The following is a 115,343-nucleotide window of genomic DNA, read 5'->3' on the forward strand; positions in this document are numbered from 1 at the left end:
ATTTTTACAGTTCCTGTACCAGGAATTGTTATTTGATTATTCCATACAAAAAAACCTTCAGGATTCCACCCTAAAACATCTACTGCACGTCCTGTTCCCATGGAATCAAATAAATAATCTTTTAAATTATCTAAGTGATTTGTACGACCTTTAAATCTGTAATTTCCTTGATTTTCAAGAACAGTAGTAAATACTCCAGTATTTTGCATAGAGTTTGCAGGTGCATCAAAAATTCGTTCTACACCTCGTTTATTTTTAATCCTAAAAAGTTTTTTAGGAAATTTATCATCATTCATGTGTTGAATGATTTCTATTTCAAAATTAGAAATTGATTTGAATGTATCTAATTCTTCATTACGTTCAACTAATGCCCAAATCTCATTTTCATGTTGAAAAAATGAATATTCTCTTATTTGAGATTGATATTTTGAAATATCTACATCTTGTAATTTAGTAGGTAAATCATATTCTGAAAGATTGATATTTTTTCTTTCAATTTTAATAGAATCTAAATCTTTGATGATTTCTTTTAATGTTGTTTTAGATAGCTTAGAAGCTTTTTGCAACATTTCTTGATAGATTTCTCTATGTGTTTTATCTTCTATAGTAGATAATACACGAGCACATTTTTTTATACCCTCAGCTTTTTCAATAGTAGTATCACCAATTATCCAGTTTTCCATTAAAAAAGAAAATCCATTTTCAATTAATCCTTTTTCACGTAAGAAATTGTTTAATTTTTGTTCTGGAGTTATTTTATATTCTCTTATAAAATCGTCAGGATCTAAATTGTCAGGTAAAATACATACCTCTACATTAAAACCTTTAGCAAATAATTTTGGTACATTTCTAAGAATAGCATCTATTCCTGCTTTATCACCATCAAAGCAAACTATTGCTTTTTCTGCAAATCGTTTTAATTTGTTGATTTGACCTTCTGCTAGTTCTTTACCATAAGGAGATACTGTATTAATAATACCATTTTCTTGCCATGCAATAACATCATTATAACCTTCTACTAACCAAACAGTATTTGATTTTGATATTGATTGCAACGCAAAATTTAATCCAAATAACTGATTGCTTTTATTATACATTTCAGTATTAGCTGGATTCATCCATTTTGTTTGATCTTCTGGGTTTAAAGATCTTGAGGAAAATCCAAGAATTTCTCCACGTTCATCATAAATTGGATATGTAAGTCTATTCCAAATCTTATCTTTATTTTTTTCATTGATAAGATTTAAATCACGACCTAACTCAACTAAACCATTTTCTTTTAATAAATTGTAGATGAATTTTCCTCCTGGTGCATAACCCAATTCCCAATGTTCAACTTGTTCATCTGAGTATCCTCTTTTTTTAATTTCTGACCAAGCTTCATGATTTTTAGGTAACTCTTTTAATTGTTGTACAAATTTCCTTTGAACAGATTTTAATATAGGTTTTAATTCATGTATTTTTTTCTGTTTTTCCTCATATTTAATTGCAGTAGCTTGATCTTCATATTGTACATCCATTGTACAAAATTTTGCTAAATCTTTTACAGCTTCTGGATAAGAAAAATTATATTTCTTCATTAAATATGTAAATATATTACCAGATATATCGGCTGATTTATCATAAAACATTTGTTTTGATGGTGAGATTATACAAGATGGTGTTTTTTCATCTTTGAATGGCGATAAACATATATAATTAGCACCTCTTTTAGAAACTTTATGATCACGAGAAAATATTTCAACAATATCTACACGTGATAGTAATTCTGCAATAAATTCTTCTTTTATTAATGACATAGCGGATTATTTTAGAAATAAACTAAGCGTATAATTTATAGGATTGAAAAACAATCCTATAAATTGAATACTTTTATTTTCATTTTTTATTTAATTATAAATAACCAAATGTTTGGGCTGCTAATTCTCCAATAGTGCATAAATCTGCGTTTTCATAACATTCTTCATTTTCATCATCATCAAAACATTCTGGATAACATTTAGAAATTTCATTATCTAAATCATCCCACTTTTTTTGAACATTTAATAAATTTTGTATTTTATTTTTTAAATCTCCAATTTCCCAAGTAGAATGGTTTTCTTGAACATACTTTAAATCTTTTTGTGCTTCAGCTTGTTCTTTTGGATAATCATAAGTTTTAAAGAATGTGATTTCACGTTTTTGATTTAATCCTAATACGTATGTATCATGTGTTTTATTTTCGATTGGCATTTTTTATAATTTATTATTTATGATTAATTAAAATGGTAAATCATCTTCTTCATTACCTGTTGGAGGAATATCAGATGGAGCAGGAAGGGTTGAACCTATTGGTTTTATGGATAAAAATTCTATTTTATTAACCAACATTTCTAATTGAGGAATAGCTTTACCATCTTTGATATATGCTGTTGCTTGAGCCTCACCTTCTAAATATATACGATCTCCTTTTTTGATATACTTTGCTAATTCATGAGTTTTTGTATATCTAGTACATCTTACCCAAGTTGTTTGTTCTTTTAACTCTCCAGTTGCAGTTTTCCATTTTTTTGAAATAGCTACTGAAAATTGAATTGATATTTTTTCTGAATTTTCGAAGTAATGTAATTTTGGATCATTACCTACATGCCCTATTATTTGAAAGTTATTTATAGCCATTATTCAAGATTTTTAAGCTGTTTTCTAATATCTTCAACAGGAATTGCTAATGCATAAGCATCTTTACGCTCTAAGTATGGTGCAGCTTCTGGAAATTGTTCTATGATTCTTTTGTAAGTGACTAACTGCAGTAGAGCATTATAAATACTTTGTTTTAATTGTATTTTTTCTGCTTTAAGAGCTTCACATTTATTGTTTAGCTCTATTAATTTTTTAGAATAATCTTGATTTAAATCATTAATAGTAATTCCATAAAATGAATCCTCATTAGTTTTACATGGTAAAGGACTAATAAACTTAAATTCTTCTCCATTTAAACCATTTCCAAAAAATTTAATTCTTATACTTTTAGAAATATATGAAGGAAATTCCTTATTTAATTCAATTACTTTTGCAGGTATTCTTTTATAATATATTTCTGAAACATATTCAGTCAATTCTTTTTGGATTTCACTAATTTTTTTGTCCAATTTTATAGTCAATTTCTCTGAAATTGTATTTGCTAAATCTTTACTTATTCTACTCATTTTTTTACTTTTTATTATTATTTAGGGATACCGAATGCAAATGATTTTTTACTATCTAAGGCGAACAAAGGATAATAATATGATTTTTTTTGCCTTGCATATTTTTCTGCTTCTAACTGATTAGTAAAAATTTTAGTTCGTCCATCTTTTACTCTATCAGTAATTTCTTTACCATTTTCTGTAAAATATCTCATTGTCTATTTTTTGTTTTATTGTAAATTTTACGGTTATTTTAATTCAAAAAAATATTCTTCCAAATATGTTTTATTTGAAAAGTACATCCACATTTTGTGCATTGATATACATCGTAATCAATATCCCAGGATATTAGTCTAAATTTCTTCATCTTTAAAAAACTCTACCCATTTTTTTAACCAAGCATCAATTGCTTCATATTGGTTTACTTTGTCCATTTCTAAGAATTTAAAAAGTTTCCACCTCTTTTAGAGATATTTTTTTTACTAATTCTCCCATAACCCTATCTTTCAATTTTTCAATTGAATCAAAATTTTCAAGAACTTCATTTGTTGATTGTTCTATATTAAAATTTTGTGTTCTTTGGATAATATCCAATACATTCCATGTGATTGATAATTCACTTTTTGATAATTTTTCTAAACTCATTTTTTAAAAAATTAAATTAAACTTCAGTTATATGTTATTGATTGCCTATTAAAATTTTTGAAGGAATTAAATTGTATTTAAAAGCAAATACAGTTAATTCTTGTTTTGTAGAAATTTCTAATTTTTCATACAAAAGCCTTTTTTGGTAATGAAGTGTACCAAGTTTAGTTTTTAGTTCTAATGATATAGCATCATTAGTCATATCTGTTACTAAACATTGAATTAATCGAATTTCTGAAAAAGAAATAATTGAATTTTTAAATTTTATGTTTTTACATATTTTCCCTTCTGAGGTACATTGACCACGTAATGGACATTCCCAATATTCACCCTTTTGAAGTTTTCCAGAAGAACATATATCTGCATTAAAATCTAACCCTCCGAATCTACATTTTGTAAATTGTTCTACTTGCTTATTTTCGTTCAGTGGATGCCAGTCCAATAATGCTAAATAAGCTTCAGTATCTTTTATCATTGCAGTTTTTAGAATATTAAAAACTTTAGAATCTATGTCATTAAATGACATTATTTTACCATTTTGTAAAATTTTTAAATCATTCCCAGTAGTAAAAAATTCAATTTCAGAAGAAATCATTCCTGGATACAAATTTTGATTAATCATAGCGGATTGTCTAATTTTTGTTTTATTGTCTAATTTTTGTTTTAAATAATGCAAAAAAATATTATTCAGCTTCTAAAAGCTTTTCATTTTTCTTTGCTATTTTTTGTTGTTCTTTTGCAAGTTTTATTAAGTGTGTTAAAATCTCTGCATCTCCACTTAATCCATTTTTTACACGCCAAATTTTTTGTTTATTAGCATTGTTTAATTCTAACTTCATACGTGTACAAACTTCTTTACTATACTTATTTGGTAAATACTTAAATAGAGAACTTAATTTCATTTTATGTATATGCATAATTCTATTGTCTATTTTTTGTTTATTTTTGTTACGTTTTGTTATATTCTGTTACGCAAATGTACACGTTTATTTACAAAAAACAACAAAATGTCTAAAAAATGTTTAAAAAAAATAATTCTAAATGAATACATTTTCAAGCAAACTAGAGTACCAAAGGGAAAAATATAATTTAACTAAAGAAGATTTAGCTGATAAACTTGATATATCTCGTCAAACATTATATAACTATTTGGGAGGAAGAAATCCAAATTGGGAATTATTACAAAATATTCAAAAGGTATTTCCTAATTTATCAATGGACTATTGGATTAATGATTCAATTTCTCAATATGATGATTTTATAAAATATGAAAATAAAATTAGTGAAGTTAAAGAGAGTATTGATGAATATTCAGAAGCTAAAAAGTTTTCTATTATAAATAATAAACTCGATACTATTCTAAAAATAATAACTAATTCAAAGTAGCTATTTAAAAGGTTTTTAGCTGAGTTTTTTCGTTCCATTATTTATATTTTAAAACCTTGTAATTACTTCAGTAAATACATTTTTTTTAAAAAAAGTAAAAGAATATTAAACCAATTAAAAAAAGAGAGTTTTTGTAAAATATTTTCGTTCCAATTTCTCTCTTTTTTATATCAATTAATTATTAATTATAGCCATTTTCAGTTTCATATTTTTATTATTGTTCCTTCATTAATGCATTTTTTGTAACGAAATAGGAACGTAGATTCTCAAAACAACTGTTTTTCAGTGTTTTATTTTAATTTTGAGAGTCCCGTCCGGATCGCCAATTTTTATAGCTTCACAATTCTGTGAAGCTTTTTTTTTTGCTCATATTTTTTTAGGGCAATTGCTTCGCACCGTGCTTTCACGCTATATCTTTTATAAACAATCCAATTTATTTTCTTTAAAAAAATAAGAATTGTTTATAAAAGGATGCCACTTCAATCACTATTGCAAATTCATAACTAAAAACAATTATTAGAAACAATTTTAAAAGTAATTAGTTTAAACAACTCCAATTAAATATTTTATAAAAATGTTGATTTTTAAAGATTATTTCTTAATAATTTATTACGTATTCTAGATAATGTTTGTCTTTCAATACCAAGATAGGAACAAATATGTGTCAGAGGAATTCTATTATACCAATCGGGATGCCTTTCTATGAATTCTAAATAACGAGATTCAGCATTACCAAATAAAAAGCCTTCTATACGACTTAATAGATTACTATGTGCATCTTCTACTACTTTACGTACATAACGTTCCAGATAAGGAAATTTATCAGTACTTATTTGTATATGTTGAAGAGGAATGTTAACAATAGTAGTAGGTTCTAAACATTGAAAATAAAATTTACTTGGATTTCTATTTTCAAAATGTGTATAATGTGAAGCGTATTGCCCTTCACTTATAAAGTTTACTGTTTTCTCATTACCATTATCGTCTATATAGAATGCACGGATAAGTCCAGAACTCACATAACCTATTTCTTTTTGTACTACATTAGCTTGAATGTAAAATTGTTTTGCAGTAAGGAAAGAAACTGTTAGACCTTCAGCAAAAAATTGTAATGTTTCATCTTCTAGTTTAGGACAAATAATTTTTACAGTTTGTAAATAACTTTTTATGAATATTTCTTCCAAATGAGTACATATTAAGACTAATACACTAAGTTAGTTTTAAATTTGAAAGAATTTTGTTAAAACAATTATTATTTTTAATAATCTCAGAATAAAATCTTGTATTAATAATAACTGGATTATTCTTGTTCTAAAAAATAAAACTGTTGTATTTACAAATATCAACAGTTTTCGAGAATTCTTATTTTTTAAATAATTTAAATTATATCAATATATTTACTATAACTCAAATATTTGAGGTTTCATAGTAGGATCATGATTAGCTATAATAGCTATACAATTACTTTTTTCACCTATTTCTTTTACCCATTTGATTGAATTATAAGCTTTTTTATCATCAACAGTAATACCAGGAATAATCATTTTTTCCCAACTTTTTGCCATATATGCTGCATCAGCATACAAAAGTAAAGTTTTACCATTATTCTGTATAAGTGTACCAGACATTCCATGCGTATGACCAGGTAAATGAACAAAAACTAATGTATTGTCTCCAAATAAATCAAAAGAAGTTTTTTCTGGTCCAATATTAGTCTTACTGAAACTGAAAGTTCTAATATTCATATTTTCCCACATAAATTTTTTATAGACCATAGGATTTTTCAGTGCATATTTTAATTCAATATCACTAGTTAGAATTTGTTTAGCATCTTTTACTAATCGTAATCCACTAACATGATCTGTATGTAAATGACTTAAGATCAAATAATCTATATCACTAGGATTATATCCTAGTTTTCGAATTTGTTCATCTATAGCTTGTCCTTTAGGTAGATAAGGTTTACTCACTTTATAATGAATCCAACCTTGGTATTCCCTTGCTTTTGTTCGTACTATAGAATCCCAACCAGTATCTATTAGTACAAGACCTTTTGGATGTTCTATAAGATAAGCTGAAACAGGAACAATTATTTGATGTTTTTTACTTCTTAAAATACCAGTATAAGGTGCTGGATGATAAGTTTTTTCTTTATGTGTAGTAGCATCGTCTATTCCAACAGATCCACAGTGTAAGACATGAACTTTTATTGTGTTATTCATGGTTTTTTTTATTTAAATAACTACCATAATAATAACTACCAAAAGCAAGAAGACCACCACTAATATATAAAATAGTAGGTGTTTTTATACCGAAAAAATATATCATCATCATACCATAAATAGTCATAGACCAAGCAAATGAACGATAAAAGTTGTTTTCTATTATTTGAAGTATAAGTAATAATAATAAGAAACCTGTTTTGGCGTAATATGCTTTTTGTGCTATATCTACAGCATCTTGAGGTGATATTGCAATTTGATATTTATCGAAAATGTTTATTCCTTTAAAAAAATTGATTTGCATTGTTACATTAACAACAACATAACCTAAAACAATAATTAGTGTGATTATGTGGTTTAATTTGTAGGCATTTGTATTTTTCATATTAAATAGTTTTTTTTATTATTGACTAATTACTGGAGCTTGTTTTGAAAAACTATTGTCAGTAAGTTGCTGAACTAAGAAATGAGCAACATCACCAACATTGATTGAATATTTCATATTCTTCCCATCTAAAGTAGGATTTATTTTTCCTGAAGCTGGTTTATTTTTAATTGTAATAGAACGTACTATTGTCCAATCTAATTCACTATTCATAATCTCTGATTCCATTTTATTTTTATCATTAATTATATATACAAACCATTTCATAAAAGTAGGAAACACAAATTTTGTTAGTATTTTAGGAAAAAATGAAATACTATTTCCTGCTCCAGCTACACTCATGGCAATAATTCTATTAACTTTATGTTTTTTCATTCCATCAAGAATTAAACGTGTAGCGTCAGCGGTAAAGGTTGTAGGTTTTCCATCTCCTTTACCTCCATAACCTAATGTCTGAATAACAGCTTCAGCTCCTTTTAAAGCATCTATAACTGCATTAGCATCTAGAGCATCACCTTTTATAACTTTTAAATTTGGATGTCGAATATTTAGTTTACTTGGGGTTCTTACTAATATCGTAACAATATGTCCTTTTCCTAATGCTTCTTTTACTGTTGCGCTACCAACCAAACCAGTAGCTCCAAATATTACTATATGCATATTTTCTAATTTTATAGAACAAAGGTCATTAGATAAAAATTGAATTATTGTCACTTTTGTGACAAAATATGTTTTGAAAAATACGTTATAAACTTGATCTTCTAATTTAGTAGTTCAGTTGGTTAGAATACTTGTCTGTAAAGAAACTGGGTACGGGTCAGAGTCCTTTCCAGATAGCTAAGTTATAGCTTCACAATTTTGTGAAGTTTTTTTTGGCTCTTATTTTTTCTTCTTATTTTCGAATTACTAATTATTTATAAATAAATGAATCATTTTTATCTTGCAAATGCTCTTGTTACCAATGACAAAGGAGAAATGTTGGCTGTTCGTAAACAAAATTCAGAATATTTCCAGATGGTTGGTGGTAAAATAGAAACGAATGAAGAACCAATTGTTACATTACAAAGAGAGTTTTTGGAAGAAATAAATATAGATATTAATCAACATATAGTAAACTTCCTAGGAAAGTATTCTACAATGGCAGTGAATGAAAAAAATACTGAAGTACATGCTGATGTATTTCATGTTCATTTAAAGACTTCAGATACACTAAAAATGGCTAATGAAATTGCAGAAATTGCCTGGATAACAAAAGAAAACTATACAAAATATAAACTAGCGCATTTATTAGAAGAATTTAGCTTGCCTATTTGGTTAACAATGAATTTTTAAATAGAATTTTATGCTGCGTTAGTAATTGTAATGGAAATCCTTTGCTAGTTTATTGTACAATTATTTTACTAGTAAATATTGCAATGCAAAGCCCGCCCCAACGCCCAAATAATAAGTGGTTTTTATATTTTTTTGAAAAAGAAATTTTAACGAAAAAACAATAAAAAGTATTAAAGATAAAATTTAATAACTGTTAAAATTTAAAATAAAACTTTAATACATAGTTGTGATTTTGTTATAAACTGTAAGTGATTATAATTCTTAGTATTGTAAAAAAAAATATAATTTATGAAACACGTTTACGCTATTATTTTATTTTTATTAGTTGGTTTATGTAACGCTCAAGATCTAAAAAAGGATACAATAGAACTAAATGAAACTATATTTTATGATAAAAGTAAGTTTAAATTAAAAAGAGTTGGGCATGATACAAAAACAAAATCGATATTAATTGGATTAACTGCTGATATTAATTTTAAGAAGGATTCACTTCCAGAGTTTATTAAAGAATTAATAATTCCTATAAAAACGACAAATAAAGAATACACTTTTCAACGTCTTAATTTTAATTTCAGTGACCAAATAAAAGATGATTCAATCTTATTGAAAGTAGATTTATATGCTAGTAAAAAAGGAGAATTTGATAAATCTCTATTAAATGAACCCATGCAAGTTGTAGTGAAGAAAAGTAAACAGCGTGAAAATATTTTTACAATTGACTTGAGGGATTTGAATTTGAAGCATAGAGGAGATTTTTTTATATCAATGGAATTATTGAGTAAAATAGAAAAGCCTGTTTATTTTAGTGCTGCATTACTTGGAAAGTGTTTATACAAAAGCACAAGATCGTCACAAATAAAAAAAACACCATTGGGTATAACTCCAGCTATTAATGCTGATATTTTAATTAGAAAATAATGAAGAAAAATTGTTTATTACTATTGTTATTTATTTTATCGATTTGTAACGCTCAACAGAAGTCATATCGATTTGTATACGATTTAAATCAAGAAATGATAATGACAGAGGAAATGAAGAACCTTAATCCAAAGAATTTAATACCAGATATTCAAAATGCATTTAATGAATCGTATGTTTATGATGTTGTTACATCAAAAAATGCATCTTTACTAAAAATAAGAGAAAAAGTTTATAATTCTCAAAATAATGGAATACATATAGAACCAGAACCTAAATGGTTGTTGATAGATTACGCAAATAATGAAACTACCAATTTTACAAGGTTAGGAGATTCTTATATAATGGATTCCATTAAAACTTTACAGTTAAAACCGACCAAAAATAATAAAATCATTTTAGGTATGCCTGCTAGAGAATTTACGGCAGAATATGAAGATAATTTTTATAGTATTTGGTTGAGTAGGTTTAATTCTTTGACAGTTAGTCCAATAATATTTCAATTCAAAAATTATATTGTATCAGAAATTACAATTGTTAATAAAAAAGTTGAAGAAGAAGGAGGGAAAATGGTAAAACGTTATGTACTGAGTGATTTAAGTGAAGATAAAACTAAAATTGATTATAAAAAAATGAAGCCTAAAAATGTTCTTACCACAAAAGAATATAATGATTTTATGGAAAAATTGGAAAACTCAGGAAACAATAGTGTAGATAGAGAATAATAAAAAAGCCCTCGCTTGTTCAGGGCGAGGGCATATAGTTAAGTGTGTGTTATTTCTTCAAATAAATTCTAAATTAAAATTAATTAATATCTATAGTATTCTGGTTTAAATGGTCCTTCAACCGTTACACCAATGTATTTAGCTTGTTCTTGAGATAAAACTTCTAATTCAACGCCTAATTTAGCTAAATGTAATTGAGCAACTTTCTCATCTAAATGCTTAGGTAAAGTATAAACTTTATTTTCGTAAGAAGATGTGTTAGTCCATAACTCGATTTGAGCTAAAGTTTGGTTTGCAAAAGAGTTTGACATAACAAAAGAAGGGTGTCCTGTAGCACAACCTAAGTTAACTAAACGACCTTCAGCCAAAATAATAATATCATTACCATTGATATTGTACTTGTCTACTTGTGGTTTAATTTCTTCTTTTGTGTTACCATAGTTTTTGTTTAACCAAGCCATATCGATTTCATTATCGAAATGACCAATGTTACAAACAACAACTTTGTCTTTCATTTTAGCAAAATGCTCTGCGCGAATAATACCGAAGTTTCCTGTAGTTGTAATGATGATGTCTGCATTTGCTACAACAGTATCCAATTTTTTTACTTCATAACCTTCCATAGAAGCTTGTAAAGCACAAATAGGATCAATTTCTGTTACTGTAACAATAGCTCCAGCACCACGGAAAGAAGCCGCAGTTCCTTTACCAACATCTCCATAACCACAAACAACAACACGTTTACCAGCGATCATTAAATCTGTTGCACGTTTTACAGCATCAACAGCAGATTCGCGACATCCGTATTTGTTATCGAATTTCGATTTTGTTACAGAATCGTTTACGTTAATTGCAGGCATAGGTAATGTACCATTCTCCATTCTTTCATAAAGACGGTGTACACCAGTAGTTGTTTCTTCTGATAAACCTTTGATATCAGCAACTAATTCTGGAAAACGATCAATCACCATGTTCGTTAAATCTCCACCATCATCTAAAATTAAATTTAGTGGTTTACGATCTTCACCGAAGAATAATGTTTGTTCGATACACCATTCAAATTCCTCTTCGTTCATCCCTTTCCAAGCATACACAGGAATACCAGCAGCAGCTATTGCAGCAGCAGCATGATCTTGTGTAGAGAAAATATTACATGAAGACCATGTAACATCAGCTCCTAAAGCAACTAACGTTTCAATAAGTACTGCAGTTTGGATTGTCATATGTAAACAACCCGCAATGCGAGAACCTTTTAAAGGTTGAGCTGCTTTATACTCTTCACGGATAGCCATTAACCCAGGCATCTCCGCCTCAGCCAACGTAATTTCCTTTCTTCCCCATTCAGCTAAAGAAATATCTTTAACTTTGTAAGGAATGTATTGCGTTTTTGTATCCATCAATTGATATATTTAACTAACTTTTGATTTGATTATAAGATACAAATTTACAAACTAATTTACGATTATAAAAATGCCAGTCATCGATTATATAAACGATAAAAAACATACTCGCCTAATTACTTGGGATGTAAACGAAAGTAATGAGGAAATGTTAGAATATCTTCAACTTAAGGATTATAGGATAGAGAAATATCGTAATCTTCGACCTAAACAAGCTAGAGAATATCTTGGTTTAAGAGCTTGTTTAAAAAAATTAGATTTAGATTATGATGTAAATTATGATGAAAAAGGAAAACCTTTTTTAGAGACAAATAGTGAAATTTCTATTACGCATTCCTATGGTTTAGTGTCTGTTGGGATAAGTGAATTCAATATAGGTATAGATATAGAACTTAGTCGTCCTAAAAAAATATTAAATATTAAAAATAAATTTGCTCGTCCTGATGAATTACACTGGCTCCCTAAAGGGAAAGATGAAATTGAGTACTTACATATTATTTGGGGAATAAAAGAAGGTTTGTATAAATTGAACGGCGGTAATTTATGGAATTTTTTAAATCATTATCGAGTAGAAGAGTTTGATTTAGTAGAAAATAAACAAATTGTTTGTTGGATTTCTGATGATGTAAAAAGTAGAAAATACCATGCTTTTTATAAAATGATAGGTGATCATTATTTGATTTGGGTATTGGATTATGAATAAATTTTAACTTAAAATTACAAAATGAATGATTTTATAGATTACATCCTTGCTCCATATAAAACATACACTACACTAAACATTATATTAGAAACAATAGCTACGTTGTTCGGAATAATTTCCGTTTTTTATACTTACAAGCGTAATATATTAGTTTACCCTACAACAGTAATATCAACACTTATATTCATTTATTTATTTTTTAGTTGGGGGCTTTATGGAGAAACAATTATTAATGTTTATTATGCTTCAATGGCTTTTTATGGTTGGATTCTCTGGAAAAAAAATCTTAAAGAAGATCATAAACATGTTGAGGTATTTTGGGCAACAAAAAAAGAATATTTTTATGCAATTCTATTATTTTTATTCAGTGTATTATTTATTTTGACAGTTTATTATTTTCGTCCAATAATACAAAATGGTTTTAATTGGAACTATATTTCTCAATGTAAATTACATTATACTCCAATAGATTTTATAGATGCTTCTACAACAGCTATATTTTTAATTGGAATGTGGATGATGGCACGGCAAAAAATTGATAACTGGATTTTTTGGATTATAGGAGATTTAATTATGATTCCTTTGATGATATACAAAGGAGCAGTAATTACATCAAGTCAATATCTTGTATTTCTAATTTTATCTATTATTGGGTTAATAGATTGGATAAGAGTACAAAAAAGAGATACTTTTTAATTTATATAAAAATCATTATTTTAGCATAAAATACAAACCAATAAAATTATTATTATAAAATATATGGAAAATCAACAATTTTATCAGAATCAGCTGGTAGCAGATGCTACAATAGCAGAAAGGTCAACTTTTTATAAACATACCTATGGTCATGTTGCTGGTGGTGTTTTAGTATTTGTGCTTATTGAATCACTTATGCTGCAATCAGAAGGTCTAGTAAGATTTATGTTAAGCTTAACTTCTGGTTATTTATGGTTGATATTATTAGGTGGATTTATGGGAATTACATGGGTTGCCCAAAAAATGGCTTACGAATCAATTTCTAAATCAAAACAATACTTAGGTTACTTTTTATATATTATTGCAGAAGCACTAATTTTTGTTCCCATGCTCTACATTGCCTTGTATTATGGAGGAACTTATGTAATAAAACAAGCAGCTGTTGTAACAGGAGGATTGTTTGTAGGTTTATCAGCAATTGTATTTTTAACAAAAGCAGATTTCTCTGTTTTAAGAGGAGCATTAACAATAGGATTCTTTTTAGCAATTGGTTTAGTAATTGCAGGAATGTTATTCGGATTCAATTTAGGTTTATGGTTCTCTGTTGCAATGTGCGCATTGGCTGGTGGAGCAATATTATATAATACACATCAATTAAAATACGAATTTGGAACACAACAGTATGTTGCTGCTGCATTATCATTATTTGCATCATTAATGTTATTGTTTTGGTACATTTTAAGAATTTTTATGAGTAGAGATTAAATCTTTAAGATAAATAAATTGTATATTGAACCGTAACATTATTGTTACGGTTTTTTTTATAAAAATTATGACAGATAAAGAAAAAGAGACAGATAGAATAAAATCATCTTTTCGTCCTAAAGATTGGAATGAAATAAGAATTAACGATTCTTGGGCATTGTTTAAGATTATGGCTGAATTTGTTCATGGCTATGAAGCAATGTCAAAAATAGGACCATGTGTATCCATTTTTGGTTCAGCAAGAACTACAAGTGATCATCCACATTATCATTTAGCAGAAGATATAGCATATAATTTAACAAAAATAGGTTTTGGAGTTATAACAGGAGGAGGACCAGCTATAATGGAGGCTGCAAACAAAGGAGCTCAGAAAGGAGGAGGTTCTTCCGTAGGATTAGGAATTACTTTACCTTTTGAAACTAGCCTAAATAAATATATTGATAGAGAATATGAAATAAATTTTGATTATTTCTTTGCTCGAAAAGTTATGTTTGTAAAGTATTCTCAAGGTTTTATAGTAATGCCTGGTGGTTTTGGTACTTTAGATGAATTATTCGAAGCCTTAACACTAATTCAAACTAAGAAAACAGGTTCTTTTCCTATAGTTTTGGTTGGCAAAGATTATTGGGCAGGTTTAATAGATTGGTTGAAGGACAGAATGTTGGAAGAAGGTTATATTAATGAAAAAGATTTGGATTTATTCCGTCTCGTAGATACTTCTGAAGAAGCTGTTTTACATATCAAAAACTTTTACGAAAAATATAATATAAAACTTAATTTTTAAAAAAAGATTATAGCACAAATATTTTGGGCAAACCCTACGGTACGGGCTTTATCGTTCCCAATCTTTGCTAAATAAATGAAACTTTCAAAATATAAATTATCATTTATTTAGCAAAGGATTTCTACTACAATCCCTTTTGCAATTTTCTTATAAAAAAGAAAAGAAGACTATAAATAAAAATACTTTAAGAACTTGTAGTAATCCTAGAAAAAAGTGTTTCTCACAGATAGTATCAGCCAGCAATAGTAACCAGGTATATGTTACTTTTGTTGGGTACTTTGAGATAACAACTCGGGAGAGAAGCAAAATTTATGTTGCGTTGTTTTCCCAAAATTAAATTATTAACAAGTGTTGCTATTTTATAGTATTAGGTTTTAAATTAGTATATTTTTAAAAATAAAAAAACGTAACTCAGTTCTGAACTGAGTTACGTTTTTTTATGAAATGATTATTTTTTAATCAGTTTTGTACTCGATTTACCTTTTTCTGTAGAGAAAACAACTAAATATATTCCTTTATTTAAAGATTGAATATCAAAAGAGTGATTTGATTTATAATAACCTTTAAATTCTTTAATTAATTTTCCTGATACATCATAAATTTTGATATTATTAGTAATAGTATTCAGACTAAAATAATCTTTTGTAGGATTTGGAGTTATACTAATTTTAAAATCTTTGATAGTATTTTCTTCCGTTTTTAAAGAAGTTTTTTTATTTCCTAAAATTCTAAATTCACCAGGATTTAATGAAATTACATAAGATGAATTTGCACTTGTTGGGTTAATAACTGTTTCATCCAATAAATTATACCAACTACCTAAGTAAGGAAATAATGGTGCAATATTCTGAGTTGTAGTTTCAAAATTCGCAATCACTATAACATCTTTAAGTTCAGAATCTTTTAAGTTATCATTTTTGATATGAATTCTAGGTTTTAAATCTCCAGAAGATATTGTATAAGTATCCGTATCAAAAACCTTATTATTCAATCTTAATTCAATAATTTTAGACCAAATTTCATAGACACTTTTTCTATTTATATCTTTTGTATATCCTATTTCGGACGGGATTGGTTTAGGGTCAGTTCTACATCCATCATTTATAGTCTCATCATTACAATAGTTTATTGAATATTCATATCCTAATTCTCCAAATTGCCACAACATTTTAGGACCAGGAATAGTAAATAGAACAGCTCCTAATGCTTTTTGTCTTTCTAGAGAAGTGTTTAAATCTTTTACACTGTAAGAATTATTAGAAGCTCCCCATTGTAGGTTTTTATACATTATACGTTCTTCATCATGACTTTCGGCATAACCAACTAAATGCTTTTTATTAAATCCTTTTACTGTATGATTTAACCAATTGAAATTGCTATCAGAACTATATCCCATTGTATTCTGATTGAAATTGTTTGTCGCTTTTCCCCAAAGCATTATTCCTTTTCCTTCGTCTATTCTATAGTTTGCCCATTCTGTTTCTTCTTGTGCAGAACCATTGTTTCCTAAATGTTCGAAAATAACATAAGATTTGGGATCTATTGACCATTGATAATCTGCATATTGTTTTAATATTTGTACACGGTCTGAATGATAGTCGTTTGTACAATTTTCATCAGACGGAGAACATTCTTGTGTAAAACCTTTTGTTAGATCCCAACGAATTCCATCAATATTAAATTTATTAATCCAATGCTCTATAGTTCTATTTACATAATATTGTGTAGGAGATAGTTGATGATTCATGTCATAACCTACATTATAAGTATGTTTAGCTTCTTGATTAAGATATGGATTTTTATCTGTAGGTTCTCCGTAACCATCTCCATCAGGATCGTTCATCCACATTCTTACTAATGGAGATCTACCAAAAACGTGATTTAAAGCTATATCTAAAATAACTGATATTCCATTTTGGTGACATAAATCAATAAATTCTTTCATTTTAGATGCTGGTCCATAAGCTTTGTCTAATGCTAAATGATAAGATGTATTATATCCCCAAGAAATATTACCTTCAAATTCCATAACAGGCAAAATTTCAATAGCATTTACATTTAATTTTTTAAAATAATCAAAATCATTAATTAAAGATTCCCATGTTTTAGAAGTATTAAAATCTCGAATTAATAATTCATAAATAATTAAATTTTCTTTATTAGGTCTATTAAAATTAGTAGTTTTCCAGTTGTATTTATTTTGATTTGTTTGTAATACAGAAACTTCAAATTCTTGACCATTAGGATAAATAGGCATATTAGGATATGTTTCTTCATTTATATATTGGTCATCATAAGGAGACAAAATTAATGTAGAATATGGATCTGCAGTTTTTATACCATCACTTGTTCTGTACTGAAATGTATAAATATCATTTGCTTTTAAATTGTTTATCTCTAACCAATATAAATCTTTATTAGTGGTATCTCTATTCATGACATAGTTATCTGATATTTTCCAATCATTAAAAGAACCAATAACATGAATAAATTCTTTTTGTGGTGCATATAAAACTAAATATGCTTTTGTAGGATCATTTTCTATATAATTTATTCCTTGTTTTAGAAGACTTGGAATAGCGATATCCTTTACTGTAGGTTTGATATGTACTTGGAATGATTTTGAAATAACCTGTCCATCATTTTCTGCTTTTAAAATATATTGCTGATTATTTGTAATGGTATAATTTTTATTAAAAACAGAAGATGAGGTTACGTTTTCTATTTCTACACCATTTGCCGTTAATGACCAATTTGCACTTTTAGTAGTAGTTGCATTAATTTTAAATTCTGAACCAGATGAAAGGTTTGTAATACTATTTTCTGAAGGCTGGTCTAATGTCATTCGAAATGAACCTACATCTATTTTAAAATTTTCTGTTTGTTGTTTTCCATCTTCGCTTCTAAAAACAACATTAATAGCTGTGATATTTTTAGAAGAGTTCGACGAATAAAATTGATAAATAGAAGAAGGTATCTCTAATTTATATGTAGTATTAGAAATAAATTTTAATTGAGGTTGATTAGTATTATCTCCCCAATTTCCAATTGTATTTTGCCATTCTACGCCATCTATTGTAATTCCAGTATGTGCATAAATATTACCAGAATAGTTTTCTAATCCAGTTCCATTTTTATCAAAAAAAATAGTCGCAGGTAAGTTCTGTTCTAATATAGTAGGAATAGTACTAATTTGTGCTCTTATATAAATTATAAAAAGCAACATAATAATAGATAAAGTTTTTTTTCATTTTGTGTGTGATTTAAAAAAAGCCATTAAAAAATAAATTTTAATGGCTTTTATGATTATGTGATTTTTTATTATGAAAATTATAACCCTTCTAATTCTGTTATACCATCATAATTAATTTTTACTTTTATAGTAGTCTCTTTTGAACTAACCTTAAAGTTTGGTCCTCCACTATCATAAGCTGTGTATGGAGAACTATCTCCGATATTGAATTTCCAATCTTCATTATAGATTTTATTTCCAGAATTTTTTGATCTAAATTTTAATTCACCACTTTTCAAATTAGTTGTTAATTCAAAAACATTATCAGTAAAATTATAGTTTAAAGCAGTTTCATTGTCCCATCCGTTAGGTGTTGCATCACCTATAATTCCCCAATTCATTTTTACATATTTATATGTAAGCTTATCTATATCAACTTGTACGTAATATAGACCATCACCTTCTGTTTCTGCGATTTTCACATCTCCAGAAGAACCAGAATTTTCTAGCTGACCATTCTGAGCTCCATTAGAAGTACCATAGTTATCAGGATTAAAGTCTGTTGTTTGTCCTATAAATTTAATTCCATCATTTTGACCTACTTTAACATAAGCTTCAAATACTTTTTTAGTGCCATCTCCTATGTATCTCATTTTAAGACCATCTCCAGCATTCCAGTTATTTTTACCATAGTAACTTTGTACACCACCAACTAAATATAAAACAGGATCTCCTTTAGGTTTATACGTAGTAACGTTAATTGATACAACATCAGAAATTAATACTTCTGATTCGTGAGTACCAATTGATGAAATAACTCGATATTCTAAATCTTCTGCAGTACCAGGAATTAATCCTAAAGTTGTTGCTACGTTATTTAATTCTTTAACAGTAATGTCATATACAGTTTCAGATATAGTTGCAATTGATTTAGGTTCTTTGAAATTATTTCCTTTTTTATCTAATTGTAACTCGTATTTAGGAACTGTTGCTATACCATAATCTGCGGCAGACCATTTAAATGAAATAGCAGTTTCTGTTGCATTTTCTTCCGATAGAATAATTGGATCAGAATTTGTAATTTCAATTTTAGGGGCAATAAATGTAGATGGATTAACTTTTAATAAATCTTCATCATCATTACATGAACTTAGTGCAAATACACTTGCACAAGCTAACGAAATATATTTAATTAATTTTCTCATCTTAGTAACCTGGATTTTGATTTAGATTAGGGTTAATTACAATAATATTGTTTGGAATAGGGAATAGTGCTCTTGTAGCTGGAACTGATGTCCCATTTTGAGCTCCACCTTTAAATGGCCAATTGTAATTTGATGTATACTTGTTAAAACGAATCAAATCTGTACGACGAGTACCTTCCCAATACATTTCTCTTGCTCTCTCATCTAAAATGAAATCTAAATTTAATTGAGAGTCTGTAATGTTTCCACTTGTATTTCCGTATGCTCTAGTGCGTAATTCGTTAATTAAACTTAGAGCAGTAGCTCTGTCTCCTCCAGCTCCACCTCTTAGAACAGCTTCTGCATAATTTAGGTAAACTTCAGCTAAACGAATGACTGGTATATCTGTGTCAACATATTCTCCAGTAGCATCTCTTGTTGCAGCACCATCAGCTCTTTTATTAGACCATTTAGCGACAGCATAACCATCTGTAAATGTACCTACATTATTTATTTCGAAAGATTGACCATCTGTAAAAAACATTGCTCTTTTATCTTTCCAAGCTGTTGGCTCTCCATTTTGATTTGTAGCAGAAATAGAACTAGAAAATTGTTCTACAAGGGCTTTTGTTGTACGAGGACCTCCCCAACCACCATTCACACCAAAGTCAGGAGCTTTCATATTTCCTCCAATAGAAGCTTTTACTATAAATGTAGATCCACCGTATGTACGAGAATTAGCACCATCAAAATTTAAAGTAAAAATAGCTTCATCTTGTGCTCCATTTGTATCATTATCCGCTAAAAATAATTCATCATAAGCAGAACCATTTTTATTAGTATCATTCGTATTTATTTTATATGGAGACTGCATAGCTAATTTAGCATATGTAATAGCTTCAGTATACTTAGCTTCACCAATCCAAGTTTCAGCATTCAGATATAAACGTGCTAATAATGCTTCGGCTGCGACTTTGTCTACACGACCATATTCATTTCCTTTACCTGTTTTTAGTTCTTCTTCAATTGCTTTTAACTCATTTTCAACAAAATTGAATATTTCTTTACGATTACTCTGTTGTGGTAATTCTGATGAAATTTTTGTGACTAAAGGAACATTTCCATAAAGATCTATAAGATTATAATAAGCATAAGCACGAATAAAGCGAGCTTCGGCTATATAGCTTTTTACTTCTTGATCTGTTTCAGCTAATTTTTCAGCATTTACAATAAATGAATTAGAAAAAGAAACTGTTTGAGCTAAACGATAATACATAGCTTGTATAAAAGTATTATTAGAACCCCAAGATATATCATGTAAATTAGGAATTCCTGGATCTCCCCATCCTATTATAGCTTGGTCTGTAGTTAATTCGTTTAAATAAAATAATAAACGCGAATATTGAGACGTTCCTTCATCTATTCCTTGTATATCACCTTGCCCATCTGGTCCTTTTTGACCTGTTAAAGCTAAAGAAGCATATACTTTTGCTAAAGCTAATTTAGCAGAAGAAGGATCCTTGAATACATCAAATTCTGTATAAGTATTAGGATCGTTTGGCATTAAGTCTAAGTCATCATGACAAGAAGAAAGAGAAAATGCTAAAATAGTTGCAACTATATATTTAGATATTGTATTTTTTTTCATTTTTAATCAATTAAAAATTAACATTAAGACCAAATACATACGTTCTAGGTCTTGGATAAAAATTATTATCAATTCCTCTGTACATTTCAGGATCTAATCCACTATAATTTGTGAAAACAGCTACGTTTTGTACTGCTCCATAAAAGCGTACATCCATTCCTTTTATAGCTTGTTTTAGATTGTACCCTAATGTAATATTATCAATACGGAAGAAAGATGCATCTTCTATAAAGTGATCGCTCAATAGATTTGTTTCAGTAATATTTGTAAATCCTGTTTTATAATAATCAGTATGTACATTCGTTAAGAAATTTTGACCATTTCCTGTTGCTTTTCTACTATATCCTTTTGAAGAGGCTACATTATTGTAAGCATAGTTACCTAAGCTAACACGTGCAGTAGCAGATAAATCCCAATTTTTATATCTAAAACTAGTATTTAATCCCATTGTGACTTTAGCAAAAGGACTTTTATGGATGTATCTATCTTTTTCGTTTATTATACCATCACCGTTCAAATCTTCGTATGCACCTTCAATAGGTTTTCCATTAGCATCATATATTTGTTTGTAAACATAGAAACTAAAAGGCGCTTCTCCTTCTCTTTGGATTTGAATATTATTTCCTGTTCCTCCATCAATACCTCCAGTCAAATTATCAGTTGGTAGTTTGGTGATTTTATTATCATTAAATGCAATGTTGTAACCAAATGACCAATCAAAATCTTTTGATTTAACGATATCTGAATTAATACTAAATTCAATTCCTTTGTTTTCCATATCACCGATATTTTTATCGATCATATTTCCAAAATTAGTAAACGGATCTACATAAACACTAGCTATTAAATCCTTTGTTTTTTTACTATAAACATCTACTGTACCATAAATTCTATTTTTAAATAAAGAGTAATCTAATCCAATATTGAATGTATTAGAAACTTCCCATTTCAAATCTCCATTAAAAGGCTGTGGACGGTAAGTTTGGTAAAATGTAGAACCAAATTGATAATTTGCAGTAGCTTGTGAAATTTGATAACGTGTTAAATATTGAAAGTTATTTAAACCAGCTACATTACCAACTTGTCCATAACCTACACGGAATTTAAGATCATTTACAACTGTACTTCCTTTCAAAAATTCTTCTTTTGAAATGTTCCAAGCAAATGCTGCAGAAGGGAAATACCCCCACTGATTATCTTTTTTGAATTTTGAAGAAGCATCAGCTCTCATTGTAGCTGTTAAAATATACTTGTTATCAAAACTATAATTTAAACGTCCGTAATATGATAATAAAGTACTTTGATCTCTAGAATAAAACTCATATTGTTCTGCATTTTGTTCTTTTAATAGACCGTCAAAATTATATTGATACGTATTAAAATATTGATAACTATATCCTCCCATAACTTTTACATTATGTTTTCCGAAGTCTTTATCAAAAGTTAAATATGCATCAAATAATTTATTATAAAACTCATTATTAAACGATGTTTTAGAACCATTCCAATTAGCTAATTGACTAGGTAAATTAGCAGATTTTATTTTACGACCATTAGAATTTGATATATCGTATCCAACATTTACAGTTGCAGTAACAGAAGGTAAAAAATGTAGATTATAATCTACTTTAGCATTACCAACAAAACGTCGTATTTCTGATGTGTCATCAACTTCATTGATTAATGCAACAGGATTGACAGGGGCTAAATTATGTTTTACAGCTCCATCCATCCATGTATGATAGCCACCAAAAATATTAGCTCCAGAATATACTGGTTGTGTAGGATCATATTCCAATGCAGAACTTATTGCATCTCTATTTGCAAATTGATTTTCGATATAAGAACCACGAGCATTAATTTCAAAACGTAAATGTTTATCTAATAGAGTAGGATTCAAATTCATCGACAAAGTTGTACGATTGATATTATCTCCTCTTAATATACCATCTTGATTTGTATTAGAAACAGAAAATCGAGATGGCATATTACCACCAATATTTCCTGTAGCACTAAAATTATGGTCAAAACCAGCAGCTGTTTTGTATATTTTTCTTTGCCAATCTGTATTTGCATTTCCTAATCTAGCAATTTCAGCTGTAGTACCAACTTGGTTTACTAGTTCACGAAATTGATTTGCATTCATCATATCAATATATCCTTCAGGTTGATAAATTGATGTCGTTGAATTATAACTATATCTAAAACCTTTTCCTTTTCCTTTCTTTGTTGTTACTAATACAACACCATTTGCAGCACGAGAACCATAAATAGCTGTAGCAGAAGCATCCTTTAATATTGTCATTGTTTCAATATCATTTGGATTCAAGAAATCAATAGGGTTACGAGAACCTCCAACGTTTGTATCTGCTAACGGAACTCCATCAACTACATACAACGGTTGTGCATTTAATGATAAAGAACTATTTCCTCTAATTAAAATATTTTGTCCATCACCAGGAGCACCTCCAGCAGATGTCACTACAACACCAGCAATTTTACCAGTAACTAATTCTTGAGCTGAAGTAATAGAACCTTTGTTGAAGTCTTTGGAATTTAACTGATTAACAGAACCCGTTATGTCTTCTTTTTTTGATGTACCATAACCAATAACAACGACTTCTTTTAAGTTTTCTGTCGTTTTAGACATTCTAAGTTGTAATTGAGTTTGTCCTGCGTATGTTATTTCTTGCTCATCAAAACCAAAGTAACTGATTGTGATGATATCTCCGTCATTTGCTTCTAATATAAAATTACCTTGATCATCAGAAACAGTAGATTCTCCTGATGTGATATTTGTAATATCAGCACCAGCTAAAATTGCATTGTTTGTACTGTCATAAACAGTCCCTTTAACCGCTTCTTGAGCAGATAAAATAGCTGGACTAGAAAGTACTAATGCAAGAAGAGTTTGTTTAAAAATCCTCATATTTTTTCATGTTTTGTTTCGTTAATTTTAATCTATATTTTTACTTCTCGATTTCAAATGTATGTTGTTTATTTTATTTATTGTGTACTAAAGACACCTTTGGGTTAGACGAAAACGTTTGCGTGTTAATAAATAATTAAATTATCTATTTTTATGTGGTAGTTTTTAATAAAAAATACGGAAATTAGTAAATCAATATTAGTCATTTGAGTAATTAGAAGATCATGAAGAAGAATTTAACATTAAAACAGATAGCAAAAGAATTAGATGTCTCAATATCAACTGTTTCTAAAGCGCTGAAGAACAGTGATGAGATAAGTGAAGCAACGAGAAATAAGATTCAAGCTTTTGCTAAACTGTATAATTATAAACCAAATAATATAGCATTAAGTCTTAAGAATCGTAAGACAAAAACAATTGCTATTATTATTCCCGAAATAGTTCATGATTTTTTCGCTATGGTAATTAGTGGGATTGAAAATCTTGCAAATCAATATGGTTATAATGTTTTAATTTGTTTATCAAACGAATCTTATGAAAGAGAAGTTATTAATATGGAAATGTTAGCTTCTGGTAGTATAGATGGTTTTGTGATTTCATTATCAAAAGAAACTCAAGCAAAAAAAGACTATCATCACATTAAAGAAATTATCAATCAAGGAATGCCTGTTGTTATGTTTGATCGTGTAACAAGAGAAGTATATACCGATAAAGTAATTATAGATGATGTATTAGCAACACAAGAAGCTATTCAGTACTTTATTAGTAAAGGGCGTAAAAAAATTGGATTTATTACGACACCTGATTATATTAGTGTAGGTCGTTTAAGAACAGAAGGTTATAAACGTACATTAGAAGCTAATGGAATTAAAGTTAATGAGAATTTAATTTTAAGAATAGAAGATGAATCTAATTTAGAAGCAACAATAGAAGAGTTTTTTGAAAAGAACGATTTTGATGCTGTCATGGCTGTTAATGAATTATATGCCGTTAATGTTCTTAGAACAGCTTTAAATAGGGGAATGAAAGTTCCAGAAGATTTACATCTTATTGCTTTTACTGATGGAGTAATTTCAAAAAATTCTATTCCTAGTATTTCTACTGTAAAACAAAATGCTTTTAAAATGGGAGAAATAGCAGCACGTTTATTAATCCAAAAATTGGAATCTGAACACGAACATGAACATTATATTACAGAAGTTGTAGGTACTGAATTATTACATCGTGAAACTACAACGATTTAGTGATTTTTTTTAGGTTAAATAGTTATTTTAGTAGCAATAATCCAAAAAAAAAGTTTTAACATTGTAACCAAATCAAAACATATTTTTACTTCTCAAATAAAAAAATATAGTTTTGATAAGCTGAAACGCTTATCGTAAATAATTAATAATTACGATAATGGAAAAGCGTAGATTAAGTTTCTGGGAAATTTGGAACTTAAGTTTTGGATACTTTGGTATACAAATGGGGTTTGCTTTACAAAATGCAAACGCTAGTAGAATACTACAAACTTTTGGTGCAGATGTGCATCATCTTTCTTGGTTTTGGATTGTTGCTCCATTAATGGGATTGGTTGTACAGCCAATTATTGGACATTATTCTGATAAAACATGGGGACGATTTGGTCGCCGTAAGCCTTATTTTTTAGTAGGAGCTGTCCTTGCTAGTTTAGGACTAATTTTAATGCCACAAGCTGGAGCTTTTACAGCATTATTACCTGCCTTATGGATGGGGGCAGGATTTTTAATGATTATGGATGCTTCTTTTAATATTGCAATGGAACCATTCCGTGCATTAGTTGCTGATATATTACCTTCCGATCAACGTACATTAGGATTTTCTGTACAAACTGCATTAATTGGATTTGGAGCTGTTTTAGGATCATGGTTGCCATATATTCTTAGTAATTGGTTTGGAGTAAAAAGTACAGCATCAGAAGGTGAGATTCCATTTCATTTAATTTTATCCTTTTTAATAGGTGCAATCGTTTTGATTATATCGGTTATAATAACTCTTTCGACTACAAAAGAATATTCTCCTGAAGAACTAGAAGCATTTGATCGTGCTGAAGGAAAAGAAATTATAAAAGAAGAAAAAACATCTTTATCAAATATTTTTAATGATTTTAAAAATATGCCACAAACAATGAAACAATTGGGGTGGGTACAATTTTTTACATGGTTTGGATTATTTGGTATGTGGGTATTTGCAACACCAGCAATAGCACATCATGTTTATGATTTGCCTTTGTCAGATACCTCTTCAATAACTTATAATAAAGCAGGAGACTGGGTTGGAATTATTTTCGGTGTGTATAACGCTGTTTCAGCAATTTTTGCTTTCTTTTTACCTGCACTAGCACTAAAATTAGGAAGAAAAACAACTCATACAGTTTCTTTATTAATAGGGGGAATAGGATTAATTTCTATTTATTTTATTCATGACCCCAAATTGTTGATTTTTTCAATGATGGGAGTAGGAATAGCATGGGCAAGTATTCTTGCAATGCCATATGCAATGTTAGCAGGAGCTATTCCTTCTAAGAAAATGGGAGTATATATGGGGATTTTTAATTTCTTTATTTGTATTCCGCAAATTATCAATTCAATTTTAGGAGGACCAATAGTTAAATATATTTATGGTGGAGATCCTGTGTACGCTATTATGATGAGTGGTGTTGCATTTATTATTGCTGCATTACTAGTACAGCGTGTTCAGGATAACGAAAAACCAATCAAAGCATAACTTTATTTTGAAAACAAAAGCATTTATTTTCGATTTAGATGGTGTTATTGTAGATACTGCAAAATACCATTTCTTAGCATGGCAAAACGTAGCTAAATCTTTAGGAATTAATTTTACTCATGAAGATAATGAACAATTAAAAGGGGTTTCTCGTGTACGATCTTTAGAATTAATTCTTGCATTAGGAAATGTTCAAATTACTGATGAACAAAAACAAGAATATCTATTAAAAAAGAATGAAGAATACCTGACATATATCGATAAGATGGATGAATCTGAAATTCTTCCAGGAGTAATGGATGTACTTAATTTTCTTAAGGAGAATAAACAACCAATTATTTTAGGTTCAGCATCTAAAAATGCACGCCCTATTTTAGAAAAAGTAAATATCCTTCATTATTTTGACGACATCGTTGACGGCAATGATGTATCAAATGCGAAACCAGATCCTGAAGTGTTTTTAGTAGGAGCTAAAAAGGTAAATCAAACAGCAGCAAATTCAATTGTTTTTGAAGATTCAGTTGCAGGGATTCAAGCTGCAAATAGTGCAGGGATGACAAGCGTTGGAATAGGAGAAAAATCAGTATTAAATGAAGCAGATTATAATTTCAATGACTTTACTGAAATTTCAAAAGATTTTCTATTAAAATTAATCAATCAATAATATTTACAAACAACAATAAAATTAAAAATGAATCAAGATTATATTATCCCAAATTCGTGGTCAATCATTGAAGAAGGATTTGAAAAAGATCGTGTAAAATCTTCAGAAAGTTTATTTTCTATTGGTAACGGAGCAATGGGACAACGTGCAAATTTTGAAGAATTTTATTCAGGTGATACTTTTCAAGGAAGTTATATTGCAGGTGTTTATTATCCAGATAAAACAAAAGTTGGTTGGTGGAAAAATGGATACCCAGAATATTTTGCAAAAGTTCTGAATGCTCCAGTTTGGATAGGAATTGATATTGAAATTAACGGTGAACAGTTTGATTTAAATACATGTAAAGAAGTAAAGAACTTTCGTCGTGAATTAAATATGAAAGAAGGTTTATTAGACCGTTCTTTTATTGCAATTTTACCTTCAGGATTAGAAATAGAAGTTAATGTTCGTCGTTTTTTAGCTGCCGATTTAGATGAAATAGGTGTTATAAAATATGATATAAAACCATTAAATGGAAAGGCTAAAATTGTTTATAAACCTTATGTTGATACTGGTGTAAAAAATGAAGATGCCAATTGGGAAGAAACTTTTTGGGAACCAATTACAACAGAGATAAAAAAAGAACAAGGTTTTGTACAAGCTCGTACATTTAAAACACATTTTAATGTGGTAACATTTATGGAAAATATGTTTTTTATTAACAATGAAAAACAAGAAGTTAGTCCGTTATCACAAAATAAAACAAATCATAAAGTAGAGTTTACTTATGAGTTGAATATAGACGTGAATGAAATAGCTACAATTCATAAATTTGGAGGATATGTTGTGTCAACAAATCATCAAGAAAATGAATTAATTACAGCAGCAGAAAATGTTTTGGAACAAGCTAAAACTATAGGTTATGAACAATTGTTAATAAACCAAAAAGAAGCTTGGGCTAAGATTTGGGAAATGGCAGATATTACGATAGAAGGTGATGTAAAAGCTCAGCAAGGTATTCGTTTTAATATTTTTCAATTAAACCAAACCTATTCAGGTAAAGATGCTCGATTAAATATTGGACCAAAAGGATTTACTGGAGAAAAATATGGAGGTTCTACTTATTGGGATACAGAAGCATATTGTTTACCATTTTATATGGCTACAAAAAACCAAGAAGTTGCAAGAAATTTATTAAAATATAGATACAATCAGTTAGATAAAGCCATAGAGAATGCAGAAAAATTAGGATTTACAAATGGTGCTGCATTGTATCCAATGGTAACAATGAATGGTGAAGAATGTCATAACGAATGGGAAATAACTTTCGAGGAAATTCATCGTAATGCAGCAATTGCTTTTGCTATTTTTAATTATACACGCTTTACAGGAGATGATACTTATATTCCTGAAGCTGGTTTAGAAGTCTTATTAGGTATTGCTCGATTTTGGACACAGCGTTTCAATTGGTCAAATGATAAGAAACAATATGTTATGCTTGGTGTAACAGGCCCTAATGAGTATGAAAATAATGTGAATAACAATTTTCATACATCTTACTGTGCACAATGGTGTATTAACTATGCTGTAGAACAAGTACAAAATGTAAAAGATAACTATTCTAGCGATTTTGCACGTATTTCTTCAAAAGTAAATATTACAGATGTTGAGTTAGAGAAGATGAAAGAAGTTGCTTCAAATATTTATTTTCCATACAGTAAAGAATATGATGTTTACTTACAACAAGATGGATTCCTAGATAAAGATTTAACTCCAGTTTCTCAGTTAGATAAAAGTCAAAGACCAATTAATCAAAAATGGTCTTGGGATAGAATTTTACGTTCTGCTTACATAAAACAAGCCGATACGTTACAAGCATTTTATTATTTCGAAGATAAATTCTCGAAAGAACAATTAGAAAGACATTTTGATTTTTATGAACCTTTAACAGTTCATGAATCATCATTGTCTCCATGTGTACATTCTATACAAGCGGCTACTTTAGGTCGTATGGAACAAGCATACACATTTTACTTAAGAACTTCTCGTCTAGATTTAGATGATTATAATAAAGAGGTTCACGAAGGTTTACATATAACATCTATGGCTGGTACTTGGATGTCTATTGTAGAAGGATTTGGAGGAATGCGAGTAAAAAATGATCAACTTTATTTTGAGCCTCGTCTTCCAGAGCAATGGGAAGAATTTACATTTAAAATAAATTTCCGCAATCAAATCCTAAAAGTTATCGTAAATAAAGGAAATACAATGTTCGAATTGGAAGGAAATCAACCATTAGAGGTTTATGTTTTTGACCAAAAAGTTCTTGTACAACCTTCTATTTAATAAAAAGGGAAAAAATAGAAATACCTTGAAAGTCTCGGCTTTCAAGGTGCTTTTTAGCAATGAATTGTAAGTTGTGTTAACTTCAATTTTCGATTCAAAAAAAAAACACATGAGAAAATTACTTCTAACAATATCATTATTTTCATCATTCACTTTTGCTCAAATTCAGAAAGTAGAGCCAATGTTTTGGTGGAAAGGAATGAAAAATCCTGAGCTTCAGATTCTAGTTTATGGGAAAAATATTAGTACATATAATTTAGAATTATCTGACAATGTAAAAATAAAAGATATTCAGAAAACAGAGAATCCAAATTATGTTTTTGTAACAATTAATACAAATGAAGTGAACAAATCTTCATTTAAAATTAATATCAAAAATAAAAACAAAGTTGTTGATTCTTACACGTACGAATTAAAAAATCGCGAAGCTAATTCTGCCAATAGAAATTCTTTTACATCAAAAGATATTGTTTATCTAATTATGCCAGATAGATTTGCTAATGGGGATGAAAGTAATGATTCTAAAAAAGAATTAATAGATAAAGCAAATAGACAGATTCCAGACGGAAGACATGGTGGTGATTTACGTGGAATAATAAATAATATAGATTATATACAAAATTTAGGTGCAACTGCTGTTTGGTTAACACCTGTTAACGAAGATAATCAAAAACAACACTCATATCATGGTTATGCTCAAACAGATTTATATAAAATAGATGCACGTTATGGTACAAATGAGGATTACCGTGAATTATCTCGTCAATTAAACAAACGTGGCATGATGTTAATTCAGGATTATGTAACGAATCATTGGGGTTCTTTACATTGGTTAATTCAAGATTTACCTGCCAAAGATTGGATTCATCAATTTGCAGACGGAGACAATGGTTTTAAACGTTCTAATTATCGTACAACAGCACAATTTGATTCTAATGTAGCTGAAATTGATAAAAAAGAAGCTTTAGATGGATGGTTTGATAGTACAATGCCCGATATGAATCAATCAAATCCTTTGGTTGTTAATTATCTTACACAAAATGCTATTTGGTGGATAGAATATGCAGAACTTGGAGGAATGCGTGTCGATACTTATCCTTATAATGATAAAGTAGGAATGGCAAAATGGGTGAAAGCAATTACAGACGAATATCCAAATTTTAATGTTGTTGGGGAAGCATGGATGCACTCACCTGCGCATATTGCTTATTGGCAAAAAGATTCAAAAATAGCAGAAATAGATAATTATAATTCTTATTTACCATCTGTTATGGATTTTCCTCTTTTTGGAGCAATCCCAAAGGCAATTACAGAAGATGAATCGTGGGATAAAGGAATGATTAGAATCTATGATAATTTTACAAACGATTTTCTTTATCCAAATGTAAATAACATGTTTGTTTTTATGGAAAATCATGATACAGAGCGTTTCAATGAAATTATAAATGGAAACATAAACGATTATAAATTAGGATTAACATTAATATCTACTGTTCGTGGAATTCCACAGGTTTATTATGGTTCTGAAATTGGAATGCGTGGAGATAAAAGTAAAGGTGACGCTGCAATTCGTCAAGATTTTCCTGGAGGGTGGAAATCGGATAAACAAAATGCCTTTACAAATGATGGTAGAACTACAGAACAAAAACAATTTCATGATTTTACTGCAAAAATCTTTAATTGGAGAAAAAATAAAGAAGTAATTCATTCAGGGAAAACAAAACATTTTATTCCACAAAATAATGTTTATGTGTATTTTAGATACAATGATAACGAGTCTGTTATGGTTGTTATGAATGCTAATACAGAAAAGCAAACATTAAAATTAGACCGTTTTTCAGAAGCTTTAAATGGATTTACTTCTGGAAAAGATATCATATCTAACAAAAATATCTCTGTAGATACAAACAATACAATTTCTATTGATGGAAAAACATCAATGATTATTGAATTAAAAAAATAAAACAAAAACACAAGAATAATGAAAAACTTCAAGTTTATATTAGGATTAGGAATTGCAATGATGAACATTGCCTATGGACAAGAATTGAAATCCCCTGATGGAAATTTCGTGATGGATTTTTCTTTGTCTAAAGATGGAAAACCTACTTATCAATTACGATACAAAGGTAAAGATGTTGTAAAACCAAGTCATTTAGGATTTGAGTTTAAAACAACTCATAAAGAAATGGATTTTGCAACTCAGCAAAGAGTAGAAGATGAAAAAGCAAAAGACATTGCAAATTTTTTATCTGGTTTCGAAATAGTAGATACAAAAACATCAACGTTTGATGAAACTTGGGTTCCAGTATGGGGAGAAGTAGATAAAATAAGAAATAATTTTAATGAATTAGCTGTAACAGTATCTCAACCAAAAACAGACCGTCAAATGGTTATTCGTTTCAGAATGTTTGATGATGGATTAGGTTTCCGTTACGAATTTCCTGAACAAAAGAATTTAAAATATTTTGTTATTAAAGAGGAACATTCTCAATTTGCTATGACAGGAGACCATACAGCTTTTTGGATTCCTGGAGATTATGATACGCAAGAATATGATTACACAGAATCTAAGTTAACAGATATTAGAGGTTTATTTGATAAAGCATATATTGGTAATGCATCTCAGAAAGCATTTTCTAAAACAGGGGTACAAACAGCTCTTATGATGAAAGCATCAAATGGACTTTACATCAATTTACACGAAGCAGCATTGATTAATTATCCAGCAATGAGTTTAAATTTAGATGATAAAAATTTAGTTTTCGAATCTTGGTTAACACCAGATGCTTTAGGAGATAAAGGATATTTACAAGCTCCTTTCAATACACCTTGGCGTACAGTAATTGCAAGCGATGACGCACGTGATGTTGTTGCTTCTAAAATGACATATAATTTAAATGAACCATCAAAAATAAAAGATACATCTTGGATAAAGCCAGTAAAATATGTAGGTGTATGGTGGGAAATGATTACAGGAAGAGGTTCTTGGGCGTACACAGACGATTTTCCTACAGTAGAATTGGGTGTTACGGACTATTCTAAAGCAAAACCAAATGGAAAACATGCAGCAAATACAAAGCATGTAAAAGAATATATAGACTTTGCAGCTGCCAACGGATTTGATGCTGTTTTAGTAGAAGGATGGAACGAAGGATGGGAAGATTGGTTTGGAAATCATAAAGATTACGTTTTCGATTTTGTAACTCCTTATCCAGATTTTGATGTAAAAGAATTAAATACTTATGCAAAATCAAAAGGAGTAAAAATTATTATGCATCACGAAACATCAGGTTCTATACGCAATTACGAAAGACATATGGACAAAGCATATAAATTTATGCAAGACAATGGTTACAATGCAGTAAAAAGTGGATATGTAGGTGATATTGTTCCTCGTGGAGATTATCATTATAGTCAAAATGTGGTTAACCATTACCAATATGCATTAGAAAAAGCAGCAGAATATAAAATTATGGTTAATGCTCACGAAGCAGTACGTCCAACAGGAGTAGCACGTACATGGCCAAACTTAATAGGTAATGAATCGGCTCGTGGAACAGAATACCAAGCATTTGGTGGTTCAAAACCAAATCATGTAACTATTTTACCATTTACACGTTTGTTAGGAGGACCAATGGATTATACACCAGGTATTTTCGAAATGGATATAAAGAAAATGAATCCTAATAACGAATCACACGTAAATTCTACATTAGCAAACCAATTAGCATTGTATGTTACAATGTATTCTCCATTACAAATGGCTGCTGATATTATAGAAAATTACAATAGATTTCCAGATGCATTTCAGTTTATAAAAGACGTTCCGGTAGATTGGCAAGACAGTAAATATTTAGAAGCTGAACCAGGAAAATATTTAACAGTTGCTCGTAAAGATAAAAAATCAAATAATTGGTTTGTAGGAAATGTAAATGGAGAAACACCACGTACAACAAAAATTAAACTCGATTTTTTAGATAAAGGAAAAAAATACGAAGCAACAGTTTATACAGACGCTAAAGATGCACATTACAAAACAAATCCACAAGCCTATAAAATAGAAAAGAAAAAAGTAAATTCTAAATCTACTTTAGATTTAACTTCTGCTGCAGGAGGTGGTTTTGCAATAAGTATAAAAGAAGTAAAATAAACAAGTTCTAATTAATATTTGGGCGACCGAGCGGGCTTTCTGCTTTATCTTTTGTATAGGATGTTTTCGATACAATCTCAACATTCCTATACAAAAGGATATCGCTGTCAATCCCTGTCGCAAAAAGAATACAAATTTCTATTGTGCGTTAGGGATAGTAGAGGAAATCCTTTTCTTATTGTAAAATAAAACTTCTATGATTTTTTGTTATCAATCCCGAAGTTACAATAAGAAAAGATTGCAACGAATAGCCCGACCAAAGGGAACGCCCAAATTTATATTTTCAGTTTTTATTTTTATTACATTTTTGAATGTTTTAGGATTAATCAATTCAATTAAAAATTAATAAAATCGGATAAATAAATTGTAATAAACATAGCTGAATAAATAAACCTTAAAAATTGTGTATGAAAAAAATAATATTCTCACTTGGAATCACTTGCTTGTTTTTATCTTCTTGTTCTAAAACAACGCTACAAGGAACACAAGAAAATAAAGGATTAGAGAAACAATCTTTTACTTGGAATGGAGCTAATATTTATTTTTTGTTGACAGACCGTTTTAATAATGGTGACAAAACCAATGATGTAAATTATGGTAGAACAAAAAAAACAGCGAAGTTAAGAGGTTTTGAAGGGGGAGATTTCCGAGGTATTATCAATAAAATACAAGATAATTATTTTTCTGATTTGGGAATAAACGCTATTTGGATGAATCCAATTGTGGAGCAAATTCATGGAGATGTAAACGAAGGTCAAGGAACAACGTATGGTTTTCATGGGTATTGGACAAAAGATTGGACAGCCATAGATAAAAACTGGGGAACAGAAAATGAATTGCAGGAGTTGATAAGCAAAGCACATGCAAAAGGTATTCGCATTATGTTGGATGCTGTTATTAATCATACTGGACCTGCTACTGATGTAGATACTGTTTTTCCTTCGGATTGGGTTCGTCTTTCACCACAATGTACCTATCAATCGTATAAAACTACAATAGAATGTACATTGGTAGAAAATCTTCCTGATATTCTTACAGAATCGGAAAATGATGTAATGCTTCCTCCTCAATTAATAGAGAAATGGAAAAAAGAAGGTCGTTTGGAGAAGGAAGTGGGAGAACTGAATTTATTTTTTGCAAAATATAATTTTCCAAAAGCGCCAAAATACTATATAATTAAATGGCTTTCAGATTATATAAGAAAATATGGAATTGATGGTTATCGTGTAGATACAGTAAAACATACTGAGGAAGAAGTATGGAAAAAATTTGCAGAAATTTGTCAAGATGCTTTTACAGAATACAAAACAAATAATCCGACAAAGGTATTAGATAATAATAAATTTTTCTTGATAGGTGAAGTTTATAATTATACAATAAATGATGCACAAGAGTTTCAATTCCCAGACAAGAAAGTAAATTATCACAATAATGGTTTTGATGCTTTAATTAACTTTGATTTACGTTCTACTCAGAAAGAAACATTTCAAAAAGTATTTAATCGTTATAATAATGTTTTACAAAATGAAATGGGGGGTAAAACGGTTATGAATTATATTACTTCACATGATGATGGTTCTCCATTTGATAAGACAAGAGAAAATGCTTGGGATGCGGGTACAAGATTGCTACTAACACCAGGGATTTCACAAGTATACTATGGTGATGAATCTGCACGTCCTTTAGAAATAGAAGGAGCAGAAGGAGATGCTAATTTACGTTCATTCATGAACTGGGATGGAATAAAATCGGATAAAGACAAAAAAGCATTACTTCTTCATTTTCAAAAATTAGGACAATTCAGAAGAAATCATCCAGCTGTAGGAGCAGGAAAACAAAAAGATTTGCAGGATGAACCTTACATTTTTTATAGAAATTATAATAACGATGAGGTAATTATAGCATTAGGATACTCTAATGAACAGAAAAAAATTAAGGTAGCTGATTTTTGGAAAGAAGGAACAAAAGTAAAAGATTTTTATTCAGGAACAGTTTCAACTGTAAAAGACGGTTTTGTTCTATTGAATACAAATTTTGATATTGTTTTATTGGAAAAAATAAAATAAAAAAACACAGAAAATGATAAAAAAAATAATAGGTTTTAGTTTTATAGCTGCTCTGATTTTAACTAGTTGTAATGCTAAAAAAGAACAAAATAAAGAAGAGGTTGCTGTAAATAATGGGATTATTACTCCTTATACAGCAGAAATGGCTGAAAATGCAGTGATTTATGAAGTAAATATTCGTCAATTTTCTCCAGAAGGAACTTTTGCCGCGGTTACAAAAGAGATTCCTAATATTAAAAAATTAGGTGTTAAGATTTTGTGGTTAATGCCAGTTTATCCGATTGGAGAAAAAAATAGAAAAGAAGGTTTAGGTTCTTATTATTCTATAAAAGATTATAGAGGAATTAATCCTGAATTTGGTTCTGCCGAAGATTTAAAAAAACTAATAGAAGAGGCACATAATAATGGTATTTATGTTGTGTTGGATTGGGTGGCAAACCATACAGCATGGGATCATCCTTGGATAAAACAACATCCCGATTGGTATGAAAAAGATAAAAATGGAAAATTACAATCTCCTTATGACTGGACAGATGTTGTAGCATTGGACTATAATAATAAGGAAATGCGTAAGCAGATGATCGCTGATATGAAATATTGGTTAGATGATTTTAAGATAGATGGATTCCGATGTGATATGGCACATGAAGTACCTACAGATTTCTGGGAAGAAGCTAAACCACAACTAGCTGATGGTAAAGATATTTTTATGTTAGGTGAAACAGAAAATACAGATCTTTTAGTAAATGCTTTCGATGTGGCTTATGGTTGGGAATTGCATCATATTATGAATGATATTGCAAATGGAAAAAAAGATGTTTCTGCAATAGATGTTTATATGGATTCTATTCCTAAAAAATGGCAAGCTGATGATTATAAGATGATATTTACATCCAATCATGATGAAAATTCATGGTCAGGATCAGAATATGAAAGAATGGGAGATGCTGTAGAAACATTTGCTGCTTTATCGTATGCTTTACCAGGAATTCCATTAATATACAATGGACAAGAAGAAGATTTTAAGAGACGATTAAAATTCTTTGTTAAAGATTCTATTGACCGTAATCCTAATGCTAAAATGAGAGGTATTTATGAAAAATTAGGAGAACTTAAAATAAATAACCTTGCATTTAATGGGGCAAAAAAAGCAGCTTCGTACGAACGTTTAAAAACATCTGATGATAAATCTATCTTAGCTTTTAAACGTAAAAAGAATACTACCGAAGCATATTTTATTGCTAATCTTACAAAAGATGAAAAAAGTGTAGTTATTCCTATAACTGGCGTTTATAAAAGTTATATGTCAAATACAGAAATTACATTAGATGCAAATACAAATCTAAAATTAAAACCTTGGGAATATTTAATTCTAGTAAAATAATTAATAAAAAAAGTGAATCAATTTTGATTCACTTTTTTTATTAATACATTTCTAAATTAAGCTTCAATAAATTCTAAAATATCTTTATTAATTGTTTCATGCTCTGTAGTAGGCATTCCGTGAGGAAAACCAGGATAAGTAATTAATTTTCCATTTTTTAATAATTTTGCAGATTTTATTGCAGAATTTTCAATTGGAACAATTTGATCATCTTCACCATGCAGAACCAAGACAGGTATATCTACAGCTTTTAAGTCTTCAGTAAAATCAGTTTCCGAAAATGCTTTTATTCCATCATAATGAGCTACTATTCCACCCATCATTCCTTGTCTCCACCAATTTCTTTGTATACCTTCTTTTACATCAGCACCTTCTCTATTATAACCATAGAAAGGAAAAGTTAAATCAATATAAAATTGGTTTCTATTGTTTAGAGTTTGCTCTCTTATATTATCAAAAACTTCGATTGGAACACCATCAGGATTACTTTCACTTTTCACCATTATTGGAGGAACAGCACTAATTAAAACAGCTTTCTTAGCACGACCTTTAGAATACTTGTTTACATAGCGAATAACTTCTCCGCCTCCAGTAGAATGACCAATGTGAATAACATCTTTTAAATCTAAGAAATCAACTAATTCCGCTGCATCAGCAGCATATTGCTCTATAGTGTGATTATAAATATTTTGGCTAGAACGACCATGACCTCTTCTATCGTGAGAAATTACTCTGTAACCTTTTTGAAGAAAGAAAATTACTTGTGCATCCCAGTCATCTGATGATAATGGCCATCCATGATGAAACATTAATACAGGTCCTTCTCCTTGGTCTTTATAAAAAATCTCTGTTCCGTCTTTTAATTTTAATGTACTCATTGTTTTAAATTTTTATGTTTGTTATTAATTTATTTCTTTAGCAAATGTATTGTGGATAAATCTTGTAGAAATTAATCTAGTTTAATTTCGTACAGTTTTTAAAAAAAATTAGAAATTACTTTCAATTTGGGCAGCTATTTCCACCTTCCGTTCCCAATCTTTTTATTCTACTTCTTATAATAAAAAGGATTTCCACTCAAGTTGGGCTGCATACTATTTATTATTTAAAAATATTTTCAATAAAATATAATAAGAAATTTCACTATAGGCTAGGGCTTTTTTTCTAATAAAAACTACTATATTATTTATGTATTTGATTTTAAGTTGTGATTTTATAAATCAATTTTAAAGTATCTTTCTTTTGGATAATTCTTATATAAATGAGTCTGTAAAATGAGATGTTGAATTTGTATTAATATTATTTTCTTGAATTTGAAAAAAACTTGTTTTTATTAAACTAGTTAAATGTACAGCATTTTTAGTCACTATAAATTTGTCATATCAAAATTAAAAAACGAATAAAATGGAAAATAGAATATTAGGACTGCATCATATTACAGCAATAGCAGGAAATGCAAATAGAAATTTAGCTTTTTACACTCAAGTTTTAGGAGTAAGATTAGTAAAGAAAACAGTAAACTTTGATGATCCAGGAACATATCACTTTTATTTTGGAAACGAAGAAGGAACTCCAGGGACTATTTTAACTTTTTTCCCATGGGAAGGCATTGGTAAGGGAATAAATGGTTCAGGTTTAGCCACGCATATAGGATATTCAGTACCAAAAGGGAGCCTAGAATTTTGGAAAAGTAGATTACAACATTTTAATATAAATGTAGAAGAAGCTGAAATTTTCGGTGAAAAATTAATTTCATTTCAAGATCCAGATGGTCTACAATTACAATTTATTGAATCTTCAACAACAGATGATAGAAAAGTTTGGACAACGGATGACATTAAAGAAGAAAATGCTTTAAAAGGTTTTCATAATATTACTTTAACTCTGAAAAATGCAGCTCCTACAATCAAGGTATTAACGGATATTTTCGGATATAGTTTACAGAAGCATGAAGGTCAAAGATATAGATTTTCAACAGATGCTATTGAAACAGCAAATCTTGTAGATATTATTGAAAGTAATGAAATTGAAGCAGGAAAAAATATGGCAGGAACTAATCATCATGTTGCTTTTAGAGTGAAAGATGAACAAATTTTAATGGAATTTAGAGAAAAAGTAATAGCTGCAGGACTAAATATAACAACAAAAATTAATAGAGATTATTTTTACTCATTATATTTCCGCGAACCAGGAGGTATTTTATTTGAAATAGCAACTGATAATCCAGGATTTACTGTAGATGAGCCTTTGAATGAACTAGGAACTAGTTTAAAACTTCCAAAACAACACGAACCCTTACGTGAAAAAATAGAAAAAGTATTGCCGAAGTTATCATAGATCATCAAATAAATTTTAAAAGCAACATATTTTAGTAGTAAGTAAATATATTATGGAAACAACAAAATTAGTTTTAGGAAAAGTAAGAGGAGAAATACAACTTTTTTCAGACGATAAAAAAGCAGGTAAAATGGATATCTCTATCATAGGAAATAAATTAACAGTTTATCATACAGAAGTTGATGATGAATATGCTGGAAATGGTTTTGCTAAATTACTATTGAACGAATTGGTAACCTATGCTAGAGAAAATGATTTGAAAATCGTACCACTTTGTCCATATGTTTATGCACAATTCAAACGTAGTCCGGAACAATATGATGATGTTTGGTTTAAAGAAGATAAATAATATTATTTACTAAGAATTAATTATCCAACAGAAAAATACAAATAAAATGAATCATATTTTAGATATAAAAACAGGAGGAAAATCATTGAATGAAGCTGAAAAAGTTTTAATAATGATTCATGGAAGAGGTGGAAGTGCACAAGATATTTTGAATTTATCGAAACATTTGAATGTAAACGAGTATGCTTTATTAGCTCCACAAGCTACAAGTGGAACATGGTATCCTTTCTCTTTTATTTCACCAGTAGAGCAAAATGAACCTTGGTTGTCATCAGCTATAGAAACTATTGAAAAAACGGTTCAAACTGTTTTAAATGCAGGAATTAAAACTGAAAATATTTACTTTTTTGGATTTTCACAAGGAGCTTGTCTTACATTAGAATTTTTAGCAAGAAATGCTCAGAAATACGGAGGAGTAGTTGCAATTATTGGAGGACTAATTGGTGAAGAGATAAATCGTAGAAATTATAAAGGAGATTTTGAGCAAACTCCAGTTTTTTTAGGAACAAGTAATCCAGATTTTCATGTTCCTGTAGAAAGAGTATATGCAACAAGTAATATCTTGAAAGAAATGAATGCTAATGTTACAGAAAAAGTCTATCTTAATTTTGGACATTCTATAAACCAAGAGGAAATTGAATTGGCTAATTCTATTGTTTTTAACTAATCATGTATCGAGTAATCAATTTTTAATATTTAGTATAAAAAAATAAAAAATTATGCACGAACAACTTTTATTAATTCTTGGGCTTTTAATTGTGGTTATGCTTTTGGTAATGCTAGCACAACGCATCAGAATTGCTTATCCTATATTTTTGGTATTGGCAGGTTTTGGTATTAGTTTAATACCCGGAACTCCAGTTTTAAAACTAGATCCAGATATTATTTTTCTAATTTTTTTACCACCATTATTGTATGAAGCAGCTTGGTATACTTCATGGAATGATTTCTGGAAATGGAAACGAACTATAGGATTGTTGGCTTTTGGATTAGTTTTTTTGACTTCTATTGTCGTAGCATTTGCTTCACAGGCATTAATTCCTGGTTTTACATTAGCGATGGGATTTTTATTGGGTGGAATTGTTTCTCCACCTGATGCAATTGCAGCAACAACAGTTTTAAAAGGTTTAAAAGTTCCAAAACGCACAATTGCAATGTTAGAAGGCGAAAGTTTGATTAATGATGCATCATCACTTATCGTTTTTAGATTTGCTTTAGCTGCTGTAATGACAGGAATATTCTCGATGCAGGAAGCAACAGGACAATTTTTTCTAGTAGCAGGAATGGGAGTTGTAGTTGGAATTGTAGTTGCACATATTTTTTATGCTATACATAAATTCTTACCTACAACTCCTGCAATAGATGCTGCATTAACAGTTATTACTCCTTACATTTTATTTTTGACTGCAGAACATTTTCATTATTCAGGAGTGATGGCTGTGGTGAGTGGAGGATTATTTATGTCGTTTCGCTCGCATGAAATTTTTAAAACAGGAATAACTAGAATAAATATGACAGGAGTTTGGAATACACTAATTTTTGTAATGAATGCTCTTGTTTTTGTATTGATTGGTTTAGAACTTCCTGATATTATAAATGGTTTAGGCGAAACTTCTGTCATGGAAGGAATTAAATATGGTTTAATTATTAGTTTAATTGTTATTGTAGTACGTCTTTTATGGATTTATCCTGTTGCACATGTTCCAAGATGGTTGAGTAAAAAAGTAAGAAAAGATCCAAGTCCAGGATGGAAAAATCCTTTAATTATAGGCTGGGCAGGGATGAGAGGAGTTGTTTCATTGGCTACAGCATTATCAATTCCTGTTATGATGAATAGTGATACAGTTTTTCCAATGAGGAGTTTGATTATTTTTATCACGTTTGTAGTTATTTTCATTACTTTAGTTTTTCAGGGATTAACGCTTCCATTAATTATTAAATTAACAAAAATAGGTGAAATTGATCCGATTCTTCCTCCTCATGAGCAACAAGCAAATATTCAAATTAGGTTAGATAATCTTGCAGTTAATTTATTGAAGGAAAAATATCAATCTAATATGGAGACTAATAGTTTAGTCAAGAATTTTAAGAATACGATTGAAAATGATATTGTACAGCAAAAAAGTCATTTAGAATCATTGGAAATGTGTACTAATAGACGAAATGATTTAAATGAATATAATCAGATTATGCTTGATATTTTTGCGTTTCAACGAAAGGAATTATTTAAAGTTAAGCGAGAAAAAGAATTTAGTGATGATGAAATTAGAAAAGCAGAATCTCAATTAGATTTAAATGAGCTTAAAATTACAGGAAATAAACATTTGTAATAAATATTTATTTTTTAGCCCCGATAGTAACGGCATCCTTTTTTACAAATTAAATGATATAATTTGAAAAAAAGATATAGTGGATAGCGGGAAAAAGCTTCAAATAAAATCTTTGTTTTTTGATGTTATAAAATAACTTTTTTAAAATTTGATACAATAAAAATGAAAATATTGAACTTTTTAGTGATTGGAAAAAATCAAGAGATTCTTGAAACTTTAAAAAGAATTATTGAAAATAATGAAGGTTGGAATGCAATAATAGAAAGTAATGAAAATATTTGCGAGGATTATATTAATAATAATGAAGTAGATATTGTTTTGTTGAGTTCTGGATTGAATGAAAAATTTGAAACTGAAATTAAAGTTTTTTGTCAAAATTTAGATAAAGATGTTAAAGTAATTGATCATTATGGTGGAGGAAGTGGACTTTTGAAGAGTGAAGTATATACATTTTTCCCTAATTTGCAGTAGAAAATAAATTTATGTTTCAAAATATAATTAAAAATATTTCACGGTTTGTTACTTTAACAGTACAAGAGGAAAAAATTTTTGAAGATTTGTTGACTCTTCAAAAATTCCCAAAGAAAACGCATTTACTCAGAGAAGGAGAGGTTTGTCAATTTGAGGGCATTATAAAAGAAGGATGTGTACGTACTTATTATCTTGATGAAAATGGTTTTGAAGTAACACTTTTGTTTGCTGTTGAAGATTGGTGGATTACGGATATTGATTCATTTAATAATAAAACGCCTTCAAGGATTTTTATAGAAACTTTAGAAGATACTGAAATCTATATGTTGACTCCAGAAACTAAAGAGGAATTACTATTAAAAGTTCCCAAGTTCGAGAGAGCTTTCCGAATGATGATGCAACGTTATGTAGTAACTCTACAGAATCGTTTGGTTAAAACAATTTCTCAACCAGCGACAGACCGCTACTTAGAATTCATAAAAGTATATCCTACAATTCCGCAGCGTGTAGCACAATATTATATAGCTTCATACCTTGGGGTTTCTAAAGAGTTTGTGAGTACAATAAGAAAACGATTATCAAATAGATAAAAACAATATGTTTTTAATTTATATGAATGTCAAATATGGAAATATTTGACATTTTTTTTATTAGAGTTTATTTTATTAAACTAGTTAAATGTACACGATTTTCTATCAATATATATTTGTTTTATTAAAGTCAAATAGTTAAAAACAAAAAATATTATGAAGAATACAATAAAAAATACTTTAAACAAAACATTATTAATAGGAGGATTACTTTTCTCTACTTTAATTTTTTCTCAAACTACTACATTAAATTCTAGTGTATCTACAGTTGCAGTTGGGACATCAAGAAATTGGGGAACAGTGGACGGAATTTCAATGATAGGACTAGTTCAAGGACCTTCTTCTGCAGATACTCAATTACAAGTTGCTTGTGTTTTCGAATATACAGATAATGATATTCATAGTCCACAAGCTTTACCAGCAAACTTAAATGGATTGGTACATTTAGATGAAGCTTTAAAAGGAGAATTTACAAAAATAAGACAAGCAGGTTATTTTAAAGGTCATGCTTTAGAAACGATTTTAATATCTCCTCCTAAAGGTTCTATATCTGCAAAAAAATTATTACTAATTGGTTTAGGAAATAGAAATCAATTCACTCCAGAATTGATGACTTTAGTGGGAGAAGTTGCAACTCGTGAAGCAATGAGATTGGGTGTAAGTAATTTTGCTTTTGCAAGTGATTTAAAAGATGCTGGAATAGATTCTCCTACAGCCTTAGTAGCAGAAAATGTAGTGAAAGGTATTATTGACGCAAATCGTTCTGAAGTTTATCTAAAAAAGAATAATCTCTCAGAAACAAAAAAAATAGAAAAAGTGTATTTGTTAGCTGGACCATCTTTTTTTGAAGTTGCAGGTGGCGGAATACAAAAAGCTATTGTTGATGCATTAAAATAAACTTCTAAATATATAATAAAAAAAGTCTCTTTCTAAAAAGGGACTTTTTGTTGTTATAACTAATTGTAACACTTTATTTTTATAATTGTAAAGATGTATTATATAAAAATACTATACTTAATCAATAGACTTTAGGTTCTATTTAAGTATATTTACACCCTAAATTTCATAATTAGATGGATAAAAAATATTTAAGATCATTAATTTTTAGACATCTCGATGGTCTTGTAACTGCTCCAGTTCTTCAAGCATTAGCAGATAAAGGTATTTTACATTACATTGTAGAAAATAAAACGCTAAAATTAAATGAACTGACAGAAGAATTTCAGGCAAACGAAGGATATCTAAATGTTGCTTTACGTGTACTTGCTTCACAAAATATGTTAGAGTATTCTGTTGATAACGAAAAAAATAGTGTAGAAATAAAAACAAATAAATACTCAGACAGAGCTTTTTCTAATATTGAGATTTATGATGATTTAGCAAAATTTTTAGCGACAGATGAAGTATTGAAACAGAATGAGCTATCAGAAGAATTTTCTAAAAAATGGATAAAATTATTTGATAAATATCAAAACTATTTAGTTTCAAGTGATGATACGGATAGTTTAGAAAAACCATTACATTATCAAGTATGTAAACATATAGAAGGAGCATTAGTTGCACCAATTATTGTTCGTATGGGAATGAGCGGTCTTTTTCATAAATATTTTATGGAAGCATCTTTTAGTGCTGATGAATTTCATAAAAATCCACAAATATTTGAAAAGGTTCTTGAAAGATTATCTATTTTGGGATGGTTTACAAGGCATGATAAAAACTATAAATTCACGGAGAAAGGCTTATTCTTTGCTAGAAGAGCAACTTCTTATGGAGTAACAGTTTCTTACTTACCAATGTTTTCTAAATTGAATGATTTATTATTCGGATCTCCTACAAAGTTGAGAGAAATAGCAGAAGGAGAAGATGAACAACATGTAAATCGAGAGATGAATGTTTGGGGAAGTGGAGGAGCTCATTCTACTTATTTTAAAGTTGTAGATGAATTTATAATAGACATTTTTAATCAACCAATCGAAGATCAACCAAAAGGAATTCTTGATATGGGATGTGGAAATGGTGCTTTATTACAACATTTATATGATGTGATAGAAAGACAAACTTTACGAGGAAAACACTTGGATGAATTTCCACTTTTTCTTGTAGGTGCAGATTACAACCAAGCAGCTTTGAAAGTAACAAGAGCAAATTTAATTAAAAATGATATCTGGGCTAAAGTTATTTGGGGAGATATTGGTGATCCAGAAAGATTATCAAAAGATTTAAAAGAAGATTATTCAATAGAATTAGGAGATTTATTGAATATAAGAACATTTTTGGATCATAATAGAATTTGGGAAGATGTTCTTGCAACAAATACAAATAGAGTTAGTTCTTCTACAGGGGCATTTTCTTTTAGAGGTAAAAGATTATCAAATAATGATGTAGAAGAGAATTTATTAAATCATTTAAAAAAATGGGCTCCTTTTGTAGAGAAATATGGGTTATTATTAATTGAATTACATACAATTTCTCCAAATTTAACTTCAAAGAATTTAGGAAATACCGCTGCTACAGCTTATGATGCAACGCATGGATTTTCTGATCAATATATTTTAGAAGTAGATGTTTTCCATGAAATTTGTAAAGAGACAGGGCTTTTGCCTAATCAATCACTTTTTAAGAAATATCCAAATAATGAATTGGCTACAGTTAGTATAAATTTATTACAAAAAGAAAAATAAATTATTTCTATAAAAATAAAAGCTCATCTTTTTTTGGATGAGCTTTTATTTTTGAAAATCAAAAAAAAGATTAGTTTAAAGTAATTTTAGCTTGGCTAATTTTGAATCCATTTTCGTATACATTAAAAGTGTAAACACCTTTTTGGAATTCTTCGTGGTTCCAATCAAATACTAAATTTTTTGCTTGTCCATTTGTATAATCAAATGTAATTGCATCAGAATAATTGATTTTTTCTCCAGATCTTAATTCAATTTGTCCTCCTTTAGAATTTTCATAATTTCCTAAAGTTCCATCAGGATTATAAATAGCTACATATAATTTTTTAGATCCAGATTCAGTTCTAGAATTTCTATCTACGTCAAAAGATACACGAATTTTATCAATACGTTTTGCACGAGTTTTTTCGACTTCTTTTCCACTTTTTCTTACTCTAATCCCTTGTATTTGTTGATTAGATATAGATAAAGTTGAGCTTAAATCATTTATTTTAGTTTTGTTGATAGCATTATCTTTAGCTCTTACATTTTTTTCTGTCTCATAACTATAAGAAAGATCTTTATTACTTTCTCTTAAGTTATTGTTATCTGTTGTTAGAGCTGCATTTTTACTATTTAATTCATCAACACTACGAACTAAAATTGCATTTTCTTTTTGTAAACGAGAAACTTCAGATTTATAATTTTTAACACTTCCTTCTAAATCAGAAATCATTTTTCTAGCACGATTCATTTCTTCAGGAGTAGGATTTTCTTTATCTAAAATTCCTTGAATATCTTGATTCTTTAACTGAATCATATTTTCTTTATCTCCTAATAAATTGTTACGATCTTCAATTCTTGCTTTGTATTGTGTATAATCACTTAGAATAGAATCATATTGTTTACGAATTAAATCCTTTTGACTAACCTCATTTTTAAGAATTTGAGAGTTTAAAGTTTCGTTTTTTTCTAAGTCAGTTAACTTATTTGCTTGAAATAAATTATAACCAATACTTCCTGCTAATAAAAGTCCAACTAATGCTAATGGTAATATAAGACCATTTTTGCTCTTGTTTGTTGGTTGACTGTTTTCATCTTGTTCTTGCATGATTTAATGTTTTAAGATTATTTTTATTTTTTTATTGTTTTAAAGCCTAAGAAATTATTATACCAAAAAAATATTAAAAACTTAAATTAGCTTTTTTTTAACAAAATATTAATTAAATATGAAGTTTTAAGTTAGTTTTTCTTAATAAAAGCATAAAAAAAGAGCTTTACGATATCGTAAAGCTCTTTTTTTATGTTAAAGGTTTATTTTATTTACTAAATGTTCCTGTGTAAACAGATGTAAGTTTATCTAAAGATATATATTTTTTTAATACATCATTTACTTGTTTTACATTAAGGTTTTCTACCTTTTTTTCTAATTGATCGTAGTCATCAAAATTAATTCCATTAAGTAAATAATTATTTGATAATCCTAATAGTGCATTATCTGTACCTAATGAAGTTTTACGACTATTTTTCCAACTTCCAATATTTGCTTTTAATTCTTCTACTGTAAAACCGTCTTTTAAGGCTAAAGCAATTTCTTCTTTTAGGGCTTTTTCTACAGCTTCACGTTTTGTAGGATTTAAAAAAGCATAATATCCCCAAAAGGCAACGTCAGTTTTAGAATCTGTTGGAATAGAAACATATGATCCTGCACCATAACTTATTCCTTCTTTTTCTCGTAAACGCATTGGAATACGAGCAGATAGAAATCCTCCACTTCCTAAAATTTCATTTGCTAGAACAATAGCAGGATAATCTGAACTTTCTTTGTTCATTTTGAATGATATTCTACCAACAGCAGCAGCATTTTCTTTATCTGGAATATTGTAAATTTTATCTTCTTTTTTTGTTACATCAAAAGTAGGATAAGCTTTTTGATAATTTGATTTACTTGTCCATTTTCCAAAACTATTATTTAATAAATTTTCAATTTTAGTTTTATCATTTATTCCAACAATAGAAACAACGCCATTTTGCGCTCCTAAAATATTTTTATAAAAATTTACTAAATCAGATTGTTTTACTTTTTTATAAGCTTCTATTTGCTCTTGATAAGAGGCTGTATAGAAGATGGAAGATTTCGGATAATTAGAAGTTATTCTACTAATTTCATTAAACGCTAGAGCTTGAGGATCATTTGAGTTTGCATCAAAATATGTAACATATTCATTAACAGTTTTTGCTAATTCTTTTTCAGGGAATATAGGTTCTGTAATTATTTGACGAACAATATCCATTGTTTTTTCTAATGAATTTTTGTAAGTTGTAATAGATACAGATAATGTTTGTCCGTTAAATCTAAAATAAACAGAAGATTTTAAAGCATCTAATTGATCTTTGATTTGTTCTTTTGTTAAATTCTTAGTTCCAGCAGTTAATAATTCAGCAGTTAAAGAACCTATTTCATTTTTATTAGCTAATTCTTTTTCATTAGACACAGGTAAATTAAAAGATAAAATAACTTTTTCTCCTTTTATTTCTTTATCAATAATACCATATTTTAGTCCATTGACTAATTTACCTTCAGAAAAATGAGCTTTTAAGTTTTTAATAGAAGCTTCAAAAGGTTTAGCCTCCTTTTCAGTAGCTCTTCCTTTATAATTAGAAACTAAATCTGTAATTTGTTTATTTGTAAACTCATTTGGTTGCACACGAACTTCATCTTTTGTTGGAATAAAGACACCTAGAGTTCTATTGTTTGATTTGAAATATTTTTCTGCAACACGTTTTATATCTTCTTTTGTAACTTTTTCAATATTATCTCTGTATATAAATCCTAAACGATAATCTCCAGCTCCTACAATTTCAGTTAAATTGATAGCAAGGCTAATTGTATTATTTTTTACATTTTCTATGTATTTCAATAGTGTTGCTTTTGCTCTTTCTACATCTTGATCAGTATAATTGATTGTAGCTATTTTATCTAATTCAGTTTTAATATCAGCAGCTGTTTGTTTTATATCTTTATCTTTTGGGACATCAGCCTCAAAGTAAAAGAAGCTTGCATCTCTCACTTCAGGAGAATAGGCAGAAATAGCAGCAACTTTATGTGTGTCAACTAAACTTTTGTATAAATATCCTGAAGGATCAGATGTTAAAATTTGATTTAAAACATCAACAGTAGCATAATCTTTATCACTATATGGAGCTACATGGTACATTACACCAACAGATTGGCTGTCTCCAGCTCTTCTAACTTCTACATATTTTTCACCATCTTGTGCTGGCTCAACAGTTAATATTTCATCTATAATTCGAGTTGGTTTTGGAATAGTAGAAAAATATTGGTTCACATAATCTACTACTTGTTTTTCGTCAAATTTCCCAGCTACAATTAATGTAGCATTGTCAGGTTGATAATATTTTTCATAGAAACGTCTTAATTGAGGAGTTTTTACACGTTCAATATCTTCTTTAGATCCAATAGTTGATTTTCCGTAATTATGCCATAAATAACCAGCAGAAACTACACGTTGTCCTAAAACTCTTGAAGGATTATTTTCTCCAATTTCAAATTCATTACGAACAACAGAAAATTCTTTATCTAAATCTTCCTGTTTTAAAGTAGCATTAATCATTCGATCAGCCTCCATTTCTAAGCTCCAACGTAAATTTTCTTCATTTGAAGGAAAAATTTCATAATAATTTGTTCGATCATAATACGTCGTACCATTAGCATCACCTCCTTTGTCAGATAACATTTTCTTGATATCACCTAAATTTTTTGTTGATTTAAATAACATATGTTCTAAAAGGTGAGCCATTCCTGTTTCTCCATATCCTTCATGTTTAGAGCCTACATGGTAAACAATATTTACTGCAACATTACTTTGTGATTGATCAGGAATTAATAAAACTTGTAATCCATTTCCTAATTTATATTCTTTTATTCCTTCAACTTGAGTAACAAAAGTTGCATTTTTTGATGAGTTTTGTGCAATCAAATAAGTTGAAGAACCTACTGATAATAAGAAACACAAACTAAGTAAAGTTTTTTTCATTGATTGTTTTTTATAGTTTATTATAACTTGATTTTATTTCTTAATAGTCATTAGACGTAAATAGAATGCTTTAAGTTACAAAATCTTTTGTTAAATTTGTTTTGCAACAAACAAAAGAAATGGAAACACAAGAGGTAAATAAAATTACCTTCGAAGAATTTAAAAGTCAAATTATAAGTGATTATAGAATAGCTTTTTTATCTCGAGAGGTAAGTCTTTTAAGTAGAAGAGAAGTTCTGACAGGGAAAGCTAAGTTTGGAATTTTTGGTGATGGAAAAGAATTACCACAAATTGCAATGGCAAAAGTGTTCAGAAATGGAGATTTTCGTTCAGGATACTATAGAGATCAGACATTTATGTTTGCTATAGGAGAATTGAAAGTTGAAGAGTTTTTTGCTCAATTATATGCTTTTACAGACTTAGAAAAAGAACCAGCATCAGGAGGAAGACAAATGACTTCTCATTTTGCTACTCGTTCTTTAAACGAAGATGGATCTTGGAAAAAACTTACTGCTCAGAAGAATTCAAGTTCAGATATTTCTCCAACAGCAGGACAAATGCCTAGATTATTAGGGTTAGCCCAAGCATCAAAATATTATCGTAATGTTCCTGAAGCTGATAAAGAACAAAATTTTTCTGTAAATGGGAATGAGATTGGCTTTGGAACAATTGGTGATGCAAGTACTTCTGAAGGTCATTTCTGGGAAACTGTAAATGCAGGAGGTGTATTACAAATTCCTATGATAATTTCTATTTGGGATGATGGATATGGAATATCTGTTCCAGCTGAATATCAACGTACAAAATCTAATTTATCTGAATTGTTATCTGGTTTTCAAAGAAATGATAATGAAAGAGGATATGAGATAATAACAGTAAAAGGATGGGATTATCCTGGACTAATTGAAGCTTATTCTCGTGCTGAAAAATTAGCAAGAGAACACCATATACCTTGTATCGTTCATGTACAAGAATGTACACAACCACAAGGACATTCAACTTCTGGTTCTCATGAACGTTATAAATCTGAAGATCGATTAAACTGGGAAAAAGAATATGATGGAATTACAAAATTCCGTGAGTATATTTTAGCTTTTGATAATCAGTCAATTATTACAGAAGAAGAATTAGATCAATTAGAAGCTGAAATAAAAGCTGAAGTTAAATCATCTCAAAAACAATGTTGGAATGATTATCTAAATCCTATTCTAGAATTAAAAAATCAAGCAATAGATTTATTAGAGAAAATAGCAGAAGAAAGCTCTAATGCTGCTTTTATTCAGATAGAAATTAATAATTTGAAAGCTAAAAAAAGTCCTTTCAAAAGAGATGTTTATTCTACTGTTCGTAAAGTTTTTCGACTAGTAAGATTAGAAGATTTAAATTCTAAAATAGCTGTTAATGATTGGTTATCAAATAATCTGAAGCTAGAAGAACAAAAGTATTCTGCAGGTTTAGTTTCTGGAACAGCTACAAAGGTTAACCAAATAGCTCCTATATATTCTGATAGTCCTGATTTAGAAGATGGACGTGTTATTGTGCGTAATAATTTTGAAAAACTTTTTACAAAATATCCTAAAGCTTTAGTTTTTGGTGAAGATGCAGGTAATATTGGAGATGTAAATCAAGGATTAGAAGGCTTACAAGAAAAATTTGGTATTGATAGAATTTCTGATACTGGAATTAGAGAAGCAACTATTTTAGGACAAGGAATTGGATTAGCAATGCGTGGTTTACGACCAATTGCAGAAATACAATATCTAGATTATATTCTATATTGTTTGCAAGGTATTTCGGATGATCTCGCAACAGTTTTCTATCGTTCTTGTGGAACTCAAAAAGCACCAGTTATTATACGTACCAGAGGACATAGATTGGAAGGTATTTGGCATTCAGGGTCTCCAATGGGAGGGATTTTAAATTTAGTTCGTGGTGTAAATGTTTTAGTCCCTAGAGATTTAACAAAAGCTGCAGGATTTTATAATACATTATTACAAGCAGATGAGCCAGCTATTGTTGTAGAAAGTCTTAATGGTTATCGCTTAAAAGAGCCAGTTCCAACTAATATAGGAGAATTTACTACTCCAATTGGAGAAGTAGAAGTAACTAAGGGAGGTACTGATATTACAATTCTAACCTATGGTTCTACTTGGCGTATTGTTATGCAAGCAGCAAAAGAATTAGAACAATTAGGTATTTCTGCAGAAGTTATAGATGCTCAGTCTTTATTACCTTTTGATATAAATGGAGATGTTGCAAAGAGTTTAACTAAAACAAATCGTTTAGTTATTGTTGATGAAGATGTTCCAGGAGGAGCAAGCGCATTTTTATTACAAGAAATTATTGAAAAGCAGGCTGGATATTTCACTTTAGATAGTGCACCGGTTACTGTTACAGCTAAGGCTCATAGACCAGCTTACGCTACAGATGGAGATTATTTCTCTAAACCATCTGTAGATGATATTGTAGAAAAAGTATATGAAGTTATTAGTGAAGCAAAACCGAATGAATTTCCTCCTTTGTACTAAAAATAAATAATTTAAGTTATATATAGCGTATGTTCTTATGAATAGAACATACGCTTTTTTTGTACTTTTACAATATAAAAACCTAAGAAAAATGAAAATTTATACTATTATATTTTATTTTATGAGTATTGTTGTTTTTAGTCAATATAATGAAGTACAACCACCAAATAATATAAAAAGTTTACAAATATTCAATCCTCAATCAAATGATAATACACCTATAATTAGATTGAAATCAGATGAATATTTACTTTTTTTGTTTGATGATGTAAATGCAGGTTATCAAAGGTATCAATATGCAATAGAACATAGAAATGCGGATTGGTCAGAGTCTGGAATATTTCAATCAGAGTATTTAGACGGTATTAGTTCTGATTATGCTAGAACTCATAAAAATTCTTTTAATACATACCAACGTTATACGAATTATCAAATTCAATTTCCTAATCAACAAATGAATGTAAAATTACCTGGAAATTATTTATTAAAGGTGTATTTGAATAATCCTGATCAACCATTGTTTACTCAACGATTTGCTGTTTATGAACCATTAACAGATATAGATATGATGGTGTCTAGATTTAATAATCCTACAATTCCAGCACTTAATCAAAGATTACAAGTAAATGTGATTAGTGGAACTCAAAATTTAACAGAAGTTCCAGATGGAGCAAAGTTGTTTTTAATGAAGAATAATAATTGGAAAGATAGCTATTTTGTTGATCGACCAACATTTGCAAGAAATAATCAATTGACTTATAATAATCCAGATATTTTATTTCCAGGAGGAGCAGAATATAATTGGTTTGATAATAAAAATTTGGAAGTAGCTAGTATGACAACTGAAAAAACATTTAGAAAAGATAGTGTTTATCATACTGTTTTACGACCAGATATTCCAGGTTATAATTTACCTTATAACGATTATCCAGATATTAATGGTAATTTTTATATTCGTAATAATCGTTTTGGAAACGAGTATGCGGCAAATTCTGAAGCAGATTATTCTTGGGTTTATTTTGCTCTTGATGCATTTGATGATCAAAATGGATTATATGTACCTTATGTTGTAGGTGCGTTTAATAATTGGTCTATTGATGATAATTCTAGATTAAAAAATGATGATTCAGGCTTATGGGTGACTGAATTATTTTTAAAACAAGGATATTATAATTATCAATATGTGGTAAAAAATACAAAGACAGGAAAAATAGATCCTACTTACATCAGTGGAAGTTTTTGGCAAACAGAAAATCAATATCAAGCATTATTTTATTATCGCTCTTGGGGAAAAAGATATGATGTTTTGATGGGATTTGGAACAGGTAACTCTAGGAGATAAATATTTTTTTAATTAAAAATAAATCATAAAACTCTATAAATTTTATAGACTTTAAATTAATTTAGCACTTTAATTTAAAAATCTATGATAAAAAAATTACTCTCAGGAACAACATTTCGACTATTTATAGCAGTATTATTAGGATTGCTAATTGGAAAAATTGCAAGTGAAAATGTAATAAGTATAATACTTCCTATAAAACATGTTTTAGGACAAATAATATTCTTTCTAATTCCATTACTTATTTTTGGTTTTATAACACCATCTATAACTCGTTTAAAAAAAAATGCATCAAAATTATTAAGTACAGCTTTGCTATTAGCTTACGCATCATGTGTAGGTAGTGCTACATTTGCTGCAATTGTAGGTTATATAACAATACCATTTCTTAATATTGCTCCAACAACAGAAACGGTAAAAGAATTACCGGAAATGATATTTCGTTTAGATATTCCTCCATTAATGTCAGTTCTTAGTGCATTAGTACTAGCATTTTTATTAGGATTATCTATCATCTGGACAAAAGCTGATAAAATAGAAGCAGCTCTATATGAATTTCAGAATCTTGTATTCACAATGGTAAAAAAATTCCTATTACCATTATTACCATTTTTTATAGCAGCAAACTTTAGTGTACTTGCTTATGAAGGTGCATTAGCCGAAAGATTACCAATATTTTTTGCCATATTACTTATCACAATAGTATGTCACATTACTTGGATCTCAATATTATATTTATTAGCTGGATTGTATTCAGGTAAAAATCCTTGGCAAGTTCTTAAATATTATGGTCCAGTAATTCTTACAGCTCTAGGAACACAATCATCTGCAGCTAGTTTAGCAATAGCAATAGAAGAAACAAAGAAAAGTCCAGTATTACGTGAAGATGTAAGAAATTTTGCTATTCCATTATTCGGCAATATACATTTCGTTGGTTCTATTCTCGATGTCGTTTTCCTATCATTAGCTGTATCCCAACTGTTGTATGGTGCGATGCCAAGTATAGAACAACTACTTATATTCATACCTTTATTAGGAATATTTGCAATAGCAGCTCCAGGTTTGCCAGGAGGAACATTAATAACATCATTAGGATTAATTCATGCTGTATTGGGAATAGATGAAGCAGGGACTGCGCTTATGATTACTATTTTTGCATTATTAGATAGTTTTGGAACTACACATAATATAACAAGTGATGGTGCACTTACTTTATATCTCAGCTCCTATGCAGATAAAAATCAACTATCAAGTAGTCAAGTTTTAGAAAACTAATTTTTAGGGCAATCCCTTCGGTCGTGCTTTCCCGCTATATCTTTTACAACAACAGGAAATTAAGTTAATCTTAATTTCCTGTTGTTGTAAAAGGATGTCACTTCAATCATTATTGCATTGAAACATAAAATATAATAGCATATGTTACCAAAAAATAACTATATTTAGTTCACTAATAATCTATTAACAAAGTATAAATATGAAGAAAATAATAAGTGCTTCGGTACTTTCAGTAGCTTCTTTAATCAATGCACAGGTTTGGCCAGAAATAAAACCACCCGTAGCAGAAAAACAAAATCACATTAGAGACATTCATGGAGATAAAGTAAATGACCCATATTATTGGATGATAGATTATTTTAAAAAAGGAAAAGATTCAACAAAAGTTGTCAATTATCTTACAGCAGAAAATAACTATTTAAATGCGATGATGAAAGATACTGATCAATTCCGAGAAAATCTTTTTCAAGAAATGAAAGGTCGTATCAAGGAAAAAGACGAATCTTTACCCGTTTTCAGAAATGGATATTACTATTATTCAAAAACAGAAGAAGGAAAACAATATTTCAAATACTGCCGTAAAAAAGGGAGTTTATTAGCACCAGAAGAAATTCTTTTAGATGTAGATAAACTAGCTGAAGGATATAAATACTATGCCGCAAGTGGATTTAGTATTAGTCCAGATAATACAAAATTAATTTATGGTGTCGACGATGTTTCTAGAAGACAATATAAACTTTTTCTAAAAGATTTAACAACAGGAAAAACAACCGATTTAGGAATAAAAAACACATCTGGCTATGCTGTTTGGGCAAACGATAATAAAACCATTTTCTATACTTCAAAGAATGTAGAAACATTATTATCAGAAAAAATAGTTCGTCATATATTAGGAACAGAGTCTTCTAAGGATGCTGTTGTTTATGAAGAAAAAGATAAAACAAATTATATTGGAGTATCAAAATCCAAAAATCAACAATATATCATTATTTCTTCTGGTTCTACAACATCTTCAGAATCAAGATTATTAGATGCAGATAAACCAAACGGAGAATTTAAAATCTTTCAACCAAGGTTAAAAGACATTTTATACGATGTTATTCCATTAGAAGATAAGTTTCTTGTTGTAACAAATAAAGATGCACTTAATTTCAAAGTAGTAGAAACATCTCTCAATAAAACTTCTGTAGAAAATTGGAAAGATTTTATTCCTCATCGTAAAAATGTATTGTTAGAAGATGTAAGTGTTTTCAAAGATTTCTTTGTTTTTACAGAAAGAGAAAATGGATTGAATCAATTTATTATTTATGACCGTAAAACGAAAAAACAAAAACCTGTAAAATTTGATGAGGCTGCATATACAATTTATCCATCAAATAATCCTGAGTACAATACAGAGATTTTTCGTTTTGGTTATACATCCCTTATTACACCAAGCTCTACATACGATGAAAATTTAAAGACAGGGAAAAGAGAATTATTAAAACAACAAGAAATAGTTGGAGGATATAATAAAGAAAATTATGTAACCGAAAGATTATTTGCAACAGCAAAGGATGGAACTAAAATTCCGATATCTATTGTTTATAAAAAAGGTTTACAGAAAAATGGTAAAAATCCATTGTTATTATATGCCTACGGTTCTTATGGTAGTTCTATGGATGCAACATTTAGTAGTGTAAGACTAAGTCTTTTGGATAGAGGATTTGCTTATGCTATAGCACATATTCGTGGTGGACAAGAAATGGGTAGACAATGGTATGAAGATGGTAAAATGATGAAAAAGAAAAATACATTTACAGATTTTGTAGATGTAGGAGATTTCTTGGTTCAACAAAAATTTACATCTCCTCAGCACTTATTTGCTCAAGGAGGTTCAGCAGGAGGTCTGTTAATGGGAGCAATAGCTAATTTAAGACCAGACTTATGGAAAGGAGTTGTTTCTCAAGTTCCTTTTGTAGATGTTGTGAATACAATGCTAGACGAAAGTATACCATTAACTACCAATGAATATGATGAATGGGGAAATCCAAACAATAAAGAGGCATATTTTTATATGAAATCTTATTCTCCTTACGAAAATGTAGAAGCTAAAAATTATCCAAATATATTAGTGACAACAGGATTACACGATTCTCAAGTACAGTATTTCGAACCTGCAAAATGGGTTGCTAAACTCAGAGATTTAAAAACAGATAAAAATGTTTTATTATTAAAGACAGATATGGATTATGGACATGGAGGCGCATCAGGAAGATTTGATTATTTGAAAGATGTTGCAATGGTTTATGCATTCTTATTTAAGTTAGAAGGAATAATAAAATAAAAAATAAAATGTCTGTTTTGAAAGATTTTTCAAACAGACATTTTTTTATAAAATCATAAATTAAAATTCATTATTGAAGAATAGTTTTAATATTTTTATGTTTATAGGGAGTTCTATATCTTCAGTTAGATTTTCATTTATTTTCGTAAATTTGGTTTTTAGTAGAATATAAACAAACAAAATAATAAAAATGTCAAAGTCATTTGCTCAAATTCCTCAAGCAGTTAATGAAGAGGTAAAATCATATGCAAAAGGTTCTCCAGAACGTGCACAATTATTGGACGCATACAAAGAATTGTATAGTCAAGTAACAGAGGTTCCTCAGTATATTGGTTCTGAAGAAGTTTTTAGTGGTAATAAAAAAGAAATTAGACCACCACACGATCATCAAAAAGTTGTAGGTTATTACCACGAAGGAACTCAAGAAGATGTAAAAAAAGCTATTGATACAGCATTAGCTGCAAAAGAAGCTTGGGTAGCTTTGCCATGGGAAGATAGAGCGGCAATATTTTTAAAAGCTGCAGATTTAATTGCTGGTCCATATAGAGCAAAATTAAATGCTGCAACAATGGTAGGTCAATCTAAAAATGCAATGCAAGCAGAAATTGATTCAGCTTGTGAGTTAATAGATTTTTTACGTTTCAATGTTCAGTACATGACAGAAATCTATGCAGATCAACCAATTTCTTCGCCAGGGATTTGGAACCGTGTAGATTATAGACCATTAGAAGGGTTTACATTTGCAATAACACCATTTAATTTTACTGCTATCGCAGGGAATTTACCATCTTGTATGGCTTTAATGGGAAATGTTGTTGTTTGGAAACCATCAGACAAACAAGTTTTAGCAGCTAAAATAACAATGGATATCTTCAAAAAAGCTGGATTACCAGATGGAGTTATCAATTTAGTTTTAACTGATGGAGCAGAAACAGCAAAAACTGTTTTAGAGCATAAAGATTTTGCGGGATTACATTTTACTGGTTCTACAAAAGTTTTTAATGCTTTATGGCAACAAATAGGAAACAATATAGATAAATATAGAACTTACCCTAGAATTGTAGGAGAAACAGGAGGAAAAGATTTTGTTGTAGCACACAAATCAGCTTGTCCTACAGAAGTTGCAGTAGGTTTAGTTCGTGGAGCATTTGAGTACCAAGGACAAAAATGTTCAGCAGCTTCTAGAGCTTATATTCCATCAAATTTATGGGATGAGGTTTTAAAACAAATGAAAGAAATGTTAGCAACTGTTACTATTGGTTCACCAGAAGATTTTTCGAATTTTGTAACAGCTGTTATTGATAAAAATTCTTTCGAGAAATCTAAAGGATATATCGAAAGAGCAAAAGCATCTTCGGAAGCAGAGATTGTAATTGGAGGAACATATGACGATTCTGTAGGTTATTTTGTACATCCTACAGTTATAAAAGTAACTAATCCTCAGTACGAATCTATTGTAGAAGAAATTTTTGGACCTGTTCTTTCTGTTTATGTATATGATGAGAATGATTTTGAAGCAACATTAAAATTAGTTGATGAAACTTCGGCTTATGCATTAACAGGATCTATTTTCGCTAAAGAACGCTCTGCTGTTGAATTAGCTTCAAGAGCATTAAAGAATGCTTGTGGTAATTTTTATATTAACGATAAACCAACAGGAGCTGTAGTAGGACAACAACCATTTGGTGGAGCTCGTGCTTCAGGGACTAATGATAAAGCAGGTTCTGCAATGAATTTATTACGTTGGACTTCTGTTCAAACAATAAAAGAAACTTTTGTTCCAGCTAAAGATTATAAATATCCTTTTTTAGAAAAATAATATTTAATCTATAAAATTTATAATAAGCCTTACATTTGTAGGGCTTATTTTTTTGTTATGAACGATAATTCTGAAAAAGCAATAAAAGCTTCAATTTTTAGTATATTAGGAAATGCGTCATTGGCTATAATAAAGTTTTTGGCTGGATTTTTTGGTAATTCTTATGCGCTTATTGCTGATGCAATAGAATCATCTGCAGATGTCTTTTCTTCAATATTTGTTTTTTTAGGACTCAAGTATTCTTCACGCCCCGCGGATGAAAACCATCCTTATGGTCATGGTAAAGCAGAAGCTTTGATTACATTTTTAGTAGTTACATTTTTAATTGTTTCTGCAGTAATCATTGGGATAGAAAGTGTAAAGAATATTCTTACCCCACATCATCAACCAGCACCATTTACTTTATTGGTTTTAGGGGGCATAATCCTTTTCAAAGAATTATCTTTTCAATATGTTATGAGGAAAAGTAAAGAAACAAATAGTTCATCTTTAAAAGCAGATGCTTGGCATCATCGCTCGGATGCTATTACGTCTTTAATGGCTTTTATAGGTATTTCTATTTCTCTTGCTATGGGTAATGGTTGGGAAGCAGCAGATGATGTTGCAGCTTTATTAGCTTCTACCTTTATTCTATATAATGCTTATAAAATTTTACGTCCTGCTTTAGGGGAAATAATGGACGAACAATTATATGATGATGAGATAGAGCAAATAAGGAAAATAGCTTTAACTGTTCCAGGTATAATCGCAACAGAAAAATGTAATGTTCGTAAAAGTGGAATGGATTATTATGTTGATTTACATGCTATTGTAGATGGTAATATTTCTGTTGTTGAAGGTCACGAAATTAGTCATAATCTAAAAGATGCTGTTCAAGTTCAAATGAAACAAGTTAAGGATGTATTAATTCATATTGAACCAACATTTTTATCTGTTAGAGAATATTTAAGACAGAATAATATAAAAGATAAGCGAACAGAGGATTAAAATGATTTACTTATTTTTGTATAAGTCGATTTATTAATTATTTATATTTTATGATAAGATTTAGTCAAAAAATACCACTTTTAAAAGCTACAATTTTAGGAGGAATATTATCTTCTTTTGTTAAATTCGGTTGGGAAGTCCCTTTTCCACCAAGAACTCCTCAAAGAGAACTAACAAATCCACCTCAAGCTCTATTACAAAAATTGGGTTTTTCTGAAGACATCACACATTATTCATATATTTTTAGTGAACAAGCCCGACCAATAAATAGTTTTATTATTCATTTTGGTTTTTGTTTTGTATTTGCATGGTTATATTATTGGCTATTCGAAAGGTTTAAATTTATTTCTTTATACCATGGTGCATTATATGGAGTTATTGTTTATGTCCTTTTTCATTTCATAATAATGCCATTAATGGGAGTTGTACCACCAGCTTCAGAACAGCCAATAGAAGAACATATTTCTGAATTATTTGGACATATAATCTGGGCATGGTCAATAGATTTAATAAGAATTTATACACAAACAGAAGATAAGAATGTTTATCTTACTAAGTAATTAAAAATAAAAAGAGAAAAGAAACTACTTTTTTAGTAGTTCCTTTTCTCTTAAAAGCAAAATATATAATCTAAAAAAAATTAAAATAATCTAAATCCTATACCTGTACTTATTAGCCATGGATTTAAATCCACTTTTGCAGGTAAATATATTTGTTCTCCAACATTGGCACCTACAGTAACATCAGTATTTACGTACATCTTTTTAACATCAACATTCCAGTACAGTTTATCATTTATTTTGTAGTCAAATCCAAATTGAAATGCCCATCCAAATTTATTATCATATTTCACATCGGTAATGGCAGCATTTCTTCCTTTTCCTTGACCTTGATTGTAGAATATAGTATAGTTAACACCTGCACCTATATATGGTTTTAAATTTTTAGTAGGATATATATGATATTGTACATTTAATGTAGGAGGAAGTAGCATAACTCGTCCTAAATCTAAGTTACCTAATGCTGTATTTACAGCAGTAACACTATGTTGAGATGTACCTAATATTAATTCTGCAGCAATATTTTTAGTGAAATAATAAGTAAAGTCTACTTCTGGAATCAAATCATTTGTTACAGCTACATCACCACCTATAGTTCCTATTTTTGCACTTTCCATAGGTACAACTCCAGTTGCTCTTACTCGCATATGTAATTCTCCTGCTTCTTGTCCGTAAGACATTATTGAAGTAATTAACGCACCTAATAAGTATAATCCTTTTTTCATAAAATCTTTGTTATTATTCTTGAAACAAAATTCAGATAAATTTATCCGAATTAAAATGCTAAAAATCATTTCTTGAAATGACTTTAAACATTTGTTTTTTTTAGAAAAAATATTAACTTAAAAACGCTGATAGTCAATAGTTTTTAATGATTAAAAATTAGAGATGAATCGTATTAATTTTGTTGAAAATATTTTTATTATTTTTGGAAAAAGTTAACTCAATAAATGAATTTTTTAGAAAACGAGAATCTATCATTAATAAAACAGTCTGTAAAAGACTTTGCATTGCAATATATTGAACCGTATATAATGGATTGGGACGAATCTCAAGAATTCCCTATAGAAGTTTTTAAAGAAATGGGAAAAATGGGATTTATGGGGGTTTTAGTTCCTGAAGAGTATGGAGGTTTTGCATTATCTTATGACGAGTATATTGTAATAATAGATGAACTTTCTCAAGTAGATCCTTCAATAGGATTATCAGTAGCTGCTCATAATTCTTTGTGTACAAATCATATTTTAGAATTTGGTAATGAAGAACAAAGAAAGCGTTGGTTACCACAATTAGCATCAGGACAAACTATTGGGGCTTGGGGATTAACAGAGCATAATACAGGATCTGATGCAGGAGGAATGTCCACTACAGCAGTAAAAGATGGAGATTCTTGGGTAATAAATGGAGCTAAAAACTTTATTACACATGCAATATCTGGAGACATAGCAGTTGTTATGACAAGAACAGGTAATAAAGGAGAGAAAAATAATTCAACTGCATTTGTTGTAGAGAAAGGAACTCTAGGTTTTTCTTCAGGAAAAAAAGAAAATAAATTAGGAATGAGGGCTTCTGAAACAGCAGAGCTAATTTTTGATAATGTAAGAATTCCTGATGAAAATAGATTAGGTGAAGTAGGAGATGGGTTTAAACAAGCTCTTAAAATATTAGATGGAGGTCGAATTTCTATAGCAGCATTATCGTTAGGTATTGCTAAAGGAGCATATAAAGCAGCGTTGAAATATGCAAAGGAAAGAGAGCAATTTGGAACAGTAATAGCAAATTTTCAAGCTATTAATTTTAAATTAGCTGAAATGAGAACTGAAATTGATGCTTCAGAATTATTAATTTATAAAGCTGCTTATTTAAAAAACAATAACAAACCAATGTCAACAGAAGGTGCTATGGCCAAGTACTATGCATCAGAAGCTTGTGTGAAAATATCAAGTGAAGCACTTCAGATTTTTGGAGGATATGGTTATACAAAAGATTTTCCAGTAGAAAAATTTTATCGTGATTCTAAGCTTTGTACGATAGGAGAAGGAACTACAGAAATACAAAAATTAGTTATTGGAAGAAATATTTTAAAAGATTAATAAAAACGATTTGTTTAATTACTAAAGAGTTGTATATTTGCCATCTTAAAAAGAAATAGATAATATTATGTTAATTATACCAGTAAAAGACGGAGAGTCTATAGAAAGAGCATTAAAAAAATACAAAAGAAAATTTGATAAAACAGGAGTTGTTCGTCAATTAAGATCTCGTCAACAATTTACAAAACCTTCTGTAGCAAAAAGACAACAATTAAGTCGTGCTATTTACAAACAATCTTTATTAGCTCAAGAAGAAGCTTAAAAATTGTTTTAAACAATATAAAGAAATTAATTTCTGTTGACCTATTTATTAAAGTTGTAACTTTGATAAATAGGTTTTTTTTATGGAGTTTATTCAGCAATTTTTAGATTATTTAGCGTACGAAAAAAAATATTCTGTACTTACAATTACAAGTTATAAAAAAGATTTAGAAGATTTTTTATCCTTTTATACACAAGAAGAGAACTCGGATAATATACATTTAGCTAAAAAAAATCATATAAGGGCATTTATAATGTATTTATCAGAAGAGAAAAAATCTGAGAAAACAGTTAATAGAAAATTAAGCTCACTACGTAGTTTCTTTAAGTATCTTATTAGAGAAAAACATTTATCAATCAATCCGATAGAACAAATTCATTCATTGAAACAAAATAAACAAGTTTTAATACCTTTTACTCAGGCAGAATTGAATGATTTATTAAATAATGATGATTTTTTTCCTGAAACATTTGATGGTATTCGTGATCGTTTAATGATTGATATGATGTATCAAACAGGTATGAGGAGAGCAGAGTTGATAAATCTTAAAGAAAGTGATATTGATTCTGAATTATTAGTTATAAAAGTATTAGGAAAGAGAAATAAAGAAAGAATTATTCCTATTTCTAGTTTGTTATTGATAGATATAAATAATTATAACAATAAAAAACATCAGGAAATAACTTTACAATGTACGAATGTTTTTGTAACTGAAAAAGGAAAACCTTTGTACGATACTCTTGTTTATTCTAAAGTAAAGCATTATCTTAGTCTTATAAGTGTAAAGAATAAAAAAAGTCCACATATGTTGAGACATTCTTTCGCAACCCATATGTTAGATTCAGGAGCAGATCTGAATGCTGTAAAAGATATATTAGGGCATTCAAGTTTGTCGTCTACTCAAATTTATACACATGGTAGTATAGAAAATTTAAAAAAAGTGTTTAACAAAGCTCACCCACGTGAGAACAAAAACGAAGAATTATGACAATTAACTTTCAAGCAGTAAACTTTAATACTAAACCTGGTTTAGAAGAGTATTTAAGTAAAAAATTAGAAAAATTAGAAACTTTGTCTGATAAAATTATTGCAGCTAATGTTTCATTTAAATTAGAGAATACTTCAGAAAAAAGTAATAAAACAGTGGATATTAAATTGGAAGTACCAGGAGACGATATTGTAGTGAGTAAAACAGGTCAGTCTTTTGAGGAATGTATTGATTTGTCAGTAGATACATTAAAAAAACTAATTATCCGAAAAAAAGAAAAGATCAGTGATCGATAAATAAAAATAAAAATTAACTAAAAAAAAGTATTAAAAATTTGGTTAATTCAAAAAACAACGTAAATTTGCAGTCCGTTAAACAAAGATATTTAACGGACTGTTCTTTTATATTAAAGTAGAATTATAGTATTTTTATGCCGATGTAGCTCAGCTGGCTAGAGCAGCTGATTTGTAATCAGCAGGTCGTGGGTTCGAGTCCCTCTATCGGCTCAGTAAAAATATAAGGTTGGGGAGATACTCAAGCGGCCAACGAGGACGGACTGTAAATCCGTTGGTTTCACCTTCGCAGGTTCGAATCCTGCTCTCCCCACGATAATTATTTTTTTAATCTTTTGTAGTTTGCTAATTAATATTTAGCTTTGCAAAGTTTTGAAAATAAAAAACGCGGGAATAGCTCAATTGGTAGAGCGTCAGCCTTCCAAGCTGAATGTTGCGAGTTCGAGTCTCGTTTCCCGCTCAAATTCTGGTTCGCCAGTGTAGTTAATCTTTTAGCTGGTTGTTTATTCATTTAAGCCAAGGTTAACGCGAGTCAAAAATAAATATCTTTATTTCAATTAAAATGTGTATTTTTGCACAGGAAAAAATAAAGTTATTTTTTTATAATTTAAGTATAACAATAGAAATTAATAAAAAGTAAAATGGCAAAGGAAACATTCAACCGTAATAAGCCGCACTTAAATATTGGTACTATTGGTCACGTTGACCACGGTAAAACAACTTTGACTGCAGCGATTACTAAAGTATTAGCTGATGCTGGTTATTCAGAAGCAAAAGCTTTCGATCAAATCGATAATGCTCCAGAAGAAAAAGAGCGTGGTATTACAATTAATACATCTCACGTAGAGTATGAAACTGCTAACCGTCACTACGCACACGTTGACTGTCCAGGTCACGCGGATTACGTAAAAAACATGGTTACAGGAGCTGCTCAAATGGATGGTGGTATCTTAGTAGTAGCTGCTACTGATGGTCCAATGCCTCAAACTCGTGAGCACATCTTATTATGTCGCCAAGTAAACGTTCCTCGTATCGTTGTTTTCTTAAACAAAGTTGATATGGTTGACGATGCTGAGTTATTAGAATTAGTAGAAATGGAAGTAAGAGATTTATTATCTTCTTACGAATATGATGGAGATAACACTCCTGTTATTCAAGGTTCTGCTTTAGGTGCATTAAATGGTGAACCTCAATGGGTTGAAACTGTAATGAATTTAATGAACTCTGTTGATGAGTGGATTGAATTACCAGTTCGTGATGCAGATAAACCATTCTTAATGCCTATCGAAGATGTATTCTCTATTACAGGTCGTGGTACTGTTGCTACAGGACGTATCGAAGCTGGAGTTATTAACTCAGGAGAAGCAGTTGATATCGTAGGTATGGGTGAAGAAAAATTATCTTCTACTGTAACAGGTGTTGAAATGTTCCGTAAAATCTTAGATAGAGGTGAAGCTGGTGATAACGTAGGTTTATTATTACGTGGTGTTGATAAAACTGACATCCGTCGTGGTATGGTTATCGCAAAACAAGGATCTGTTAAACCACACAAAAAATTCAAAGCTGAGGTTTATATCTTAACTAAAGAAGAAGGTGGTCGTCACACTCCATTCCATAACCGTTACCGTCCACAGTTCTACGTACGTACAACTGACGTAACAGGGGAAATCAACTTACCAGAAGGAGTTGAGATGGTTTTACCAGGAGATAACTTAACTATTACAGTTGAATTATTACAACCAATCGCATTAAACGAAGGTTTACGTTTCGCAATCCGTGAAGGTGGACGTACAGTTGGTGCTGGTCAGGTAACTGAAATTTTAGACTAATTAGTCAAAATATAATATAGAAGATGTGGTAATCTTCAATGATTACCACTCTTTTTATCTACGGGCATAGTTCAATGGTAGAATAGCGGTCTCCAAAACCGTTGATCAGGGTTCGAATCCTTGTGCCCGTGCTAAATGAAAACGATATGAAAGTCGTACAATATTTTAAAGATTCCTTTGTAGAATTTAAAGATCATGTTACATGGCCATCATTCTCAGATCTACAAAGAGACACAATTATTGTTGCAATAGCTACAGTTTTGTTAGCTATATTTTTATATGCGGTAGATACATTATTCACACAAGTGCTTAACTTTATCTACGGCGCTTTTTAGTTTGTAAAATATCCCGTTTAGTAATTAGAATCATGAGTGAAAAGAAATGGTATGTAATCAAGACTGTAGCTGGACAAGAGCTGAAAGTTAAGGATTATATTGAAAGAGAAATTCAGTACCAAAATTTGAATGATTATGTAGGACAAATTGTTGTTCCTATGGAAAAAGTGATTCAAATCCGTAACGGTAAAAAATATCAAAAGGAAAAAGTACACTTTCCTGGTTACATCATGATAGAAGCCGAACTTGTAGGGGAAATTCCTCACATGGTAAAGAATACATCAGGTGTAATTAGCTTTTTGAGTGCAACGAAAGGAGGTGATCCTGTACCAATGAGACAATCGGAAGTTAACCGAATGTTAGGTAAAGTTGACGAATTAGCAGAAAACGTTGATACAAACTTAGGAATATCTTACATCGTAGGAGAAACTGTAAAAGTAATCGACGGACCATTCAATGGCTTCAACGGAACAGTTGAAAAAATCATTGAAGATAAACGTAAACTTGAAGTGATGGTTTTAATCTTCGGACGTAAAACACCACTAGAGTTAAGTTTTAACCAAGTTGAAAAGATTGCATAATCAATCTATCAACAAATTAAAAGTAGAAATTTAGGCTGCTTCCACATAACGCTTAATTTTAAGAATTAAAAAAATGGCAAAAAAAATTGAAAAAGTTGTAAAACTTCAAGTTAAAGGAGGACAAGCAAATCCTTCGCCACCAGTAGGGCCAGCTTTAGGTGCTGCAGGTGTTAACATCATGGAGTTTTGTAAACAATTTAATGGACGTACACAAGAAAAACAAGGTGCAGTGTTACCAGTTGTTATTACTGTGTATCAAGACAAATCATTCGATTTCGTAATTAAAACTCCACCAGCTGCTATTCAGTTAATGGAAGCTGCGAAATTGAAAAAAGCATCAGGTGTACCAAACCGTCAAAAAGTTGGTACTGTTACTTGGGATCAAGTTAGAGCTATTGCTGAAGACAAATTAGCGGACATGAACTGTTTTACTGTTGAATCTGCTATGAAAATGGTTGCTGGAACTGCACGTTCTATGGGTATAACTGTAAAAGGTGGGCAAGCTCCAGAATAATTAAAACATTTTAGGAAATGGCAAAGTTAACAAAAAGACAAAAAGAGGTATTAGCTAAAGTAGAAAAAAACAAACTTTACTCTATTGATGAAGCATCATCATTGGTAAAGGAAGTTAACTACGCTAAGTTTGATGCTTCTGTAGATATAGCAGTTCGTTTAGGTGTAGACCCTAAGAAAGCTAACCAAATGGTTCGTGGTGTAGTTTCATTACCACACGGAACAGGTAAAGATGTAAAAGTATTAGCATTAGTTACTCCAGACAAAGAAGCAGAAGCTAAAGCAGCAGGTGCAGACTATGTAGGATTAGACGAATACTTACAAAAAATTAAAGAAGGTTGGACAGATGTTGACGTTATCGTTACTATGCCAGCAGTTATGGGTAAATTAGGACCATTAGGACGTGTTTTAGGACCTCGTGGATTAATGCCTAACCCAAAATCAGGTACTGTAACTTTAGAAGTTGGTAAAGCCGTTTCTGAAGTAAAAGCAGGTAAAATCGACTTCAAAGTAGACCGTTACGGAATCATCCACGCTGCAGTTGGTAAAGTATCTTTCGATGCTGATAAAATTAAAGAAAATGCGAATGAATTAATTCAAACTTTAATTAAATTAAAACCAACAGCTGCTAAAGGAACATATGTAAAAAGCATCACGCTTTCTACAACTCAATCTGTAGGTGTATCAGTAGATCCAAAAAGTGTAAACGCTTAAAATTAGTAGATTATGGCAATGACAAAACAAGATAAAGCAAATATGATAGATGAATTGCAAGCTGTATTAGCAGAAGCAAAAATCATCTACTTAGCAGATATCGACGGATTAAACGCTGTTAATACTACTGAATTAAGAAGAGCTTGCTTCAAAAGCAATGTATCTTTACGCGTAGTAAAAAACACTTTATTAAAGAAAGCTATGGAGCAAATCGAAGACAAAAACTTCGAAGAGCTTTACGGATCTTTAAAAGGAAATACAGCATTAATGACTGCTGAAGTTGGTAATGCACCAGCTAAAGTAATCGATACTTTCAGAAAAAAATCTGAAAAACCTATTTTAAAAGGAGCTTGGATTGAAGATAATACATTCGTAGGTGATGACAAATTACCACAATTAGTAGCATTGAAATCTCGCGAAGAATTAATCGCAGACATCATCATGTTACTTCAATCTCCAATCAAAACTGTTGTTTCTCAATTAGAGAACAAAGAGGCTGCAAAAGCAGAAGAAGGAGCTTCAGAAGAATAAGACACACTCATATCAAATAAAAGTTTAAAAAACAAAAAGCATTAAAATGGCAGATTTAAAAAAATTAGCTGAAGAGTTAGTAAACTTAACAGTTTTAGAAGTTAATGAATTATCTACAATCTTAAAAGATGAGTACGGAATCGAACCAGCTGCTGCTGCTGTAGTTGTTGCTGCAGGTGGAGCAGGTGAAGCTGCTGAAGAGCAATCAGAATTCGACGTAATCTTAAAAGAAGCAGGTGCATCTAAATTAGCAGTTGTTAAATTAGTTAAAGAATTAACTGGAAAAGGATTAAAAGAAGCTAAAGATTTAGTAGATTCAACTCCAGCAACAGTTAAAGAAGCAGTTTCTAAAGACGAAGCTGAAGCTTTAAAGAAACAGCTAGAAGAAGCTGGTGCAGTAGTAGAATTGAAGTAATTTTTATTACTCAAAAATATAGGTTTGGACCTAACACAGGACGTGTTAGGTCTAAACCTTTTTACGCATAAAGTCATTATATAAACCAAAATTCATTCGAAATTGGCCACTAAAGCAACATTAAGCAACTCGACTGAGAAAAAAGAAAGATTGAACTTCTCTTCTGCAAAAGCAGTCGCTCAGTTCCCAGATTTCCTTGACATTCAGATCAAATCGTTTGAAGATTTTTTCCAGTTGGAAACAAGACCTGACCAACGAAAAAATGAAGGTCTTTACCGAACATTTGCTGAGAATTTTCCAATTACGGATACTCGCAATCAGTTTGTTTTAGAATTCTTAGATTATTTCGTAGATCCACCACGTTACACAATTGATGAGTGTATCGAAAGAGGATTAACTTACAGTGTTCCATTAAAGGCTCGCCTAAAATTGTACTGTACTGACGAAGAACATGAGGATTTCGAAACAGTTGTACAAGACGTTTATCTAGGAACAATTCCTTACATGTCTCCTTCAGGTTCATTTATTATAAATGGAGCAGAACGTGTTATTGTATCTCAATTACACCGTTCACCTGGGGTATTTTTCGGACAATCTTTCCATGCGAATGGTACTAAATTGTACTCATCTCGTATCATTCCTTTCAAAGGATCATGGATTGAGTTCGCAACTGACATTAACAGCGTAATGTACGCTTACATCGATCGTAAGAAAAAGTTACCTTTAACAACATTACTTCGTGCTATTGGATATGAAAGAGATAAAGATATCCTAGAAATTTTCGATTTAGCTGAAGAAGTAAAAGTTAATAAAGCTAACTTAAAGAAAGTTGTAGGTCGTAAACTTGCTGCACGTGTATTAAATACATGGCATGAAGATTTCGTAGATGAAGATACAGGAGAGGTTGTATCTATTGAGCGTAACGAGATTATTTTAGATCGTGAAACAATTTTAGAAAAAGATCACATCGATCAAATTGTTGATTCTGGAGTAAAAACAATCTTATTACACAAAGAAGATACTAATTCTGCTGATTATGGAATTATCCATAATACATTACAAAAAGACCCTACTAATACTGAAAAAGAAGCAGTAGAGTATATTTATAGACAATTACGTAATGCTGAGCCACCAGATGAAGAAACTGCTAGAGGAATTATTGATAAATTATTCTTCTCTGATCAACGTTATTCATTAGGTGAAGTAGGTCGTTACAGATTAAATAAAAAATTAGGCTTAAGCATTAGCGAGGACGTACAAGTATTGACTCGTGAAGATATCATTTCGATTATTAAATATTTAATCGAATTAATCAACTCTAAAGCAGAGGTGGATGATATTGACCACTTATCTAACCGTCGTGTAAGAACGGTAGGTGAGCAAATGGCTAGCCAATTCGGAGTAGGTTTAGCTCGTATGGCTAGAACTATCCGTGAAAGAATGAATGTTCGTGACAACGAGGTGTTTACACCAATCGATTTGATTAATGCTAAAACATTATCATCTGTTATCAACTCATTCTTCGGAACGAACCAGTTATCTCAGTTCATGGACCAAACAAATCCATTATCAGAGATTACACACAAACGTCGTTTATCAGCATTAGGACCTGGAGGTTTATCAAGAGAAAGAGCGGGATTCGAGGTACGTGACGTACACCACACTCATTACGGACGTTTATGTCCAATTGAAACTCCTGAGGGACCAAACATTGGTTTGATTTCGTCATTATGTGTATTCGCTAAAGTTAATAACTTAGGGTTCATCGAAACACCGTACAGAAAAGTAGAAGAAGGAAAAGTGGACGTCGAATCAACACCTATCTATTTAACTGCGGAAGAGGAAGAATCAAAAGTAATTGCTCAAGCCAATATCGACATTGCTGACGATGGTACTATTGCTACAGAGCGTGTAACTGCTCGTGAAGATGGAGATTTCCCAGTTGTTACTCCATCAGAAGTAGATTTAATTGACGTTGCTCCTAACCAGATTGCTTCTATCTCTGCATCATTAATTCCTTTCTTGGAGCATGATGATGCCAACCGTGCGTTGATGGGATCGAACATGATGCGTCAGGCTGTTCCATTATTGAAACCACAAGCACCAATTGTAGGTACTGGATTAGAAAAACAAGTTGCAAAAGATTCTAGAATCTTAGTAAATGCAGAACGTGAAGGTACAGTAACTTATGTTGATGCTGACATTATAACAATTAAATATGATCGTTCAGAAGACGAAGAATTAGTAAGCTTCGATACTGCTGAGAAAACATATAATTTAACAAAATTCAGAAAGACGAATCAAGGAACTACAATTACGTTGAAACCAATTGTAAAAGTTGGTGATCGTGTAGAGAAAGGACAAGTTTTATCTGAAGGTTATGCAACAGAAGGAGGAGAATTAGCAATTGGTCGTAACATGGTTGTTGCCTTCATGCCTTGGCAAGGGTACAACTTCGAGGATGCTATTGTAATCTCTGAGAAAGCTGTTCGCGAAGACTGGTTTACATCTATCCACATCGATGAGTATTCATTAGATGTACGTGATACAAAATTAGGTATGGAAGAATTAACTTCAGACATTCCTAACGTTTCAGAAGAGGCTACAAAAGACTTAGACGAAAACGGTATGATCCGTATTGGAGCAGAAGTAAAACCTGGTGATATCTTGATTGGTAAGATTACTCCAAAAGGAGAATCTGATCCAACTCCAGAAGAAAAATTATTACGTGCGATCTTTGGTGACAAAGCAGGTGATGTAAAAGATGCTTCTCTTAAAGCCTCTCCATCATTACGTGGTGTTGTTATCGACAAAAAATTATTCTCACGTAGTATTAAGGATAAACGTAAACGTTCTCAAGACAAAGCTATTATTGATAGTGTAGAAGCTGAGTACGACGTTAAATTCAACGAATTAAGAGAGATTTTATTAGAGAAATTATACGTTTTATTAAACGGAAAAACTTCTCAAGGTATTTACAACGACTTGAATGAAGAAGTAATCAAGAAAGGTGTAAAATACACACAAAAAATCTTATCTAATGTTGAAGATTTCTTAAATTTAACTGGAGCAGAATCTCTTTGGACAACAGACGAGGATAAGAACGAATTAGTAAAAGAATTGTTACATAATTACAAAATTAAGTACAATGATTTACAAGGAGCACTTAACCGCGAAAGATTTACAATCTCTGTTGGAGACGAGTTACCTGCAGGTATCGTTAAATTAGCAAAAATCTACATTGCGAAAAAACGTAAACTAAGAGTAGGGGATAAAATGGCAGGACGTCACGGTAACAAAGGTATTGTTGCACGTATCGTTCGCGACGAAGATATGCCTTTCTTAGAAGACGGAACGCCAGTAAATATCGTACTTAATCCACTTGGGGTACCATCTCGTATGAATATCGGTCAGATTTATGAAACGGTATTAGGATGGGCTGGACTTAAAATGGGTCAAAAATTTGCTACACCTATCTTCGATGGTGCTGAAATCGCTGATATCGATCGCATCACAGAAGAAGCAGGTATTCCAAAACACGGTACAACATATTTATATGACGGTAATACTGGAGAACGTTTTGATCAAAAAGCTACTGTAGGGGTGATTTACATGTTGAAATTAGGACACATGGTTGACGACAAAATGCACGCGCGTTCTATCGGACCATACTCATTAATTACTCAACAACCATTAGGAGGTAAAGCACAATTCGGTGGACAACGTTTCGGAGAGATGGAGGTTTGGGCATTAGAAGCATTCGGTGCATCTAATATCTTACGCGAAATCTTAACAGTTAAGTCGGATGACGTAATTGGACGTGCGAAAACTTACGAAGCAATCGTAAAAGGAGAGCCAATGCCAGAACCTGGTATTCCAGAATCATTTAACGTATTGTTACATGAATTACAAGGTCTTGGATTAGACATAAACTTGGAAGAATAATAGGGCAACCTATTATTCTACCTTTTTCGTTATAATAATATAATTGTTAGATACATTTCTATATGTCAACAAAAAATAAAACAAGTCAATTCTCAAAAATCCGTATCGGGTTAGCTTCTCCAGAATCGATTCTTCAAGAATCTAAAGGTGAAGTTTTAAAACCTGAAACGATTAACTATAGAACGCACAAACCAGAGCGTGACGGGTTATTCTGTGAGCGTATCTTTGGACCTGTAAAAGATTACGAATGTGCCTGCGGAAAATATAAAAGAATCCGTTATAAAGGTATCGTTTGTGACCGTTGTGGGGTTGAAGTTACTGAAAAGAAAGTTCGTCGTGAGCGTATTGGACACATCAATCTTGTTGTGCCAATTGCACATATTTGGTATTTCCGTTCATTACCAAACAAAATTGGTTACATCTTAGGATTACCATCTAAGAAATTAGACATGGTAATTTACTATGAAAGATATGTAGTGATTCAACCAGGTATCGCAAAAGGACCAGAAGGTGAAGAATTAAATAGATTAGATTTCTTATCAGAAGAAGAGTATTTAGATATCTTAGAAACTCTTCCAATCGAGAATCAATATCTAGAAGATACAGATCCTAATAAATTCGTTGCGAAAATGGGTGCTGAAGCATTAGAAGACCTATTATCTCGTATCAATTTAGATGAGTTATCTTACGAATTAAGACACAAAGCACACAACGAAACTTCTAAACAACGTCGTACAGAAGCGTTAAAACGTTTACAAGTTGTTGAGTCGTTACGTGAGTCAAATATGCACCACGTAAACCGTCCAGAATGGATGGTAATGCGCGTTATTCCGGTTATTCCACCAGAATTACGTCCGTTAGTTCCATTAGATGGTGGTCGTTTTGCAACATCAGATTTAAATGATTTATATCGTCGTGTAATTATCCGTAACAATCGTTTGAAACGATTAATGGAAATCAAAGCGCCAGAAGTAATCTTACGTAATGAAAAACGTATGTTACAAGAAGCGGTTGATTCATTATTTGATAACACGCGTAAAGCATCTGCTGTAAAAGCTGATGGTAACCGTCCGTTAAAATCATTATCTGATTCATTAAAAGGTAAACAAGGTCGTTTCCGTCAAAACTTATTAGGTAAACGTGTAGATTATTCTGCTCGTTCTGTAATTGTTGTTGGACCAACACTTAAATTACACGAATGTGGTTTACCAAAAGATATGGCAGCTGAATTATACAAACCATTCGTAGTTCGTAAATTAATCGAGCGTGGAATTGTAAAAACAGTTAAATCGGCTAAGAAAATTATCGATAGAAAAGAGCCAGTTGTTTGGGATATTTTAGAAAATGTAATCAAAGGTCATCCAGTTTTATTAAACCGTGCCCCTACGTTACACCGTTTAGGTATCCAAGCATTCCAACCGAAATTAATCGAAGGTAAAGCAATTCGTTTACACCCATTAGTGTGTACTGCCTTCAATGCCGATTTCGATGGTGACCAGATGGCTGTTCATTTACCATTAGGACCAGAAGCAATTTTAGAGGCTCAATTATTAATGTTAGCTTCTCAAAATATTCTGAATCCAGCAAATGGTTCTCCTATTACTGTACCTTCTCAGGATATGGTTTTAGGTCTGTATTATATGACAAAAATTCGTCGTACAGACCACCAGTTTACAGTAAAAGGAGAAGGATTAACTTTCTATTCTGATGAAGAAGTACAAATTGCTTACAACGAAGGTGCAGTAGATTTAAATGCTCCAATTCGTGTAAAAACAACTGTACGTCAAGGAGACAAATTAGTAGAAAATCAATTAATTGAAACTTCTGTAGGTCGTGTGTTATTTAACCAAATCGTACCAAAAGAAGTAGGTTATATTAATGAAGTATTAACGAAAAAATCGTTACGTACTATTATTAATAAAATCATCAAAATTACTGATTTCCCTAAAACAGCAGCTTTCCTTGATGATATGAAAGCATTAGGATATCGTAATGCCTTTGAAGGAGGTTTATCTTTCTCTTTAGGTGATATCTTAATTCCTGAACAAAAGAAAGAGCTTATCTCTGGTGCAATCTCTCAAGTAGAGAACATCAAGATGAACTATAATATGGGTCTTATTACAAACAACGAACGTTATAATCAAGTAATTGATGTTTGGACAACAACAAACGCAACGTTAACGGAGATTGTAATGAAACGTATGACTGAAGATCAACAAGGGTTTAACTCAGTATTCATGATGCTTGATTCTGGAGCACGTGGATCTAAAGAGCAAATTCGTCAGTTATCTGGTATGCGTGGATTGATGGCTAAACCTCAAAAAGCTGGTTCTACTGGTGGGGATATCATCGAAAACCCAATTATCTCTAACTTCCGTGAAGGTTTATCTATCTTAGAGTACTTTATTTCTTCTCACGGGGCTCGTAAAGGTCTTGCCGATACAGCCTTAAAAACTGCCGATGCAGGGTACTTGACTCGTCGTTTAGTTGATGTTGCACAAGACGTTATCGTAATGCACGAAGATTGTGGTACATTAAGAGGATTAGAAGTTACTGCACTTAAGAAAAAAGAAGAAATCATTGAAAGTTTATCTTCTCGTATCTTAGGACGTACTTCATTAAATGATGTTTATAATCCAGATAATGGAGAATTAATTGTTGCTTCAGGAAACATTATCACAGAAGAAATTGGTGATGCTATTGAAGCTGCAGGTATAGAAAACGTAGAAGTACGTTCTCCTTTAACTTGTGAAGCTAAAACAGGTATTTGTGCTAAATGTTATGGACGTAACTTAGCTACAGGTAAAGATGTTCAGAAAGGAGAATCAGTTGGTGTAGTTGCTGCGCAATCAATTGGTGAGCCTGGTACACAGTTAACATTACGTACATTCCACGTGGGAGGTACTGCTGGTAACGTATCAGAACAAAATACTATTAATGCTAAAGTTGATGGTACTGTAGAATTTGAAGATTTAAGAATTGTTGAATCTACAAATGACGAAGGAAACTTAGTTGATACTGTTGTTTCTCGTTCTACAGAATTAAAAGTTATTGATGATTTAGGAAACGTACGTCAACAAACTAACATCGCTTATGGTACTGTATTAGCTGTTAAAAACGGAGCTAAAGTTAAAAAAGGTGACGAAATTGCTAGTTGGGATTCATATAACGGGGTTATTATTGCAGAATCTGCAGGTAAAATCGAGTATGAACAATTGGAACAAGGTATTACTTATAAGATTGAAATCGATGAGCAAACTGGATTCCAAGAAAAAGTTATTTCTGAGTCACGTAATAAAAAGTTAGTTCCTGCGTTAAGAGTATTAACTGTTGATGGAGAAGAAAAAACATACAACTTACCAGTAGGTGCACACTTAATGGTAAATGATGGAGAAAAAATTAATGCAGGTAAAATCTTAGTTAAGATTCCTCGTAAGTCAGCTAAATCTGGCGATATTACAGGAGGTTTACCTCGTATTACAGAGTTGTTAGAGGCTCGTAATCCATCTAACCCATCAGTTGTTTGTGAAATGGATGGAGTTGTATCTTTCGGTAAAATAAAACGTGGTAACCGCGAAATCATCGTTGAATCTAAAAATGGTGAAATCCGTCGTTACTTAGTTAAATTATCTGCTCAAGTATTAGTTCAAGAAAATGACTTTATTCGTGCAGGTGAACCATTATCAGATGGAGCTATTACACCAGAAGACATTTTAAGAATCTTAGGTCCTACAGCAGTACAAGAATACTTAGTAAATGAAATTCAAGATGTATATCGTTTACAAGGTGTAAAAATTGATGACAAACATTTCGAAATTATCGTACGTCAAATGTTACGTAAAGTTCGTATTGTAGATTCAGGAGATACACGATTCTTGGAAGATAGTCTAGAGCACAAAGACGATTTCATGGAAGAAAACAATCGTTTATTCGGAATGAAAGTCGTAGAAGATGCAGGTGATAGTACTGATTTAAAACCAGGACAAATTGTATCTGTTCGCGAATTACGTGATGAAAACTCTAAATTAAAACGTGAAGATAAAAACTTAGTAACAGCTCGTGAAGCTATCCCTGCAACAGCACAGGCAGTTTTACAAGGTATTACAAGAGCATCTTTACAAACAAAATCTTTCATGTCTGCAGCATCGTTCCAGGAAACAACGAAAGTTCTTAATGAAGCGGCTGTAGCAGGAAAAGTTGATAGTTTAGTAGGATTAAAAGAAAACGTAATTGTTGGACACTTAATTCCTGCAGGAACTGGACTAAAAGAATACCAGAACATTGTCGTAGGATCTAACCGTGAATACGAAGAATTAATAAACGCAAAACAAGAATTATAATGTCAGAAAATCAACAAAACGAAGGGTTAAACATCGAGTTAAACGAATTAGTAGCTCAAGGAGTTTACGCAACAGGAGCAATCATCAACCACTCACCATCTGAGTTCGTTGTAGATTTCGTACAATTTTTACCAGGTGCAAGACCAAGTGTAAAATCTCGTATTATCTTATCTCCATTACAAGCGAAACAATTATCTCAATCGTTAGCTGAAAACGTAGTTAACTTCGAGAAAAGCTTTGGTGAAATCAAAGAACCTCAAGTAAACAACGGTACAGCAACTTACGAAGCTTAAGAAATTTCTCTTAATATTTCAAAAATCCCTTAATCTTAGATTAGGGGATTTTTTTATGTTTTTTATTTTTAAATCTAATTGTAAACGTATTTGCAAAAGTGATTGTAATGGAAATCCTTTTGTTATAAAATACTAGAATTATCGATATAAAATAACAAAAGATTGCAATGGAAAGCACGTTCCGAAGGATTTGCCCTAGAAAATAAATGATGAATTGAGTTACTAAGTTTTAAATGATAAGAGAATATTATATCTTTGCAAAATAATATACAAACAAAAAACAAACAATGGCACAAGATGTAATTTTCGATTTGATTGAAGAGGAAAAAGAAAGACAATTGAATGGTATTGAACTTATTGCTTCAGAAAACTTTGTATCTGACAATGTAATGAAAGCAATGGGATCTGTTTTAACAAATAAATATGCCGAAGGTTATCCTGGTAAACGTTATTATGGTGGATGTGAAGTTGTAGATGAAATTGAATCTCTTGCAATAGATCGATTAAAAACTTTATTTGGTGCTGAGTATGCAAATGTGCAACCACACTCTGGTTCGCAAGCAAATGCTGCTGTTTATTTAGCTTGTTTGAAACCTGGAGACAAAATTTTAGGTTTTGACTTATCTCATGGTGGACATTTAACACATGGTTCTCCTGTTAATTTTTCGGGTTCTATTTATACAACTTCTTTTTATGGAGTTAATAAAGAAACTGGATATATAGATTATGAAGCAATGGCAGAAACTGCTCGTAAAGAGCAACCAAAAATGATTATTTGTGGTGCTTCTGCTTACTCTAGAGATATAGATTACGCAAAATTTCGTGAAGTTGCTGATGAAGTAGGTGCTTTATTATTAGCAGATATTTCTCATCCAGCTGGTCTTATTGCTCGTGGTATCTTAAATGATCCTCTTCCTCATTGTCACATTGTAACTACAACAACTCATAAAACATTACGTGGACCACGTGGTGGAGTAATTATGATGGGAAAAGATTTTGAAAATCCATGGGGATTAACAACTCCTAAAGGTGAAGTAAAAATGATGTCTCAGTTATTGAATGGAGCTGTTTTCCCAGGAACACAAGGTGGACCATTAGAGCATGTGATTGCATCTAAAGCGGTTGCTTTTGAAGAGGCTTTATCTGATGGTTATATGGATTATATTGTACAAGTTGCTAAAAATGCAAAAGCATTAGCTGCTGCATTGGTTGCAAAACAATACAATATTGTATCTGGAGGAACAGATAATCACTGTATGTTGATTGATTTACGTAATAAAGGGATTTCTGGAAAACAAGCAGAAAATGCTTTGGTTTTAGCTGAAATTACTTGTAACAAAAATATGGTTCCTTTTGATGATAAATCTCCTTTTGTTACTTCTGGTATTCGTTTAGGTACTGCTGCTATCACAACACGTGGTTTAGTAGAAGAGGATATGCAAACTGTTGCAGATTTTATTGATGAGGTATTAACAAACATTGATAACGAAACAGTAATTGATTTGATTGCTGATCGTGTAAATGAGTTTATGTCAAGTAGACCATTATTCCAAATGAAATAATAGAATATATTTTCTAAATGAATAGTAAAAAGCCTCAAATCATCTTATTTGAGGCTTTTTTATTTCTTTTTGATTTTCAATAGATAAAATGATTATAATTTTTAGTAAATCTTTAATTATACGGTTATGAATATTTTTCTCTTAAAAATCTATTCTTTCTAAAAATTAAAAATTTAACTTTACCAAAAATCAATTTTTAGTATAATGTCTGTAAATAAAGAAATAAAAAGAATTACCACAGAAACTTTACGCAAAATGAAGTTTGATGGGGAGAGAATATCTATGTTAACTGCTTATGATTTTACAATGGCAACATTGGCTGATAAAGCAGGATTAGATACAATTTTGGTGGGTGATTCTGCGGCAAATGTAATGTCTGGTTATGAAACTACATTGCCTATTACTTTAGATCAAATGATTTATCATGCACAATGTGTTGTACGTGGAGCAAAACGTGCTTTGGTTGTTGTAGATTTACCATTTGGTACTTATCAATCTGATCCTAAGAAAGCATTGGATTCTGCTGTTAGAGTAATGAAAGAAACAGGTGCACATGCCCTAAAATTAGAAGGAGGAAAAGAGATAGAAGAATCTATTCGTAGTATTGTAAATGCAGGTATTCCTGTAATGGGACATTTGGGTTTAACACCACAATCAATCAATCAATTTGGTTCTTATAAAGTTCGTGCAAAAGATGATGCTGAAGCTCAAAAATTAATGGATGATGCAAAATTATTGGAAGAATTAGGATGTTTTTCTTTTGTAATGGAAAAAATTCCTGCAGATTTAGCTGCTAAAGTTACAGCTTCTGTATCTATTCCAACAATCGGAATTGGAGCAGGAAATGGATGTGATGGACAAGTTTTAGTAATACATGATATGCTAGGACTAAATAATGATTTTAAACCTAAGTTTGTACGTAGATATCTAAATTTAGAAGATGAAATTGTAGGTGCTGTTGAGCAATATGTTGCTGATGTAAAATCTAATGATTTCCCGAATAGTAACGAACAATATTAAAAAATACTGATAAGTAATAAGCTTTTAATGAGAGTAATATCTCATTAAAACTTATTACTTAACTTAAAATTTATCAATGAATCCAGAAATTTTATTTGAAGATAATCATCTTCTAATTATTAATAAAAAAGCAGGAGAACTAGCTCAAGGAGATGAAACAGGAGATATTCCTCTTATCGATAGTTTAAAGAGCTATATAAAAAAACGTGATAATAAACCAGGAAATGTTTTCTTAGGTTTAGTTCATCGTTTGGATAGACCAACTTCTGGAGTTTTAATTTTTGCAAAAACATCCAAAGCATTAACTCGTATGAACGAAATGTTTCAAAAAAGAAACATTGATAAAGTTTATCGCGCAATTGTACAAAATAAACCACCTCATAATTTTGAGCGTTTGGAACATTACCTTAAAAAGAATCCAAAAAATAATAAAACAACAGTTTATCCTAAACCAACAGGAGATGCTAAAAAAGCAATTTTAGAATATACATATTTAGGTGCATTAGATTCTTTTCATTACGTAGAAGTTAAACTGTTTACAGGACGTTCTCATCAAATTCGTGCTCAGTTATCATCTGTTGGTTCACCAATAAAAGGAGATTTAAAGTACGGTGCAAAACGTTCTAATCCTGATGGAAGTATTTCTTTGCATGCTTATCGTATAACTTTTGAGCATCCCGTAAAGAAAGAAGAAATAACAATTATTGCTCCAGTTCCAAAAGATGCCATTTGGCAAGCTACAACAAAATTATAATTTGTAAATTTGTTTCTTATTTAAGAATTAAATGAATACTATATTTTATTTCTTTATCTACCAAATTTCACGTTTACCATTATCTGTACTGTATCTATTTTCAGACTTTTTGTTTTTTCTGTTGTATAGAGTAATCGGTTATAGAAGAAATGTAATACGCACAAATCTTAAAAAATCATTTCCTGAAAAATCAGAGAAAGAGATTATAGATATTCACAAAAAATTCTATGCTAATTTTTGTGATTATTTAGTAGAAACATTAAAAAGTTTTTCAATTTCACAAGAAGAATTAGACAGAAGATTAACTTATTCCAATTTAGAGGTTTTTAACCAGATAAAATCAGAGAAAAGAAATACAATGATGATGTGTGGACACATCTTTAATTGGGAATGGTTTATAGGTACAGCAAGACATTTGTCTACAAAAAATACTATTGCTGTATATCATAAAATTAAAAATCCATTTTGGGATGATAAAATTAATGACATGCGTGCACGTTTTGGAACAAAAGCGATTGATATGAAAGATGTTCTTCGTTTTATGATGAAAACGCCAAATGATGGTGAATCTACTTATCTTTTTGTTGCTGACCAAAGCCCTAAACAATCAGCGGTTCATTATTTCATTGATTTCCTAAATCAAAGAACTCCCGTTTTTAATGGCTTCGACAAAATAGCTCAAAGAAAAGAAATGGGGGTTGTTTACTGTAAAACTGAGAAAATAAAACGAGGATATTACCACACAACATTTGTTCGTTTACAACCAGAAGGAGAAAAATTTACTGAGAATGAAATTGTCCATCAATTTTTTAATCATTTAGAAGAAACAATCAAAGAACATCCAGACAATTGGCTTTGGAGTCATAAACGTTGGAAATATGCCGATTTATAAGATGAGAATAGCTATTGTAATCCTTAATTGGAACGGAGAAAAACTACTTCCTCAATTTTTACCTTCAGTTATCAACAATTCAAAAAATGTTGAGATCTATGTTATTGATAATGCATCAACTGATGGTTCTGTAGAATTGTTAACAACTCAATACCCTGAGGTAAAAATAATTCAAAATAAAGGGAATTATGGTTTTGCAAAAGGATATAATGAAGGTTTAAAAGAAATTGATGCTGAATATTTCTGTTTATTAAATTCTGATGTTGAGGTTACAGAAAATTGGATAGAACCTATAATTTCTTTATTAGATAGTCGTCCAGATATTGCAGCAGTGCAACCAAAATTATTAGATTTTAAAAATAAATCTTATTTTGAATATGCAGGTGCAGGTGGTGGATTAATAGACCAATATGGTTATCCTTATTGCCGAGGACGTGTTTTTTCTACTTTAGAGGAAGATAAAGGTCAATACAACGATACAACTCAAATATTTTGGGCAACAGGAGCATGTTTTTTTATCAGAAGTAAAGATTTTTTTGAACAAAAAGGTTTCGATGAAGACTTTTTTGCTCACATGGAAGAGATAGATTTATGTTGGCGATTAAATAATGCTGGTCGAAAAATTTATTATTGTGGCGACTCTACCGTTTATCATTTGGGTGGAGCAACTTTAGATAAATCTAATCCAAAAAAATGGTATTTAAACTATAGAAATAGCTTGTGGATGTTATTGAAAAATTTACCAAAAAATAAATTATTTCCAACTATTTTCACACGCTTGTCATTAGATGGTATTGCAGCAATGGCTTTTCTTCCTTCACAAGGATTTCCTCATTTGTGGGCAGTTTTTATATCGCATATGCATTTTTATAAAGGATTATCAAAAATGTATAAGAAAAGGCGAAAACATCAAGACAAAAATTATTCAACTACGGCATTATTACCAATTCAATATTTCTTGAAAAAGCGAAAATATTTCAACGATTTAAAATAATAAGTCATCTAATAATTTGGGCAATCCCTTCGGTCACGCTTTCTCGCTGTATCTTTTATAATTGATTTTATAGTTTTTGCTAATCAATTATAAAGGGATGCCGCTTCAATCCTTATTGCATTTTTTTATAAAAAAAATAAAACTTATCACCAACATATTGAATATTTTACTATTTTCATTTTAAATTAATTAACATGAAAATATTTAGCACATTACCTTTATTTTTTACTTTAATATCAACTACAATTTCTGCTCAGAAATTAGAAGTAAAATACCAAGAAATAACTCATATAGATGAAGAAGCATTAAAAGTATCTATTCAATCGAATAATACTTCTAAGTTACCAGAAAATTTTAAGGATAATATGTTAAAGAATCTAACAGATCCTAAAGATTATTTACTAACAATATATGATAATCAGTCATATTACAAGAAAGAAGAAAAAATTAGTAATAGTCAATCTAGTGGTGCTTCATTTAGTATAAGTTTTAGTGGTGTAGGTAATGGATTGTTTAAAGATCTTTCCACAAATCAGTATTTAACAAGTGTTTCTATGTTCAATAAAGAATACACTATAAAAGATCAATTAAAAGATTATCAATGGAAAATATCTCGAGAGACAAAAAAGATTCTAGGTTTTGATGTAAAGAAAGCAACTTCAACTACAGATAGTGGAAATATAGTTACAGCTTGGTATGCACCAAGTATTCCAGTAAAAAATGGACCAGCAATGTATAGTGGTTTACCAGGATTAATATTAGAAGTACAAACAACCAATTCTAAAAGTAAGTTAAAAGAAAATACATCAATAAAAGCTATTGAAGTAAAAGAAGATCCTTCCTTGAAACCAATTCAAAAACCGAAAGAAAAAAATGTAATTACTGACGAAGAGTTTAAAAATATTTCTGAAAGTCAATTTAAGCAATTTAAACAAATGCGTTCTGAAGGAGTAGATAGAAAAGATTAAGAAATTTTTACATTTTAGTTAAATTTGAGATAAAAATTTTAAAACTAATTCTATTAAAGCTTATATTTAATTAAAGAAATAAAATAATAAATTTATGAAAGCTTTAATCATCGTTGACCTACAAAATGATTTTTTACCAGGAGGTTCTTTAGCTGTAAAAGATGGAGATACATTAATAGATCGTATTAATCAATTACAGGAAAAATTTGATATCGTTGTAGCTACACAAGATTGGCATCCAGCAAAACATGAAAGTTTTGCAAGTCAACATGAAGGTAAAAAGCCTTTTGATGTAATTGTATTAGATGACCATGATAAAACTGTACAAGTTTTATGGCCAGACCATTGTATTCAAGGAACAAGAGGAGCAGAATTACATAAAAATTTAAATCAAAATAGAATTAGTGCTATTATTCGCAAAGGAATGAATCCTAAAATTGATTCTTACAGTGGGTTTTATGATGTGAATAAGAAGAATCCGACAGGGCTTCATGGTTATTTAAAAGATCATAATGTAACAAGTGTTTATATCTGTGGTCTAGCTGCAGATGTTTGTGTTTATCATACAGCTGAAGATGCATTAAGATTAGGTTATGCAACTTATATTTTAGAAGGTTCTACAAAAGCAATTGACGAAGAAAAATTCGAAAAACTAAAAGAAAATTTTGTAGAGAAAGGAGGAAACGTTTCTACTTATTTATTATAAAAATATAATTTATCATCAAAAAAAGCCTTAGTATTTATTTAATATTGAGGCTTTTCTTCTACACAATAAATATGTTATAATTTATTTTTTTGAATAAAATCGATATATTCAGATGGTGTAATACCTTCAAAATCTTTAAAAACTTTATTAAAAGTAGATTGATTATTAAATCCCGCTTTACTGTATATATAGAATAATTTAATTTTACTCATATCATTTTCTTTTATTAATTTTTTTACATTATTAATTCTATAATGGTTAACATAATGATTGAAATTTAAATATCCATGGTATCTTATTGATTGTGAGATATAATTATTATTAGCTCCTACTTCAATACTTAATTGAGAAATGCTAAATTTTGGGTTAGTGAAAAACTCTTTCTCAATCATAAGAGCATCAATTTTTGTAAATAAAGAAATAGTACTAGAAATATTATTTTCATTTGTTATAATTCTATTTTTAATAGAAAGTCTTTTTTTGTCATATACAATCTGTATTTTTCTTAATCTATCTTTATAATGAAGAAAAATACACATTGTCAAAATATTAGAACCTATGACAAGAAGATCTGTATATCTAAGCATTTTATAGGATGATATAGAGTAATAATTAAAATCATTTGCTATAAAAAACGTTATTCCAATTACAATTATTAAATAAATCATATATTTTATAAATGTATTTTTTTTGAAGAAAATATATACAATAAAAGGAATTGGGATATACCAGCATAAATTCATTATTGAATAACTCCAAAAATATACTACCGGAAATGATAAATAAATAGGACCTATGATTAAATGAAAATGTATAATTTTATTTATAGTTTTAATAGATAATAAATAAACAAGGATAAGAGAAGTAATAGGAAATAGAGATCCTATTAAACAATAATACCCCATTATAATGTCATTAAAAATTATAAAAAAGATAGAAGAAAAAAGAATTAAAATTGTACTAACAGTAATATCATAAACTTTTAATATTCTTTTCTCTAAATTCAATATATGAGATTTAGTTTTTTCCATTATAATTTTTTTTCTTAATAATATTTCATTTTTCATTGAATTAAGTAGTTAAATATTAATATTTTAATATTTAAAATTTGAGAAAAAAAAAGTTTTAATACTTTTATATATTTCATTGCAAAGCCTCGTAAATAGTAAGTAGATCAATTATGTTTAGGTGTAATTTTGTAAAATTATTAACGCAAAATTAATGCAATTTATGAAATTAAATCTCTTTTTACCATTCCTATTAATTTCTAGTTTTCTATTTAGTCAAGTAGGTATTAATACAAATACACCAAATCCTAATAGTAATTTACATGTTTCTGAACGTAATGATCCAAATAGTTCAAATGATCCAGATAATTACTCAGGAATAATAATTCAACGTTATACAACTTCAGAACGAGATAAATTAACTTATTCTGATTATCCTACAAATAGTTCTATTCGTTTAAATAAATTTGATAATAGTTTAATGATTTTTAATACTTCAGAGAATTGTTATAATTATTGGAATTTTGATGAAGAAGAATGGAAAAGTCTTTGTGGAAATTTAGGTAATGCAAAAATTACTTTTGATTGTAATTTATCAGAATTAAAAGGAAATTATGTTAGAGGAAAAGAGGTCGATGGAACTAACTATATTCAAATTTCTGTTAATGTAACAAAACCTGGTAATTACCAAATAATGGCTAATTCTTCTTCTAATAATGGTTATTCATTTGTAGGTCAGGGAACATTTGTTACTACTGGTAAACAAATTGTTAAATTATCTGCACAAGGTACACCAATTGGAGTTCAACAAGACAATTTTGATATAACTTCTTCTCAAGAAAGTTCTCAATCAAAATGTAGTATTTCTGTTCAAGTAAAAGCAGATATATCCAACTATTCTTTAAATTGTTCTTCAGCTATCGTTAATGGAACATATGTTAAAGGTACAGCTTTAAGTTCTAATAATACAATATCTATGAATGTTAATGTTAGCTCATTAGGTTCTTATGATATTAATACAAATCTTATTAATGGAGTTGGTTTTTCTGCTTCAGGAACTTTTACAACTACAGGGACACAGACTATTACATTAATAGGAACTGGAACACCTACTGTAAATTCTAGTTTTGATGTTAATATTGTTTCAAATACTGTTGATGGCAATGCAACATGTAGTGTTAATATACCATTAACTTTACCTGCGATGACTTATGCTATTATTGGAACTAGTGATTATTCATGGAACAATGTATATCGAAAATCTGCATTTAATTCTAGTTCTTTTGGCGTAAATGGAAAAGTTAAAATTATAAAATTAAATCAATTATGGTCTCAAACAGATGTCAATGCAGCAGCAAGTAGTTTAAATGGTAGTGGAGAGAAGCCAGATATTATTTTATATTATTCATATGGAGCTAACCCAAATTCTAATATTACTACAGCTCTTAATAATTACATTGCAAAGGGAGGTGTTGTAATTTATGGATCGTCAGATAATACAGCAGCACAGACGAATATTTTATTGCAAGGAATTTATGGAACAACTAATCCTCCAGTTGCTTATGATAGAGGAGGAAATAGTAGTCAAAATGATTATCAAATAAATAATAATCCTAATGATCCAATAATTAATGGACCTTTTGGTAATTTGTCTTCAAAATATTGGGGAGAAGATAATAGTGGAAGTGTATTTGTTAGAAATTTACCTTCGACTGCGACGCAAATAGCTTCTGCAAACAATCAATATTCTAATAATAGTATAAATCCAGAACATTCTATACTTTGGTATGATGACCATTATAATTTTGCTTATGTAGGTGATTCTGTAGCAGCTGCATGGGATACAAATACATCAACAACAGGATGGGCAGCAGTTTATAATCAGACAACAGGTTTTCCTATAGCTAAATCTTTTGGTTATTGGAATTCGGGAACAGCAGGAAATGTATTTGTTTTCAATTCTGCTATGGATTTAAATTTGGTTGCATGGGCACTTCAAAAAGCAGCCACATCAGGTATTAATAAACATTAGTAGTTGTTATATATTATAAATAATAAAAAAAGAGGAAGTTTTTTAGTTAATTATTTATGCAAGAAGTCTTAGTATTTTATTACTTAGGCTTTTTGTTTTTAAATAAAGTATATACTAAAAATTATTTTTTATTTTTCTATGTAACATTATATCAATATACTATACTAATTATATAAAACATTGATATATGAAAAAAACAATTCTAACTTTTGCTTTAGGAATTATCACAACAACTATTTCTTTTGCACAAGATGGTAAAACACAAAACATAGATGCTACTTATATTACTGAAGTAAAATTTGATTATGAAAAATTAATGACAACAATTCCAGCACAAGTAAGAGCACAAGTAGGTCCAATGCTGAAAGCTGAAATTGATGCAGGAATTTTTATAAATTATTTTTTTAAGAGTAATGGAAAAATGTCTACTTATACTTTAGAACAAAAAGTAGGAAATGCACAATCTCAAGGCGGTATGATTGCTCAACAAATGGCTTCATTTGATAGCAAACCTACTTACAAAGATTTTACAGTTACCCCACCTACATCATATAAAGAAGTTGATATGATGGGGAAAAATTTTTTAATAAAAGATGCTATTCCAGATTATAAATGGAAAATATCTCGTGAAAAAACAGAAATAGCAGGTTATCAAGCAACAAAGGCAGAGGGTGTTATGATGGATTCTATTCCTGTGACCGCTTGGTTTGCTCCGGCTATTCCTTTAAAAGATGGACCTAATGGACTTGCTGGATTGCCAGGATTTATTGTAAAAGCAGAGTTTGAAATGAATAATGCACATATGATTATTACATTAAAAGAATTAAATATTTCAGATAAAGAGTTAAAAGTTACTTTGCCAACAAAAGGACAAGTTGTTACAACAGAAGAATTCATGAAAATAATGAAAGAAATGCAAAAAAAGTTTCAAGAAATGTCAAATAGTAGTGTTGATACTAAATAATCAGTTTTATTTTTATAATTAACACTATATGAAGAAATTTTTCTACCCTATTTTTTTGATTGGTATTTCTCAATTTTCCTTTGCACAAGAATGTAAGTTAAAAGGAAGTATTGTAGACGAAAACGGAATTCCAGTAACAGATGCTTCAGTATCTATTTTTGATGATAAAAATGAAGGTCAAGGTTTTGTTTTTACAAATAATGTTGGTGAATTCGAGTTTAAATTACCTTGTGGTAAAAAATATGATATCGAAGTTGAACAAGCAGGATTTGAGAACTATTTAGAAAATATTGACTTAAAGGAAAATGTTAATCGAAAAATAAAATTGCTAAAAGGTCAACAAATTTCTTTACAAGAAACAATTGTTAAGGCACAGCAAGCAATCAAAGTAAAAGGAGATACGATTGAATATGATGCAGATTCTTTTAAGGTAGGTAATGAAGAAGTTTTAGAAGATATTTTAAAAAAATTACCTGGAATTGAAGTTCAGAATGGTAAAGTTTTTTACAAAGGAAAACAAATGTCTCAGGTAACTGTTGGTGGACGAGAAGTATTGGGAGGAAATGAAAAACTTTTGAACAAAAATTTACCTTCAGATGCAGTATCTAAAATACAACTGAATACAAAATTCAAATCAAATCCTTTTGCCTCATCTTTACAAGAAGATGATGAACAATTTTCGTTAAATATTGAATTAAAAGATGATATGAAACGTCTTGCATTTGGTAATGTAACTCTTGGTGGAGATGCAGATAAACATACAGATGCACAAGCAAAAGTTTTTTATTTTTCTGAAAAAACAGATGCAACAATCATCAATGATTTTAATACATTCGGAAAACAAGTTTTTGATCAAGATGATTATGTAAGTTTTTTTGGAGGATATTCTGAATTTAATGCTGAAGGAAGTATCTATTCGCTTCGCACAAATGATAATTTAAATATTTTTACAAAAACTGATGCTCCAATGATGAACAGCTATAATGGAGCAGTACATTTTGGAGCAGAACCTAATAAAAAATTACGTGTTTCTGGTTTCGGATTAATAAACACAAATAACATTCGTTATAACTCTCGTGTAGAAAATCTTTATTACAATGTTGACCCTACTTATACAACGGTAGATGAAGAAAACAATAGGAATAATACAATGATGGGAATGGCTCGTTTACGTTTAGATTACAATCCGAATGATAAAGGTCAAATAAAATACCGTTTAAATTTTAATTATCTAGATAGTGACAACGAACAATCTGTAAATAGTTTTTATAATGGAGAACAAAACAGTTTTAGAACAATTTCTTCGGATCAAAAAAACTATTCATTTTCTCAAACATTATCCTACATAAAAAAAGTTGGTAGAGATCATAACATCGGATTTTATTTGCGTCATCAATATCAAAAAGACACGCCAGATTATTCTATTTTTTCTGATTCTAATCCATTTTCTTCTTTTTCAATTTTCGAGAATTTAAGTGAAGTTAATAATCAGTATAATATCAACCAAAATCAAAAATATACGTTTAATACGATTCAATTTTATACGATTTTTAATTATTTGCTGACAAATACTTCAAACTTAAAATTAAAAGCAGGAACTAGTTTCAGTATTCAGAATTTTGATAATTCAATTTATGATTATAGAAAATTATTAACCAATGATAAATTAATTTCTGATACAGATTTCAATTATAATGAAACTTTTATTGATGCTACATTGACAAAAAAAATAGGAAGCTTACAAGCAGATTTAGGTGCTGGTTTATCTTATTTTGATCAAACAACTAAATTTTATGATGGTTCTGAAACGAAGAAGAATCAAACAAAAGTTTTACCTCACGTAAACATTCAGTATAAATTCAGTAATGCAACAAATATTTATGCTAGTTACAAACAAAATTATAGTTTTCCTTACACGAAAGATTTAAATGATTCTTATAGCATTCAGAGTTATCAATCTATTTTTTATGGAAATCGTGATTTAAGACAAGCTTTAACTCATAATGGATCATTAAACTTTCAACATTTTAATGCATTTTCTTTCTTTAGTTTTTTTGCTAGCTTAGGTTATACAGAACAAGAAAATAGTATACAAACTCAATCTATCATGAATCTGAATTATATTACAGATAATTCTGGAACTGTAACAGGAATTAAACCTCCTTATCAATTTAATTCATTAATTAATTCTGATAATAAGCAAAGGTCTTATTCGGGAAATATGATGGTAGAAAAAAGATTTGTAAAATGGTATAATCTTCGATTAAATGGAAATATATCAACATCAAATTATTATACAATTGCTACAAACAGAAGGTTTGAAAATGATGTACTTGTAAATGAAAATACAGAAAACGTAAATAATAAAAGTTTTAGTCAAACGTATAACTTAGAAAATAAATTTACTTTTAATAAAAAGTTTGAATTAAAAGCTGGATTAAATTTAAGTCTTAACGAATATAAATCTCTTGTTACACAAAATTTTAAAACTTGGAAACCCTATGCAGATGCAGCTTGGTCTGTAACAAGTAAATTATTATTACAATCTGATTTTTCTTATCGTATGCAATATCGTAACAACGAAAAATTAAATAATGCTAAAGAATGGAATGCATCTGTTCGATACAATGTTGCTAGAAAAACCTATTTAACTGTAATAGGTGGTAATCTTTTAGGTAACAACGTAATTGTTAGTAACGGTGTTAATAACAATAGTATTTATACTTCTACAAAAAATGTATTAGGAAGATATTTCATTTTCAATGTACGCTATAAATTTTAACTAAAAATATCTCGTTATGTATATAAAAAATAAAGCTTAGTATTTACTAAGCTTTATTTTTTATATAAATTATTATAAGTTTAATAACTAAAAATATATTGTTACAATCAATAATAAATATTGTTTTTTTATTCTTAAATATTTCTTAATACTATTAGAAAATAAGTCGTAAATTGCTTGTAAGTTATTCATAGCTATTTTTTTTAAATTTTGATTAAAATAGTAATGAATAATAGTAAATAAAATTCATTTAAGGCAATTTTATTTAAATGCTTAATAAAATATAAATTATATCAAAATGTTCAACCAACCAAACCACATTAAGATAGGATTTTGTATTGTAATTAGTCTGTTTCAACAATTGAATGCCCAAACATTATCGTTTACTGATGCATATGAGAGAATGTATCATGATAATAATTCATTAAAGGTTGTTTATAAGCAGAATGAAACACAACAATATATCACAAAATCTATAAAAGGTCTACGTTATCCCTCATTAAATGCATATGCAACAGGTATTGTTTTTGATCGAAGTTTAAAAGAAGGTTTTAATAATGCTCGAAATGGATTAGCTAATTTTTTAAATTTACCGAATCCAAGTATATTAGGAAACTGGAGTATTCCTATTGCTAAAAAAGAAATGGCTTTTGCAGGATTTAATGCTGTTTGGCCAATTTTTACAGGAGGGAAAATCAATGCAGCTGTTAAAGTTGGTGAAATTGAAACTGAAATTTCAGCTAAAACTATTATAGGAACAGAAAATCATCTGATATCGGAACTGACACAACGTTATTTTCAAGTAAAGCTAGCGGATGAGGCTTTAATTGTTCGTAAACAAGTTTTAGATGGAATGAAAAAACACTTATATAACGCCACTAAATTAGAAGAAAACGGAATTATTGCTCCAGTAGAAAAATTAGTTGCAGATGTAGCTGTTTCAGAATCTAATAGAGAAGTTTTAGCAGCAGAAAAAGCTATAAAAATAGCTAGATCAGCTTTAGCAAATACGCTAGCTACAGATGATATAAAAGATAATTTAACTTCTGATTTTTTTGAAATTATAGATTTGAATTCTTTAGAATTTTATAAACAATCGGCAATTAATAATTATCCTGAATTACAGAAGATTATATTGCAAAAAGATTTAGCTGATCAAGGAGTTAAAGCTAAAAAATCAATCTATTATCCTACTGTAGCAGCCTTCGGTCAAACAATTTTATTACATAATAATCCAATAGGTTTAGGAGTTTTAGATTCTTCTAGAGAGAGACCTTGGGCTGTAGGAATAGGAGTTACTTACAATTTATTTGATGGTTTTAAAAATAAGAATGAACTAAAAGCTGCTATTACTACAAGAGAAAGTATAGATTTCTTAGAAGCTAAGGCAAAAAAAGATGTTATTACTTTAGTGGAAAACTTATATTTTGAAATTCAGAAAAGTCAAGAAGAGATTGAGAATTTGAAAGTACAAGAAAAATTAGCTTCAGAAGTAATTAGAGTTCGTAGTAAGGCTTTTTCAGAAGGTTTAGCTACATCTACAGATGTTATTGATGCAGAAAATAACTTATCAGTTATTCGTTTACTAATTCTTAGTTCACAATATGCTTACACTGTTTCTTTTGCTAACTTGTTAGAATTTAGTGGACTCAGTAAAGAATTTTTAAATTATACAAATTAATATAACCTATGAAAAATAAAATTATTAATGCTTTACTAGGTGTTTTTATAATCCTAGTTATTTTAGGTGTATCACTTTGGTATATGAAAGCTCCTTCTATATCATATTTACAAGGACAAGTTGAAGCTAAACAAATAAATGTTGCCTCGAAAATACCAGGTAGAATAGATAAAATTTTAGTTGAAGAAGGTGATGTTGTTGAAGCAGATCAGTTGTTAGCAATTATTAGTACACCAGAAATAGATTCTCAATTAGAGCAAGCTAAATCTGTAAAAGTAGCTGCAGAAGCAGTTAATGAAAAAATTGATAATGGTTCTCGTTCTCAAGAAATATTAGCAACTTATAATGTATGGCAACAAGCTAAGTCTGCTAAAGAATTAGCCTATAAAACATATACTCGTTTAGATAATTTATATAAAGATAAAGTTATTCCAGCTCAGAAAAGAGATGAAGCCTATACGCAATATCAAGTTGCAATAAATTCAGAAAATGTATCTAAAGCGAACTATGATATGGTTAAGATAGGAGCGCGTGTTGAGGATAAAAAGGTAACTAAAGCGCAAGTTAATCAAGCACAAGATGCTATAAATACTGTAACTATAATTAGAAATGAAGGACAAGTTAAAGCACCACGTAAAGGAGAGGTTTTAACAATTATGCCTAATAATGGTGAACTTGTAAATATGGGATATCCTATTATAAATTTAATTGATATTAATGATGTTTGGGTATTTTTTAATATAAAAGAGACATTATTGTCAAAGTTTAAAATGGGAACTAAATTTTTTGCTATTATACCAGGTTTAGAGAATAAAAAAGTTCAATTACAAGTTAAATATGTAGCAGCTCAAGGAGATTATGCAACATGGAATGCAACAAAAACACAAGGAGATTTTGATACGAGAACATTCTTGATTAAAGCTTATCCAGTTCAAAAAATTGAAGGTTTAAGACCAGGAATGAGTGCTCTGGTAGATGAAGCTGATTTGAAATAAAAGTGGGATTATAATATAAATTGTGATAAAAAAAATTTTAAAAATATTTTTAGGAGAGTGGTCTCATATATTTAGTACTCCTCGTCTTTTAGTTGTTTTATTTGGTATTCCTATATTCATTTTTGCTTTTTATGGATCTTTAATGGAAAAAGGAGTTCCTACAAAACTGCCAGTAGCAATTCTTGATCAAGATAAAACACCATTCTCAAGACAACTAGGGATGATGCTTAATGCTACATCTACAATAGATTTAAAGAATGTAAATAATGAACTAGAAGGAGAGAGTTCTGTGAGAAGAAATGATTCATTCGCTTTTATAATAATACCAAAAAATTTTCAACGGAATATAGAAAAAGGAAATTATACTAGTTTATATTGCTCATATAATGGACAATATCTTCTTTCAGGTGCAATTATTTTTAAGAGTTTTCAGACAGTTGCCCAAACTTTTATGGCTGGTATAGTACTACAAACATTAGAGCAAAAAGGTTTATCATCTGCTGAAGCTATGTCTTCTATATTACCAATTAATGCAGACATACACATTTTATATAATCCTTACACAAGCTATAGTTATTATTTGAGTATAGCTTTTATACCAATGGCATTGCAAATAATGGCAATGATTATGTCTATTTATACATTTGGTTTAGTATTAAAACAAAATAGAGGTTTAGAATTATTGAACCAAGCTGGAGGAAATATATACATAGCTATTATAGGAAAAATTTTACCGTATACAATCATCTTTTTTTCATTTGGATTTTTAATGAACTGTTTGTTGTTTTATAAAATAGGGACACCATTCAGAGGAAGTTTTATAGGAGTTAATATATTATTTTTTGTTCTTATTTTAATCTGTCATAGTATAGCATTATTCATTGTTTCTATAACAACTAGTTTTAGAACGGCTCTAACTATTGGAGGGGATTATACAGCACTTGCTTTTTCTTTTGCAGGATATACTTTTCCTGCTTTAGGGATGAATCAATTTATACAATACTTATGTTATATATTCCCATATACTTCATACATGCGTTTTATGGTAGATTATGGTGTTCGAGGAGTTATTTTTAGTAATGCTCAAAAAATATATCTTATAATTTTTGCAGTATTCTCTTTATTCGGTGTTATAGGTATACCATTATATCATAAAAAATTAAAGAAAGGACATTATGATGTTTAAAAAAATTATTAGCTCTCTTTCTTTAATTATAGAAACAGCTAAAAAGGAAAAACAATTATTATTTAAAGATTCAGCTTCAATAGAGATTTATATTGGGTGTGTTATTGCAGTTTATTTTTTTTACACATTTGTTTATAGTCCCGAAGTCTTTACAAAATTACCTATAGCTTATGTAGATAATGATCAAACTACAATTTCTCATGAAGTTAAACGTATGTTGAATGATACAGAATCATTGGATTTAATATATGAAGTGACGAGTTTAGAAGATGCTAAAAAACTATTTGAAGAAAATAAAATAAATGGAATTATAATGATTCCTAAAAACTTTTCAAAAGATTTACAAAAACCAGGGAATAATCCAACTATTGCAATCTATTGTGATGCATCATATATGTTGTATTATGATAAAACATTACAAGCTGTATCTAATTCTTTAATGGCTTACACATCTCAATTACAACTACAACAGACGATGATGAGTGGAGTACCAATGAAAGAAGCTCAAGCTTCTTCAAAACCTTTTAATATTATTTCTACTTCTTTGTATAATCTAGATGAAGGCTATGCAACATTTGTAATCCCTTTAGTGATTATAATCGCAATGCAAACTTTACAATTAACAGGAATGGGAGTTTTGTACGGTACAATGAGAGAGAACAATACGTTCTCTAAAAATTTCGAAATAGCTAAAGGTAGATTTGGTTATTTTTTTATGACTATAGGTAGATCTATACCCTATTTTATTATATCAATGTTATTATTTCTTTTTGGGATAGAAGTTATTTTTCACATTTTTACAATTCCACAAAGAGGAAATGTTTTAGAAGTAATGGTTTTTCTTATTCCAGTAACCTTATCTATTATATTTTTAGGGATGAGTTTAATGAATTTTTTTAGAAACAGAGAAGATCCTATAATGCTTCTTACAGTTTTTTCTATTCCAGCTTTGATGATGGGAGGAGTGTCATATCCAACATTGGCTTTTCCATTATGGATAAAAATTATAGCTATATTTTTTCCAAGTACAATTGGTGTAAAAGGATTTTTAGCTTTAACACAAGCTGGAGCATCTCTGGTAGAAATTAATGATATATTTATACAAATGTGGGGAGTTTGTTTATTTTATTTTATAATAGCAGTTTGGACTAATAGAAGATTTTTGAAAAAGTAATTTTATAAATTTCAATTAATTACTACTCATTTTTTTATTTTGATAATTTTTGTAATTTAGATTTTATAAAAATAAGATTAATGATGGAAGAGTTACAAGACGAATTGTACAAAATAATAAAGCCTGAAAGTTGGGCAAAAAGCTTTTCTGATGAACAACTTATTGAGTTAACGAAAGAAAACGATTTTTCTAAAAGTATTTTAGATGAAGGGAGAGATTATTGTTATTTCTTAGAGAAAAAATTCTCTGCTTTTCAAGATAAACAAATAGAATATGTTCATCTAGCTTATACATTAACAGATCCTGCTAATTTAGAAAAAGCATCAACATACGATACAATTGTAGAAGAAAATGAAACATTTTTGATTCACCGAATTAGTGTAATTAGAGATGGGCAATTAATAGATAAATTACCAGATATTACCATAAAAGTTTTAGATAATGAAAATGAAAGTGGTTCTGGAGTTATTAATAAGAGTAAGAAAATAAATATATCAATCAAAGATTTACGTTTGTATGATATATTAATTTTAGAAGACTCAAAAGAGAAAATTTTTACAGAAAAAGACTTTGTTCGTAAAGAATATAGTAGATATATTTGGGTAAGTCCAGATTCTTATTGGGCTTATGGAAATTATAAATTCGAATTAATCAATCACCGTAATGATGAATTTGAATATAAAAAGAGTTTCTTCCGAGATGAGAATGGTAATTTATTAGAAAGTGTAGTTGGTATAATTCCTTCAGGTGAAACTTTTGTACAAGAACTTCATAATTATTTAAATCCTACAGATCCTAATAGAGAAATTTTTCCTTATATAGATTTTGCAACAAAAAGTAATTGGGAAAAACTGTCCAATTTTATCTTCCCTTATTATGATGAGGTCATTAACAAATTTAAATTAGAAGATTTTGCACCTAATTTAGTTGAAAAATTAAATGAAATAGATAATTTAGAAGATAAGATTCAATATGCAATAGAATATGTTCAGAACCATATTTATTATATTTATAATGCTGATGAAATGAGTGGTCATAAACCACAAGAATCGGATGTAACTTATAACAATAAACAAGGAGATTGTAAAGCTAAATCTATTTTATTAAAAGTTATTTTCGACTATTTAGGTTTAGATTCTTCAATTATTTTACTTAATTATAATACAGACTTTTATTTAAAATATTATTTACCATCATTATTAGCATTTAATCATGTTATTGTAAAAATAGAGCATAAAGGAGAAACATATTATGTAGATCCTACAATGCGTGGAGAATTTGGTTGGTTAGAGAATAGAAGTTTTATTTATTTCTGTCATTATTTAGAAATAAAACCTAATCAACAATTACAAGCTCGCCCAGCTTATGAATTTCCAAAATTTTGTATTGATGAAAAGGTAACTGTTAATGTAAAAGGAAATATAGGTTCTTTAGAAGCTGAAACGTTATTTAGATATAATCGAGCAAATAATATGCGAAGATATTTTAAGAACACGAATAAAAGAGAAATAATAGATAGTTGGAATTCTTTTTTTTATAATGCATTGAATTATAATGGAGACCGACCAGAAATGGATTTAAGAGATATTTTTAAAGAAACATCAATTGATGTAATTTCTGATGATAAAAAGTTGAATGAGTTTAGAATAAAATATGTTGCTAAAATAGAAAATCCTTATTTTACTGATCGTGTAACAAAAGAAAGGTTCTTAATGTATTTTGATCGTAATATTACTAAAAATAACGTTAGAGATTTTATACATAAAGATGCAAGTTTTTGGCATAATTTCGATAGTGAGAAGTATGAAATTAACCTTTCTACTGACCAAAAAATTGATACAAGTGAAAAATATACAATACAAGAATCTTCCATAAAAGATAAATTTTTCACGTTCTCCAGTAAAAAGAATATTACAAATAATGGAGGAAGTACACATATAGAATTTAAACCTCAAACTAATCACGAAATCAAATTAAAGGATTTTGAAAATTTCAGAGCTCATCATCATATTATTGCTGATAGTAATTTTGGCTTAGGAATAGATATTATAGAACCAGGTCTTTCTAGCTGGATAAAATTTAAAATGAAAAAAATATTCAAATAAATAATAAAGCACTTCTTTAGAAGTGCTTTATTTATTTTATAACCTGTGGATAATCGAATATGTTGTTTGGATCATATTTCTTTTTCAATTGTTGTAATCTGGTTAGATTATCCATAAAATAAGATTTATTAGCATCTGGGAAATTAATATCAGGATAATTTCTGTATTGTTTTATATTTCCTAATTTCCTAATTGTATTTTGTATTGTCTCAAATGCTTGTATAAACTTTACTTCTTGATTTGGTAAATCCCAATATGCTTGTAATTCACTTAAGTAATTAATATCTCTATGAGGATAGGCTGTATCCGTAGATTTAATATCATTTATTTTCCCACCTAATGTGTTTATTTGATAAATAATTCCCTTTGTAGAAGTTACTTGATTAAATATATCTTCTAAGCCATTTTCTATATCTTTAATATTTTTATATAAACCAGCGGAGGCATTTTTAAAATAAATAGGTTCTTTAACACCATAATAATTTTTTAAAGCAGCAGCAAGATTTCTATCTTTCATTGGTTTATAATCATTAGCTAATGGAATTAATTCAGAAAAGTAATTTTCAAATTTATCTTGATTTAATTCATAATTAGTAAATAAAATAGTAAGAAATTTACCATTAAGAACAAAAGCAGAAAAAGCTTCACGAGGTAAATTTTCTGTTGATTTGAACCATAATTTTATCAATTGAATGAACTTATCTTTCGTGAGATTAGAAAATTTTAAGCGATAACCACTAAAAGATGGTGGAGCTTGGTAAGTTTTGAAATGCATTTCAGTAATTACACCAAAATTTCCATTTCCACCTCCTTTGCAAGCCCAAAGTAAATCAGAATCAGTAGTAGAATCAATAATATTACCATTATAATCAATCATCTTTACACGAAGAAGATTATCACAAGTTAAGCCATATTTACGACTAAAAAATCCATAACCTCCACCTAATGCTAAACCTCCAATTCCTACAGTTCCACATGAACCAGCAGGAATTACTCGTTTACGTGGTAAAATATTCGCATAAATATCTTGAAGTAAGCAAGCAGGTTGCAAAATGATAGAATTATCTTTTTGCCACGAAATTTTATTCATTAACCCAAGATGGATTAATAATCCATTGTCTATATTAGAAAATCCCTCAAAACTATGTCCACCACTTCTTATAGCTATTTTTAATTTTTTTTCAGTTGCTAAAGCTATCGCTTTTTGTACTCCTTTTTCAGTTTTACACAAAGCAATATATTGTGGGTATTTATCAATTCTTTTATTAAAAGACTTTCTGAAGTTGTCATAATTCTTATCTTTTTTTGTCAATAGAATAAGATCTTCTTCAAAAAAATCATCAAACGAATAAAATGACATAAAAAAAATTCCTAAACTACCTGTACCAAGTAATTTTAGGAATTCTCTTTTTGTATAATTATTTTGTATCATGCTAACTTCTTTAGCTTAAAGATACAATTATTTTATATTATTTTCTTTTAACCAATTTTTATATTTCTCAGCGTTTTTTAAATGTTCTTGATAATCATTTGTATAAACATGATAACCTGGTTTAGCAGGATCAGCAACAAAGAAAATATAATCATGATTTGCAGGATTTAATACAGCATCTATTGCACCTAGATTTGGTAAACAAATAGGAGCAGGAGGTAAACCTTTATTTCGATACGTATTATAAGCATTAGAAGACCATGTCCATTTTTTATAAACACGTTGAATTTTTTGATCCCATCCATTCTCCATTTTATAAGCATAAATAGATGTAGGATCAGCTTCTAATCGCATATCTTTCGCCAATCGATTCATATATGCTCTTGCAACTCGTTGTTGTTCATCCATGTTATCAGAAGATTCTAATTGAACAATAGATGCTAACGTAACAACTTGTAATGGAGTCATTTTTAAAGCTTTTGCTTTTGCTAAACGTTCATCATTCCAAACTTTTTTGTACTGATTGTACATTTTATCCATAAATTTCTCTGGAGTAATTCCCCAATAAACAAAATAAGTTTCTGGAATAAAATATTGTTTTACTGTTTCATCATTTAACGTAGAATCGTTTTGTTCTTTTACAAAATCACGAATAGCAGTTAAAACTTGGATAGAATCCGCATCAATTTGTTTAGAAACAGAAGCAGCTAAATGATAAATAGTAGGTTCATTTTTAATTCTAAGTTTCACTTCTTCTTGATCACCATCTTGTAGACGATCAATGATATCACGATTAGTATCTGATTTTAATATTTTATATTTTCCTGATTTTATAGTAGCAGGATAATCTTCGTTATTTGCATATTCAGTAAAAAGATTTACATCTTTTAAATATGGTTTTAATGAATCTAAAACCTGTTCGAATTTAGCTCCTTTTGTAATGTAAATAAATCCATCTTTAGTTACATTCCCTTTAAATCCATCTAAAAATGAACATCCAACAAATAGGAATGAACAGATTAATACAATGATTAAATTAATTTTTTTCATAAAATTAAATTTCAATTACACCTTCAAAAACTTTTTCAGCTGGTCCGTTTAACCAAACATTGATAAAGTTATGATTATTTTCTTCAAAATTTACAGATAAATTTCCTCCAAGAGCTTTTACTTGAATTTCTTTCTTATTGATAATATTTTTTACATAAGCAGAAATAGCAGCAGCTGTTATTCCAGTTCCACAAGCTAATGTTTCATTTTCAACACCACGTTCGTATGTTCTTATTTTTAAAGAATCATCTGGTAAAATTTCTACAAAGTTTACATTGGTACCTTTTTCAAAATAAGGAGCACCATATCGTATCTCTTTTCCTTTTTCGTAAACATCTATATGATCTATGTCTTTTACAAATTCTACATGATGAGGTGAACCTGTATTCATAAAAAAGTATTTATCATGGTTTTCAACTTCATTTACATCAATCATCTGTAAACGAATTATGTCAGTGTCAACGATACCATGATGAACTCCATCAATGGCATTAAATGTCATTTTGTCAGAAGCGACATCTAAATCATTAGCAAATCGTATAATACAACGTCCACCATTTCCACACATAGTACTTTCATTTCCATCAGAATTAAAATAAACCATTCTAAAATCAGAATTCTCATCATTCTGTAATAATATTAATCCATCCGCACCTATACCAAAATTACGGTCACATAATTTGTTGATAAGTTCAGTAGAAATGGGAAATTGACCATCACGATCATCAATCATTACAAAGTCATTTCCAGCGCCTTGATATTTATAAAATTTTAAATTCAATCTTTTATACTTTTATATATAGATAGCAAAGTTAAAAACTTTTTTATCTCTTATTACTACTGTTATAAAATATTTATAATTCAGTGTTAATATCAGTTAAACATGTTTCAAATGTTAAAATTTTGGTCTTAAATTTGATTTATCAGTTTAAAATAAAAAACTTAAAACATTAAGATGAAAAAATATACAGGTTATTTATTAGTTGGATTAGTAAGTTCTATGACAACTTTAGGAGGTTTTTATTTTGTGAATAACAAAGAAAATAGTCCTTTAATCTCGAATGCTAAGAATAGTAATAATGGAGATTTTGAACTCGTTGATTATAAAGGAAATTATGGTTATAATGCGCCTAATTTTGTAGAGGCATCAAATAAAGCAGTACATACTGTTGTTAGTATTAAGAATTATTCGAATCAAAGACAACAACAACAACAACAACAATTTTTTGATCCATTCGATTTCTTTTTTGGTCAACCAGAGCAACAACAAAGAAGACAACAACAGCAACAACCAGATCAAGATCAACCATCAGGAATGGGATCTGGAGTAATTATTTCTCAAGATGGTTACATTGTAACAAATAATCACGTTATTGCTGGTGCTTCAAAAATAGAAGTAACATTAAATAATCAAAAAAGTTATATCGCAGAATTAGTTGGTACAGATCCAAGTACAGATATTGCTTTATTAAAAATAAATGACAAGGGTTTACCATTTACAAAATTTGTAGATTCTGATGCTATTAATGTTGGTGATTGGGTTTTAGCTGTAGGTAATCCATTTGGATTAACTTCTACAGTAACAGCAGGTATTGTTTCTGCAAAAGGAAGAAGTATTAATATTCTTGGTAAAAATTCTGAATCACCAATCGAATCATTTATTCAGACAGATGCAGCGATTAATCCTGGTAACTCAGGAGGAGCATTAACAAATGCAAATGGAGATTTAATAGGTATTAATACGGCTATTTCTTCTCCAACGGGAGCATATTCTGGTTATGGTTTTGCTGTTCCTGCTAACTTAGTTAAAAAAGTTGTTGAAGATATTAAATCTTACGGTATTGTACAACGTGGATATTTAGGTATCATGGGATTTGATTTATCAAATGATGATGCAGTTAAACAATATAATAAACAATACAAGAAAAATGTAAAATCAGAAAGTGGAGTTTTAGTAACCGAATTAGTTTCTAAAGGTTCTGCAATAGATTCTGGTATTGAAGAAGGAGATATCATCAAAGAAGTAGATGGAAAACCAATTACAAATTTCTCTAACTTATCATTTATTGTTGGTAGTAAAAGACCAGGAGATAAAGTTGCATTGAAAGTGAGAAGAGGTAATACAGAAAAAACATATACAATTACTCTTAAAGACGCAAAAGGAAGTACTAAAGTTAGAAGTAAAGCCGATTTAACTCCAACAGAAATTTTAGGTGCAGATTTTGAACCTTTAACAGAGCGTCAAAAAGATAGTTTTGGTATTAATTATGGGGTTTCTGTAAAAATTAATGATAATACAGCTAAGTTAGCTCAAGCTGGTGTACAAGATGATTTTATATTATTATCTGTAAACGATAAAGAAGTTAGTTCTAAAGCAGATATAGAAAAAGTTCTAAAAAATTATAAAGGACGTGTTTCTATAAAATTTGCTGATTATTATGGAAGAATATATACAAAAGGTTTTACAATGAATTAATGAGTCGATAATATCATTTATAAAATCTTTATAATAAATAGCTATAACAGTAATGTTGTAGCTATTTATTTTTGTAGTTAAAATTTTTTCTATCTGCATTAATATTTTATAAAATATATTAATTTTATAGCATGAAAAAAATAGTAGCATTCTTAGTACTTTTTACTTTTATCCCTACCAATGCACAACAAAAATTAACTGAATATTTTACAGTTAATTTGGGATATGAATATTGGAATGGAAATTTTGGAAAGGTGGGTACAGATTTATTTCTTGTTCAAAAGAATAATAATATACTAACTTTTAGTGCTAATGCTAACATGGGTTATATGAAAGATAAATTTCGTATAATGCCAGAGGTTGGAGCAGGATATATGTTTAATTTCAGTAATAATACAGGAGATCCTTATAGCTCTAATATTAGTTCTGCTTTTTATGTTATTCGTGCAGAAGTCTCTCCATGGACAGTTACACCAAAAGTAGGTTTTGCAGTTCTAAGTCTTTTAGAAATAAACGCAGGATATTCTTTTGAATTTAGAAATAATGATAACTTTAAAGACATGAGTGGTATCAGAGCTGGTTTAACAATTCATTTACCTACTCAGCTTTTTTAAGTTGTTTTTTTAATGCCTTTAAACGATTAAAAAGTTCAGAAGTAGAAATATTCTCTTCAATTGTATTGAATATAAAACCTCCTTGATCAATGTAAAAAAATATTATGATTTCGTGATCAGCAATCTTGAAAGCATTTGTAATTCCATTAATTTTGTTTTCTACCCAAGAAATTTTACATGTTTTTAAATCAAAAGTATGGTCTTCTTTATTTAAAATATCCTGAAAAATAACTTTATTATCATTTACATAAAGTACACCACTTCCTTGAAAAGATTTCATCATTAAAAATTTTCCTTGAGGTCGTCCAATATTATAGCGTATAACAGATTTTAGAACAATATTATCTGGTAAATTTTCGAAAATAAATTGTTCTTTATTTTTTTTAACTTTTGCATCAGAAACTGCAACAATAAAAAATGTTGAAATTAAAATAACAAAAATTAATAGAAGAATTAATATTGATATGAATGTAGCCATATAGTATATGATATATTTAGTTAAAGTTAGCAAAAACATTGAATTGTATCCTACTTAAGGATAAAATATTTTTCTTTTTTTATTTATATAACTAAACAAAAAAATCCGACTTTAAAGCCGGATTTTAATGAAATAATTTTGTTGTTATATTGGTGTATTTATTTCAAAACTTTCTAGGTATTCAGCTACACGTTTTACAAACATACCACCTAATGCTCCATCTACAACTCTGTGGTCATAAGCATGTGATAAATACATTTTATGGCGAATAGCAATCATATCTCCTTGTGGAGTTTCAATAACAGCAGGTTTTTTCACAATTGCACCAACAGCTAAAATAGCTACTTGCGGTTGAGGAATAATAGGTGTTCCTAAAATATTACCAAATGTACCAATATTTGTTATGGTATATGTTCCTCCTTGTATTTCAGTTGGCTTCAATTTGTTTTGACGAGAACGATTTGCCAAATCATTCACTTGTTTAGCTAAACCAGCTAAATTATATTGATTAGCATCTTTTATAACAGGAACAATTAAGTTTCCACTAGGTAAAGCTGCTGCCATACCAATATTTATATTTTTCTTTTTAATGATTTTATCTCCATCAACAGAAACATTTATCATTGGGAAATCTTGAATTGCTTTTGTTACAGCTTCAATAAAGATTGGCATAAATGTAATCTTTTCACCATATTTTTTTGCAAATTCATTTTTGTGTTTATTTCTCCAAAGAACAATATTCGTCATATCTACTTCTACAAAAGAAGTAACATGAGGAGCAGTTTGTTTAGATTGAACCATATTTTGCGCAATAATCTTACGCATTCTATCCATTTCTATAATTTCATCTCCATTTCCTATTGTTATAGGAGCAGCTTGAGGAGTTGAGACTTTATTTTCAACAGGTCTTGTAGATTCTTCTTTTATATTACTTGAAGATTGGTTTCCTCTATTTTTTACAAAACCTAGAATATCATCTTTTGTAACACGTCCATCTTTTCCAGTTCCAACAATACTATCAATTTCTGTTTGAGAAATACCTTCTTCTTTTGCTATAGATTTTACTAAAGGAGAATAAAATTTATCTTCTATAGATGTGATAGATTCAGTTTTTATAGATTCTATTTCTTTATTTAAAATAGTAGCAGCTTCAGAAATTTTACTTTCTTGTACTTCGCTAACTTTTGTCTCTGAATTATTTGAAACTTCATTTTCTACTTCACCTTCAATAGTTAAAATAGCAATCGGTTCATCAACTTTTGCTATACCATCAACAGGGATTAAAATTTCTTTTAAAACTCCTGCTATTGGCGATGGAACATCAGAATCAACTTTATCTGTTGCTATTTCTACAACAGACTCGTCTTCTGCTATTGTATCTCCAACATTTTTCAACCAATTGGTAACAGTAGCTTCCATTACACCTTCTCCCATAGAAGGCAGAATTAATTTATAATCAGACATTGCTTGTGTTTATTTGCTTCATACAAAGCTAAACATTTTTTTTATTCAAAAAAACAGAGATAAATTATCATAGCAACTTTTTAAAATATATTATTCTGATTTTTTAATCGAATTATTGATAATATAATAATTTTAACCTTTTAAAGTATATAAAATTTATCAAATTGATATTATTTTAGAATCATATAAAATTTAAAAATATTCTCCTTAAGCAATAGCCTTATTTAATTTTCTTCCCCAAAAAACAATATAAATAGTCCCAATAATAGAAGGTAATATCCAAGCATAGAAATTATTACCAAAACCTGCACCAGCAACAAGAAAAGCTGTAACAGAAGCTATATAGGCTCCCACAATTCTTCCTACATGAGAAATCAACCATTTTTTATGTCTATTTTCATTTTTATAAAATACGAAGTCCTTGTAAGACATAAAAAATCCTAGAGTTCCAAATATTAATAATAAAATAGGAAAGTTATCATAAAATATTTTTTGATAAATTGTAAATACAATCATAATAACACTAATTGTTAACATTATTCCCGAAATAATTTTATCAAAATAATTTTTATATCCTTCCTCTTTATAGTTTATAACTCTATTCCCCATTAAAATCATATAAATTGTAAAAATACCAATCATTAATAAAAATGAATTATGATGGTTAGGAAACATGCAAATAAATAAAGAAATTACAGAGCTGATTAACATTCCTACAGAGAAAATTTTTCCTAACTTCTTATGAAGTAAATTCCCTTTTTTCGAAAACATAATTGCTGTTCCAGCTATTAATCCTATTCCTCCAAAAAAAGCATGAACGTAGATAATTATTTTTATAAGATTTTCCATATTGTGTTTGTTTTAGTGTAAAACTAGACACAGTTGTATCTATATGAAAAATTAGTTTACTGAATTGTATTTTTAATAGGATGAGTTGTAAAGCTTTTTGGGCGTTCACTTCGGGCGGGCTTTTTGTTACAATCTTTTTATTTCGCTAAAACGCTACATAAAAAGGATTTTCACGTCAATCCCTAACGCATATTCTGTACAATAAATAAAGAAGTTTTTTATTTAATGTTTAATGTTTCAATCGCATCATTTATCAAATCAAATTCATAACCTTTATAAACTAAGAAGGATTTTATTTTATTTATTTTCTTAAACGAATCACGTTCACTGTATAAACTATTGTATTTTTTTTCAGCAAGACGAGTGATATTTATCCAATATTTATCAGAATCAATTTCCTCTTTAAATGCAGAATCAATTAATTTTTGATCAATATTACGCATTTTCAATTCCTGTCGAAGTCTATTTTTTCCCCACATTTTCTGATTTACTTTTCCTCTAACAAAACTAAAAACAAAACGTTCTTCATTTAGAAAACCATAATCAATTAATTTAAAAATAATTTCATTTTTAGCTTCAGGAATCAAATCATATTCACGAATTTTTTTCTCAACTTCCCAATGACATCGATCTTGATAAAGACAATATTTAGCCATTTTATCTTTAATCTCATCAATTGTATATATTTTTTTAGTATTATTTTTTTGAGGGAAATTCATTCCGTAAAATTAATAAATTTTCTATGTTTATATTATATACTTAAAAAGTATTAATAATTCAAATTGAATATATGTTCTTATCAAATCGATTCTTTTTTAATAACTTAGTTCTTAATTGTATAATAAATTATTACTAATAAAAATTAGTTTTATAGTTTCAATAAATTTTTAACTCTTTTTTGAGTGTAATTATTTTTAAATTTAGAAAGTATATATTCAGTCTTTTATATACTTTTGCAGACTTGTAAAAAAATAATAATTATTTTATTTTCAATTTAATGGAGATTCAGTATTTTTTTGAGTTGTTTGGAACTCTTTTTTTTGGTATTTCTGGTGCGTTAGCAACAGATGATCAAACTGATTACGATTGGTTTGCAGCAGGATTTATTGGTTTCCTAACTTCTATAGGAGGAGGAACAGTTCGTGATATTTTACTTTCAGTTGATATTATGTGGATAAAAGATGTGAATCTTTTATATGCAGCAGGACTTGGAGTTCTTTTAGCTGCAATTTTTTATAAACCTTTATTGAGATTAAGAAGAACTTTTATGCTTTTTGATACGTTAGGAATAGCTTTATTTACTATTGTAGGAATGGAAAAAGCTTTAAAATTAGGAATTGATCCAGTTATTGCCCCTGTAATGGGAATGTTTACAGCTGTTTTTGGATCAGTAATTCGTGATACAATGCTAAATGAGGTTCCGATTCTTTTTAGGAAAGAAATCTATGCTGTAGCATGTCTTTTTGGAGCAATAGTTTATTTAATACTGATGCAATTTAATGTAGAACGAAGTATAAATTTCTTTATTTCAGGAGGAGCAATAGTATTCGTACGTTTAATGGCTATAAAATATAATTTAGAATTGCCGAAATTCAAACGTTATTAATGATAGAAATACAATACATTTTCGAATTATTCGGAACGGTAGTTTTTGCAATATCTGGAGCATTAGCAGCAGATGAACGTAAAAAACATGATTGGTTTGGTATTGCATTTTATGCATTTATAACAGCCGTTGGTGGAGGAACATTACGAGATATTTTTTTGAACAGCTATCCACTTGTTTGGATTAATGATATGAATGTTATTTTTTCCGTCTTTATCGGAGTTATTTTAGCAGGAGTTTTTTTTAATTACTTTTCTAAATTGAGAAAGACTTTTATGTTTTTTGACACGTTAGGAATAGCATTATTTACAATAGTAGGATTAGAAAAAGCACATTCACTCGGAGCAAATGATTTTATCTCTGTATTGATGGGAATGTTTACAGCTGTTTTTGGTGGAGTTTTAAGAGATATTTTAATAAATAAAACACCAACAATATTTGTACAAGAAATATATGCAACAGCTTGTATTATAGGAGGAATTGTTTATTTAATTTTAGAAAGTTTTGGAATTGACCGTAATAGTAATTTTATTATATCCGGAGCTGTAATTGCTATTATAAGGATTATAACCGTTAAATATAATCTATCTTTACCTAAATTTTAAAAAAATCTTCACTTATTTTGTAACCTTTTTTCATTGTATTACGTATACATATATAAATGGGGTACACATCTATTTTTAAAACATTGATATTAAATTCATAAAATAAGAGGCTTTAGTTAAATGAGACAGCTTAAAATTACAAAACAGGTAACAAATCGTGAAACTGCATCGTTAGATAAATATTTACAAGAAATTGGTAAAGTAGATCTTATAACGGCAGAAGAAGAAGTTGAGTTAGCACAACGTATCAAAGCAGGTGATCGTGTTGCCTTAGAGAAATTAACAAAAGCAAACTTACGTTTCGTTGTTTCTGTTGCAAAACAGTACCAAAATCAAGGGTTAAGTTTACCTGATTTAATTAATGAAGGTAACTTGGGTTTAATAAAAGCCGCACAACGTTTTGATGAAACTCGTGGTTTCAAATTTATTTCTTATGCTGTTTGGTGGATTCGTCAATCTATCTTACAAGCATTAGCGGAACAATCTCGTATTGTACGTTTACCATTAAATAAAATTGGTTCTATTAATAAAATTAATAAAGCTTACGCTTTATTAGAGCAAGAACATGAACGTGCTCCATCTGCAGAAGAAATTTCTGAAGTATTGGACATGTCTGAAGGAGATGTAAAAGAGTCAATGAAAAACTCTGGTCGTCACGTATCTATGGACGCACCTTTAGTAGAAGGAGAGGATTCTAACTTATATGATGTATTAAACATTGGAGAATCTCCATCGCCAGATGTTCAGTTAATGATTGAATCTTTACGTGTAGAAATTGAAAGAGCTTTACAGACTTTAACACCACGTGAAGCAGATTTAATTCGTTTATATTTTGGATTAAATGGTCAACATCCGATGACATTAGAAGAAATTGGAGAAACTTTTGACTTAACTCGCGAACGTGTTCGTCAGATTAAAGAAAAAGCAATTCGTCGATTAAAACATACTTCGAGATCGAAAATATTAAAAACTTATATCGGTAGATAAAAAAAAACCAGCTTTTAAAGCTGGTTTTTTTTTTATAATAATTTTCCACTCAGTATTGCAGCGGAAATTGTAAAGTATATTATAAGTCCAGAAACATCTACCAATGTAGCAACAAATGGTGAAGATGCTGTAGCTGGATCAAAACCTATTCTTCTAAGTATAAATGGAACTAATGATCCAGATAATGTTCCCCAAAGAACAATGGCAATTAATGATAAAGCAACTGTAATTGCTATATACATCCAATATTCACCATAATCATAAATTCCGAGTTGTTGCCAAATAGCTATTCGAATAAAACCAACAACTCCAAGAATTCCACCAAGAATTAATCCCGAAGTGAATTCTTTTTTCATTACATACCACCAATCTTTTAACTTTAATTCTCCCAAAGCCATTGCACGAATGATTAATGAAGCTGCTTGAGATCCAGAGTTTCCTCCACTAGAAATGATTAGAGGAACAAATAATGCTAAGACAATAGCTTTTGCAATTTCATCATCATAATAACTCATTGCAGATGCTGTAAACATTTCTCCTACAAATAAAATAACTAACCAACCTGCACGTTTTTTTATTAATTCAAGAATTGGAGTTTTAGTATATGAAACATCTAATTCTTCCATCCCCCCGAATTTTTGAATATCTTCTGTATCTCGCATTTTCATACGATCTAAGATGTCATCAAATGTTACGATTCCAACAAGAACACCACTTTCAGTTACAATTGGAATGGTAGAGCGATCATATTTTTCGAATACTTCAAAAGCATCTTCAATAGGAGTAACTGTTGTTAAAGAAACAAAATTATGATCAATTAATTCTTCCATTTTTGTTTCTTCATCTGCTAATAAAATCTCTCCAATTTTTAAATCGTCTATTAGTCTATTTTTTCCGTCAACAATAAAGATATAATTTAATGTTTCAGCTTTTTTTCCATATTTTTTTATGTGATGTAAAACCTGTTTTACAGTATAGTTTTCTTTTACTTGTACATAATTTGGAGTCATTAGACGAGCAATCGAATCTTCATTGTATCCAATAAGATTAAGAGCAATCGTTCTTTCTTCAGGGTTTAATAAATTAATAAAGTGTTTGATTAATTCGTCAGGGAAATTTTCTAAAAGTTCTGTTCTATCATCAGGATCAAGATTATTTAATACTTCAGCTAAATCTTTATCAGTCAAACTTTTTACAATTTCTTGTTGAATTGTAGGATCAAAATAAGAAAAAACTTCAACTTTTTCGTCATTAGAAAGCATGTAGAAAGCAATATTTCTACTTTTTACATCTAACCCTGATAATTGTTCTGCAATATCAGCAGGGTGTTGATTAAGCATGTTATTTTCCATAAGTTTAATTGTTTTTCCCTTTGTGCAAAAGTAAGCTCTTTTGATTGGAAGATAATTATAAGTTAATTATTTTTTAAGTGAATTCGAATGGAATTTACTAATTTCCAATTACTTTATTTAATATAATATTTGCTACTGCACAATTGTATAGAGTTTCCAAATAATTTGTTTGTATTTCGTTATATGATCTTTGTGCATCTAAAGTCTCTAATAAAGAAGAATTACCTCTTTTGTAACTATATTTTTTTGCATCTAAAATTAATTTTGCTTCATCTAGCATTTTTAAATTAAATTGTTGAGCTTGTTTACGATAGTTTTCATATTGTAAAATACTTTCTTTTACTTCAGATTTTATTTGTAGCTCAACTTGTTTTATAACAGTTTCATTTTGTTTGAATTGAATTTGAGCCATTTTTAATTCGTTGTTGTATCGGTTAGAAAATTTTAAAGGAATACTTAAACCTCCTTTTATTTGAGTAAACTGAGGAGTAAATGCATCAGGATTTCTAGCAACAGTTGTATGATCTATAGCTAAATTTATACCGAGGTCAATTTTTCTATTAGCTTTTGCTAGCTCTATAAGCTGTTGACTAACATTTTTATTTTGCATTGCAACCATTAAATCACTTCTGTTATTTAAAGCAATATTGATTAAGTCATCTTCAATATAATCTTCTTGAAAGTTTTTTAATTCAGCAAATGGATTTAAAGAATTTTCTTGATTATCCATTCCCATGAATAACTTCATTTTATTTTTAGCTGATAAATAATCGGTTTGAGCTTGTATAATTTCATTTGCGAAAGTTGATGCTTCAAGTTTACTTTGTCTTGCATCTGTTTCTGTAATTACTCCTAATTTAAATCGAATAGAATCAGCCGCAGCGAATTCTTTCATCATTTGATAAGAGTTTTGTTTTACATTAAGAATTTCTTTTTTGTAAATAGCTTCTAAGAAAATTAAACTGGCATCTGCTTTAAGATTTTTAAAATAATCAGATAAAATTAATTTAGTTAATTCATATTGACTTTTAGCTAGATTAACTCTAGCTTTTCTTTTTCCACCTAATTCAATTGTCCAATCAATTTCCCCAGTATATCCAACACCAAGTTGTTTTTTAGATTCGCCATTATCGAAATAAGCAAATTGTAATTCAGGATCTGGAAAGGCTTTTGACCCTATGATTTCTGTTTCAGCTAAATCTACATTAAATTTTTGTGCTGCATATTCTAAATTATTATGTTTGACAGTTTCTAAATACTGTGAAAAATCTAATTGAATACTATCGTGTTTCTGAGCAAATAAAATTCTATTAAATAACATTAAAATACCCAAAGTTATCATCCATTTTTTTGTCATGTTTCTACTTTTTAATTGTTAAGAATTTAATGATTTATTATCGCCCCATTTTTTTTCAATCATGTAATACAAAGCTGGTAAAGCAAAAAGTGTAATTACAGTTGAAAATAATAATCCATAAACAATTACAGTAGCTAATGGACGTTGAACGTCTGATCCAATTCCTGTAGCTAATGAAGCTGGAAATAAACCTAGAATTGCTACAGTAGCAGTCATTAAAACAGGTCTAAATCTGTCTTTAGCTCCAATTGTCACTGCATTAATAAGTGATAAACCTTCTTTTTTGAGTTGATTGATATGAGAAATCATAATTACACCATTTTGTATGGATACACCAAACAAGGCAATAAACCCTACAGCAGAAGAAACATTTAGTGTCATTCCTCTAACATTAAGAGCTAGCATTCCTCCAAAAATTGCTAACGGAACAATTCCAATTAATAATAAAGCATCTCTTAATTTTCCAAAAGCAGTATAAAGTAGAATAAACATGATTACAATTGCGAAAGGGACAACATAAGATAATCTTTTGTATGCACGTTCTTGATTTTCGAATTGACCACTCCATTTAATTGAATATTGGTTATGATCATATTTTATATTTTTTTCGATTTTTTTTCTTGCTTCAGCTAAAAATGAACTTAAATCCCTGTCTCTTAAATTTAGTTTTATAGTTAAATGTCTTTTATTCATTTCTCTAGTAATAGTACTTTCTCCTGTACTTAATTTGATGTCTGCTACTTGAGATAATGGAATTTTTACATTGTCAGCATTTGTTAACATTAATTGACTTATTTTTTCAGGTGTATTTCTACTGTCTTCTTTGTATCTGCAAGTAAAATCATAAACTTTATCATCAACAAAAATTTGAGAAATAGCCTTTCCTCCAACAGCAACTTCAATCAATTCAGAAACATCAGAAGCATTAAGTCCATACATTGCTATTTTATTTCGGTTAACATTGATTTGTAGTTGAGGTAAAGGAGGTTCTTGATCGATAGATAAATCTACTGCACCTTTAACAGATTTTAATTGATCTAAAATTTCATTAGCTATATGTCTAGTTTCTTCAAAATTTTGTCCATATACTTTTACAGCTAATTCTGAATGGGCTCCGGAAATTTTATCCATTACACCATCTATCATCGGTTGAGAGAAACCAACAGTATATCCAGGCATTTTAGCATATTCATCAGCTAATTCTTTAATTAAATCATTTTTAGTTTTTCCTTTTTTCCATTCTTTATATGGTTTTATTCCAACAGAAACTTCGAAGTGAGAAGCAGTCCAAGGATCTGTTCCATCATCATTTCTACCAGCTTGGACCATTACGTAAGTTATCTCATCAAATTTCATTGTATGAGCTCTTAAAGAATCACTCATTTCTCTAGATTTCTCTATAGAAACACCAGGAGGTAACTCAACTTGTAGCCAAATAGAACCTTCGTCTAATGTTGGTAAGAAATCTTTTCCGACAGTAACACATAATATTGATGTACAACTTAAAACGAATATAAGAGGTAAGATAACTTTTTTAGGTTTGCTTACAATTTTATTTATTGTTTTAGAATACTTTGATGTTAGATACTCTAGCCATTTATTATGGAATAGTTTTCTAGGTTTTTTATAAACAAAAAATGCTAATCCAGGAATTAATAATAATGCTGCGGATAATGCGCCAATTAGAGCATAACCAATTGTAAATGCCATTGGAGTGAATAATTTTCGCTCAACTCTTTCAAAAGCAAAAAGAGGTAAATAAGCCGTTATAATTATTAAGGTTGAAAAAAAGATTGGTTTGGCAACTTGTTGTGCAAGTGTGGAGATACTTTTTTCATTTAATTCTTCTTCTGGTTTTTCTTCTCTTTTTTTAAGAATAGTTTCCATCATTACAATAGATCCATCTACGATTATTCCAAAATCAATTGCGCCTAAAGAAAGTAAATTGGCTGGAATAGAAGTAAAGTGCATCAATATAAAAGCAATTAGTAATGATATTGGTATTGTAATCGCAATTAAAAGAGCTCCTCGCCAG

97 protein-coding genes and 4 tRNA genes (2 of these 101 cut by a window edge) are annotated in these 115,343 nt (G+C 29.6%); 69 read left to right on the top strand and 32 right to left on the bottom strand.

The genetic code is table 11. The annotated features are described in order from the left end of the window. From dnaG to RT575_RS07280, 8 genes are all read right to left on the bottom strand, one after another. Window positions 1-1,799: the 5' portion of a DNA primase gene (gene dnaG, locus RT575_RS07245; protein WP_313579849.1), read on the bottom strand. Its footprint begins 1,405 nt before the window's first position; only the first 1,799 of its 3,204 coding nucleotides appear in the window; the start codon lies at window positions 1,797-1,799; its stop codon lies beyond the left edge, outside the window. Window positions 1,800-1,893: 94 nt separating this feature from the next. After that, entirely contained in the window at window positions 1,894-2,232 is a 339-nt protein-coding gene (locus RT575_RS07250) for a hypothetical protein (protein ID WP_313579851.1), read from the bottom strand. Between the two features lie 27 nt (window positions 2,233-2,259). Continuing rightward, complete coding sequence (locus RT575_RS07255) at window positions 2,260-2,658, bottom strand: single-stranded DNA-binding protein (protein WP_313579853.1); 399 nt, start codon at window positions 2,656-2,658, stop codon at window positions 2,260-2,262. Then, entirely contained in the window at window positions 2,658-3,185 is a 528-nt protein-coding gene (locus tag RT575_RS07260) for an Nmad5 family putative nucleotide modification protein (protein ID WP_313579855.1), read from the bottom strand. The genes RT575_RS07255 and RT575_RS07260 overlap by 1 nt, the downstream gene beginning before the upstream one ends. 17 nt (window positions 3,186-3,202) lie before the next feature. Beyond that, on the bottom strand, window positions 3,203-3,379 hold the full coding sequence (locus tag RT575_RS07265) for a hypothetical protein (protein ID WP_313579857.1): 177 nt from the start codon (window positions 3,377-3,379) through the stop codon (window positions 3,203-3,205). A 229-nt stretch (window positions 3,380-3,608) separates the two neighbouring features. Next, entirely contained in the window at window positions 3,609-3,809 is a 201-nt protein-coding gene (locus tag RT575_RS07270; RefSeq protein ID WP_313579859.1) for a hypothetical protein, read from the bottom strand. A gap of 34 nt (window positions 3,810-3,843) precedes the next feature. Then, a complete protein-coding gene (locus RT575_RS07275; RefSeq protein ID WP_313579861.1) occupies window positions 3,844-4,431 on the bottom strand; it encodes a hypothetical protein in 588 nt (195 codons plus the stop codon). 61 nt (window positions 4,432-4,492) lie between these two features. Then, window positions 4,493-4,711 carry a hypothetical protein gene (locus RT575_RS07280; protein ID WP_313579862.1) on the bottom strand — a complete coding sequence of 73 codons (219 nt, stop codon included), beginning with the start codon at window positions 4,709-4,711 and terminating at the stop codon, window positions 4,493-4,495. 139 nt (window positions 4,712-4,850) lie between these two features. Here RT575_RS07280 and RT575_RS07285 point away from each other — a divergent pair, with 139 nt between their 5' ends. Beyond that, window positions 4,851-5,195, top strand: coding sequence for a helix-turn-helix transcriptional regulator (locus RT575_RS07285; RefSeq protein ID WP_313579864.1), 345 nt, complete (start codon window positions 4,851-4,853; stop codon window positions 5,193-5,195). Window positions 5,196-5,779: 584 nt separating this feature from the next. Here the strand turns inward: RT575_RS07285 and RT575_RS07290 are convergent. The 4 genes from RT575_RS07290 to RT575_RS07305 all read right to left on the bottom strand — a co-directional run bounded on the left by RT575_RS07290 (window position 5,780) and on the right by RT575_RS07305 (window position 8,462). Beyond that, a complete protein-coding gene (locus tag RT575_RS07290) occupies window positions 5,780-6,379 on the bottom strand; it encodes a Crp/Fnr family transcriptional regulator (RefSeq protein WP_313579866.1) in 600 nt (199 codons plus the stop codon). Between the two features lie 216 nt (window positions 6,380-6,595). After that, window positions 6,596-7,417 (bottom strand): N-acyl homoserine lactonase family protein, encoded by an 822-nt coding sequence (locus RT575_RS07295; protein WP_313579868.1) that lies wholly within the window; start codon window positions 7,415-7,417, stop codon window positions 6,596-6,598. Next, complete coding sequence (locus RT575_RS07300; protein WP_313579870.1) at window positions 7,410-7,802, bottom strand: hypothetical protein; 393 nt, start codon at window positions 7,800-7,802, stop codon at window positions 7,410-7,412. The genes RT575_RS07295 and RT575_RS07300 overlap by 8 nt, the downstream gene beginning before the upstream one ends. Window positions 7,803-7,820: 18 nt before the next feature. Next, complete coding sequence (locus tag RT575_RS07305; RefSeq protein WP_313579871.1) at window positions 7,821-8,462, bottom strand: NAD(P)H-binding protein; 642 nt, start codon at window positions 8,460-8,462, stop codon at window positions 7,821-7,823. A gap of 264 nt (window positions 8,463-8,726) precedes the next feature. On the opposite strand from RT575_RS07305, the gene RT575_RS07310 reads away from it, so the two are divergent. The 3 genes from RT575_RS07310 to RT575_RS07320 all read left to right on the top strand — a co-directional run bounded on the left by RT575_RS07310 (window position 8,727) and on the right by RT575_RS07320 (window position 10,777). Continuing rightward, window positions 8,727-9,134: an NUDIX domain-containing protein gene (locus tag RT575_RS07310; RefSeq protein WP_313579873.1), complete on the top strand. Its 408-nt coding sequence runs from the start codon at window positions 8,727-8,729 to the stop codon at window positions 9,132-9,134. 288 nt (window positions 9,135-9,422) lie between these two features. Next, a complete protein-coding gene (locus RT575_RS07315; protein ID WP_313579875.1) occupies window positions 9,423-10,052 on the top strand; it encodes a hypothetical protein in 630 nt (209 codons plus the stop codon). After that, window positions 10,052-10,777 carry a hypothetical protein gene (locus RT575_RS07320; RefSeq protein WP_313579877.1) on the top strand — a complete coding sequence of 242 codons (726 nt, stop codon included), beginning with the start codon at window positions 10,052-10,054 and terminating at the stop codon, window positions 10,775-10,777. The genes RT575_RS07315 and RT575_RS07320 overlap by 1 nt, the downstream gene beginning before the upstream one ends. Window positions 10,778-10,860: 83 nt before the next feature. Here the strand turns inward: RT575_RS07320 and ahcY are convergent, their stop codons facing one another. After that, the gene (gene ahcY / locus RT575_RS07325) at window positions 10,861-12,174 is read right to left on the bottom strand and encodes an adenosylhomocysteinase (RefSeq protein WP_313373599.1); all 1,314 of its coding nucleotides are present in this window, start codon (window positions 12,172-12,174) and stop codon (window positions 10,861-10,863) included. Window positions 12,175-12,247: 73 nt separating this feature from the next. On the opposite strand from ahcY, the gene RT575_RS07330 reads away from it, so the two are divergent. The 4 genes from RT575_RS07330 (at window position 12,248) to RT575_RS07345 (ending at window position 15,125) form a co-directional block, all read left to right on the top strand. After that, window positions 12,248-12,880, top strand: coding sequence for a 4'-phosphopantetheinyl transferase superfamily protein (locus RT575_RS07330; protein WP_313383516.1), 633 nt, complete (start codon window positions 12,248-12,250; stop codon window positions 12,878-12,880). A gap of 21 nt (window positions 12,881-12,901) precedes the next feature. Continuing rightward, window positions 12,902-13,576: a nicotinamide riboside transporter PnuC gene (pnuC, locus tag RT575_RS07335; protein ID WP_313383518.1), complete on the top strand. Its 675-nt coding sequence runs from the start codon at window positions 12,902-12,904 to the stop codon at window positions 13,574-13,576. A 63-nt stretch (window positions 13,577-13,639) separates the two neighbouring features. Next, the gene (locus RT575_RS07340; protein ID WP_313579879.1) at window positions 13,640-14,341 is read left to right on the top strand and encodes a Bax inhibitor-1 family protein; all 702 of its coding nucleotides are present in this window, start codon (window positions 13,640-13,642) and stop codon (window positions 14,339-14,341) included. A gap of 67 nt (window positions 14,342-14,408) precedes the next feature. Further along, window positions 14,409-15,125, top strand: a complete 717-nt coding sequence (locus tag RT575_RS07345; protein ID WP_313383520.1) for a TIGR00730 family Rossman fold protein — start codon at window positions 14,409-14,411, stop codon at window positions 15,123-15,125. A 448-nt stretch (window positions 15,126-15,573) separates the two neighbouring features. On the opposite strand, the gene RT575_RS07350 is transcribed toward RT575_RS07345, so the two are convergent. From RT575_RS07350 to RT575_RS07365, 4 genes are all read right to left on the bottom strand, one after another. Continuing rightward, window positions 15,574-18,351, bottom strand: coding sequence for an alpha-amylase family glycosyl hydrolase (locus tag RT575_RS07350; RefSeq protein WP_313579881.1), 2,778 nt, complete (start codon window positions 18,349-18,351; stop codon window positions 15,574-15,576). 104 nt (window positions 18,352-18,455) lie between these two features. Next, window positions 18,456-19,562: a SusE domain-containing protein gene (locus tag RT575_RS07355; protein ID WP_313579883.1), complete on the bottom strand. Its 1,107-nt coding sequence runs from the start codon at window positions 19,560-19,562 to the stop codon at window positions 18,456-18,458. A 1-nt stretch (window position 19,563) separates the two neighbouring features. Beyond that, window positions 19,564-21,189 (bottom strand): RagB/SusD family nutrient uptake outer membrane protein, encoded by a 1,626-nt coding sequence (locus RT575_RS07360; RefSeq protein ID WP_313579885.1) that lies wholly within the window; start codon window positions 21,187-21,189, stop codon window positions 19,564-19,566. Between the two features lie 10 nt (window positions 21,190-21,199). Next, window positions 21,200-24,118: a SusC/RagA family TonB-linked outer membrane protein gene (locus tag RT575_RS07365; protein ID WP_313579887.1), complete on the bottom strand. Its 2,919-nt coding sequence runs from the start codon at window positions 24,116-24,118 to the stop codon at window positions 21,200-21,202. 224 nt (window positions 24,119-24,342) lie between these two features. On the opposite strand from RT575_RS07365, the gene RT575_RS07370 reads away from it, so the two are divergent. From RT575_RS07370 to RT575_RS07405, 8 genes are all read left to right on the top strand, one after another. Then, window positions 24,343-25,362 (top strand): LacI family DNA-binding transcriptional regulator, encoded by a 1,020-nt coding sequence (locus RT575_RS07370; RefSeq protein WP_313383526.1) that lies wholly within the window; start codon window positions 24,343-24,345, stop codon window positions 25,360-25,362. A gap of 157 nt (window positions 25,363-25,519) precedes the next feature. Further along, window positions 25,520-26,866, top strand: coding sequence for an MFS transporter (locus tag RT575_RS07375; RefSeq protein ID WP_313579889.1), 1,347 nt, complete (start codon window positions 25,520-25,522; stop codon window positions 26,864-26,866). Between the two features lie 7 nt (window positions 26,867-26,873). Then, the gene (gene pgmB, locus RT575_RS07380; RefSeq protein WP_313579891.1) at window positions 26,874-27,530 is read left to right on the top strand and encodes a beta-phosphoglucomutase; all 657 of its coding nucleotides are present in this window, start codon (window positions 26,874-26,876) and stop codon (window positions 27,528-27,530) included. A 27-nt stretch (window positions 27,531-27,557) separates the two neighbouring features. Then, the gene (locus RT575_RS07385) at window positions 27,558-29,855 is read left to right on the top strand and encodes a glycoside hydrolase family 65 protein (protein ID WP_313579893.1); all 2,298 of its coding nucleotides are present in this window, start codon (window positions 27,558-27,560) and stop codon (window positions 29,853-29,855) included. A gap of 109 nt (window positions 29,856-29,964) precedes the next feature. Then, on the top strand, window positions 29,965-31,818 hold the full coding sequence (locus RT575_RS07390) for a glycoside hydrolase family 13 protein (protein WP_313579895.1): 1,854 nt from the start codon (window positions 29,965-29,967) through the stop codon (window positions 31,816-31,818). Between the two features lie 18 nt (window positions 31,819-31,836). Then, window positions 31,837-34,008 (top strand): glycoside hydrolase family 97 protein, encoded by a 2,172-nt coding sequence (locus tag RT575_RS07395; protein WP_313579897.1) that lies wholly within the window; start codon window positions 31,837-31,839, stop codon window positions 34,006-34,008. A 407-nt stretch (window positions 34,009-34,415) separates the two neighbouring features. After that, window positions 34,416-36,074 carry an alpha-amylase family glycosyl hydrolase gene (locus RT575_RS07400; RefSeq protein WP_313579899.1) on the top strand — a complete coding sequence of 553 codons (1,659 nt, stop codon included), beginning with the start codon at window positions 34,416-34,418 and terminating at the stop codon, window positions 36,072-36,074. Between the two features lie 13 nt (window positions 36,075-36,087). Further along, window positions 36,088-37,458: an alpha-amylase family glycosyl hydrolase gene (locus RT575_RS07405; RefSeq protein ID WP_313579900.1), complete on the top strand. Its 1,371-nt coding sequence runs from the start codon at window positions 36,088-36,090 to the stop codon at window positions 37,456-37,458. 56 nt (window positions 37,459-37,514) lie between these two features. Here RT575_RS07405 and RT575_RS07410 read toward each other — a convergent pair whose 3' ends face one another. Continuing rightward, window positions 37,515-38,336 carry an alpha/beta hydrolase gene (locus tag RT575_RS07410; RefSeq protein WP_313579902.1) on the bottom strand — a complete coding sequence of 274 codons (822 nt, stop codon included), beginning with the start codon at window positions 38,334-38,336 and terminating at the stop codon, window positions 37,515-37,517. 523 nt (window positions 38,337-38,859) lie between these two features. On the opposite strand from RT575_RS07410, the gene RT575_RS07415 reads away from it, so the two are divergent. The 8 genes from RT575_RS07415 (at window position 38,860) to RT575_RS07450 (ending at window position 46,213) form a co-directional block, all read left to right on the top strand. Next, complete coding sequence (locus RT575_RS07415) at window positions 38,860-39,792, top strand: ring-cleaving dioxygenase (protein WP_313579904.1); 933 nt, start codon at window positions 38,860-38,862, stop codon at window positions 39,790-39,792. A 52-nt stretch (window positions 39,793-39,844) separates the two neighbouring features. Continuing rightward, entirely contained in the window at window positions 39,845-40,141 is a 297-nt protein-coding gene (locus tag RT575_RS07420) for a GNAT family N-acetyltransferase (RefSeq protein WP_313579906.1), read from the top strand. Window positions 40,142-40,187: 46 nt separating this feature from the next. After that, window positions 40,188-40,808, top strand: a complete 621-nt coding sequence (locus RT575_RS07425; RefSeq protein ID WP_313579908.1) for an alpha/beta hydrolase — start codon at window positions 40,188-40,190, stop codon at window positions 40,806-40,808. A gap of 52 nt (window positions 40,809-40,860) precedes the next feature. Then, window positions 40,861-42,471 (top strand): Na+/H+ antiporter, encoded by a 1,611-nt coding sequence (locus RT575_RS07430; protein ID WP_313579910.1) that lies wholly within the window; start codon window positions 40,861-40,863, stop codon window positions 42,469-42,471. Window positions 42,472-42,633: 162 nt separating this feature from the next. Next, window positions 42,634-42,942: a hypothetical protein gene (locus RT575_RS07435; protein WP_313383541.1), complete on the top strand. Its 309-nt coding sequence runs from the start codon at window positions 42,634-42,636 to the stop codon at window positions 42,940-42,942. An 11-nt stretch (window positions 42,943-42,953) separates the two neighbouring features. After that, complete coding sequence (locus tag RT575_RS07440; RefSeq protein ID WP_313579911.1) at window positions 42,954-43,532, top strand: Crp/Fnr family transcriptional regulator; 579 nt, start codon at window positions 42,954-42,956, stop codon at window positions 43,530-43,532. Window positions 43,533-43,688: 156 nt separating this feature from the next. Next, a complete protein-coding gene (locus RT575_RS07445) occupies window positions 43,689-44,429 on the top strand; it encodes a M17 family peptidase N-terminal domain-containing protein (protein ID WP_313579912.1) in 741 nt (246 codons plus the stop codon). 176 nt (window positions 44,430-44,605) lie between these two features. Further along, window positions 44,606-46,213, top strand: coding sequence for a class I SAM-dependent methyltransferase (locus tag RT575_RS07450; RefSeq protein WP_313579913.1), 1,608 nt, complete (start codon window positions 44,606-44,608; stop codon window positions 46,211-46,213). Between the two features lie 70 nt (window positions 46,214-46,283). On the opposite strand, the gene RT575_RS07455 is transcribed toward RT575_RS07450, so the two are convergent. Both RT575_RS07455 and RT575_RS07460 read right to left on the bottom strand, forming a co-directional pair. After that, window positions 46,284-47,300: a hypothetical protein gene (locus tag RT575_RS07455; protein ID WP_313383547.1), complete on the bottom strand. Its 1,017-nt coding sequence runs from the start codon at window positions 47,298-47,300 to the stop codon at window positions 46,284-46,286. Window positions 47,301-47,508: 208 nt separating this feature from the next. Continuing rightward, the gene (locus tag RT575_RS07460) at window positions 47,509-50,247 is read right to left on the bottom strand and encodes a pitrilysin family protein (RefSeq protein ID WP_313579915.1); all 2,739 of its coding nucleotides are present in this window, start codon (window positions 50,245-50,247) and stop codon (window positions 47,509-47,511) included. 119 nt (window positions 50,248-50,366) lie between these two features. Between RT575_RS07460 and RT575_RS07465 the strand changes: the two genes are divergently transcribed. From RT575_RS07465 to RT575_RS07495, 7 genes are all read left to right on the top strand, one after another. Next, window positions 50,367-52,775, top strand: coding sequence for a thiamine pyrophosphate-dependent enzyme (locus tag RT575_RS07465; RefSeq protein ID WP_313579916.1), 2,409 nt, complete (start codon window positions 50,367-50,369; stop codon window positions 52,773-52,775). Between the two features lie 91 nt (window positions 52,776-52,866). Further along, on the top strand, window positions 52,867-54,117 hold the full coding sequence (locus RT575_RS07470; RefSeq protein WP_313579917.1) for a type IX secretion system plug protein domain-containing protein: 1,251 nt from the start codon (window positions 52,867-52,869) through the stop codon (window positions 54,115-54,117). 84 nt (window positions 54,118-54,201) lie between these two features. Continuing rightward, window positions 54,202-55,392, top strand: a complete 1,191-nt coding sequence (locus RT575_RS07475; protein ID WP_313579918.1) for a cation:dicarboxylate symporter family transporter — start codon at window positions 54,202-54,204, stop codon at window positions 55,390-55,392. A gap of 199 nt (window positions 55,393-55,591) precedes the next feature. Then, on the top strand, window positions 55,592-57,718 hold the full coding sequence (locus RT575_RS07480; protein ID WP_313579919.1) for a S9 family peptidase: 2,127 nt from the start codon (window positions 55,592-55,594) through the stop codon (window positions 57,716-57,718). 190 nt (window positions 57,719-57,908) lie between these two features. After that, window positions 57,909-59,537 carry an L-glutamate gamma-semialdehyde dehydrogenase gene (gene pruA / locus RT575_RS07485; RefSeq protein WP_313579920.1) on the top strand — a complete coding sequence of 543 codons (1,629 nt, stop codon included), beginning with the start codon at window positions 57,909-57,911 and terminating at the stop codon, window positions 59,535-59,537. Window positions 59,538-59,594: 57 nt separating this feature from the next. Next, complete coding sequence (locus RT575_RS07490; RefSeq protein ID WP_313579922.1) at window positions 59,595-60,524, top strand: cation diffusion facilitator family transporter; 930 nt, start codon at window positions 59,595-59,597, stop codon at window positions 60,522-60,524. Window positions 60,525-60,574: 50 nt separating this feature from the next. Beyond that, complete coding sequence (locus RT575_RS07495; protein ID WP_313579924.1) at window positions 60,575-61,084, top strand: DUF1440 domain-containing protein; 510 nt, start codon at window positions 60,575-60,577, stop codon at window positions 61,082-61,084. Between the two features lie 80 nt (window positions 61,085-61,164). On the opposite strand, the gene RT575_RS07500 is transcribed toward RT575_RS07495, so the two are convergent. Continuing rightward, window positions 61,165-61,809, bottom strand: a complete 645-nt coding sequence (locus tag RT575_RS07500; protein WP_313383561.1) for an OmpW family outer membrane protein — start codon at window positions 61,807-61,809, stop codon at window positions 61,165-61,167. A 225-nt stretch (window positions 61,810-62,034) separates the two neighbouring features. On the opposite strand from RT575_RS07500, the gene RT575_RS07505 reads away from it, so the two are divergent. From RT575_RS07505 to pncA, 25 genes are all read left to right on the top strand, one after another. Then, window positions 62,035-63,177, top strand: a complete 1,143-nt coding sequence (locus tag RT575_RS07505) for an acyl-CoA dehydrogenase family protein (RefSeq protein WP_313579925.1) — start codon at window positions 62,035-62,037, stop codon at window positions 63,175-63,177. Window positions 63,178-63,244: 67 nt separating this feature from the next. Beyond that, window positions 63,245-63,439, top strand: coding sequence for a 30S ribosomal protein S21 (gene rpsU / locus RT575_RS07510; RefSeq protein ID WP_219033764.1), 195 nt, complete (start codon window positions 63,245-63,247; stop codon window positions 63,437-63,439). Window positions 63,440-63,521: 82 nt separating this feature from the next. Continuing rightward, window positions 63,522-64,427: a tyrosine-type recombinase/integrase gene (locus RT575_RS07515; protein ID WP_313383563.1), complete on the top strand. Its 906-nt coding sequence runs from the start codon at window positions 63,522-63,524 to the stop codon at window positions 64,425-64,427. After that, window positions 64,424-64,723 (top strand): ribosome hibernation-promoting factor, HPF/YfiA family, encoded by a 300-nt coding sequence (gene hpf / locus RT575_RS07520; protein ID WP_313383564.1) that lies wholly within the window; start codon window positions 64,424-64,426, stop codon window positions 64,721-64,723. The genes RT575_RS07515 and hpf overlap by 4 nt, the downstream gene beginning before the upstream one ends. Window positions 64,724-64,859: 136 nt before the next feature. Further along, a tRNA-Thr gene (locus RT575_RS07525) sits at window positions 64,860-64,933 on the top strand. 18 nt (window positions 64,934-64,951) lie between these two features. After that, a tRNA-Tyr gene (locus RT575_RS07530) sits at window positions 64,952-65,033 on the top strand. A gap of 74 nt (window positions 65,034-65,107) precedes the next feature. Beyond that, window positions 65,108-65,180 (top strand) — tRNA-Gly (locus RT575_RS07535). A 181-nt stretch (window positions 65,181-65,361) separates the two neighbouring features. Continuing rightward, window positions 65,362-66,549 carry an elongation factor Tu gene (gene tuf / locus RT575_RS07540; RefSeq protein WP_313579928.1) on the top strand — a complete coding sequence of 396 codons (1,188 nt, stop codon included), beginning with the start codon at window positions 65,362-65,364 and terminating at the stop codon, window positions 66,547-66,549. A 60-nt stretch (window positions 66,550-66,609) separates the two neighbouring features. Further along, window positions 66,610-66,680: transfer RNA gene (locus tag RT575_RS07545), tRNA-Trp, on the top strand. 15 nt (window positions 66,681-66,695) lie between these two features. Beyond that, window positions 66,696-66,884, top strand: coding sequence for a preprotein translocase subunit SecE (gene secE / locus RT575_RS07550; RefSeq protein ID WP_038331172.1), 189 nt, complete (start codon window positions 66,696-66,698; stop codon window positions 66,882-66,884). 32 nt (window positions 66,885-66,916) lie between these two features. Continuing rightward, on the top strand, window positions 66,917-67,465 hold the full coding sequence (nusG, locus tag RT575_RS07555; RefSeq protein ID WP_219033762.1) for a transcription termination/antitermination protein NusG: 549 nt from the start codon (window positions 66,917-66,919) through the stop codon (window positions 67,463-67,465). Window positions 67,466-67,538: 73 nt separating this feature from the next. Next, window positions 67,539-67,979: a 50S ribosomal protein L11 gene (gene rplK / locus RT575_RS07560; RefSeq protein WP_038331069.1), complete on the top strand. Its 441-nt coding sequence runs from the start codon at window positions 67,539-67,541 to the stop codon at window positions 67,977-67,979. 17 nt (window positions 67,980-67,996) lie between these two features. Further along, window positions 67,997-68,692, top strand: a complete 696-nt coding sequence (rplA, locus tag RT575_RS07565; protein ID WP_038331070.1) for a 50S ribosomal protein L1 — start codon at window positions 67,997-67,999, stop codon at window positions 68,690-68,692. An 18-nt stretch (window positions 68,693-68,710) separates the two neighbouring features. After that, complete coding sequence (gene rplJ, locus RT575_RS07570; RefSeq protein ID WP_125349460.1) at window positions 68,711-69,223, top strand: 50S ribosomal protein L10; 513 nt, start codon at window positions 68,711-68,713, stop codon at window positions 69,221-69,223. Window positions 69,224-69,269: 46 nt separating this feature from the next. Continuing rightward, on the top strand, window positions 69,270-69,638 hold the full coding sequence (rplL, locus tag RT575_RS07575; RefSeq protein ID WP_019974307.1) for a 50S ribosomal protein L7/L12: 369 nt from the start codon (window positions 69,270-69,272) through the stop codon (window positions 69,636-69,638). 102 nt (window positions 69,639-69,740) lie between these two features. Beyond that, window positions 69,741-73,583: a DNA-directed RNA polymerase subunit beta gene (gene rpoB, locus RT575_RS07580; protein WP_313579930.1), complete on the top strand. Its 3,843-nt coding sequence runs from the start codon at window positions 69,741-69,743 to the stop codon at window positions 73,581-73,583. A 62-nt stretch (window positions 73,584-73,645) separates the two neighbouring features. After that, complete coding sequence (gene rpoC / locus RT575_RS07585) at window positions 73,646-77,923, top strand: DNA-directed RNA polymerase subunit beta' (RefSeq protein WP_313579932.1); 4,278 nt, start codon at window positions 73,646-73,648, stop codon at window positions 77,921-77,923. Next, complete coding sequence (locus tag RT575_RS07590; protein WP_313373649.1) at window positions 77,923-78,216, top strand: DUF3467 domain-containing protein; 294 nt, start codon at window positions 77,923-77,925, stop codon at window positions 78,214-78,216. Before rpoC ends, RT575_RS07590 begins: the two co-directional genes overlap by 1 nt. Before the next feature lie 287 nt (window positions 78,217-78,503). After that, window positions 78,504-79,778 (top strand): serine hydroxymethyltransferase, encoded by a 1,275-nt coding sequence (glyA, locus tag RT575_RS07595; RefSeq protein ID WP_313373650.1) that lies wholly within the window; start codon window positions 78,504-78,506, stop codon window positions 79,776-79,778. A 204-nt stretch (window positions 79,779-79,982) separates the two neighbouring features. After that, on the top strand, window positions 79,983-80,798 hold the full coding sequence (gene panB / locus RT575_RS07600) for a 3-methyl-2-oxobutanoate hydroxymethyltransferase (protein WP_313579935.1): 816 nt from the start codon (window positions 79,983-79,985) through the stop codon (window positions 80,796-80,798). A gap of 76 nt (window positions 80,799-80,874) precedes the next feature. Next, window positions 80,875-81,552: an RluA family pseudouridine synthase gene (locus RT575_RS07605; RefSeq protein WP_313579937.1), complete on the top strand. Its 678-nt coding sequence runs from the start codon at window positions 80,875-80,877 to the stop codon at window positions 81,550-81,552. Between the two features lie 31 nt (window positions 81,553-81,583). Next, window positions 81,584-82,444 (top strand): lysophospholipid acyltransferase family protein, encoded by an 861-nt coding sequence (locus RT575_RS07610; protein WP_313579939.1) that lies wholly within the window; start codon window positions 81,584-81,586, stop codon window positions 82,442-82,444. Between the two features lies 1 nt (window position 82,445). Next, the gene (locus tag RT575_RS07615) at window positions 82,446-83,438 is read left to right on the top strand and encodes a glycosyltransferase family 2 protein (protein ID WP_313579997.1); all 993 of its coding nucleotides are present in this window, start codon (window positions 82,446-82,448) and stop codon (window positions 83,436-83,438) included. Between the two features lie 194 nt (window positions 83,439-83,632). Next, window positions 83,633-84,406 carry a GLPGLI family protein gene (locus RT575_RS07620; RefSeq protein ID WP_313383579.1) on the top strand — a complete coding sequence of 258 codons (774 nt, stop codon included), beginning with the start codon at window positions 83,633-83,635 and terminating at the stop codon, window positions 84,404-84,406. A 94-nt stretch (window positions 84,407-84,500) separates the two neighbouring features. Further along, window positions 84,501-85,112 carry a bifunctional nicotinamidase/pyrazinamidase gene (gene pncA / locus RT575_RS07625; protein WP_313383581.1) on the top strand — a complete coding sequence of 204 codons (612 nt, stop codon included), beginning with the start codon at window positions 84,501-84,503 and terminating at the stop codon, window positions 85,110-85,112. A gap of 74 nt (window positions 85,113-85,186) precedes the next feature. On the opposite strand, the gene RT575_RS07630 is transcribed toward pncA, so the two are convergent. After that, on the bottom strand, window positions 85,187-86,143 hold the full coding sequence (locus RT575_RS07630; RefSeq protein WP_313579940.1) for a helix-turn-helix domain-containing protein: 957 nt from the start codon (window positions 86,141-86,143) through the stop codon (window positions 85,187-85,189). A gap of 199 nt (window positions 86,144-86,342) precedes the next feature. On the opposite strand from RT575_RS07630, the gene RT575_RS07635 reads away from it, so the two are divergent. The 8 genes from RT575_RS07635 (at window position 86,343) to RT575_RS07670 (ending at window position 99,038) form a co-directional block, all read left to right on the top strand. Further along, a complete protein-coding gene (locus RT575_RS07635) occupies window positions 86,343-88,151 on the top strand; it encodes a hypothetical protein (RefSeq protein ID WP_313579942.1) in 1,809 nt (602 codons plus the stop codon). Between the two features lie 187 nt (window positions 88,152-88,338). Continuing rightward, on the top strand, window positions 88,339-89,115 hold the full coding sequence (locus RT575_RS07640; protein ID WP_313579944.1) for a GLPGLI family protein: 777 nt from the start codon (window positions 88,339-88,341) through the stop codon (window positions 89,113-89,115). Between the two features lie 28 nt (window positions 89,116-89,143). Next, window positions 89,144-91,897 carry a TonB-dependent receptor gene (locus RT575_RS07645; RefSeq protein ID WP_313579946.1) on the top strand — a complete coding sequence of 918 codons (2,754 nt, stop codon included), beginning with the start codon at window positions 89,144-89,146 and terminating at the stop codon, window positions 91,895-91,897. A gap of 298 nt (window positions 91,898-92,195) precedes the next feature. Next, complete coding sequence (locus tag RT575_RS07650) at window positions 92,196-93,578, top strand: TolC family protein (RefSeq protein WP_313579948.1); 1,383 nt, start codon at window positions 92,196-92,198, stop codon at window positions 93,576-93,578. Between the two features lie 8 nt (window positions 93,579-93,586). Beyond that, the gene (locus RT575_RS07655; protein WP_313383589.1) at window positions 93,587-94,573 is read left to right on the top strand and encodes an efflux RND transporter periplasmic adaptor subunit; all 987 of its coding nucleotides are present in this window, start codon (window positions 93,587-93,589) and stop codon (window positions 94,571-94,573) included. A 22-nt stretch (window positions 94,574-94,595) separates the two neighbouring features. After that, entirely contained in the window at window positions 94,596-95,759 is a 1,164-nt protein-coding gene (locus RT575_RS07660; protein WP_313579950.1) for an ABC transporter permease, read from the top strand. After that, window positions 95,749-96,933: an ABC transporter permease gene (locus tag RT575_RS07665; RefSeq protein ID WP_313579952.1), complete on the top strand. Its 1,185-nt coding sequence runs from the start codon at window positions 95,749-95,751 to the stop codon at window positions 96,931-96,933. Before RT575_RS07660 ends, RT575_RS07665 begins: the two co-directional genes overlap by 11 nt. 83 nt (window positions 96,934-97,016) lie before the next feature. Continuing rightward, the gene (locus RT575_RS07670) at window positions 97,017-99,038 is read left to right on the top strand and encodes a hypothetical protein (protein ID WP_313579999.1); all 2,022 of its coding nucleotides are present in this window, start codon (window positions 97,017-97,019) and stop codon (window positions 99,036-99,038) included. A 31-nt stretch (window positions 99,039-99,069) separates the two neighbouring features. On the opposite strand, the gene RT575_RS07675 is transcribed toward RT575_RS07670, so the two are convergent. From RT575_RS07675 to dapF, 3 genes are read right to left on the bottom strand one after another with little or no spacing between them, the layout of a single operon-like run. Continuing rightward, on the bottom strand, window positions 99,070-100,470 hold the full coding sequence (locus RT575_RS07675) for an FAD-binding oxidoreductase (RefSeq protein WP_313579954.1): 1,401 nt from the start codon (window positions 100,468-100,470) through the stop codon (window positions 99,070-99,072). Window positions 100,471-100,497: 27 nt separating this feature from the next. Then, on the bottom strand, window positions 100,498-101,520 hold the full coding sequence (mltG, locus tag RT575_RS07680; protein ID WP_313383594.1) for an endolytic transglycosylase MltG: 1,023 nt from the start codon (window positions 101,518-101,520) through the stop codon (window positions 100,498-100,500). A gap of 4 nt (window positions 101,521-101,524) precedes the next feature. Then, window positions 101,525-102,301: a diaminopimelate epimerase gene (dapF, locus tag RT575_RS07685; protein ID WP_313579956.1), complete on the bottom strand. Its 777-nt coding sequence runs from the start codon at window positions 102,299-102,301 to the stop codon at window positions 101,525-101,527. A 174-nt stretch (window positions 102,302-102,475) separates the two neighbouring features. On the opposite strand from dapF, the gene RT575_RS07690 reads away from it, so the two are divergent. Then, window positions 102,476-103,996 (top strand): Do family serine endopeptidase, encoded by a 1,521-nt coding sequence (locus RT575_RS07690; RefSeq protein WP_313579958.1) that lies wholly within the window; start codon window positions 102,476-102,478, stop codon window positions 103,994-103,996. A gap of 131 nt (window positions 103,997-104,127) precedes the next feature. Beyond that, entirely contained in the window at window positions 104,128-104,610 is a 483-nt protein-coding gene (locus tag RT575_RS07695; RefSeq protein ID WP_313579960.1) for a hypothetical protein, read from the top strand. On the opposite strand, the gene RT575_RS07700 is transcribed toward RT575_RS07695, so the two are convergent. The 4 genes from RT575_RS07700 to RT575_RS07715 all read right to left on the bottom strand — a co-directional run bounded on the left by RT575_RS07700 (window position 104,594) and on the right by RT575_RS07715 (window position 108,120). Beyond that, a complete protein-coding gene (locus RT575_RS07700; protein ID WP_313383600.1) occupies window positions 104,594-105,088 on the bottom strand; it encodes a hypothetical protein in 495 nt (164 codons plus the stop codon). The two genes, RT575_RS07695 and RT575_RS07700, sit on opposite strands and share 17 nt — an antisense overlap. Before the next feature lie 144 nt (window positions 105,089-105,232). Next, window positions 105,233-106,552 carry a dihydrolipoamide acetyltransferase family protein gene (locus tag RT575_RS07705; RefSeq protein ID WP_313579962.1) on the bottom strand — a complete coding sequence of 440 codons (1,320 nt, stop codon included), beginning with the start codon at window positions 106,550-106,552 and terminating at the stop codon, window positions 105,233-105,235. 207 nt (window positions 106,553-106,759) lie between these two features. Beyond that, a complete protein-coding gene (locus RT575_RS07710; RefSeq protein WP_313579964.1) occupies window positions 106,760-107,401 on the bottom strand; it encodes a hypothetical protein in 642 nt (213 codons plus the stop codon). Between the two features lie 218 nt (window positions 107,402-107,619). Further along, on the bottom strand, window positions 107,620-108,120 hold the full coding sequence (locus RT575_RS07715) for a regulatory protein RecX (protein ID WP_313579966.1): 501 nt from the start codon (window positions 108,118-108,120) through the stop codon (window positions 107,620-107,622). A 278-nt stretch (window positions 108,121-108,398) separates the two neighbouring features. Between RT575_RS07715 and RT575_RS07720 the strand changes: the two genes are divergently transcribed. The 3 genes from RT575_RS07720 (at window position 108,399) to RT575_RS07730 (ending at window position 110,599) form a co-directional block, all read left to right on the top strand. Continuing rightward, window positions 108,399-109,007, top strand: coding sequence for a trimeric intracellular cation channel family protein (locus tag RT575_RS07720; RefSeq protein ID WP_313383607.1), 609 nt, complete (start codon window positions 108,399-108,401; stop codon window positions 109,005-109,007). Next, window positions 109,007-109,612 (top strand): trimeric intracellular cation channel family protein, encoded by a 606-nt coding sequence (locus RT575_RS07725; RefSeq protein WP_313579968.1) that lies wholly within the window; start codon window positions 109,007-109,009, stop codon window positions 109,610-109,612. The genes RT575_RS07720 and RT575_RS07725 overlap by 1 nt, the downstream gene beginning before the upstream one ends. Before the next feature lie 120 nt (window positions 109,613-109,732). Beyond that, window positions 109,733-110,599, top strand: a complete 867-nt coding sequence (locus tag RT575_RS07730; RefSeq protein WP_019975176.1) for an RNA polymerase sigma factor RpoD/SigA — start codon at window positions 109,733-109,735, stop codon at window positions 110,597-110,599. Between the two features lie 32 nt (window positions 110,600-110,631). Here the strand turns inward: RT575_RS07730 and mgtE are convergent, their stop codons facing one another. The 3 genes in view from mgtE to RT575_RS07745 are tightly spaced (at most 52 nt apart) and all read right to left on the bottom strand, a layout consistent with a single transcriptional unit that may run on beyond the window. Next, the gene (gene mgtE / locus RT575_RS07735; protein ID WP_313580001.1) at window positions 110,632-111,996 is read right to left on the bottom strand and encodes a magnesium transporter; all 1,365 of its coding nucleotides are present in this window, start codon (window positions 111,994-111,996) and stop codon (window positions 110,632-110,634) included. A gap of 52 nt (window positions 111,997-112,048) precedes the next feature. Next, entirely contained in the window at window positions 112,049-113,308 is a 1,260-nt protein-coding gene (locus RT575_RS07740) for a TolC family protein (protein ID WP_313579970.1), read from the bottom strand. Window positions 113,309-113,326: 18 nt separating this feature from the next. Further along, window positions 113,327-115,343, bottom strand: partial view of a CusA/CzcA family heavy metal efflux RND transporter gene (locus RT575_RS07745; RefSeq protein ID WP_313579972.1) — the 3' portion only. 1,073 nt of this gene lie beyond the right edge of the window; the window shows 2,017 of its 3,090 coding nt (coding positions 1,074-3,090); the start codon falls outside the window, past its right edge; its stop codon occupies window positions 113,327-113,329.

It is taken from the genome of Chishuiella sp. (assembly GCF_032109125.1).
In the GTDB taxonomy this organism is placed as follows: domain Bacteria; phylum Bacteroidota; class Bacteroidia; order Flavobacteriales; family Weeksellaceae; genus Empedobacter.

Coding starts and splice junctions, on each gene's coding strand:
- RT575_RS07480 (WP_313579919.1), top strand. CDS start 55,592: ATGAAGAAAATAATAAGTGCTTCGGTACTTTCAGTAGCTTCTTTAATC.
- hpf (WP_313383564.1), top strand. CDS start 64,424: ATGACAATTAACTTTCAAGCAGTAAACTTTAATACTAAACCTGGTTTA.
- RT575_RS07470 (WP_313579917.1), top strand. CDS start 52,867: ATGAAAATTTATACTATTATATTTTATTTTATGAGTATTGTTGTTTTT.
- pnuC (WP_313383518.1), top strand. CDS start 12,902: ATGAATGATTTTATAGATTACATCCTTGCTCCATATAAAACATACACT.
- RT575_RS07620 (WP_313383579.1), top strand. CDS start 83,633: ATGAAAATATTTAGCACATTACCTTTATTTTTTACTTTAATATCAACT.
- RT575_RS07310 (WP_313579873.1), top strand. CDS start 8,727: ATGAATCATTTTTATCTTGCAAATGCTCTTGTTACCAATGACAAAGGA.
- RT575_RS07350 (WP_313579881.1), bottom strand. CDS start 18,351: ATGTTGCTTTTTATAATTTATATAAGAGCACAAATTAGTACTATTCCT.
- RT575_RS07695 (WP_313579960.1), top strand. CDS start 104,128: ATGAAAAAAATAGTAGCATTCTTAGTACTTTTTACTTTTATCCCTACC.
- RT575_RS07445 (WP_313579912.1), top strand. CDS start 43,689: ATGAAGAATACAATAAAAAATACTTTAAACAAAACATTATTAATAGGA.
- glyA (WP_313373650.1), top strand. CDS start 78,504: ATGGCACAAGATGTAATTTTCGATTTGATTGAAGAGGAAAAAGAAAGA.
- RT575_RS07460 (WP_313579915.1), bottom strand. CDS start 50,247: ATGAAAAAAACTTTACTTAGTTTGTGTTTCTTATTATCAGTAGGTTCT.
- RT575_RS07280 (WP_313579862.1), bottom strand. CDS start 4,711: ATGAAATTAAGTTCTCTATTTAAGTATTTACCAAATAAGTATAGTAAA.
- RT575_RS07690 (WP_313579958.1), top strand. CDS start 102,476: ATGAAAAAATATACAGGTTATTTATTAGTTGGATTAGTAAGTTCTATG.
- RT575_RS07450 (WP_313579913.1), top strand. CDS start 44,606: ATGGATAAAAAATATTTAAGATCATTAATTTTTAGACATCTCGATGGT.
- RT575_RS07700 (WP_313383600.1), bottom strand. CDS start 105,088: ATGGCTACATTCATATCAATATTAATTCTTCTATTAATTTTTGTTATT.
- RT575_RS07635 (WP_313579942.1), top strand. CDS start 86,343: ATGAAATTAAATCTCTTTTTACCATTCCTATTAATTTCTAGTTTTCTA.
- RT575_RS07340 (WP_313579879.1), top strand. CDS start 13,640: ATGGAAAATCAACAATTTTATCAGAATCAGCTGGTAGCAGATGCTACA.
- RT575_RS07275 (WP_313579861.1), bottom strand. CDS start 4,431: ATGATTAATCAAAATTTGTATCCAGGAATGATTTCTTCTGAAATTGAA.
- RT575_RS07255 (WP_313579853.1), bottom strand. CDS start 2,658: ATGGCTATAAATAACTTTCAAATAATAGGGCATGTAGGTAATGATCCA.
- RT575_RS07705 (WP_313579962.1), bottom strand. CDS start 106,552: ATGTCTGATTATAAATTAATTCTGCCTTCTATGGGAGAAGGTGTAATG.
- rpsU (WP_219033764.1), top strand. CDS start 63,245: ATGTTAATTATACCAGTAAAAGACGGAGAGTCTATAGAAAGAGCATTA.
- RT575_RS07515 (WP_313383563.1), top strand. CDS start 63,522: ATGGAGTTTATTCAGCAATTTTTAGATTATTTAGCGTACGAAAAAAAA.
- tuf (WP_313579928.1), top strand. CDS start 65,362: ATGGCAAAGGAAACATTCAACCGTAATAAGCCGCACTTAAATATTGGT.
- RT575_RS07430 (WP_313579910.1), top strand. CDS start 40,861: ATGCACGAACAACTTTTATTAATTCTTGGGCTTTTAATTGTGGTTATG.
- RT575_RS07285 (WP_313579864.1), top strand. CDS start 4,851: ATGAATACATTTTCAAGCAAACTAGAGTACCAAAGGGAAAAATATAAT.
- RT575_RS07465 (WP_313579916.1), top strand. CDS start 50,367: ATGGAAACACAAGAGGTAAATAAAATTACCTTCGAAGAATTTAAAAGT.
- RT575_RS07615 (WP_313579997.1), top strand. CDS start 82,446: ATGAGAATAGCTATTGTAATCCTTAATTGGAACGGAGAAAAACTACTT.
- RT575_RS07385 (WP_313579893.1), top strand. CDS start 27,558: ATGAATCAAGATTATATTATCCCAAATTCGTGGTCAATCATTGAAGAA.
- RT575_RS07250 (WP_313579851.1), bottom strand. CDS start 2,232: ATGCCAATCGAAAATAAAACACATGATACATACGTATTAGGATTAAAT.
- RT575_RS07505 (WP_313579925.1), top strand. CDS start 62,035: ATGAATTTTTTAGAAAACGAGAATCTATCATTAATAAAACAGTCTGTA.
- RT575_RS07455 (WP_313383547.1), bottom strand. CDS start 47,300: ATGCAAGAACAAGATGAAAACAGTCAACCAACAAACAAGAGCAAAAAT.
- RT575_RS07495 (WP_313579924.1), top strand. CDS start 60,575: ATGATAAGATTTAGTCAAAAAATACCACTTTTAAAAGCTACAATTTTA.
- pncA (WP_313383581.1), top strand. CDS start 84,501: ATGAAAGCTTTAATCATCGTTGACCTACAAAATGATTTTTTACCAGGA.
- nusG (WP_219033762.1), top strand. CDS start 66,917: ATGAGTGAAAAGAAATGGTATGTAATCAAGACTGTAGCTGGACAAGAG.
- RT575_RS07330 (WP_313383516.1), top strand. CDS start 12,248: ATGCCAGTCATCGATTATATAAACGATAAAAAACATACTCGCCTAATT.
- RT575_RS07650 (WP_313579948.1), top strand. CDS start 92,196: ATGTTCAACCAACCAAACCACATTAAGATAGGATTTTGTATTGTAATT.
- RT575_RS07365 (WP_313579887.1), bottom strand. CDS start 24,118: ATGAGGATTTTTAAACAAACTCTTCTTGCATTAGTACTTTCTAGTCCA.
- mltG (WP_313383594.1), bottom strand. CDS start 101,520: ATGAAAAAAATTAATTTAATCATTGTATTAATCTGTTCATTCCTATTT.
- rpoC (WP_313579932.1), top strand. CDS start 73,646: ATGTCAACAAAAAATAAAACAAGTCAATTCTCAAAAATCCGTATCGGG.
- RT575_RS07410 (WP_313579902.1), bottom strand. CDS start 38,336: ATGAGTACATTAAAATTAAAAGACGGAACAGAGATTTTTTATAAAGAC.
- RT575_RS07590 (WP_313373649.1), top strand. CDS start 77,923: ATGTCAGAAAATCAACAAAACGAAGGGTTAAACATCGAGTTAAACGAA.
- RT575_RS07605 (WP_313579937.1), top strand. CDS start 80,875: ATGAATCCAGAAATTTTATTTGAAGATAATCATCTTCTAATTATTAAT.
- RT575_RS07360 (WP_313579885.1), bottom strand. CDS start 21,189: ATGAAAAAAAATACAATATCTAAATATATAGTTGCAACTATTTTAGCA.
- RT575_RS07390 (WP_313579895.1), top strand. CDS start 29,965: ATGAGAAAATTACTTCTAACAATATCATTATTTTCATCATTCACTTTT.
- RT575_RS07730 (WP_019975176.1), top strand. CDS start 109,733: ATGAGACAGCTTAAAATTACAAAACAGGTAACAAATCGTGAAACTGCA.
- ahcY (WP_313373599.1), bottom strand. CDS start 12,174: ATGGATACAAAAACGCAATACATTCCTTACAAAGTTAAAGATATTTCT.
- rplL (WP_019974307.1), top strand. CDS start 69,270: ATGGCAGATTTAAAAAAATTAGCTGAAGAGTTAGTAAACTTAACAGTT.
- RT575_RS07415 (WP_313579904.1), top strand. CDS start 38,860: ATGGAAAATAGAATATTAGGACTGCATCATATTACAGCAATAGCAGGA.
- RT575_RS07645 (WP_313579946.1), top strand. CDS start 89,144: ATGAAGAAATTTTTCTACCCTATTTTTTTGATTGGTATTTCTCAATTT.
- pruA (WP_313579920.1), top strand. CDS start 57,909: ATGTCAAAGTCATTTGCTCAAATTCCTCAAGCAGTTAATGAAGAGGTA.
- rplA (WP_038331070.1), top strand. CDS start 67,997: ATGGCAAAGTTAACAAAAAGACAAAAAGAGGTATTAGCTAAAGTAGAA.
- RT575_RS07405 (WP_313579900.1), top strand. CDS start 36,088: ATGATAAAAAAAATAATAGGTTTTAGTTTTATAGCTGCTCTGATTTTA.
- RT575_RS07425 (WP_313579908.1), top strand. CDS start 40,188: ATGAATCATATTTTAGATATAAAAACAGGAGGAAAATCATTGAATGAA.
- RT575_RS07675 (WP_313579954.1), bottom strand. CDS start 100,470: ATGATACAAAATAATTATACAAAAAGAGAATTCCTAAAATTACTTGGT.
- RT575_RS07355 (WP_313579883.1), bottom strand. CDS start 19,562: ATGAGAAAATTAATTAAATATATTTCGTTAGCTTGTGCAAGTGTATTT.
- RT575_RS07630 (WP_313579940.1), bottom strand. CDS start 86,143: ATGGAAAAAACTAAATCTCATATATTGAATTTAGAGAAAAGAATATTA.
- RT575_RS07345 (WP_313383520.1), top strand. CDS start 14,409: ATGACAGATAAAGAAAAAGAGACAGATAGAATAAAATCATCTTTTCGT.
- RT575_RS07440 (WP_313579911.1), top strand. CDS start 42,954: ATGTTTCAAAATATAATTAAAAATATTTCACGGTTTGTTACTTTAACA.
- RT575_RS07725 (WP_313579968.1), top strand. CDS start 109,007: ATGATAGAAATACAATACATTTTCGAATTATTCGGAACGGTAGTTTTT.
- RT575_RS07665 (WP_313579952.1), top strand. CDS start 95,749: ATGATGTTTAAAAAAATTATTAGCTCTCTTTCTTTAATTATAGAAACA.
- RT575_RS07435 (WP_313383541.1), top strand. CDS start 42,634: ATGAAAATATTGAACTTTTTAGTGATTGGAAAAAATCAAGAGATTCTT.
- RT575_RS07305 (WP_313579871.1), bottom strand. CDS start 8,462: ATGCATATAGTAATATTTGGAGCTACTGGTTTGGTTGGTAGCGCAACA.
- RT575_RS07295 (WP_313579868.1), bottom strand. CDS start 7,417: ATGAATAACACAATAAAAGTTCATGTCTTACACTGTGGATCTGTTGGA.
- RT575_RS07720 (WP_313383607.1), top strand. CDS start 108,399: ATGGAGATTCAGTATTTTTTTGAGTTGTTTGGAACTCTTTTTTTTGGT.
- RT575_RS07740 (WP_313579970.1), bottom strand. CDS start 113,308: ATGACAAAAAAATGGATGATAACTTTGGGTATTTTAATGTTATTTAAT.
- RT575_RS07260 (WP_313579855.1), bottom strand. CDS start 3,185: ATGAGTAGAATAAGTAAAGATTTAGCAAATACAATTTCAGAGAAATTG.
- RT575_RS07715 (WP_313579966.1), bottom strand. CDS start 108,120: ATGAATTTCCCTCAAAAAAATAATACTAAAAAAATATATACAATTGAT.
- RT575_RS07300 (WP_313579870.1), bottom strand. CDS start 7,802: ATGAAAAATACAAATGCCTACAAATTAAACCACATAATCACACTAATT.
- RT575_RS07270 (WP_313579859.1), bottom strand. CDS start 3,809: ATGAGTTTAGAAAAATTATCAAAAAGTGAATTATCAATCACATGGAAT.
- RT575_RS07370 (WP_313383526.1), top strand. CDS start 24,343: ATGAAGAAGAATTTAACATTAAAACAGATAGCAAAAGAATTAGATGTC.
- RT575_RS07395 (WP_313579897.1), top strand. CDS start 31,837: ATGAAAAACTTCAAGTTTATATTAGGATTAGGAATTGCAATGATGAAC.
- RT575_RS07710 (WP_313579964.1), bottom strand. CDS start 107,401: ATGGAAAATCTTATAAAAATAATTATCTACGTTCATGCTTTTTTTGGA.
- RT575_RS07265 (WP_313579857.1), bottom strand. CDS start 3,379: ATGAGATATTTTACAGAAAATGGTAAAGAAATTACTGATAGAGTAAAA.
- RT575_RS07375 (WP_313579889.1), top strand. CDS start 25,520: ATGGAAAAGCGTAGATTAAGTTTCTGGGAAATTTGGAACTTAAGTTTT.
- RT575_RS07655 (WP_313383589.1), top strand. CDS start 93,587: ATGAAAAATAAAATTATTAATGCTTTACTAGGTGTTTTTATAATCCTA.
- RT575_RS07315 (WP_313579875.1), top strand. CDS start 9,423: ATGAAACACGTTTACGCTATTATTTTATTTTTATTAGTTGGTTTATGT.
- rplJ (WP_125349460.1), top strand. CDS start 68,711: ATGACAAAACAAGATAAAGCAAATATGATAGATGAATTGCAAGCTGTA.
- rplK (WP_038331069.1), top strand. CDS start 67,539: ATGGCAAAAAAAATTGAAAAAGTTGTAAAACTTCAAGTTAAAGGAGGA.
- RT575_RS07500 (WP_313383561.1), bottom strand. CDS start 61,809: ATGAAAAAAGGATTATACTTATTAGGTGCGTTAATTACTTCAATAATG.
- panB (WP_313579935.1), top strand. CDS start 79,983: ATGTCTGTAAATAAAGAAATAAAAAGAATTACCACAGAAACTTTACGC.
- RT575_RS07320 (WP_313579877.1), top strand. CDS start 10,052: ATGAAGAAAAATTGTTTATTACTATTGTTATTTATTTTATCGATTTGT.
- secE (WP_038331172.1), top strand. CDS start 66,696: ATGAAAGTCGTACAATATTTTAAAGATTCCTTTGTAGAATTTAAAGAT.
- RT575_RS07400 (WP_313579899.1), top strand. CDS start 34,416: ATGAAAAAAATAATATTCTCACTTGGAATCACTTGCTTGTTTTTATCT.
- RT575_RS07610 (WP_313579939.1), top strand. CDS start 81,584: ATGAATACTATATTTTATTTCTTTATCTACCAAATTTCACGTTTACCA.
- RT575_RS07490 (WP_313579922.1), top strand. CDS start 59,595: ATGAACGATAATTCTGAAAAAGCAATAAAAGCTTCAATTTTTAGTATA.
- RT575_RS07640 (WP_313579944.1), top strand. CDS start 88,339: ATGAAAAAAACAATTCTAACTTTTGCTTTAGGAATTATCACAACAACT.
- RT575_RS07420 (WP_313579906.1), top strand. CDS start 39,845: ATGGAAACAACAAAATTAGTTTTAGGAAAAGTAAGAGGAGAAATACAA.
- RT575_RS07670 (WP_313579999.1), top strand. CDS start 97,017: ATGGAAGAGTTACAAGACGAATTGTACAAAATAATAAAGCCTGAAAGT.
- RT575_RS07475 (WP_313579918.1), top strand. CDS start 54,202: ATGATAAAAAAATTACTCTCAGGAACAACATTTCGACTATTTATAGCA.